The sequence below is a fragment of the Parahaliea mediterranea genome, from assembly GCF_003402235.1.
Taxonomy (GTDB): Bacteria; Pseudomonadota; Gammaproteobacteria; order Pseudomonadales; family Halieaceae; genus Parahaliea; species Parahaliea mediterranea.
The window spans coordinates 288,358-401,128 of record NZ_QEWO01000001.1 but is presented as its reverse complement, the minus strand read 5'-3'; the positions used below and the strand labels follow the sequence as shown (position 1 = coordinate 401,128).

Genomic DNA, 112,771 nt, shown 5'->3' with positions numbered 1-112,771 from the left:
GCCGGTGCTGAACCATATCAACCTGCACATTCCGGCGGCCTCGTCGGTGGCCCTGGTGGGGCGCTCAGGCAGCGGCAAAAGCACCCTGGTGCAGTTGCTGGCGCGCTTTTACGACTGCACCGGCGGCGAGATCACCCTGGACGGAGTGGCCCTGCCGGATTACCGCCTGGCGGACCTGCGCGCGCAGATGGCGGTGGTGTCCCAGGACGTCAGCCTGTTTAACGACAGCATTCGCAATAACATTGCCTTTGGCGGCCTGCAGCACGCCGACGACGCGGCCATTCGTGCCGCGCTGGAGGCGGCCTACGCCGCGGAATTCATCGACCAGCTGCCGCAGGGCATGGACACCGTGCTCGGTGACGATGGCGGCGGCCTGAGTGGCGGCCAGCGCCAGCGCCTGGCCATAGCCCGGGCCATCCTCAAGGATGCGCCGGTGCTCATTCTCGACGAGGCCACCTCGGCGCTGGACAACGAATCCGAGCACCGTATCCAGCGCGCGCTGGAGGCCATCACCGCCAACCGCACCACGATTGTGATCGCGCACCGCCTGTCCACGGTCGAGAAGGCGGATCACATCGTCGTGATGGATGCCGGGCGCATCGTGGCCGAGGGCAGCCACACCCGCCTGCTGGCCGAAGGCGGCCTGTACGCCCAGCTGTATCACCAGGAATTCACCGACTGATGTCTGCCGCCCGGCGCCTGGAGCGAGCCTGGTACGACGGCGCGCCCTGGCTGTGCCTGCTGTGGCCCCTGGAAGCGCTGTTCCGCCTTGGCACGGCCCTGCGTCGCGCCCTGTACCGGCACGGCCTGCTGCAGCGCTACCGCGCGGCGGTGCCGGTGGTGGTGGTGGGCAACATCACCGTGGGTGGCACCGGCAAAACGCCAGTGGTCATCGCCCTGGTGGAAGCCCTGCAGGCCGCAGGCCTGTCGCCGGGCGTGGTGAGCCGCGGTTATGGTGCCAGCGCCGGGGGCTTTCCGCATCGCCTTGGCGCCGCCTCCACCGCCGCCGAGGCCGGCGACGAGCCGCTGCTGATCTTCCAGCGCACTGGCGCCCCCTGCGTGGTGGACCCGAAGCGGTCGCGTGCCGCCAGGGAGCTGGAGCGCAGCGGTGTCGATATCATCATCAGCGACGATGGTTTGCAGCACTACGCCCTGGCACGGGACCTGGAAATCGCCATCCTTGACGATGTCAGGCGCACCGGCAATGGCCACTGCCTGCCCGCCGGGCCCCTGCGCGAACCGCTCTCGCGCCTGCAGCACGTTGATTTCAGCCTGTACCGCGGCAGCGAGGATACCGCCCAGGGTGTGCGCTATCGGGCCGTGGCGGTGCAAAGCCTGGATGACCCAGCCCGGCACTACCCGCTATCGGCATTTGCCGGCGATAAAACCGTGCAGGCGGTGGCGGGCATTGGCCAGCCGGCGCAGTTTTTCGCTACCCTGCGCGCTGCGGGCCTTGCGGTGCAGGCCCATCGCTTTCCCGACCACCACGCCTACGTGGCCGAGGACTTTGCCAACCTGCCCGCCGGCCCCATTCTCATGACCGAGAAGGACGCGGTAAAATGCCGGGCGCTGCTGAGCGCCGCACGCCGCGCCCAGGCCTGGTTTTTGCGTATAGAGGCCGAACTCCCACAGCCGGTGATAGACCGGGTGGTGGCCCTGGCCAGGCGCGGGCGCTGATCCACCCTCATTTCACCAGCAAACGGTTGTTACCCTGACTATGCCATTTTCCGTTGTGATTCCCGCCCGCTATGCCTCCACCCGCCTGCCGGGCAAACCCCTGCAGTTGATTGCCGGGCTGCCCATGATCCAGCGCGTGTGGCAGCAGGCCCGCGCCAGCGGCGCCGGGCGCGTGGTGATTGCCACCGACGACGCGCGCATTGCCGACTGCGCGGCGGGTTTTGGCGCCGAGGTGTGCATGACCCGAGGCGACCATCCCTCCGGCACCGACCGCCTGCAGGAAGTGGCTGCCCAGCTCGGCTTTGCCGATGATCACATCGTGGTCAACGTACAGGGCGATGAGCCCCTGATACCGCCGACCGTGATCGACCAGGTGGCCGCCAACCTGGCCCGCCATCCCGATGCGGGCATCGCCACCCTGTGCGAGGCCATCGATTCGCTGGACGCCCTGCGGGACCCGAATGTAGTGAAAGTGGTGGCGGGGCAGAGCGGCATGGCGCTGTACTTCAGCCGTGCCACCATTCCCTGGCCGCGTGACGCCGGTGCAGCCGCCGGCGACTTGCAGACCATGCCGATGGGTGATTGGTACCGCCATATCGGCATCTACGCCTACCGCACGGACTTTTTACACCGCTACATCGACTGGGAGCCGGCCCCGCTGGAGCAACTCGAACAGTTGGAACAATTGCGGGCCCTGTACCACGGTGTCGGCATTCATGTGGAGGAGGCCCGCGCCGCGGTGCCGGGCGGGGTTGATACACCGGCAGACCTGGAGCGCTTGCGCCGCTACCTGGGGGAGGGTGCGCAATGAGCCACACAACACAGCCGCCAGTGAAGGTGCTTTTTGTCTGCCTGGGCAACATCTGCCGCTCGCCCACGGCCCACGCGGTGTTTGAGCACTGCGTGGCCGCGCAGGGCCTGTCGGAACGTATCCAGGTGGATTCCTGCGGCACTGGCGACTGGCATATCGGCCGCGCCCCAGACCGGCGCGCCATCGCCGCCGCGGCAACCCGCGGCTATCAGCTGCAGCACCTGCGCGCCCGGCAGGTTGCCCCGGGGGACTTCGACCAGTTCGACTACATCCTGGCCATGGATAACAGCAACCTGAAGGACCTGCAGGCCATGCGCCCCGCCGGTTTTACAGGCCACCTGGGACTTTTCCTCGCCTTTGGCGGCGACGCGGAGCGTGAAGTGCCGGACCCATACTACGGTGGCGATGAAGGCTTCGACCATGTGCTGGACCTCATCGAAGCGGCCAGCGGCGGCCTGCTGGCGGAGATTCGCGGTGCACATCAGCGCTGACACCGAACTGGCGACACTGAACACCCTGGCCCTGCAGGGCCGTGCGCGGGCCTTCGCCCGGGCAGAGGACGAAGCGGGGATCAACCACGCACTGGCCTTTGCCCGCGCCCAGGGGCTGGCGGTGGTGCCCTGGGGGCAGGGTAGCAACATTGTGGTGGCAGGCGATATCGATGCGCTGGTGCTGCAAGTGGCCAGCACCGGGCGCCAGGTGATTTCCCGTGACGATAACCGCCTGGTACTGCGCGTGGCGGCGGGGGAAAACTGGCACCGCCTGGTGGGCTGGACCGTGCAGCAGGGCTATGCGGGGCTGGCCAACCTGGCCCTGATTCCTGGCACCGTCGGCGCTGCGCCCATCCAGAATATCGGCGCTTATGGCGTGGAGCTGGCGCACTGCGTGGTGGCGGTGCACGGTGTGCGCATCGACAGTGGCGAGCCCCTTCGCCTTGGCGCCAGTGACTGCGCCTTTGGCTACCGCGACAGTATTTTCAAGGGCGAGCTGCGCGATGCGCTGGTGATCACGTCCGTGGATATCCAGCTGGATGAGCGGGCCGCGCCGGACTGCAGCTATCCCAGCCTGGCTGCCCAGCTCGCTGAAAACGGCATCATCCAGCCGACACCACAGCAGGTGTTCGACGCCGTGGTGAGCATCCGCCAGGCGCGCCTGCCGGACCCGGCCGTGCAGCCCAACGCGGGTAGCTTTTTCAAAAACCCGGTGGTGCCTGCCGCGCAGGCGGCGGCGCTGTTGCGCGCAGAACCGGCCATGCCGAGCTTCGCCGCCGGAAACGGTGAGGTCAAAATACCCGCCGCATGGCTGATCGAACGCTGCGGTTGGAAGGGGGTTGAGCGCAAGGGGGTAGGGGTTCACGCGGCCCACTCGCTGGTGCTGGTGAACAGCGGCGCCAACAGCGGCCAACGCCTGCTGCAGCTGGCTGCGGAAATCTGCGCATCGGTGCAGGCCAGGTTTGGCATTGGGCTGGATATCGAGCCGCGCATCTACGGCGCGCCGGCATGAGTGAGTTTGACCACAAGTCCTTCCTCAAGCGCCTGACCACACGCCCGGGCGTGTACCAGATGTACAACGCCGAGCGCGAGCTGCTCTATGTCGGCAAGGCCAAAAACCTGCGCAATCGGGTTTCCAGTTACTTTCGCGCCAGCGGCCTGACGGAAAAAACCATGGCCCTGGTGAGTCGCATTGCCGACATCCAGGTCACCGTCACCTCCACCGAGGTGGATGCCCTGCTGCTTGAGCACAACCTGATCAAAACCCATCACCCGCCTTACAACATCCTGTTGCGGGATGACAAAAGCTATCCCTATATCTTCCTGTCCAGCGAAGATACCTACCCGCGCCTCAGCCTGCACCGCGGCGCCAAGCGGCGCAAAGGCACGTATTTCGGCCCCTATCCCAGCGCCGCGGCGGTGCGTGAATCCCTGCACTTTCTGCAAAAGATCTTCAAGGTGCGCCAGTGCGAAGACAGCTACTTCCGCAATCGCTCGCGGCCCTGCCTGCAGTACCAGATTGACCGCTGTACCGCCCCCTGCGTAAAGGCGGTAACCGCCGCTGATTATGCCGAGCAGGTGGAAAACACCAGCCTGTTCTTGCGCGGCAAATCCCGCGAACTGATGGTACAGCTGGCGGACGACATGGAGCGGGCGGCCACCGAACTGAAATACGAAGAGGCCGCTCGTTACCGCGATCAGCTCAGCCAGCTGCAGCACGTGCAGGCCACCCAGGGTATCGAGGGCGGCAGTGGCGACCTGGATATTCTCGCTGCCGCGCTGGATCGCGGCCGCGCCTGCGTGCAGGTCCTGTTTGTTCGTGGCGCCCGCGTGCTCGGCAGCAAAACCTACTACCCGCCGCTCAAGCTCGAAGAGAGCGAGGCCGATGTGCTGGCCGCCTTTTTGCCCCAGTATTACCTGGGCGGTGAACGGCAGATACCGCCGGATATCGTACTCAATGCCCTGCCGGCGGATGCCGACACCATTGCCGAGGCCTTCAGCCTGCACAGCGGGCGCCGGGTGCGCCTGCGTGCCCGGGTGCGCGAGGCCCGGGCGCGCTGGCTGCAACTGGCGGTACAAACCGCCCAGACCAACCTGGCGGCCCACCTGTCCGGGCGCGAAACCACCCTGGCCCGGGTGCAGGCCCTGCAGGCGGAACTCGGATTGGACGAGCTGCCCGAACGCATGGAGTGCTTTGACATCAGCCACAGCGCTGGCGAAGCCACCGTGGCGTCCTGCGTAGTGTTCGACCAGGACGGGCCGCGCAAGGGCGACTATCGCAAATTCAACATTGAAGGCGTGGCCGCCGGCGACGATTACGGCGCCATGCAGCAGGCCCTGGAGCGGCGCTATAAACGCCTGCAGTCCGGGGAGGGCGTTCTGCCAGACGTGCTGTTGATCGACGGTGGCAAGGGGCAGGTGGCCCAGGCCCTGGGTGTGCTGCAGGCCCTGGCGCTGCATGATATTACCGTGGTGGGCGTGGCCAAGGGCGTCACCCGCAAGGCGGGTTTTGAAACCCTGGTGATGGGGGCCAGCGGCAGGGAGCGGCAGCTTCCGGGGGACAGCCCCGCGCTGCACCTGATACAGTATATCCGCGACGAGGCGCACCGTTTTGCCATCACCGGCCACCGCGCCCGGCGCGATAAAGCACGCCGCCAGTCCCAACTGGAAGGGATTCCCGGGGTTGGCGCAAAGCGACGCCGGGAACTGCTGCGGCATTTTGGCAGCGCCCAGGGCGTGAAGAACGCCAGCGTCGACGAACTAAAAAAAGTGGGCGGCATCAGTGCCACCATGGCCCAGCAGATTTACGACCACCTGCACACGGCCGCAGACTAGGAGCACAAGCTTGCACGTCAACATTCCCAATGCGCTGACCATGCTGCGCATCTTCCTGATTCCCGTGCTGGTGCTGGTGTTTTACCTTCCCTTTGACAAGCACCTGCTGGTAGCGGCGGGCATCTTCGCCCTGGCGGCGGTCACCGACTGGTTCGACGGCTATCTGGCGCGGCGGCTCGACCAGATGACCTCCTTCGGCGCCTTCCTAGACCCCGTGGCCGACAAACTCATGGTAGCTGTGGCGCTGGTGCTGCTGGTGGAGCGGCACGACACCATCCTGTTTACCCTGGCGGCCTGCGTCATTATCGGCCGCGAAATCGTCATCTCCGCCCTGCGCGAGTGGATGGCCGAACTGGGGCAGCGCACCTCCGTGGCCGTGTCCTATGTGGGCAAGGTCAAAACCGCCTTCCAGATGGTGGCCATCGTCGGGCTTCTGGCCATCGACCCGGCCACCGACGAAAGCTGGTTGCTGGCCCTGTCCTACCTGATGCTGTACACCGCCGCCGTTCTGACCCTGTGGTCCATGATGATTTACCTGCGCGCGGCCCGCCAGGTGATGATCGAACACGCAAAGGCCTAGGGCGCTGGCTATAAAATCGCCCGGTTTCAGCAAGTTAGCGGAATTTTCTACGAAGGTTGTTGACTCCGGCGCCGCAATTCATACAATGGGCACCCTCTGTGTGAGGCGGGAATAGCTCAGTTGGTAGAGCGCAACCTTGCCAAGGTTGAGGTCGCCGGTTCGAACCCGGTTTCCCGCTCCAATCCTCACGTTGACGCGCAAACCCTTTGCAGTCGACCGGATTGAGGAGCTCGAAATGGTGCGCCATCCCGGCCGTTTCTCGCTCCAGCCCTCACATCCCAGGAGTTAAGACACGCGCCAGCGTATCGCTCCATCCCCATGGCTCGGTGGCAGAGTGGTTATGCAGCGGACTGCAACTCCGTGTACGCCGGTTCGATTCCGACCCGAGCCTCCATTTACCTCTTGAATAGCGTCACTTGGTATCACGCCAAGGCACTCGCTATGCCCTAAATACCCCGTAAACACTGGCTTTGAGCCGGATTGCCTGCAATACTCCATCACATCGGGTCACTTTGCGTTGACCTAGATACCGACATTTCTGGCGGTACAACTGACGGTATTGGCGGTACCTGACTCGCTGGTACCGTCAAGTGAGGACGGTATGGAGAAGCTGACGGCAAAGCAGGTAGAGCAGGCCAAGCCCAGGGACACAGCCTATAAACTGGCTGACGGCGGCGGTTTGCACCTCCTAGTGAATCCCAAAGGCGCCAGGTATTGGCGTTACGACTACCGTTTTGGCGGTAAGCGAAAGACGCTCGCCATTGGTGTATACCCCGAAGTCACGTTAAAGGCCGCCCGGCAGAAACACCGCAAGGCTCGAGAACTCCTTTCTAACGATGCCGACCCGGGCGCTGTGCGCAAGGTTGAGAAATTGAAACGCAACCTGGCGGCTGCCGAGAGCTTCCAGGCCTTGGCCTCGGAATGGGTAGAGGTGCGCTTGGCTGACAAGGCTCCGGCCACCAAGAAGCGTAACCAGAGTATCATCGACAACTACCTTGCTCCCTGGCTCGGTAGCCGGCCAATAGCCGATATAGAGCCGCAGGAACTGCTAGCAGCCCTGAAGCGGGCAGAATCCAGCGGCACCATTGATTCAGCCCACCGTGCCCGTCAGATTGCCGGCCAGATATTTCGCTACGCCGTAGTTACAGGCCGGGCTCAGCGTGACCCAAGCGGTGACCTGAAGGGCGCTCTGACCTCTCGCCAGAAACAACACCGGGCCGCGATCACTGATCCAACCGAGGTTGGACGCCTACTTGTGGCAATGGAAGGCTTCGACGGCACCTTTGTAGTAAAGACTGCTCTCCTGCTTACGCCATTGCTGTTCCAGCGCCCCGGGGAGATCCGAGCAATGGAGTGGGCGGAGATCAATTGGGACGCCGCGCAGTGGGAGATACCCGCCGAGAAAATGAAAATGCGCCAGCCCCATATCGTGCCACTGTGTACCCAGGCGCTGGCCCTGCTGCGCGAGATCCAGCCTTTCACCGAACACCGCGGCCTCTATGTCTTTCCCAGCGCCAGAGGCGCCAGCCGCTGCCTTTCCGACAATGCAGTTCGTGTTGCGCTCCGCACCATTGGGTACAGCAAGGAGCAAGTTACTCCCCATGGCTTCCGCGCCACGGCCCGCACCCTGCTGGATGAAGTGCTGGGCTATCGGGTGGACTGGATTGAGCACCAGCTAGCCCATGCTGTGAAAGACGCCAACGGACGCGCCTACAACCGCACCAGTCACCTGGAGGGGCGGGCGAATATGATGCAGGGCTGGGCAGACTACCTGGACGTGCTGCGGGAGCAGGCGAAGTCAGGGAACGTTGTGGTCGCTGCTTTTGGTAAGGGCAGCTAGTGGACACCGTTTATATTTTTCTCGATGAAGGCGGTAATTTCGATTTTTCTGAGAAAGGTTCTAAGTACTTCACACTAACCTGCATAGCGAGAACGCGCCCGTTCTTGCTGAATGGCGCTTTGGATTCTTACAAGTACGATCTACTGGAATTTGGCCAGGATCGGGAGCACTTCCATTGTGCCGAAGATAATGTGCATGTAAGGCGCCGTGTGTTTGAGCAAATATCAGGCCATGCCGATACGCTCAGGGTTTACAGTTTAGTGATCCCCAAGTCAAAAACGGTAGTCCCGATACGCCGAGAGCAGGAATTCTATCCGCAAATGCTCGGATTCCTGTTGCGTGATGTACTTCTTAAGGAGAGTGCTCCGCACGTAAAGGAGGTCATTGTTGTCACTGATACCATCCCTCTGAACAAAAAACGTCGAGCAATTGAGAAGGGCGTCAAAACGGTGCTTGCTAACGTGCTCCCAAAGAGAGAGGTATTCCGCGTTCTACACCATGACTCTCGCTCCCACTATGGGTTGCAGATAGCCGACTACTGTAATTGGGCAATCTATCGGAAATGGGAAAGGGGTGACCTCGAATTTTACGAAGCCATACGGCCGATGATCTACAGCGAATTCGTGATGTGGGGAGAAGGTGAGCAAGTAAAACGGCGGGGGAAGAAATGACCTCCTCGACTACTCCCGAAGGAGAGAGCCCCTTGGGCTCTTGTCATCGAGGAGGTACCTTTCCGGTGCGAGCCATCGGCTCAAAACTGGTAGGGGCGATCCCTGAAGTGGGCATTATAGGAGAAGTTTCCAGGGTTCGTCCATGTCGTAAATTGCTACACAGCCCGCGCTCTAATCGAGGCAAGTATTGTAATGTGTAAAAATACGCTATACATTTGGTTGTAGTGTTACGCGAATGGACAAGAAGGCATATATCTAGAATATGAACAAATCCCGCCAACATAGCCCGCCACATCCGGGAAGCACTCTGCGCGATGACGTTCTGCCTGCGTTGGGCCTGACTGTCACCCAGGCCGCGGGGCAGCTTGGTGTCACCAGAGTTACCCTGTCTCGAGTCCTTAACGGTCGGGCGGGGATCTCGCCGGAAATGGCGCTGCGTTTGGAGGCCTGGCTGGGAACAGAGCGGGGCGGTGATGCGCAGCACTGGCTTGCGGAGCAGATCAATTACGATCTTTGGCAGGCAAAGCTGAAGTTTGAGCCCAAGCACGTAAAGCCGGCGCCGGCCGCTCAGTAAAGATTTTGCCCACCTGGGCAGAAAAGCGGGGGCAACTGGTGGTGAAGCACCAGCGCCCCCTGACCACAAAAACGCCTACAAAGGAGGCGCATCATGGCTACACAACATTCTACCAATAATGGGTTAGAAATCCTTCGCATTCACAGTAGTGTCGAGGCAAAGCGGGAGGCACTTCTGATTGCTGCCGAGGCCGTCAGATTCATTGGCGGGCTTATGGTTACGAATCAGGTTTCAGAGGATGTCCGCTTACGAGAAGATGATATTGAGGGCGCTGCCCGCACGGTTGAAGCTCTGGGCACCCATATCGAGTATCTCGCTGGGAATATGGAAGATGACCTGTCAATACTTCAAAGACTCAAAGAATCCCATGGGGTGTAGTCATGGAACTGAATAATTCAATTTCTCAACGCAATTCCGGGATCTCGTACCTCATAGAACATATTGAGGCGGGGCTTTCAACGCTGCCCGCAGATGTTCAGGAACGAATTAATTCCAATTTTAAACAGCGCCTGGAAAATAGGCTACAGGCTGCCAAGGAGGGCCAGAATGGGCACCTGTAGTTCGTCACAGTCCTTGAAACTCAAAAATATACCGGCTTACGAAATCATCGACGATTCAATGTTCGATCCGGCAGGCCAGTGGCCGCATAACTCTTTCCCTCAAGGCGGATCGGTTCTATATGACCCCCAGCGCAAGGCCTCACTTGGTGACTATGTAATCGCAGAGCACGAAGGCAAGCGAGTTTTCAGGAAGCTCGTTTCGGCAGGTGGTGAGCAGGCGCTCTTACCGATGAATCCGGATCGCGATGAATTTCCGGTTGTGACCCAAAATTTCCAGATTTTAGGCAGGGTATTCCAAATCAATCACGGCCCGTTCCCTGGGCCTTGGTGATATATAGCGCCAGGCTAGCCCCGGGCGGCCTGGCGCGACAGGTAGAAAACCATTCTTTTGGGGGGATCATGACCTTTTCGCTCTTTGGCTCTGACGATCAGATAGAGGCTCTATACGAGGGCTTTAGCGATGAGGGCAAAGCGGAGTTTGACCGAATTGTTGCTGCCTCCGCTGCTGACGAGGCTAACGCAAAAACCGTTGATGATTTTGTCCGTCTACTAGAGGCCGAATGGCAAAAATCCGAAGTAGGCAACGAAAATCACCAAGCCCCCCTTTCTCATAACAACACCTGGCCACACGTCAGGTGTATTCGAAACGAGATTGCTGAAGACTACGGCACACACCTCTCTGAGCTTGATGCCGCATGGAAAAAGCTGTCTGCTGATTATGGCGAATTTTTAAGCCGCGAACGTGACGAGGCATTTGGTAGCACCCCTCTCGAAGCGTTCCTGATGCTCATTCGGCAGGGATACTATCCACCGCCAGAAATTCTTCTCGCTGTAGCTGATTCCTTTGATGCTTACTTCCTCAGCCATGGGGATGTTGAGATGGATAAATTCTTCAAAGAACGAATACGCGGGTATGGAGATTTTGCTACTCGGAGAGCTGCTGAGCACGATAGTAGAGAGTTCTTAATCTTGAAATTCATTAACAAGTATCGGGCGAAGAATCGCAAAAAAAATGTGCCCGATTTGGAGGATGAATATCTTCGAATGAAGGGCAGGAGCACCGAAGAAGCCGGAAGTATTGATGAGCGGGCCCGTAGGCTTCGCGCCAGGGAAAAGCCAAAAAACTAGAATTTTGAGCACGCAACACCCCTTTGCGTGCTCGTGTAATCAGAATGCTCATGTGAATAATAGGGTGTCATGTCAGATAACGCCGAAGGAGGCAGAAGGCATGACGACTCAACCTTCATCACGAGAAACAACTAGCACACCGTCTGGCCATTCGCCGCATTCGGAGAAGTTCCGTCCTGAGTTGTACGATAGCTGCGAGGCTGCAGAATACCTCGGTTACAAGTCTCCAGACACCCTTAGAAATGCAAGACACACCGGCAAGTTGGCCGGCGTAACAGCTCCGCGGTACCGTAAAATTGGAAATCGCGTGGTTTACTCACGTGATGCTCTCGATGAATGGCTCGGCCAATTTGTGGAGCAGACGAACACGGCCGGAGATGCGGCATGAGCGCCGCCCTCCACAACCCCCAAGCCGATCTCCTGCAGCGCCACATTGCTGCCATCGAAGCCCTGATCCTCGATGCCGGCACCGGCCGCCTGCGGCTGGGCGGTGTTCAGGCCTCCGATGAGGTACCCGGCCTAGCCCTCAGGCTGAGTCAGATACTCCGCGGCGCGAAGGCCCAATCATGAGCGCGCACGAGATAGTGAATCGTCTGGAGTTCTGTAAGCCGACTGGCAAAGGGCAGTGGATCGCCCGCTGCCCTGCACACCAGGATAACGGCCCCAGCCTGTCTATCAAGGACGCGGGTGATGGTCGCACGCTGATTCACTGCTTCGCCGGCTGTGGCGCTGTGGACGTTCTGGCGGCCATAGGGCTTGAGGTTTGCGACCTCTACCCACCGACAGACCATTATCGAACGCGCAGGTATAGCGCCCCCGCAGAGACCGTTGACAGCCTCGTCATTGAAATTGCGGAGCATGACAGGGCAAAGGGTAGGAGGCTTTCAAAAGCCGATATAGAGCGTTACAGGGCCGCACTGAAGCGAAGACCACCCAAAAGCGATGCCATTGTAGAGATCGCATACGAGATGGGCGCGCTGAGTTGAGCAAGAGGGCCGCCAATAACGCCACCACCTGGCTTCTCGGCGTGTTTGATAGTGACCTGAAGTCACCACAAAAGCTGGTTGCCGCCTACCTCAGAACGCACATGAATGACTATAAGGAAATGGCTTGGCCAAGTGTCGGGACCATCGCGGATAAAACCGGGCTTAACACCAGGACGGTGCAGCGTCACCTGAAAGAAATGTGCGCCAGTGGCTGGCTTCTGAACAGTGGTTATTCCCAGCTTGGCACCATTCGTTACGCCATATCAACCCCCCCGGCACAGAGTCACCCCCCCGGCATAGAGTCACCCCGGCAGAAAGTCACCCCCCCGGCACAGAGTCGTAATAGGGGTGACAGAGAGTCACCCGAATTAACCAAGAAAACCAAAGATATATATGCGACGGATTTATTGGGTGACGAAATTGACGCATTTGATGCGTTTTGGTCTGCCTATCCCAAGAAGGTGGACAAGAAGAAATCCAAGTCCAAGTTCTCGAAGCTGAAGCCAGATGTGCAGAGCCTGGTTATCGCTAACGTCCAGGCAAGGGCTAAGGCTGATCGGCAATGGCTCGACGGGTACGCCCCCAACCCGACCACCTACCTCAACGGCTCTCGCTGGGAGGACGAGTGGGAGAGGGTGAAGGGCGAAAACGATAAGGCAAACCAAATGATTCACGGATACGACTATGAGTAGGAAATTGCACGATTCCGAGTTCATGCAGCTAGCGGACCTCGAGGTCAACACACAGGTTGAGCAGATGGCCAATCTGTTTTCGCCTTCTGAGTTTTTGGGGCGGCTGAACACCCTGGCGTCGAACGGACGGAACATGGGCGCCTTTCGCCCGTTCTGGGACCAGTGGGGTGACAGGTTCGTCATCCGGCCCAAAGAGCTGTCCATTGTTTTCGGGTCTCGCGGTAGCTACAAGTCCACGGTGGTTAACTACCTGATCGCTGACTGGATTATGTCTGGTGCGGGGAAGGCGGGTCTTATCAGCTACGAAATGGAGCCGGAAGACCTGCTCTTGTTGCTCATTGAGCAGATGGCAAACAGCGTGAACCCGACCTCCGATTTCAGGCAAAGGGCCATGTCCGTGGTTGAGGACAAGTTGCTTATGGTCGATGAGATGGTTGATAGCCCGCACTCGGCTATTGCCAAGATCAACGCCACCCTGGAGATAGGTTGCAAGTTGGTAGTCCTCGATTGTCTTCAGCGGGTGAATATGCCCGATAACAACATAAATCTTGAGCGCGAATTTGTCGTAGAGATCACCAACCTGGTTCGCAGGCATAGCGCTCACTGCATTGTCGTCCACCACTCGCGCAAAGGCTCCCACCACGACGGTGATAACCCAATGCCCGTTGTTGACGATCTGAAGGGCTCAGGCGGGCTTGCTGACAACGCCCACAACGTCATGTCTATTTGGTCGAACAAGAAGAAAAAGGCGCTGGCCTTTAAGGTTGAAAATGGTTACCAGCCCGACGAAGAAGAGCAGAAATTGCTCGAAATGCCAGACGTTCTTCTCGACATCAAGAAGCAGAGAAAACACTCCTTTGAGGGACGCATAGGGCTTTGGAGAACGGAAGCAAGGGCATTCCACCGAAAGGGCGCAACCCCGAGATGTTTGGCATGAGACACCCCGATTACTACGCACTGAGCCATGCCGAGAAGCGGGAGGGAGATCGTGTCAGCAACCGGGAGGTCTGCGGCAGATACGGAGTGGCCGCGTCAGCGGGCGTCGAGGATAGCGGCGATACCGAAGTTGGAGGGAAGGCGGGCCCTGTGGGCGCACCATTCCCGCCAGTTCGCGGCCACATCGTCCCAGCCCCCATGCGCATCGAAATCCCCCGCAGCGGAGGCCAGGCGGCCTGAGCCGCGGGAACTATGACCATCAAAATGACAATTGAGGAATCAAGAATGGAACCAACGAAATTAGTGGAGCTGCGTACCGATAACGTTGCCGTCCAGGGGGTACTTGTGCGTTCTGACAGCGATCACGTCTGGTTGGCCGAGGCCATGTTAAGCCATGGCGGGAAGCCTGCTCGGGATCCTTTGATAAAAACCCTCATCAGGGTGAAAAACTCCGCCGTACGCGCAGTGGCAGAGGTACAGAGTGCCGACCTGCTCTGCGACTATCGAGTGATTACCTCAATCCCTGAAGTGGGCAGCAACTTGTCGGCCTGGGTCGGTGATGAGGAAATCAAAGGCGTTGTCACTTCTCACGAACCCCTGGCGATCAAGGACGGTAACGGCCGGAAGTGGGGACTAAACGAGCCTGACGTACTGGATACCTGGATTGACCGTGGCCGCGCCCGCTCGTTGATAGCTGCCGTCCTGAAACCCCAGGCCCCGGTGACTGCACGGCGCGCCCCGGCAAAACCTGCGGTCAAAGCCGCAGCCCTCCAAAAGTTCACTGTTGAATATGCCGCTGGCAACGAACCGGTACGGCTCGAGGTCGAAGCGGAAGGGCCCGCAGAAGCCAGGGAGCAAGCCGATGAGCTGTGTCGTCTCCGGTACCCTGACGCCTCTTTCCTGGGCCTTCGCGAGTCTGCGTAGGCGAATGGGAAAGTTAAAGCTCAGTTCATGTTTTGGCGGGCGTTCGGAGGTTGGTATTTTGCGCCCTGGCCGTGCGAATCAGTCTGGATCCTTTGGCCAGAAGCGATCCTCTGTGAGCAAGCAGATGAAGTCGTCCTCAATATCTTCGGCGGGTGGGCGAGGTGCTTTCCCGCCCGGGAAGATGAACGGCTCACCACGATGCAGCGCCAACCGCGCCCTGACCCACCAAACCAGTCCGCACAGCGCGACTACGGCAATGCCAATCAAGATAGCGGTTTTCATTTATGGCGGCTCCTGCTGGCCCGGTGGGGCGGTTCTCGTAGAACCAAACCTACTCGCGCGGCAATTCGGCCGCAAGTCGGCACCTCAAAACTTTCAGTTTCAGACAGGGCCCCGCAACGTGCTAGGTTCGGGGCGCTGCTACTTTGATCCTCACTTGGAGAACGACAATGGCAATGTATGACCAGCCCTTCGACCACAAGGGCGCCCGCAATGCCCAGGCAGCGCAGAACGCCATCGACCAACGCCGCTACTCACGACTACAGCGCCCTGCACAGCCCGCGGCCCAGCCTTCCCAGCCAGCCAGGCCATCCCTGGCTTCAAGGGCCGGAAGCGCCACAGCGCGCGCTGCCGGTGCCACCAAGGATGTGTTGACCCGGCCGCGTAATCTGGGCTATGGAACGGTCGCCAAGGCGGGCGCAAAGGCCGCGGCCAAGGTGGGTGGCCGGTTGATAAGTCTCCCTTACCATGCGGCCGGTGCCATCGGCTATTACGGCGGCGACGCACTCAAGGGCACGGCCGGTGCCAAGGCCCTGCAGCGCCCCCTGACAAATGCGATGTCCAGGCTCTCTGGTACCGATGACCTGCAATCCCGGATGTTGTCTGATGATCCGGAGGTTTCCCGCGCCGCGATTGCTGAGTACCGGGAAGGGGAAGCCAATCCATCTTTTCTGAAGCGCACGATGGATAGTGTCACGGGTTACTTCGCGGATGGCGACAACGGGGCCCAGAAGAAAACCCCCGCCCCGAGTGATCCCACATCTCAAACCAATGCCCAGCGCTATGTACCCAGAGCCGGCGCTGAATCGGCGGTTCTTGCGCACACTACTACCCAGGGCCAGACAGCAGGCTCCCAGGTTAATGCCGGCCGGCCACAGCCCATAGAGGGCACGGACTACAGCTACGCCGGCCAGTACGGCGACAGCCAGGTACTTTCCCGGCCCGGCACTCCTAAGGTGGCTGCTCGCAACCGTGACGGCAGCCTGGCGGCCGACCCCAACGCACCGGTGACAGAGTTTACTGATACTCGTACTGCCTTCAGCCGCCCCGGTGCCGGCCAGCCGGCCCAGTCAGAGGAAGCCCGCGCTCAGCAGGCCCGGGAGCAGTACATCGCCAACACCACCGGCAGCGATGGCCGGCGCCACTTTGGCGGTTCAGCGACCGAGCGCCTGCGCAGCCTGCAGATGGCCGAGGCCCGCCGCGGGGATCCAGCCGGTGTTGTCCAGCGCCAACTGGCAGAGGAAGGCCTGGCCCCGGAGCAGCGCGCCGCATACCGCGCCGACCCGGCCGGCGCCTATCAGGTTGACGCCCAGGCCGCTGGTGCAAACGCAAAGACCCAATTGGATGCCTTCAAGCAACAGCAGGACGCGGCCCGTGACCGGCGCCAGGCCAGCCGGGAAAGTGCTAAGGAGGCGCGCCTTGCGCGCCAAAGCTCCCTGGACGAAGCAGATCAGATTCTTCTGCCCTACAAGGAAAGCATGCCCGAGGTCTACTCGCAGTTGATGGCCATCGCCGGCGAGGCTTACAACCCCAACCAGGGCCCTTCAATGAGCCAGATCGTGGGACGCCTGCTCGGCTCAATCGAGACAAAAGATGGTGTACCGGTGCTGGGAGAAGATGGAAGCGTTGTTTTCAGGGAGGCGCCGATTGTTGAGGACAGCGGGCAATTCAGCCTGGATGACTATCTCTAACACCCTTACATTTCACTGGGGACAAAAGCCCAATGGCTACAATCAAAACAGTAATCAATGACGCGAAGCAGTATGCCGGCGAACTGCTGAACGAGGCGCGCAGCCTGGTGAATACCGCCAACGTGGTTGCCCAGGGCCGGGCCTTCGTCAATGTGCAGGAAGTAAGCTGGGAATCAACCGTTGACGCCAACGATAGCTTCCTGTCTGCGACCTTGCCCGGTGACTTTGGTGACACCTTCCAGGCACCGGAGTTGGATATGGATGGTGTTCAGGAAATGCTCGAACCGTATATCCCTGTGTCGCCTGAGTTGCCGTCCGCGCCGCCCGCGCTGGATACCGCCAACCTATTCCGTGTGCAGCCGCCATCCTGGGGCGTTCCTGACTTCACCGACAGCGCACCCAGCATCAATACCAATGTCCCGTTTCCGACCCTGCCAAGCGTGGAGCTCCCCAGCGATCCCGGCGGGGCGGGAGCCGCCATTCAGGTGCCAGAGGTATCACCGCCCACCTTCGATGATGCGATGGCGCTGCCAGATATTGAGCAGACCGACCTGGTAACGGCGTTCAAGGATGCCAGGGGCGAGAACTTCCAGGTGCTGGTGGATGCTGCGGAGTCCTATGCTGACGCTTGGATAGCCCAGTATTGCCCGGAATACTCAACAGGGCTGGCCGCGATTGAGGCGAGGATCACTGACGGCATCGCCGGCGGGAACGCCATGGATGAGGGCTGGGAGAACGCCATGTACGACCGTGCGCGGGTCCGGGTGAACGAGGAAGCCCACCGGTCACAGGAGGCGGTAACCGCCGAGTATGCCCGCCGCGGCTTCGCCATCCCTCCGGGAGCGGTAATGTCAGGTCTGGCCCGGGCGGCTCAGAATACCGGCAGCGCGCTGGCCCAGGCCAATGCCGATATTGTGGTGCGCCGAAAGGAAATTGAGCAGCAGCACCTTCAGTTCGTGCTTCAGTTGTCTACCAGCATCCGGCAGCACTTCAGCGGCGCCATGCAGAACTACCTGCAATTGGTTTTCAGCGCCAACGGCCAGGCTTTGGAGTATGCCAGGGAGGTCGGGCGGTGGGCTTCGGAAATGTTCAACCAGCGCGCCGAGCTCTACCGCCTCGAAGTTCAGCGGTACCAGGCAGAGGCCCAGGTATACGCTGTTCGGCTGGAATCTGCCTTCGCCATCATCCGGCAGTTCGAGGTGCAGATAGAGGCCGAGCGCCTGAAAATTGAGGTCGACCGCAACGAGATTGCACTGTACGAAGCGAAAATTCGCGGCCAGCAGCAGAAGGTAGACCTTTACACCGCCCAGCTTCAGGGAGTGCGCACACGCCTTGAGGCCGAGGCGCAGAAAATGTCCGTGTTCGAGAGCCAGGTGCGGGCCTATGCCGCCCGGGTCAGCGGGAAGGAGGCGGAGTTCAATGCGTACCGCGCCGCCGTCCAGGGCGATGCCGCCAGGGTGGATGCCTACCAGGCCGAAGTGCAGGCCTACGGCCGCCGGGTGGACGCCATTGGCACGAAGGTCAGCGCCGAGCGCGCTATTTCCCAGTCGGTTGCCGAGTACAACCGAGCCATCATCGACCACCGCGACAGCACCATTCGCAAGTATGCGGCAGAGATTCAGGGCGAGTCAGCCCGCTTCGACGCCAGCAGTGACGCCTATCGCACGGCGCTTGCCCGGTACACCGCGGAAGTCGAGGCCCGGCTGCGCCTCATCAACACGAGCTATGAAAAGGATCGCCTGGAACTGAATGCCGCCATTGCCCGGGTAGAAACAAACCTGAAGGCTCAGACAGCCAACGTTGAGGGCTATATCCGCTCCATTGCTTCGCAGGCTGAGATAACGCAATCCGGTGGCAACATCATCGGCCTCATGGCGTCCAGCGCACTGACCACCAATAACACCATGATTACTTCCGAGGAATAGCCGGTAAGGTACCTGTGGGAAGAAATCTACTTGGACAACGGAGCATGAGCGTCAAGCTGACAGCAAAACAGGAGCAATTTTGCCATGAGTACCTGGTAGACCTGAATGCCACTCAGGCGGCTGCCAGGGCCGGGTACAGTAAGAAAACGGCAAAGGACATGGGCTGCCAGAACTTAGCAAAACCCAATATCGCGGAGCGAATCGAGGCGCTGAAAGCCGAGCGGATGGAGCGCATTCAGATCAGCGCCGACTACGTGCTGCAGCGCCTGGTCGAAATTGACCAGATGGACATAGCCGAGATTCTCAACGATGACTTCTCGGTCAAGCCGCTCAGGGAGTGGCCTGAAACCTGGCGCCGCACTCTGTCTGGCGTCGACGTGTCCGAGTATTGGGAAGGGTCGGGCGAGGGCCGCGAAATGACCGCCCTGCTGAAAAAGATCAAGTGGCCCGACAAACTGCGAAACCTGGAACTGATCGGTCGGCATGTGGCGGTAGGCGCCTTCAGGGAGGTCATCGACCACAACCACCGGGGCGAGGTGAAGACAATCACCCGCCGTATCGTGGATGCCGCGGGCGGCACTGGCTGAAACGAACAGGGCGCGCCATTGGTGAACTGGCCGTCCGAGACTGAACACTGTACACCATGGGGGAGAGGGCATGATTGACGAGATTGTCATTCAGGGATTGCACAAGACCATCCGGCGGGGCGACCTGCCCAAGCTGCTGTTCGCGCTACCAGAGGGCGCTGGGGGCCTCCGCTGGCTGGCTGTGAAGTACAACACCGATCAGGCCATCAAGCTGATTCGCTGCCAGGGCGCGCACTTTGTCGGCCCGCTGGAGTCCAGTGCAACGCTGGATGACATTCGCAGTACGGTACTGGCTGCGGAGCAGGGATGGCGCCAGGCGGTGGCGCGGTGGGCTGACGGCCAACTGCAATAGTCGGGGCCTACATGCTCGAGCTTTCCGACGAGGAACAATTGCGGGTCACCATTGGTACTGTCCAGGCCCAGCTAGAACACATCAAGGCGGCCAATGCAGCTCTGCTTGATCGAGTTATGGTGGCAGAGGGCTTACTTCAGTTGGCGATGGTCGGGGAGCCCTGCAACTGCCGAGAGGCGCAGATCCTGCGCAATTGCGTTCTTGCCTTTGGCTTCGAGGATGACTGGTGGCTTGAACGCCCAGGCTACACGCCCGAGCAATGGACGGCCGAGTTTGAGACGGCAGACGCCGAGTTTCGTTTCCAGCATGGAATTGAATACTGGGAAAAGTAGATAGGCTCTGGCCCTGGGCGAACCAGCCTACTACTTCAATTCTTCCCGACTGCGAGGCGCGCCAGGGATTGTTGCCGTAGGTGGAAAGCAGTTCGCCAGCACCTGACGGATCAGCGCCGGCGTTTTCGCGTTCTGTTCTCACTGATGCACTGATGGGGGTGGATGAGGCTTCGCGGAATGCCCTCGAAATCCACCGGCGCCTGGGGCTCGATCGGGGCGGAGTCGCCCTTGAGGTGGTTGCGACGGAGGCGAGCCTTCCTGATGTGATTCGCCAGCGTGCAGAAAAGGATGGCGCCACCGGCCAGATAGAGGGCGTATTCCATAACAATACCGTGTATGTGGTTGCCAGTGCGGTGCGCTCTGATGCGCACCTCGAAGAAATCATAGCAAACGAGGGCCTGGGCCATTTTGGCGGCCGCAAGCTGTTCGGGCAGGACATCGCCATGCATTATGGCCCGTTGTTTTTCCAGCTGGGCGGTGCCAAGGGTATGTGATACTTTCCTGGCAAATCTGCACAGCCAGTTCCCGGAAATCAAAGACTACCGCTATGACTTCAGTTCCAATCAGTACGTTGATAGCCGAGGGAGACCCCTTGACGCCGCCCGATTGGAACGAGGAAAAGGAGCGCCAGGCGCAAGAGCAGCTAAAGCAGGTGAGGCAACGCTGCGCCGAGGAATATTCCTCCAGTCCCTTGTGGAGAGCGAGAGCGGAGCGCGACCCGGAATACTGGAGCAAGTTTTCACCCGGTCGGATTCGCTAGTCCGCGACGGCGGGCTGGACGCCGTATTTTCCCGCGCCCGCCACCCCTTCACCCTTTCTGGCAACAATCCCTCTGACAGCTCCCCAACGGGCGTGACAGCGCAATCCCTACTGGCGCGCCACTGGGATGGAGAACCCGCTTCCTCTACTCGGGCGGCCATTCTCGAGGCGCTGCGCACCAAACAGCCGGATGTAGCGGACTGGCTCCGCGTGAACCGGGGCCGGGTGCGTCGACCCGGCCAGTTCTGACTGGGTAATGCCCCAGGAAACCAAGCTGACCGCCTTCCTCGACAAGTGGATATACCGCGGCCAGAACAAGCAGGTAGACCTGAAGTGGGTACAGCAGGCGATCCGCGTAGCAAGTTGGTGGAAGCGCGCCCGCTGGCATATCTGGGGAGTTGTCCGGCAATGCCGTCCATCGCTCTGCCCAGCCTACAGCGGGCGCGCAGAGGGAAGATAGAGAACAATCTGGTCAATATCAACTTTGGCTTATTTGGTTGTGACGGCTACAGCGTGGTGGGTATATAGCACCATGAGAATAGGCTGAGGTAACGAATCCGGCGCGAGATACCAGGAGGACTGACGTTGGCATCCCTACTGACGGCGCGACGACTCCCGCGGAGCAGTTGGCCGGAAAAATGGGCTCCAAGGTGATCCCGGGAACTGCCCGGGGCAAGGAGCCCTCCGTTATCCGACAGTGCTGCCGGACGGGTTAGGATTGTCGATGCCGGGGCACCTGTCAATTCCCTCATCCTTGCCAAGTTGGACAGCTTGGCGAGCAATGAGGGGGACAAGTCGCTTCAGGCCATGGCGCCGGCGGGGCAAACTGTGGGGGCTTAGCCAGCCCTCTAAAGGAAGGTGAAAAATGGAACTGTCGGTATATATGGCGGTATAAGGATATTTCCATTAATGCAAAATTCATGAATATCAAATGGATAGATCACCTTTTCGGAGATGACCCGACTCCATTTTCCCTTTAGAAACACCACCCCTCGCATACCCGGAATAATCCGGGCACACGGTTCGCGCTTGAACCAGATTCCTCCGAAGGCCGCCTGAAGCTCTGCCCAGGCGGCCCTGGTGTTCCTATCAGTTACCGAACAGTTTGCCGAAGGCTTCGCCAACGGCTTTGCCGACGTCCTCGGCGGTGGAGTTGGTGCTTTCACCAGTGCCATCGGCAGGGGCGTCTGAGTTGTTGTTGCCACCGCCAAACAGGCCGCCCAGGCCGCCGTTGTTGCCACCTTCGCCGCCGCCGAACATGCCGCTCATCATGCCGCCGAGGTCAGTGGGTTCGGCGGGCAAGACAAAGCGCTGGGGATCGACGGTGGTATCTTTGATGGAGCGAATCTGCATGTCTTTGCCGTAGCGCAGCACGCCTTTGTCGAGGTCGGCCAGTTGCCGCTGCAGTTTTTCGCTGGCTTCCACCTGTTGCTTGAGGTTTTCCTTGTCCAGGTTGTTCGCCAGGGTGTTGGCCATGTTCTCGATGGCGTCGCGAAACCCGATGGCCAGTGGGTCGCTGGACAGCACCATGGTGTCTTGCCGCTCGCGGCCTTCGTGGTCGACAAAGCGCAGTTCGTACACTTCACCCTTGATGCCACCCAGGGTTTCGTCGGCCCCGGTGGGCTTGAGGGAGATGACTTTGCTCTCAACGGTGTTCGGGGTGGCGCTGGCGGCCATCTGGCCGAACATGCGGAAGGCGGAGCCGAGGTCGAAGACCATGGGCGTGCCGTCGTTGTAGCTCACCACATACATTTTGTTGTCGCGCAGCAGCATGTAGCCTTCGCCGTTTTGCTGCACGTTGATACGCAACTGTTCCCCTTCGTATTCGAAGGTCATGACTTCGCCGTCTTCGGTGGTGACCTCGGCGATATCGGCGCTGGCAATGGTGCTGCCCAGGGCCAGTGCAAGGCCACAGGCGAGGGCGGTGTTTCGGTTCTTGCGGATCATGGTGTTTTCCTTTGGTTATCGCTGTAGACGCGAGGCTTTCGTGCCCGCGCCGTTGTTACCGTCTTCAGTGTAGCGTTTTGGGGTGGATTTGCCATGTGACGGGCTTCACGGTTGAGTGCTGCTCCCTATAGGGGTTTCATTGCGCCAGGCTGCGGTAACTGGCCAGGGCGCGCTCCCGCGCCCAACTGTGTTCGACCAGCGGTCGCGGGTAATTCTCCCCAAGGGTGATGCCCGCAGCCGCAAGTACCTCGGCCGGCGCCTGCGAGGGCTGGTGCAGGTAGCGAGGCGGCAGTTCGCGCAGTTCCGGCACCCAGCGTTTTACGTAGTCCCCGTCGGGGTCGAATTTATTGCCCTGGGCGGCGGGGTTGAAAATACGGAAATAGGGCGCGGCATCGGCGCCGCAGCCGGCCACCCATTGCCAACTGGCGGCGTTGTTGGCCAGGTCGGCGTCTACCAGGGTATCCCAGAACCAGGCCTGGCCGTCCTGCCAGGGTTGCAGCAGGTGTTTGGTGAGGAAGGAGGCCGCCACCATACGCACCCGATTGTGCATGTAGCCGGTTTGCCACAGCTCGCGCATGCCGGCGTCCACCAGCGGGTAGCCAGTCTGCCCCTGCTGCCAGGCGGCAAGCAATGTTGCATCGCGCTGCCAGGGAAAGTGCGTGAAATCCGCCCGGAAGGGTTGTGCGGGCAAATCCGGGAAGTGGTGCAGCAGGTGGTAAGAGAATTCGCGCCAGCCGAGTTCGCTGAGGAATTTGTGGACTTCGTTGGCAAGTGCCGGGCGCTCGCGGGCCACCTGGTGGCAGGCATGCCAGATGGCACGTGGAGACAATTCGCCAAAGTGCAGGTGGGGCGATAGCCGGCTGGTGGCCTGTAGAGCGGGCACGTCGCGGCCGTGGCTGTAGTGTTCAATCCGCGCCTGCAGGAAGCGGCCCAGTGCTTCGCCGGCGCCTGCCGTTCCGGGTTGCCAGTGTGCCTGCCAGCCCTCGGCCCAGTCGGGGTGGCTGGGCGCCAACTGCATTGATGCCAGGCTTTCACCCTGTGGCGGCGCATCACAGGGGGGCAGCTGCTCCGGGGCGGGCAGGGGGAAGCGCGGCTCCGGTTCGCTGCAACAGGCCTTCCAGAAGGGTGTGAAGACTTTGTAGGGGCCACCCTGGCGGGTCATGACCGAGCCGGGTTCGAACAGCAGGCTGCCCGGGTAGCGCCGCAGGGTTACGTTGTATTTGGCCAGCAGGGTGTGCAGCTGCTGCTCCTGGGCGGCGGCCCAGGGCTCGTACTGGCGCGTACACAGCACGCTCTCCGCGTTGGCCTGCCGGCACAGCTCGGGCAGTATGTCGCTGGCTTTGCCCCGGCGCAGCAGCAGCTGTTGCCCGTAGCGCTTTGCAAGTTCTGCCGCCAGCGACTGCAGGCTGTGGTGCAGCCACCAGCGGCTCGCACCGCCGGGTTGCCACGACCCGGGTGCGTCTTCATCCAGGATGTACAGGGGAATGACGGGCCGCGTGCTGGCGGCGGCGGCTTGCAGGCCCGGCAGGTCTGCAAGGCGCAGATCCTGCCGGAACCAGTAGATGATCGGTTGGCTCATGGGGGTAATACGCAGGTTACCAGGCAAGTGGATGACACACCGCCAGACGGGAGCGCGCCCACCGGGTCTGGCAGGTGGCGAAGCGCGCTAGAGTTGATTGCGAATGCCTAGCTCGTCGGGGTAGGGGGCGAGGTAGACCTGCTGGCCAATGTAGGGGTTGTCGTGGTTGGCAAAGTGGTGACGCAGCATGGTAATGGGCACGACAAGGGGGATGTGCCCGCAGCGATACTCGTCAATCAGCTGCTTGAGGCGCTGGCGTTCGGCATCCCCCAGGCTGCGCTTGAGATAGCCGGACAGATGAAACAGCACATTGGTGTGGGAGCGAACACTCGCCCGCTGAGACAGGGCCTGCATCAGCAGGGTGATGAATTCATCTGAGAGCGCCTGGATGTCGCGCTTGCCGGCATCGGCCAGCAGCCGCCCCAGCGCGCGATAGTGGGTAATGCTGTGGGCCATCACCTGGTATTTGTAGCGGCTGTAGAAGGCAACCAGCCTGCCGGCGCTGAGTTTACCGGCGCGGCACTGCTGCCAGTCGTGGTAGGCAAACACCCGGGCGATGAAGCTGTCCCGCAGGCCGGGGTCGTGCAGGCGGCCGTCATCTTCCAGCGGCAGCAGGGGGGCCAGGCGCTGCAGGGTGGCGGCGAAAATGCCCTGGCTGTCAGCGGCCAGGGTATTGCCGTTGTGGTGGTGCCGCTTGACCCGCGCATAGCCGCAGCTGGGGCTGTTTTTAACCAGGATGTAACCACACAGGTCCGGCGCCCGTTGCAGTACGCTGGCGGCAAAGTCGCTGAGAGCGTCGGTGTAATCCTGCTGGTGGCTGGCTACGTCCAGCGCGCGTACCTGGCCGGGCTCGCTGCCCACCAGGTGAATGGGCGGGCGCGGCACGCTCATGCCAATGCCCACCTCCGGGCAGAAGGGGCGCAACTCAAAGGCTTCCAAAAGGCGGGCCAGGGCGCTGTGGGGGCGCTTGTTGCTGCCATCGTAGCGTACCGCCTGGCCATTCAGGCAGGCGCCAATGCCCACCCGGGGGCGAGCGGGAGAGGGCGCTGGAGCCGGGGAATCTGCAGTCGTCATGGTCATGATACGCAACCTCGCTGCCAAAGGATCAGCCGGTGCGCTACCGTTGTGCCGCCGGCTCAGCCTTTGGGGGCAGGGTCGGGATCGGGAGCAGGATCGGGAGCAGGATCGGGAGCTAAGTCAGCCTCGACCTGCCCGGGCGAGCCCGACAGGCTTTGCAGCAAGGCGGAATCGCGCGCCATCCACAGCCACATCAGCACCGGTGCCAGGGTCGGAATGATCAGGGTATTGAGCTGGTAGAGCAGGGCGATCACCGGTGGCGGGGGCAGCGGCACCGCGGCATGGGTGTACAGGGCATTCTGCAGGCCGAGCATCAGGTTTTTCAGCTCGATGCTGATCAGGCCAATGCCCATCAGCAGCCACAGCACCACCATGCCCCGGCAGAAGCGCTCGATGGCCTGGGGCACCCGCGCGGCGAATATCAGCGCGGCGTAAAAGGGCAGGGAATAGGACACCAGCCGCGTATCCACCGGATAGCCCAGTTGGTAGCCGGCCTTTTCTGCACTCACCAGTGCGCCGTCCACCTCGCCAAAGTGGGTCAACACCAGCATGCGGGTCTGCTCCAGCGACACGCCGGCCACGATATCCGGCAGCCCCCATTCCAGGGCGTAACGGGCCAGCAGAAAGCCGGGAGCCGCCGGCAAGGTACCCAGGGCAAACCACAGCGCAAACAGGGGGATCATCAGCACGATCACCCAGCCCATAAAGCGCAGGGGTGTGGCGGTGTTCATGCGCTTGCTTCCAGCGCGGTGGCTTTGCGCCGGTCCAGATAGCGCAGGTAGACCAGGAATACGATCAGCACATCGAGCATGATCAGCACCGGCCACAGGTAGAGGTGGGTGAAGGAGAACACCGCTTCGCTCCACTGGCCCAGGTAGAACAGGCTGATGATGCGCAGGATGTTCAGCACCTGGATGGTGATAAAGCCAAGCCCGATGGCCAGCAGTTTGTCGCGCAGGGGCGCGGGGAAGGCAATGATACCGGCAATCAGCACGATGGCGGCCTCTATCCCGTTGCAGCCCGCCTCGATGGACACCGCAAAGTGGTTGGTCGTGTGCTCGATAATGCGGCCATAGGCCAGCACGTTGGCGTCAAAGGGCGTAATGAGGGCCGCGCTGAGGGTGGCCAGGCCACTGGTGAAGGGCTGCACCAGGTGCTCCTGCACCGGGGTCAGCATTTCCAGCGTGAACAGGCCGGTCAATACCGCCAGGAAGATGAGGATAAACTTATTCATGTCGGTGCTATTATGGTTAGCCCGCGCGGGCTTGGAAAGCCCCGCGACCGATTTTCACCCACACTGCGAGGCACCGATGTCCAACGGAGCACGCTGGATTGGCCTGGCGCTGACCCTGTTAATGTTTGTATTCAGTACCTGGATGTACCTGCAAACCAGTGACTGGGTGGCGCTGGTGTTTGCCGGCGGCAGCTTTGGTTACGCCCTGTTCTTTCTGGCCGCGAAAAAAGCCGGCAACCCCTGATGCCCCTGATCCTGACCTTGCCCCTGACTTTGACCCCCTGACTATGGAGAGTCCCTGATGTCTGTTACTGCACTGTGCCGTGCGCCGCTGCGGCTGTTGTGCCTGGCCGCCCTGTTGCTGGCCGGCGGCTGTGCCTCGCTGATTGCCGACATGGACCCGCCCGCTGTCACTGTAGAGAACGTGCGCGCGCTGCCGTCTCAGGAGGCCGGCCCGCGCTTTGAAATCACCCTGCGGGTGGCCAACCCCAACAAGCAGGCCCTGGATATCGCGGGCATCAGCTACACCATCGACATACTGGATCACGAGCTGGTAAGCGGGGTGACCAACCAGGTGCCGCGCATCGAGGCCTATTCAGAACAAACAGTGAAACTCCAGGCCGGTGTTCACTTGTTCCAGATGCTGCGCCTGCTGGCAGACCTTGGCCGCAGCCAGGGTGAGGCGCTGGACTACCGCTTTGCCGCCAAGATCGACTTTAACGGCTTTGTGCCCACCCAGCGGGTTGAGGAAACCGGCAGCCTGCGCCTGAACTGAGCCCCGCCTCAGCCCAGCAGGGACTGGGCGAAGATGGCGAGGATAATCAGCGGGCACACCACGCGCACATAGCCGGGCCAGATCTTCCAGAACAGGCTGTGCTCGGCTGTCGGGTTGCCCTTGCGCAACTCCTGCAGCAGGCTGTCGCGGTGCCACAGCCAGCCGGCGTAAATGCAGAACATAAAGCCCAGCAGCGGTTGGGCGTAGCGGGTGGTCAGTGCCACCACAAAGCCGAACAGCTCGCCAAAATTCAGCAGAATCAGCGTACTGACCACGGCGATGGCTGCGCCAATCAGCACCACCGCCTTCTTGCGGCTTACGCCGTGTTCTTCGATGGTATAGGCCACCGGCACCTCCAGCATGGAGATGGAGGAGGTCAGGGCGGCGATGCTCATCAGGAAGAAAAACGTGAGCGATACCACCGTGCCGGCCAGCCCCATGGTGTCGAACAGGGCCGGCAGCACGGTAAAGATGAGGGTGTCCTCGGAGATCAGCGCGCCGCTGGCATTGAAAATCTCCACCCCGTTATGCAGCGCCACGTACATGGCCGGCAGCACCAGAAAGCCCGCCAGCACGGCGATGGAAATATCCACCAGCGTCACCATGCCACCCAGGCTCGGCAGGTTCTCGCGATCGGACACGTAGGACCCATAGATCAGCATGGTGCCCACACCCAGGCTCAGGGAGAAAAACGCGGCTCCCAGGGCGCTGATGATCAACTGGGGAGACAGGGCGCGCTCAAAGTCCGGTAGCAGGTAGACCCGCAGGCCATCGCTGGCGCCATCGAGTGTGAACACGTACAGGGCAAGCACCACCAGGGTCACCAGCAGCAGCGGCATCAGGCGGCTGGACCAGCGTTCGATACCCCCCTGGACCCCCTCGGAAATAATGCCGATGGTGAGCCCCATGAACAGCAGCATGAACAGCACATTGCGGGTAAAGCTGAACTCGGTCAGCCAGCGCGCGGCGCTGTCAAAGCCGAGCAGGTCGAGCACACCGCCCAGGCAGTGCGCCATCATCCAGCCCGCCACAATGGCGTAAAAACTGAGAATCAGGCTGGCCACAACAAAGCCGATAACCCCGGTGCTGACACCGATGCGGCGGCTGAGGGGGCCGGGGGCAATCTGGCGCAGGGCGTTCACCGCGTTGGCGTGGGCGTGGCGGCCGATGATCAGCTCGGCCATCAGCGCCGGGTAGGCCAGGGAGAAGGCTAGCACCAGGTACACCAGCAGGAAGGCGGCGCCGCCGTTGCTGGCGGCCTGGGTAGGAAAGCCCCAGATATTGCCAAGGCCAACGGCGCTGCCCGCGGCCGCCATGATAAAGCCAAAACGCGAGCTGAATTCGCCCCGTGAAGATGCCATAGAGGATAGTTCCGTGTGCAGGATTGTTATAAGCGGCGGGAGTGTACCACGCTGCCTCAGGCCGGGGGCAGCGCCTCGCAAGGGCGCACCGGGCCGCTGCGGTCTTTGCCAAGGCCAAGCAGCTTGATGGTCAGTTTGGGGATCAGCATCAGTGCCTCGGCAGAGGCATCCGCCGTGGCGGCAATGGGCGAAACCCAGGTGCGTGGCTTTTGCAGGCTGCCGCTCAGGGTGACCGCCGAGGGGATTTGCAGCAGCCGGCTTTTGGACAGCGGCTTGATGCGCACATCCAGCGTTTGCTGCACCAAGTTGAAAGTGCCGGTGCCGGTGGCCAGCATGCGCGGCGATTCAATAAACAGATTGTCACTGCGGGCAACCCCGGAGCGCAGGGTAAAGCTGGCCATGCTGCAGTCCACATGGGTGGAGGTTTCCAGGGCCGCGCCGGAGTAAATCCAGGCCAGCAGGTCGGTGGCCAGCAGGTCGTAGGCTGCGCCCTGTATCTCCACGTCCTGCAGGGCCATCGACAGGTTACCATCGAGGCTGGCAAGCCATTCGCTGGCGCGCTGGCCGCGGGCGCTCACCCCACCGCGCAGGGTGAGTATCCCGGCCACATCGGCCTGCAGGCCCAGATCCTTCACCAGCTGGCGCATGTCCAGCGCCAGGGCCTGGCCACCGAGGCTCAGCGCCGGTGGCGCGGCGGCCAGATCGATCAGGCCGGCAAGTTCCAGCCGCGAACGGTCGCCGCGAAAGTTCATGCGTTGCAACACGTAGCGCCCGGCACTGCCCTCCAGCGCCAGGTCGATATCCTGCACATCAATGCGCTCGCCCCGCAGCCTGCCCAGCTGCAATTGCAGTTGCTGGGGGTAGGGCGGCAGGCGGGCAATTAAGTCCTCCAGTGAAACATCAAGCCCCGGGGAGGCTGCCGCTGTTGCCGGTGCCTTGCCGCTGGCCTGCAGGCCGAGGTCCGCCAGTTGCAGCGAGGGGGCGCTGAGACGCGCCTGCAGGTGGGTGATCTTACGACCCTGGTGCGTTAGCTCGCCGGCAAACTGCAGCGGGCTGTCGCCGAGTGTGCCGCGGGTAGTGAAGGCAAAGCGATTGGCGTTGGCAGCAAGGTCCAGTGTCGCTTTGAGGGGCGCCATGCTGCGCCCGCTCAAGGCTTTGAGCAGGGCCGGGCTGGCTGCCAGCTCGGCCTTTACCTCGCCGGCAGGTTGCCCGAGCAGGTCGCCAAGGGCGCCGCTGGCATTAATCCGCAGGGCCTCGGCGTGGTCGCTGGCCAAGGTAAACGCCGGTATATTCCAGCGGCCCGCTTGCCGGCGTACTGCCACATTGCCAGCCAGGCGGCCCAGGGGCGCCGGGTAGCGAAAGTCATCCAGCTGGTTGTGCAGCAGGTTGCGCAAATCCAGGCGGGCAAAATCCAGTGTTAGCCGGGTGCCGGCCAGGGTGGGCAGGTGGTCGATACTGCCCTGTACCTCAAGCGCCAGCTGTTCGCTGTCGATGCCGCCGCGCAGGTCTTTGAGCTGCCACTGTGTGCCGGCCTGCTGCAACCTGGCGGTGAGGTTCACGGCCCCGAGCACCGGCACCGGCGAGGCAACATACTGTGACAGGGCGCTGGTATCGCTGAGGCCGGCGCTGAGGGCGGCGGCAAACCCCTTGGGCTGCCACCGGGCATCCAGCTCGCCGGTCAACTCGCTCAGGTGCACGCTGAGGTCGCTGCTGTTTAGCTCGGCGCTGCCCGCGCTGATCTTAAGATTGTCGGCACTGCCGCCAGCGTGGGCCGTGGCGTGTAGCTGGTGGTCTTCGTCCAGCTGTAGATCAAACCATTGGTTGACCTGCGCCGCCGAGCTGGCCTTGAGGGTCAGGTCCAGATCGATGCCGCGCACCGAGGCAGCGCCAAAGGGCGGGGTGAGGCTCACCGGGCCAATGGTCCCGCTGGCGATAATCTCGGTTTGTCCGGCCTCGCCGAGTCGGGCGCGAATATCGCGCAAGGTGGCCTGCTGGCGGCCGCCGCCAAGGGTGGCATCGAGTTGCCAGGGGCCTGGCTCGAAGGGTAGCTCCCCCAGCCACTGCTTGAGCACGCTCAGGCCAGTACCCCGGGCCCGCACCTGAATGGCGTTGCCCTCGGGCTGCAAGCTTGAGGCGGTGAGGGCGCCGGCGGCCAGGCTGCCTTGCAAGCTGAGTTCCAGGCCGCGCTGGTGACGGGTTTGCAGGGTGAATTCGGGTACCGCCAGCGCATTGAGCGGGCCCTGTAGCTGGAGTTCGGCACTGGCGCTGCCAAGGCTGGACAGGTCGATATCCAACCAGTTCAGCAGCAGGCCCAGTTCCTCCATCTGGCCGCTGGCCCGGGCCTGTAACAGCGTGTCGCCAGGGCCGCGGTAGTCAAAGGTGCCGCGGGCGATAAATTCGTAGCGCGGGGCGTTCAGCAGGGCAAACTCGGCGTCACTGAGGTGAAACTGCCGGCTGTCGCCCTGTAGCCTGCCGCGTATTTGCAGTGCGCCTTCTACCGCCCCCTCACTACCGTCCAGAGCATCCTCCAGGCCCGCCAGTTGCGCGCTGATACCGTCCAGCTGGGTGATATCCGGCAGAGCGGCATTCAGGCTGAGGTCGTAGCTGAAATCCTCCACGCCGCCCAGCACCTCGCCTTGCAGAATGGCCAGCCGGGCGCTGCGCGTGGCGTGCAGCTCGGCACGCAGCTGTATGCCACGAAAGCCGCTGCGGCTGCGCAGGGCGTAAAGGTACACCGTGGTATCCAGCGGCTCGCCGTGTAAATCGCCCACCGCATGCAGGCGGTAGCTGCCGGCGCCGTCGCGCTCGCCGCTGAGGTCGCGCAGGGGGAACACCAGAATGTCCTCACCCTGGCGCACCAGATGCACCGAGCCAATGTCCAGGCGCCGGGGCAGCCAGCGCAGATAGCTCATCCAGCGGGCCGGGCTTGGGTCTTCGGTGCTGTCGTGGGCGGCAATGTAGATGGTGAGGTTGTCGGCGCTGAGGCGGGCATCCTGCAGCCGGTCAAGGGGCAGCCGGTGCGGGGTCAATGTGGCCTGGAAATTCTGCACACTGAGCAGGGGCAGGGCATCGCTGTCCTGCTGGTAGAGCAGAATCTGCCCGGCAGAAAGCGCATCGTCCGCCGGCGCCAGCCGTGCGTTTGTCAGCTCCAGGCGCAGGTCGCTGAACGTTGCCACGGCCCACTTTAGCGCGGCCACGCTGCGCTCGGGCGACTGCAACACCCACGCTGTGGCGCCGGTCAGCACAAGGGCGCCCAGTAGCAGGGCTATCAGCAGGACAGCGAGCAGACGCATGCAGTGGCGGGTTCGATGATGGTAGCGGCAGTGTAGCACGCCGCGCCTTGCCCGCTGGTGCAAGCGCTGTGCTATGATGCCGCCCCCTCGGGGCAGGGCGCCGTTCAGCACCTGCCTCATGGTTGCCCGGCGACGGTGGTGAAATTGGTAAACACAGGGGACTTAAACTCCCCCGGCTTTAACAGGCCTTGCGGGTTCAAGTCCCGCCCGTCGCACCACATGCCGGCCCGGCTGGCACGTGGGCGCGCCCTTGCCATCACCGGGCTCCCACGTATAATGCGGGCTTGGTATTTCTTGCCTGCAAGCCAGAAAAAGCGCACTTAAATCAATAAGTTAGCGAATAATGTGCGCGCCGGGCGAGTGTTTCACCCGCCCGATACGTGATGAGCCGAACGCCGACCTCCACCAGTTTCAGCCAGACGCGCCTGATCAGCCTGCTCAGTTCCTTGGGCGGGCCCGCTGGTGGTGGTGAATCACGCCAGTTCGGCCCGCGCCTGGGCAGCCTTATCGACCTGTCGCACTCGGTTACGCTGGCGGACACGCTGGCGCTGCTGGAGCGCCAGCCCTTTGAGCCGGTGGATGAAGACCCGACCCGCGCCCGCGAGGACTTCCTGCGCGTGCGCGCCGCCATGATGGCCGCGGTGATGCGCAGCCTGACGCCGGGCAGCGGCGCCACCCGCATACGCTGGCCAGAGGCCGTACTTGAGAGCAAGGGCGGGGAAGCCCTGCGGCGGTTTTACACCGCCCACCAGCGCGAAATGGACGCCCGGGCGCGCGGCCTGCAGGAGCGCTGTCGCGACGCCCTCAGCGGCTGTTCCCCCAGCCTCATGCAGCTGGCAACCCTTGACCAGACACTGATGGATGCCCTGTCTGCCCACAGCCGGCGCCTGTTTGGCAACATTCCGGACGTACTGGAAAAAATGCAGGCGGCGGCACGCGAAGCGCTGCTACAGGGCAACGCCGATGCCGAACAACAACTGAAAACCGACGTACAGGCGCTGTTACTGGCGGAAATAGACGCCCGCCTGCTGCCCGTGCTGGGGCTGGTGGAGGCCCTGGATGAACACCTGGAACGTGAGTGACCATGAATAGACTGCTTTTCCTCCTTATCGGCCTGGCCGGTGCCGCCGTTATCGCCTGGGTGGCGCCCGGGTTTGTTGGCGCCACAACGCTGGCGCTGGCGGTGACCCTGTTGATCGGCGCGGCCTACGCAGCCGGGATCACCGAGTTGTGGCGCTTTCGCCGCAGCACCGCCCGCCTGATGGCGGCCCTTGGCGCGCCGGCTGCGGATGCAGACAACGTTTGCGCACTTGAACCGTGGCTGGGCCGCCTGGACGGCGAGCTGCGCGGGCCGGTGCAGCTGCGTATCGAGGGGCGCCCGGTGGCGTTGCCCGGGCCGCTGTTCACGCCCTATCTGGTGGGCCTGCTGGTGATGCTGGGCCTGCTGGGCACCTTTTTTGGCATGGTGGACACCCTGTCTGGCGCGGTGGGCGCCCTGCAGGGCAGCACTGAACTGGAGGCCATTCGCGCTGGCCTGGCCGCGCCCATTGCCGGGCTCGGCGTAGCCTTTGGCACATCGGTTGCCGGTATTGCCGCGTCTGCCTGCCTGGGCCTGTTGTCGGTGCTGTGCCGCCGCGAGCGCTTGCTGGCAAGCCGGGCGCTGGATGATTTTGCCCGCAGCCGCTTTCCTGCCCATCACCTGGATCGCCGTCGCCAGCAGGCCTTCGAGGCGCTGGAAGCACAGTCCGCCGCGGTGCCCGCGGTGGTGGAGCGCCTGGATGCACTGGTCGATCGCCTGTCGCACATGGGCAGTGAACTGGGGGATTCACTGCTGGCGAATCAGAAGACTCTGCAGGACGGCCTGAGCGCCGAGTTCAGCCGCCTGGCGCAAGACGTGGGCAGCACATTGCACAGCAGCCTCACCGAAAGCGGGCGCGCCGCCGCCGATGGCATTCGCCCGGCGCTGGAGTCCACAGTGTCTACGCTGGCCGCACACAGCGAATCCACCCGCAGCGAGCTGCTTGTCCTGGCCCGGGAGCAGGGGGAGTACCTGGCCGGCCACCTGAACGCGGCAACCGAACGGGTGCAGGCACAGGTGGTGGCCGCGGGCGATAAGCAGCTGGCGTCGCACGCCGCACTGGCGCAGCAGATTGGCGATAGCCTGTCATCCTCGGCCAGCGCCCTACAGGCCGGCCAGGCCGATGCCCAGGCCACGCTGCTGGCCCGCTTTGAAGCCTTGTTTGAGCGCACCGAAGCATTGGTTGCCGAGCGCGAGCAGGCAGAAGCGCGCTGGCTGGCCCAGCATCAGGAGCGCATGTCCGCGTTGCTGGAGCAGAGCGCCGCCGCCCTGGACGCCGTGGCCGAAGGCGATGCCAGGCGCGCCGAGGCAGGCATCGCGCGTCTGCAGGCGCTGGAGGCGATACTGCAGGATCATCAAATAGCCAGCGCCAGCGCCGAGGCCCAGCGCTTGCAGCAGCAGGACGAGCGCCTGCAGGCGCTGCTGGCGCAAAGCGGTGCGGCACTGGCGGCCCTGCGCGAGAGCGAAGCGAAGGGCGCCAGCAGCATTCTAGAGCAGCTGCAGGCATTGCAAGGTGCCCAGGCGCGGCAGCAGGAACAGGGCGAGGCCGCCCAGCAGCAATTGCTGGAGCGCCAGCAGGAACAGCTTGAGGCCCTGGTCAAGGCCGCCGGCGAGCAGTTGAGCGCCCTGCGCGATGCCGAGGCCGAGCGCGCCGACGCCGCAAGCGAGCGCCTGGCTGCACTGGAAGCCGTGGCAGCCGAGCATATGGCCGCGCTGGGCAACCGCCTGGAAGCGCCAATGACCCGCCTGATAGAAACTGCCTCGGAAACCCCCAAAGCCGCGGCGGAGGTCATTGCCCGATTGCGCGAAGAACTCAGCAACAGTGTGGAGCGCGATAACCAGTTGCTCAAGGAGCGTGAACAGCTGCTGGAGCGCCTGGCGGTGCTGCTCGATGGCATGGAGTCCGCCTCGGCCAGCCAGCTGGATGCGGTGCAGTCCGCCGTGTCGCGCTCCGCCGACAGCCTGGTGGAACTGGGCGAAAGCATCGGCGCGGACCTAAACGGCAGCGTGGGCCAACTGGCCGGGCTGGCAGTCGACGTGGCGGGCAGTGCTGGCGATGTGGCCAGCCTCGGCGAAGCCTTCCGCGCCGCCGTGGCCCAGTTTGGCGAGGCCAACCAGGCCCTGATCGACGGCCTGGAACGCATGGAACAGGCCATGGAGCGCTCTGGCGCGCGCAGCGATGAACAGCTCGGCTATTACGTGGCCCAGGCCCGGGAAATCATCGACCACAGTGTGCTGTCGCAGAAAGAAATCATCGAGGAACTGCGCCAGCTCGGCGGCCAGCAGCAGCTGTTTGCCCCCGAGGCCAAGTCGTGAGCGACCTGCAGGACAGCAATACAGAAACCCCTGTATGGGCCATCTTCGGCGACCTGATGGCTGCCCTGGTGGGGGTGTTTGTGCTGATTCTGGTCTGGGTGATTGGCTACCAGCTGGAACTGGCCCGGGACCTGGCCCAGGAAACCGAGCGACGCCAGGTGGAACAACAGCGCCGCCAGCAACTTGAAGACGCGCTGGCAGGCCCCCTGGCCGAGGGGCGCATTTCGCTGCGCGATGGTCGCATTGGTATTTCCGGCAGTGTGCTGTTTGCCTTGAACTCGGCCGATTTACAGGCCGAGGGGCGCTCGCTGCTGGCCAGCCTGGCCGGGCCACTGCAGGATTACCTGGCCCAGCGGGAGGAACTGCTGATGGTGAGCGGCTTTACCGACGACCTGCCGATACAGCGCGATAACCGCTACTTTGACGACAACTGGGAGTTGTCGGCCCAGCGGGCGCTGACCGTGACCCGGGCGCTGATAGAAGAGGGCATGCCGGCGTCGCTGGTATTTGCCTCCGCCTTCGGCGAGCAACAGCCGGTTGCCGCCAACAGTGACGAAGCCGGCCGGGCCCGCAATCGCCGGGTTGAAATGGCACCGGTGCCCAAGTTGAAAAACAGTGACAGCTGAACCGGGCAGCGCGCCACCCGAAGCCGGCCTGCACCTGCCAGAGCCGCTGCCGGACCTTGACGCCATGGCGCTGGACGTCGCCCTGGCGCTGCTGGAGCGCATTGGTGCCCAGCGCCTGGACCCGCTGGGCTTTGCCTACCTCAGCGGGCTCATCACGCGTTGCCAGCTGGCAGAAGGCCCCCTGGCCGAGTGGTATGGCGAGCGCGCCCGGCAGGCGCTGGCACAGTTTGCCGATGCGCTGGCCACCGCGCGGGAAGACCTGATCACTCAGGCCCAGGCGCTGCACCAGCAGGCGCCGGCGCTGGTGCCTGCAATCAACACCGCGCTGGAGCACTGGGACCGGCGCGCGCTGGCGCGCCTGCAGCGCGGGCAGGCGGCGGCCCGCGCACCGGGGCCGTTGGCGGAACTGGTCATGCAGATTGAAGCGCTCCACCGGGATTCGCCGCTGGATCAAGACAGCGGCGCGCTGGAGGCGCAGTTGCGCCAGCAGGAGCAGCAGCTGATGGCGGAATACGGGCTGGCAGTGGAAGGGGGTGAACTGCGCTCGGCGCGCTCCTATCGGCAGCGCATGCAGCGCAGCGGCGCCGAGCAACTGCTGGCGCACTCGGTGGCAGAAGCACCCGAGGAATCCGGCCCACTGAACCCGCAGAAACTCGCCACTCGGGCGCTGGCGAACATGCAGCAGTTATCCGCCCCGGCCAGTGCGCGCTTTGTGGCCTGGCTGAACACCCTGCTGTATCTCGAAAAGCTGAGCCCGCCATAGACGGGCCGGGCCACCGCCGCTAAGCTGGCCTTTTTTTCGCGACGCCATGCAACCCATACAAATAAGACGACGTTTCCCCTGGCGCACCGCCGGCGCGCTGTTTTTCTTTGTGGGGGCCATTGTGGCCTTTGAACTTGGCGTGACGGTCAGCGAACGCCCGGCGGTGGCCGAAGGTTCCCTGCTGAGCAAAGCCTACTACGCCCTGACCCTGTTTGTGGTGGGGGGCGCCGACCTTGGCACACCCCAGGGGGGCTCGCTACCGGCGCGCATCCTGCTGTGGCTGTCGTTTTTTGGTGCCCCCATCCTTGCAGCGTCGACACTGATTGAAGCACTGCTGAAGGCCATTGCGCCGCGCCGTTGGCAGTACCGCCGCCTGCAGGACCATATCGTGGTGGTGGGGCACGGGGAGTTGACCTTCAGTTACCTGAGGGTATTGCGCAAGCGCAACCCCAAAGTGCCGGTGGTGGTGGTAAGCGACACCGCTTTTGAAAGCTCGGTGACCGACGAGTTCAAGCACAGCTTCGACGCGCTGGTGATGATCGGTGATATCACCCACGAGTTCTGCCTCAACCAGCTGAAGGTACACCGGGCGCGCAAAATCCTGCTGCTGGATGACAACAGCCTGCGCAGCTACGAGGCCGCCAGCAAATTGCTCAGGCAGCAGCCGGACATTGGCTCGCGAGTGGTGATTCACTGCGGTAACCTGCGCTTTATGCGCGCCATGTCCGATACCCGGGTGGCCCGCCAGTGCGAAACCTTCAACACCTATCACCTGGCCGCCGCCGGCCTGGTGCGCAGCCACATGATCCAGCACTTTCGCGATACCCGTTCCAAGGATGTGGTCATCATCGCCGGCTTCGGCCGCTTCGGGCAGACCATCCTTGAAGAGCTGCAGCGCTGCGCCATCGACGAACTGGCCACCGTCTTCATCATCGACAGGGACGCCCGCCGGCGGGTGCTGGTGGCCGATGAGCAGATGGCGTTCTCCGGCAGCTACCGGCGCGAGATATACGATGGCGATATCTCCCACCCGGAAGTGTGGCGCCAGGTCAGCGACGCGGTGGAAGTGCGCGGCGACAATACGGTGTTTGTACTGGGCACCGGGCGCGAAGAGGACAACCTGCGCACCGCCCTGTGGCTGCGGCGCAAATACCCACTGTCCATGGTAATCGCTCGAAGCAGCAAGGAATCCCTGTTCGCCGCCGAGGTGGGACAGGATCACAACATCATCAGCATCAGTATCAATGAACTGGTGGAGGACAACATCCCCGGCAATTGGGCCGCCATAGACGACTGAGCCGGGGCCCCGGCAGCTGCTATGCTGACGGCTGCCGGGCAGCCTTCATCGCACCAACGAGGTAACACTTTGCAACAGGCACTGGAAAACATGCTGGCCATGCAGCATCGGATGAACACCCGGATTCATGCGCACTGGATTGAGCAGAATTTTGCGTGGTATCGCGCCATCTGGATTGAATGCGGCGAGCTCATCGAACACTACGGTTACAAGTGGTGGAAGAAGCAGGAGCCGGACATGGAGCAGGTGCGGCTGGAAGTGATCGACATCTGGCACTTTGGCCTGTCGGCCCTGTTTACCCCCGGCACCGGCCGCGATGGCGACGATGCCGCACTGATTGCCGACATGGCCGCGGACATCGCGGCGGAAGTGGCGGATTACACACCGCGCGCGCTGGATGTGCGCGAGGCCACCGAGGCGCTGGCGCAACACGCCCTGCAAAGCAAGGGCTTTTGCGTGTCGCGCTTCTGGGATTTGATGCTGGCGGCGGGGCTGGATTTCCAGTCTCTGTACAGCGCCTATGTGGGCAAGAACGTGCTCAATTTTTTCCGCCAGGACAACGGCTACAAAGACGGCAGCTACATCAAGAACTGGCAGGGCCGGGAAGACAATGAGCACCTGGTGGAGTTGATGGCGGCGCTGGACGAAGGCGCGGCGGATTTTGCCGATCAGGTGTATCGCGCCCTGGAACAACGCTACCGCACCTTGAACGGAGCCTGATGCACGCGTGAGCGAAGCCGCCGACAAACTGTCCACCACGGCCCTGGCCAAGGCGCTGGACCTGCCCCTGCAGCAACTCTTTGTGACCTTGCGCGACTATGGCTGGATTGAGCGCCGCTCAGACAACTGGACGCTCACCCCCAAGGGCGAGTACGAAGGCGGCAGCTACCGCAACAGCCAACGCTTCGGGCGGTATATTGTGTGGCCGGCAGCGCTGGTGGAGCATCCGCTGCTCAGCGCCATTGAATCCAACCAGCGCATGACCGCCGCCTCACTGCGGCGCTTTTTCCCCGGCGTTCACGCCCGCAGCATCAACCGGGCGCTGGCGGAAATCGGCCTGCAGCAGCACAGCATCCTCGGCTGGGAGCTGACCGATCTCGGCCAGGCCTGGGGCGGGCAGCAGGCCGAAAGCGAAAACAACGGCACCTTCTACGTGACCTGGCCCCATGAAATTGTGGATCACCCGGTGGTGCAGCGCGAGCTGTCGCGCCTGCTACCCGCCGGCCAGTTGCCGGCAGCAGCCGGGGAAGGCGCAGCGGGTGGCGTAGAGAGTGGTGAGGATGACGAGGCCATCGAGCGAGACCTGTTTGCCGCCGCTGATGCCGCCGCGCGCTCTGCGCTGGATGGTCACCAGCTCAATTCCAACCTGCAGCGGCAAGTGTGCGACTGGCTCTACCTGGCGCAACTGGTGCATGCCCATCACCGGGCACTGCCCTGCGAAGAGCCGCTCTACGCCGACTTCTACCTGCCGCGCGGCAATGTCTATATCGACTGCTGGGACAGCAACGTGGAGGGCGGCGAGCTGTCTGCCCGGCTGCGCCGGCGCGAGTGTTACCGGGAACTGGGCCTGAAGGCCCTGGAGGTCAACGAAGGTGACGGCGAGCGCCTGGACGAGGTGCTGGGCCGGGGCCTGCTGGCCTTTGGCATCCGCTGTTAGCGGGGCCGGTGCCGGGGCACGCGGGGCAGGGCGCTTGCTGGTTCAGAGCAGGCTGTTGATTTGCTTCGCCAGGGCAAAATCCCGCTCGGAGATGCCATCGCAATCGTGGGTAGTGAGGTGGATTTCCACCCGGTTGTACACGTTGGACCACTCCGGGTGGTGGTTGGCCGTCTCGGCCAGCAGTGCCACCTGCGACATGAAACCCCAGGCATCGACAAAATTACTGAACACAAAGTGGCGGTAGAGCTTGTGCTGGTCGATACCCCAGTCGGGCAGTGACGCCAGCATTTGTTCAACCTCGGCGGCAGACAATTTGACCAGTGACATGACGCATTCCTTATGCTGAAAACCTGCGGTGCACGGTAAGCGGTGCACTGTGTAAGTATAGCGCTACACCGGGCGGCGGCTAAGCAGCACGCCGCACTCCATGTGGTCGGTGTAGGGGAACTGATCGAACAGGGCATAGCGCTCGATGCGGTGGCTGCGGCGGAGGGTGTGCAGGTTCTCGGCCAGGGTCAGTGGGTTGCAGGAAATGTAGAGAATGTGGTCGAAGCCGCAGACCATGGCTTCGGTGGCTACATCCAGGCCGGCCCGTGGCGGGTCGACAAACACGGTGCGCAGGTCGTAGTCCTGCAGGGGCTTGGGTAAATCCGCCAGCCGGCGAAACACCCGCTCGCCCGCCATGGCCTGGCTGACCTCCTCGGCTGACAGGCGAATCATCTGCACGTTGTCCACCTGGTTTTGGGCCAGGTTCCAGCGTGCGGCGCGCACCGATGTTTTGGCCAGTTCGGTGGCTATCACCTGGTTGAAGCAGCCCGCCAGCGGCAGGGTGAAGTTGCCGTTGCCGCAGTACAGCTCCAGCAGGTCACCGTCCAGAGCCTGGGCGCAGGACACTGCCCATTCCAGCATGTGAATGTTGACCCGCGCATTGGGCTGGGTGAAGGCCTGCTCGTACTGGCGGTAGTGCAGTGTTTGCCCGGCCACCGGGAGGCACTCTGTTACATAGTCCCGGCTGAGCACTTCCTTCTGCTTGCGGCTGCGCCCCACGATGACGATATCCAGCGCCTGTGCCAGCGCACGGGCGGCATCGTTCCAGTCCTGCTCCAGCCGGCGGTGGTAGATCAGGGTGACCAGGGTGTCGCCGGCCAGGGTGCTGAGAAACTCCACCTGGAACAACTTGCGGCGCAGCACGCTGCTATCGCGCAGGCTGTCCCGCAGCCTGGGCATCAGGGCCTGAATGCGCTCGCAGGCAATGGGAAAATGATGAATGGGCACCGGTGTTTTGGGGTCGTCGCGACGGTACATGACGTAGTCGAGGTCATCGCCGTCGTGCCACATGCGAAATTCCGCGCGCATGCGAAAGCCCTCCGGTGGCGAGTGGAACACCGCCGGAGCCGGCGGCTCAAAGGGCGCCAGCAAGGCGCCGACGCGGGCGACTTTTTCCTGCAGCAGGCTCTCGTAACGTTCCGGGGCAACTGCACTCAGGGGCATGGCGGCAGCCTCCGTACGTCGCGCGCCTGCCACAGGCGCCGGGCCTCGGCCAGCGCGCCGTGCTGGTCGAGCGCTGGTTGCAGCAGCATCAGGGCGGCGGCACAGGTGGACAGGGTGGCCAGCTCGCCGTAGGCGTGATGCGCCTCGCCACGCCACAGGGCGCGCACAGGCGCTACGTTCGGCTGGGCAACCGGGGCCACGCGCTCATCCAGGGCGCGCTCGAAGGTGGCCTCGCTGGCGACGCCGCCGCGCTGCAACAGCAGCTTGGTATTGGCCTGGGGTTTGATTTCAATCTCGCCGCTGTCGCCCTTAAATACCAGCGACGCGCTCTGGCCCAAGATCTGGTCTGCCTCGCGGTGCAGGGCGGCGTAGGCCGGGTGAAAGATGCTCTGGATGCTGGCCGGTGCCTGCAGGGGGTTGAGCATGCGGGCGAAGGTATTGACCGGCGAGCGCAAGCCCAGCAGTGGCTTCAGCTGCATGATGTCGTACAGGCCGGGGCAGAAGGTCTGAAGTGACAGGTAGCTCAGGGCGCTGTTATCCAACTGCGACTGCACCTGCTGCCAGTTGGTTGCCACCGGCAGGCCCAGCTGTGTCATGGCTTGTTCGGTGTACAGCCGGCCGGCGGTGTGGCCACCGGCGCCGTGAATGAACACCCGGTAGCCGGCCTGGGTCAGTAGCAGAATGGCCAGCAGGTACCAGGGGTGCTGGTGCTTTTTGCCGGCGTAGGTGGACCAGTCGAGGTCGGCGCCACCGGCCGGGGCCTGGGGCACCATGCAGTCGCGGCAGGCGGCCACAAAGCCAGCCAGCTCCGCCCCGGATTCCTCCTTCACCCGCAGCAGCATCAGGAACGCCCCGAGTTGCAGCGGTTCCACCTCGTTGCGCAGGATCATGGCAAAGGCCGCTCTGGCCTCGTCGAAGGTCAGCGAGCGGGTGCCGGTTTTGCCCTTGCCGAGAATACGGACAAAAGGCGCAAAAGGATGCTCAGCGGCAACGGCTGCGAGCGGGGCTGGGGGCATGTTGAGCGCCTCCTAGAGGCAGTTTTCGGGTTTCGGGAGCCCGGCGATCTTGCTGCCGAGCTTGGCGGGCGAACCGGGGAACAGGGACAGCAGATACAGGCTCTTGCCCTTGTCCGCACCGAGTTTCGCGGCGCAGTATTTTACCAGAGGGCGCATGGCCGGTGATGAGTCGAATTGCGCATAGTAGTCGCGCAGCAGGTGCAGGATTTCCCAGTGGCCTTCGCCGAGTTCGATACCCTCGGCGCGGGCAATCTGTTCGGCTACGCTCGGGCTCCAGTCTTGCAGGTTGCGCAGAAAGCCCTCGCGGTCAAATGCCTCTGGCCCCAGCATCGTCAGTACCAGGCGATCTGCCGCTGATAGCGTTCGCTCAGGGCGACAAAGCCATCGAAGTCGACCGGGGTAACGCCCGCACCCAGTTGTGCCGCCACGCCGGCGGTGCGGGCATCGTCATCCAGCACGTACAGATTGGCGCAGGCCTTGCCGAGGGCTTGCCCAGCCGGTGCCCCGACCAGCGCGGCATAAACCCCGTTGCCCATCAGCAGCAGGGCATCCGCGGCCTGCAGCTGTGCCAGGCAGTGTTGGAAGGCGGGCGTGTCGGGCGCGGCGCTCAGGGTATGCAGGATCATGTCAAAAGCTCAGTATCTGTTCACAGCCTTCCAGCAGTGCGCGGATGGCGGCGGCATCCACCAGCTGGGCCGCTGCGGGCAGGGCCATGGCCTGCAGGCCGTAGTGTGTGAGGGCTGTGGCGTCCACGTACAGTTGGCTCACATCGTACAGGGGCAGGGAATCCAGCACCTTGCCGTGGTTGCGCGTTTGGCTGGCGGCGGCATCCTGGGCTGGCAGCAGTTGCAACACACCTTCCCCGAGAAACAGCAGCCCCGGGGCCCTGTCAAAGGCCGCGGCGGCAAGGGCGGTATCCAGCGCCGAGCGCGCCAGGGACGCGCCGTAGGGCGCGCTGCGGGTAACCAGCAGCAGGCGGGGCGTCGGAGTGCTCATCAGCGGCCCTCGCCAAAGGTCAGCAGGCGCTCGCAATCGGCGCTGGCCTCCACCAGCAGGCCCAGCCCGCCGATGGTAAAACCGGGGGCAATAGTGGGCGCCGCCTTTTCATGGCGCTTGGCCTCGGTGGCATCCAGCAGGCCGCGGCGAATGGCGGAGCTTACGCACAGCACCAATTCCACGCCCTGCTCGCTGGCAAGTTCGGCCCACTGGGCCGGAAGGTCCCGCTCCCCCTGGGGGGCAACGGCCGTACCCAGGCCGTTCTCTACCCCGCGATCGAGGAAGAATACGCGCTGGAGGTGATGGCCCCTGGCGCAGGCGGCGCGGGCAAACCCGAGGGCGGCGCGGCTGGCACTGCCGGGTGGGGCCAGGACGAGGAGTGCGTAGTTCATTGGTTGGGCAGTCTATAAACAAAAAACCCCGGTGGATGCCACCGGGGTTTGTGCGGCCAGGGCTGCTGCTTAGTCATCGCCACCCAGCGCAGTGAGCAGGCTCAACAGGTGCACGAAGAGGTTGTAGATGTTCAGGTACAGCCCCACGGTGGCGCGGATGTAGTTGGTCTCACCGCCGTGGATGATACGGCTGGTATCGAACAGGATCAGGCCAGACATGATCATGATCACCGCGGCGTTAATGGTCAGCGCGAGTGCCGGGATGGCCAGGAAGATGTTGGCGATCATTGCCACAACCGCCACGATCAGGCCCACCATCAGGAAGCCGCCCATGAAGGAGAAGTCCTTGCGGGTGGTCAGGGCGTAGGCAGACAGGCCAAAGAAAACAATGGCGGTGCCCCCCAGGGCCTGCATGACCAGCGCCGGGCCACCGGGCATGGCGGCATAGGCGTTCAGCAGCGGGCCGAGCGAGGCGCCCATCACGCCGGTGAAGGCGAAGATGGCCCACAGACCCTTGCTGGTATCGGCCATTTTATTGACGACAAAAAGCAGGCCAAAACCCACCAGCATCAGCACCAGCGCCGCCCCGTGGGGCAGGCCCATGGCCATGGAAATGCCGGCAGTCAGTGCGCTGAACGCCAGGGTCAGGCCCAGCAACAGGTAGGTGTTCTTCAGCACCTTGTTGGTGCTGACGAGGGACTCCATACCCGTCGTGTTCAGGTTGTACTCACTCTGGTACATCGGCTTGTTTTGCATTGTCTACTCCATTGTGCGCGCAGCACGGTTACTGCGTTAGCTACTTTGACCAATAATAAGGCCGGGAATTCCAAATTCAAGCAAACTCTTGGCGGTTGGCCCGGTTGCTCACAGGCCCTTTGAACCGGGCCCCAATGGCGTTCGGCGCCAGCAACGCTATACTGCCCCGCGCCCACCGGCCGCGCCGTCCCGTCATACTCGCAGGAGGTTTTCATGAGTCAAGCACAGCCCTATCCCATCGGCAACCCAGGCCAGCCCTGGACGGCGGACGAGCGGGCCCAATGGCGCGCCCGTCAAGGCATCAAGCGCAGCTACGCCGAAGCGGTGCTGAGCCGCCTTGATGCCATTGATACCACCCCGCAGGGCTTTGAGCGCCTGCAATATGGCGCCTTGAGCTACGATGAGGCGCGCTACCCCCTGCTGGCCTTTCGCAGCGCCAACTGGCAGGGCAATTTGCCCTGCGCCCTGGTGACCGGCGGAGTGCACGGCTACGAAACCAGTGGCATCCAGGGGGCGATCGACTTCCTGCAGGGGCCGGCCAGTGCCTATCAGGGGCGGGTCAACCTGCTGGTGCTGCCCTGCATCAGCCCCTGGGCCTTTGAGACGATCAATCGCTGGAACCCCTTGGCGGTTGACCCCAACCGGTCCTTTTACAGCGACAGCCCGGCGGAAGAATCCGCGGCGGTGCTGGCGCTGCTGGAACAGCTTGGCATCGACTTCGACCTGCATATCGACCTGCACGAGACCACCGACACCGACGCCAGCGAATTTCGCCCGGCCCTGGCCGCCCGCGACGGCGAGAGCATCGACCTGTGGGAGCACATCCCCGACGGCTTTTACCTGGTGGGAGACACCGAGAACCCCCAGCCAGCCTTCCAGGCCGCCGTTGTCAAAGCGGTGGAGGAGGTCACCCACATTGCACCGCCAGACAGCGATGGCGGCATTATTGGCGAGCGCCTGGAGCAACACGGCGTCATCAACTACCCGGTGCGCAAACTGGGGCTGTGCGCCGGCATCACCGATGCGCGCTTTGTCACCACCACCGAGGTCTACCCCGACAGCGCCCGGGTTGACGACGCCAACTGCAACCTGGCACAGGTAACGGCCATTTGCTCCGCCCTGGACTACCTGCTTGCAGGGCGCGCATAACCGGCGGGCGGGGTCGATACGCAAGTGATGCGCCTGCGCCTTGATTGCCAGTGGTGGCGCCTGCTCGCCGGCTGCTTCGCGCTGCTGCTGGTGCCGCCCGCGGCCGCGGAACCGGCGCCTGCATCAGCCGATTGCGTGGTATTGCTGCACGGCCTGGGGCGAACAGGCCTGTCCATGCTGGATATGTCCTGGGCCTTACAGCGGGCCGGCTACCGGGTAGAGAACATCAGCTATCCCTCCCTGTTTTATCCCATCGAACAGGTGGCCGACATAGCCCTGGAAGCCGGGCTGGCAGGCTGTCGCAGCAGATCGCCGGGCAGTGGCATAGCGCGCGGCAACGACACAGCGCGCCACAACAGCGCCCCTCGCATCCACATAGTCACCCACTCACTGGGCGGCATTCTGGTGCGCCAGTACCTGCAGCAACACGTCATCGCCGAACTCGGGCGCGTGGTGATGCTGGGGCCGCCCAATCAGGGGAGCACCCTGGCGGACTACGTGTATTCCTTCAGCTGGTTGCACTGGCTGGCGCCGCCGGCCATTGAGCAACTGGGCACCGGTATCGCATCCGTGCCCCGGCATCTGGGGCCGGTGCAATTCGAACTTGGCGTGATTGCCGGCACCCTGCGCTGGCGCCTGCCGCTGCCCGGCGCGCCGCCGCTACCTAGCGACGGCACCGTTGCCGTGAGCGAAACCCGCGTGGCGGGCATGACGGATTTTATCGCCATGCCCGCATCCCACACCTTCATGATGTGGAACGCCGGCGTACAGGCGCAGGTAATGCACTTTTTGCGGTACGGGCGGTTTGCTATCGAGTAGGGCGGGGGCACTACAGATAAAAAAGGGGCTCCCGGATAGGGAGCCCCTTTCTAGATGGCGGTGGGCCAGGGATTCGAACCCCGGGAGGGTCACCCCTCAACGGTTTTCAAGACCGCCGCTTTCGACCACTCAGCCAGCCCACCGAAAAACCGTATGTTGCTCCGCAAATCTTGCCTGTCGCGAAGAAGGCGAGATTATACAGTGCTGCTTGCTGGGCACAAGAGCTGAAGCGGCTCTTGTGCCCTGAAAACAGGGGTTTTATCCCTGACTTGCCGCTTCAGCGTAGGTTGCCGTGTCGTTGCTGGCAGCGCCGGCCAGCGGACCGCGGGGGTCGTTGCTGGCCCGGGGTGCAATACGGCCACTGGGCACCACGGCCGGGGCGACCACGTCGCTGAACAGCACCGGGTGGCCGGTGCGGATTTCCACATCCGCTACCGGTTGTGGCGCTTCGCGAGGGTCGTTCACGGCGCGGCCACCATCGGTCAGGCCGCTGGTGACAGGCGCTGCAGGTTCGGTGGCAACCGCTTCGGCAGCGGCAGGCGCTTTGCTGACAGGTGCGGACGGGGCTGCTTGCTCTACAGTTTCAGCTTCGGTTTTAACGTCAGCTTCTGCGGCCACCGGCGGCTCGCTGGCGGCTACGGGCGCTGCCACTGCCTCGGCAGGGGCCGCTTGCGGTGTTTCGACAGCATCGCCAGACGCACTCGGTGCCGGCGGGGCGGCTGCGGGCTCTGCCGGGGCGGGCTGCTCCAAGGGCTTGGCCGGTTCCGGTGCGGCGCTGGCGGTGGCCGGTGCTTGTGCGCTGTCTTCAGGCGCGTCGGCGCTGAGGCTGGCGTTAGTGTCGGCGCTGGTCACCGCTGCGACTGGCGCGGCGGGGCGGGGCGCTGCTTTTGTAGTATCAGCGGTATCGACATTGTCGGCGGTGCCGGCCTCAGGTGTAGCAGCCGAATCTTGGCTGCTCTCTACCTCTTCCGGGCGCGGGCCGCGGTTGCGACGGCGGCGGCGCGGCTCGCCGCGTTTGTCGTTGGGGCGCTTGCGCGGTTTGTCGCCACCGATGTCGTCGCTGGTGTCGTCTTCCACTTCGGCTTCAACCGCTTGGGACAGATTGGCATCGTCCTGCTCCGGGCGACGACGGCGCTGGTTGCGATTGCGGTTGTCGTCGTCCCGGCGCGGGCGGCGGGGCTGTTCGTCACGCAGGGTTTCGCTGTCGGTGTCGCCATCGCGCAGGGATTGCGGCTGCTGGCTCTGCTGCTCGCGGCCTTCGCTGCCATTGCGGTTACGTCCGCGGCCGCCGCGGCGACGATTGCGGTTGCGGTTGTTCTGCGACTTGCCGCGACCTTCGTCGTCACGCTGGCTGCTGCGTTGTTTCTCGCCCTCGGTCTTAGTCTTGGGTTTGTCGGATTTGTGCTTCTTGGCAGGCTCTTCCTCGGCGCCGAACAGGGCGGCAGCCAGGCGGGCAAAAAAGCCTTTTTTGACGGGCTTCTTCTTGCCTTTGTGGGATGGTTTGCCGCCCTTGGGCTTGCCGTGCTTTTTCTCGGTCTTCTCGGCCTTGGGTTTTTCCTCGGCGGGCTTTTCGCGGGCCTCGGGGGCCGGGGTGGTGCGCTGCACGCCTTTTACCAGAGCTTCCTGCTGGGGCAGGGCGGAACTCTGGCTGTCGGAAATGGATTCGGTTTCCGGTACGGTGATGTCGATCTTGTAGCTGACCGCATCGGCATCCACTTCATCATCGCGCAGGCGCTGCACTTCAAAGTGGGGCGTTTCCAGGTTCGGGTTGGGGATAACCAGAATGCGCGTACGGGATACCTGCTCGATTTCAGACAGGGCCTGGCGCTTCTCATTCAGCAGGTAGGCGGCCACATCCACCGGCACAATGCCGCGGATTTCGGCACTGCGATCCTTGATGGCCTCTTCTTCCAGCAGGCGCAGGATGGACAGGGCCAGCGACTTGGTGTCGCGAATGGTGCCCTGGCCGGTACAGCGCGGACACACAATGGCGCTGGTTTCGCCCAGCGAGGGGCGCAGTCGCTGGCGGGACATTTCCAGCAGGCCAAATCGGGAAATACGACCCACCTGTACCCGTGCCCGGTCGATGGCCAGGGCATCGCGCATGCGGTTTTCCACCGCGCGCTGGTTGCGGGCCGCCAGCATGTCGATAAAGTCGATTACCACCAGGCCACCCATGTCGCGCAGGCGCAGTTGACGGGCGATTTCGTCGGCGGCTTCCAGGTTGGTCTGCAGGGCGGTGTCTTCGATGTCGCTGCCCTTGGTGGCGCGGGCGGAGTTGATGTCGATGGATACCAGCGCCTCGGTAGGGTCGATAACGATGGAGCCGCCGGAGGGCAGGCGCACTTCGCGCTGGAAGGCGGTTTCAATCTGGCTTTCAACCTGGAAGCGGTTGAACAGGGGGATGGAATCTTCGTAGCGCTTGATGCGGCTCTTGAACTGGGGCATCACCATGCTGACGAAGTCGGTCGCCTGCTGATGCGCTTCGTTGGAGTCAATCAGCACCTGGTCCACATCGTCGCGCAGGTAGTCGCGGATGGCGCGGATGATGACGTTGCTCTCCTGGTACAGCAGCACCGGGGCCTTGGCGGTGGTGCTGGCCTCGCTGATGGACTGCCACAGTTGCAACAGGTAGTTCAGGTCCCACTGCAGCTCTTCGCCGGTGCGGCCCACGGCCGCGGTTCGGGTGATCACGCCCATGCCGTTGGGGATTTCCAGGGTGTTCAGGGCGTCGCGCAGCTGGCTGCGGTCGTCGCCTTCGATACGGCGTGAAATGCCGCCGGCGCGGGGGTTGTTCGGCATCAGCACAATGTAGCGCCCGGCCAGGCTGATGAAGGTGGTGAGGGCCGCGCCCTTGTTGCCGCGTTCTTCCTTGTCGACCTGGACGATGATCTCGGTGCCTTCTTTCACCACGTCCTTGATCTTCATGCGGCCCTCGACGGAGCCCGGGTCGCGGTAGAAGTATTCGCGGGCGATTTCCTTCAGGGGCAGAAAGCCGTGGCGCTCGGCGCCAAAGTCGACGAAGGCGGCCTCGAGGCTGGGTTCAACCCGGGTGATTTTACCTTTGTAGACGTTGGATTTTTTTTGCAGGCGGGTGCGGTTTTCGATATCCAGATCGTAGAGACGTTGACCGTCGACCAGTGCAACGCGCAACTCTTCTGGCTGAGTTGCGTTGATGAGCATTTTTTTCATAGTGCCAATTACCTGTTTCGCACAGGCCTGGCGGGGCAGCTATCAGTGGCGGGCCGGCGCGGGGCCGGGCATATGGAGGGCCAGTGGGGGCGGGCTGTAGTTGTTGCTGCGCGCCCGTCCGGTGGCTCTGCGCAATACGTTCAGGTGATCCAGTATCATTGTCCCGGGATGCGCGCTTGCGCGCTTCCGGTTAGCGTCTTCGGGCCGTGCGCGGGTAGCGCTTTGGTGGCCTTTTTGTTAGTGTCGCAGCACCTGAATCCTGCGACCACGCCGTGATATTCCGTAAACTGATTCTGCATCCCGGCAGACGAACTGCGCGGTTGATGTTGTGTCGTCGCGCTGCACTCCAGGGCAATTACTTTGCCGCACATCGGGGGCGCGTCGACAACCGATACAGAAGTGTGGTTTTCACTGGCGGAGCCGTGCAATTTCATCGGCAGGCCCTACCTTCGCCAGGCAATGTTGCTGCGCCGGTGCCGGTTTTTGTTACGACAAGGGCGGCCACACCGGGGCGACTATAGCAGTAAAGACTAAGTGCTTCAATTATCAACAGTTTCCTGATTATGGCCTCTTCGCAACATCTCCCTGCCACCCCGGGTGTGCAACTTTTGACCATCGATGCGGATGACGCCGGGCAGCGCCTGGACAACTTCCTGCTGCGCATTCTCAAGGGGGTGCCCAAAACCCGTATTTACCGGGGGCTGCGCAAGGGCGAGTTCCGCGTTAATAAAGGAAGGGTAAAGGCGGAGTATCGCCTGCAGGCTGGAGACGTACTGCGGGTTCCACCTGTGCGCACGGCAGAGGAGGGCGCTCCCGCGCCGGTGCCGGGCTATTGGACAGAAGAAGTCGCCAGGCGCATCGTTTACGAAGACGATGGCCTGCTGATCATCAACAAGCCCTCCGGGCTGGCGGTGCACGGTGGTTCGGGGCTTAACTACGGTCTGATCGAGTGCCTGCGGCAGATGCGCCCCCAGGAGCGCCGGCTGGAGCTGGTGCACCGGCTGGACCGGGATACCTCCGGCCTGGTGATGGTGGCGCGCAAGCCCGCGGTGCTGCGCGAACTGCACAAACTGCTGCGCACCGACAAGGTGGACAAGCGCTACCTGGCGCTGGTGTCGGGCAAGTGGCCTCGGCGATTGTCGATGGTGGAGGCGCCGCTGGAGAAAAACGTGGTGCAGTCCGGCGAGCGCATGGTGCGGGTCGCCAAAGAGGGTAAGCGCTCGGTGACCGAATTCAGCGCGCAAGAGCGCTTTACCCGCGCCACCCTGGTGGAGGCCAAGCCAGTGACCGGGCGCACCCACCAGATTCGCGTACACGCCCAGCACGCCGGCTATCCCCTGCTGGGAGATCCGAAATACAGCGACCCCAAAAGCGAGGCGCTGACCGCGGACCTGGGGCTCAAGCGCCTGTTCCTGCACGCCCGCTCGCTGCGGTTTACGCTGCCTGGCCAGGGGCGCGTTGAGGTGCAGGCCCCCCTCGATCCAGATTTAGAATCAACTTTGGAAGTTCTTCGCAAGCCATTGTAATGATAGTGATATTTGATTGGGACGGAACGCTTTGCGATTCCGTTGACGGCATTGTATTCGCCATGCGCGCGGCAGCCGAGGAGCTCAGCGTGGCAGCGCCAGAGGCCGCAGCGGTGCGCAATATCGTTGGCCTTGGGCTGCCGCAGGCGATTGGCCAGCTGTTCCCCGCCAGTGTACCGGACGAACAGCTCGCCCTGGCGCAGGCCTATTCCCGCCAGTATGTGGCGGCGACCAGCGGCCCGGTGCCGCTGTTTGCCGGTGCGCGGGAATTGCTGGATGACCTGCGCGGCGCAGGCTTTGAACTCGCGGTGGCCACGGGCAAAAGCCGGCGCGGGCTGGATCGGGTGCTGGCGGGTGCCGGTATGAGTGACTTTTTTGATGCCACACGGTGCGCCGATGAGACCGCCTCCAAGCCCGACCCGATGATGTTGCACCAGATTCTCGAAGAGCGCGGCCGCACTGCCGGCCAGGCGGTGATGGTGGGCGACAGCGAATACGACCTCGCCATGGCGCGCAATGCCGGCATGGCCTCCATTGGGGTCAGTTTCGGGGTGCACAGCCCCGAGCGCCTGCAGCGGCACGAGCCGCTGGCAGTGGTGGATCAGCTCTCGGCCTTGCTGCCCTTGCTGGAGGGGGCGCTGGCCAGCACCGGGTGACCGCTTTCCGCCAGCAGGCGGCAGAGGGCAATGAGCGGCAGCCCCTCCAGGCTGGTGGGGTCATTGCCGTGCAGGCGCTCGAACAGGGCGATGCCAAGGCTCTCCCACTTGAAGTTGCCGGCGCAGTCGTAGGGGGTGTCTTTTTTCAGGTAGCTTTCTATCTCCTGCCGGGTCAGCGGGCGAAAATCCACGGTAAAGGGCTCGGTGTGGGTTTTGTCGATGCCGGGGCCCAGCAGGCTCACTGCGGTATAAAAGTGCAGGGTTTTGCCGCTGCAGGCCTCCAGTTGGGCAGTGGCCTGCCGATGGCTGCCCGGCTTGCCGAGCAGGGCGCCGTCCAGGGAAGCGACCTGGTCGCTGCCGATCACCAGGGCGTCGGGGTGCAAACTGGCAACGGCGGCTGCCTTGGCGTGGGCCAGGCGGGCCGCCAGCGGGGCCGGGGCCTCTCCGGGCAGGTGGCCCTCGTCGGTGTGGGGGGCAACGCAGGTAAAAGGCAGCTGCAGTCGCTCCAGCAATCGCTGGCGGTAGCGTGAGGTAGAGGCGAGAATCAGGTTCATGCTAAATGTCCGTGGCCGGGGCAGATTGTGAATAAATTCGCGAAGCTCCTGTATTTTAAAGATTTTTTTGACAAGGGCCTATTCCGCCCCTATGATGCGCGCCTATGTTGACCGACCCCCTCCCGACGACGCTGGATGTCCGTAAGGCAGCCGTGCGCGGCGTGAGCATCAGTGGGGCGCTAAAACCGCTTGAATTACAGCGTTTCCGTGGCCTTCTGGCCTCGGACGATGGTGTCATTCAGGCGCATTTGGCGTTCAACCGGGACGAAGAAGGCCGCTACCTGGTGACCGTGGATATTGAAGCCGATGTCTCCGTTACCTGCCAGCGCTGCCTGGAACCGATGCCGACCACCCTGCAGGCCAGTAATACCCTGGCGGCGGTGTGGAGCGACGAACAGGCCAGGCACCTTCCCAAGCACCTGGACCCGCTGATTCTGACGGAGGAGGCCTGCGTGCTGCGTGACCTGGTGGAGGACGAGCTGATACTCAGCCTGCCGCCCTACAGCTATCACGAGCAGGCAGATTGTAATGAAGAATTGGTGGGTCTGGCCGCCTCCGAGCCCAAGCAGGAGCAGCGCGAGGAAAAGCCCAACCCGTTTGAAGTGCTGGCGCAATTGAAGCCCGGCGAGAAACACTAGGAGTAAGTCATGGCTGTTCAGCAGAACAAGAAAACCCGTTCGCGTCGCGGCATGCGTCGTTCGCACGATTCCCTCAACGGTTCCACCCTGAGCGTGGACCAGACCTCCGGTGAAACCCACCGTCGCCACCACGTGAGCGCCGATGGTTTCTACCGTGGCAAGAAAGTCGTCGACACCGGCGCCGACGACTAAGTCAGCCGTTCAGGACGACCCGGTTTGCGCCGAACGGCAGTTCCCGCCGTTTGCCAGACCCGCGGGGGCTCAGGCCCCCGCCCTTCCTCCCCTCCGGCGCAGCAAGCGCTGTCAACATTCTCTTTTTCGATATTCCGACTGCCCGCTATTGCCCTGGCAATTGCGTGCGCTGCCGTGCTGCGCGCCGCCTGCCTGGGCTTGGGGCAAAGCTACCGTTAAGGACTGATTTCATGGCACTCGCACACACTGCCTTTGTATTTCCTGGCCAGGGCTCCCAGAAAGTGGGCATGCTGGCCGCCGCACATGCCGAGTATGGGGCCGTGCGCGATACCTTCAACGCCGCCTCCGAGGCGCTGGGTTACGACATGTGGGATCTGATCCAGCATGGCGAACAGGATGCCCTGAACCTTACCGCCACTACCCAGCCCGTGCTGCTGACGTGCAGCGTCGCCCTGTGGCGAGCCTGGCAGGAGCAGGGCGGTGAAGCGCCTGTGGTGATGGCCGGCCACAGCCTGGGCGAATTCAGTGCGCTGGTGTGTGCCGGGGCTTTGGACTTTGCCGATGCGGTGCGCCTGGTACGCCAGCGCGGCGAATTCATGCAGACGGCCGTGCCGGTGGGCGAGGGCGCCATGGCGGCAATCATTGGTGTCGACGATGAGGTGATTGTGGATATCTGCGCCGAGGTGGCCGGCCAGGGCCCGGGCGTTGTCGCTCCGGTCAACTTCAACTCGCCGGGCCAGGTGGTGATTGCCGGCCACACCGCCACCGTCGACGCCGCTATTGCGGCACTCAAGGAGGCGGGTGCCAAGCGGGCCATGCCACTGCCGGTGAGCGCGCCTTTCCATACGGTATTGATGAAGCCCGCCGGCGAGCGCCTGGCCGAGGCCATGGCTGAGCTGGCCATTCACAGTCCGGCAATACCGGTCATTCACAATGTGCACTGTCAGGCCGAAGCGGACCCGGAGCGCATTCGCGAATTGCTGGTGCGGCAGATCTACAGCCCGGTGCAGTGGACGGGCTGCATGCAGGCGATTGCGGAGCGCGGAGTCAGCGACGTGGTGGAATGCGGCCCCGGGAAAGTGCTCAGCGGCCTGAATCGTCGCATCGACAAATCGCTGGCCAGCCACTCGCTGGAAGAGCCGGAGGGCCTGCAGGCGACATTGACCGCATTGAGCGGCGGTGCTTGATGGGCCGTGTTGGCTGCTCAGCCCAACGCAGTGCAAATAGATTTAAACAGGGGAGTTAAACATGTCTGAACAGAAAGTGGCGCTGGTGACCGGCGCCAGCCGCGGCATTGGCCGTGCCATTGCAGAAAAACTGGCGGCCGATGGGTTTACGGTTGTCGGTACCGCAACCAGTGAATCCGGCGCCGAGGCGATCACCAGCTATTTGCAGGCAGTGGGCAACGCGGGCTGCGGCATGGCTCTGGATGTGGGCAGCGATGACAGCGTCGAGGCCGTGCTCAAGGCAGTCAGTGAGCGCTTCGGGGCGCCGCTGGTGCTGGTAAACAACGCCGGTATTACGCGCGACAACATCCTCATGCGCATGAAGGCGGATGAGTGGAGCGATGTGATCAATACCAATCTCAACGCACTCTATCGCGTTAGCAAGGCCTGCCTGCGGGGCATGACCAAGGCGCGCTGGGGGCGCATTGTGAATATCACCTCCGTGGTGGGTTCCATGGGCAATATGGGGCAGAGCAACTACGCTGCCACCAAGGCCGGCGCCGAGGGCTTTTCGCGTGCGCTGGCGCGCGAGCTCGGTTCGCGCTCGGTGACGGTGAACAGCGTGGCGCCGGGCTTTATCGATACCGATATGACGCGCGAACTGTCCGACGAGCAGCGCGCGCTGATGCTTGGCCAAATCCCCCTGGGTCGCCTCGGTGAGCCCGAGGAGATTGCAGCGCTGGTTGGCTTTTTGTGCTCGGACGTGGCGGGGTACATTACCGGCGAGACGCTGCACATCAACGGCGGCATGTATATGGCATGAGCCAGACAACCTTTGTACAATTGGCCACGCGGCTATTGATGCATTCGGCGCAACCGCGCCGTGCGTCAAAAAAAACTTCTTACCGGCTGGAAAAACAGAGTAAAATCTCCGCTTCAGGCCGGTTCGATGGTTTGATTCAGCACTAAACTCAGGAGTGACCCGATATCATGAGCAGCATTGAAGAACGCGTTAAGAAGATCGTAGCAGAGCAACTTGGCGTGAAAGAAGAAGAAGTACAGACCGAGGCCTCCTTTGTTGAGGACCTGGGCGCTGACTCCCTCGATACCGTTGAACTGGTTATGGCGCTGGAAGAGGAATTCGAAACCGAAATTCCGGACGAAGAAGCCGAGAAAATTACCACAGTGAAACTGGCGATCGATTATATCAACGATAATCTCGCCTGATTTCTTTCTCACTGTACCGAAAAGCCGTTTCTATTTAACATAGAACGGCTTTTTCTCTTTCTGGTTTCCCCCAAATTTCCCGCGGTTTAAGGAGTTTACGCTGTGAAAGGCAGAAGAGTGGTTGTTACCGGTCTTGGCATGGTCAGCCCGGTGGGTCTCACCGTGGCGCAGACCTGGGAGAACATCCTCGCCGGCAAAAGCGGCGCCGCACCCATCGGAAACTTCGATGTGTCCGCCTACAGCACCCAGTTCAGTGCCAGCGTAAAAAACTTTGATGCCGAGCCCTACATGCCGGCCAAAGACGCCCGCAAAATGGACGTTTTTGTCCAGTACGGCATGGCCGCAGGCATTCAGGCCTTTGAAGATGCCGGCCTGGAAGTGACCGATGCCAACGCCCCCCGCGTCGGGTGTGCCATTGGCTCCGGCATTGGTGGTATCGGCCAGATAGAAAAGAACACCGAAGTGGTGCGCACCGCCGGGCCACGAAAAATTTCCCCCTTCTTTGTGCCGGGTTCCATCATCAACATGATTGCCGGCAACCTCTCGGTAAAATACAACCTGCAGGGCCCCAACCTCGCCATGGTGACCGCCTGCACCAGCGGCACCCATAACATTGGCCTGGGCGCGCGGCTGATCGCAGCGGGTGATGCCGATGCCATGCTGGTAGGCGGGGCGGAAATGGCGACCACGCCGGTCGGCCTTGGTGGTTTTGCCGCGGCGCGTGCGCTGTCCACCCGCAACGATAACCCGGCGGCAGCCTCGCGCCCCTGGGACCGGGACCGCGACGGCTTTGTGCTCGGCGACGGCGCCGGCGTGATGATGCTGGAAGAATACGAGGCCGCCAAAGCCCGTGGCGCCAACATTTATGCAGAGATTACCGGCTTCGGCATGAGCGGCGATGCCTATCACATGACATCGCCGCCGGAAGACGGCCGCGGAGCCGCCGCCTCCATGCGCAATGCAATTAATGATGCGCAGCTGGACGTCAGCGAATTGCACTACATCAATGCCCACGGCACCTCCACCAACGCCGGCGACGTAGCGGAAACCCGTGCGGTCAAAAGCGTCATGGGCAGTGCTGCCGAAGGCGTTGCGGTGAGCTCCACCAAATCCATGATTGGCCACCTGCTGGGCGCCGCCGGCGCGGTAGAGGCCATATTCTCCGTGCTCGCCATTCGCGACCAGGTGGCGCCGCCCACCATCAACCTCGACAACCCGGAGGAGGGTTGCGACCTCAACTATGTACCCCACACCGCCCAGCAGCGGGAAATCCGCAACGTGCTGTCCAACTCCTTCGGCTTCGGTGGCACCAACGGTTCGCTGATTTTCCGTCGCCTCGACTGACGCTGTTGCGGTGACGGCAGATCCCTGCTGGATAGACGGCGAGCTCAGCTCGACCCTGCCGCTGCCGGATCGCGGGCTGGCTTTTGGCGACGGGGTGTTCGAAACCCTCCTGCTGTACAACGGCGGTGCAGTGCTGCTGGATTTCCACGAGGCGCGGCTGCAGGCCGGGCTTGGGCGCCTAGCATTGCCGGCGTCGCCCACGGTGCTGGCAGAGGCGGTGACGCGCGCGAGTAGAGTGGCCCCAACCGGCTACGCCGCCTTGCGCGTGACCGTTACCCGCGGCGGCGGCCCGCGTGGTTACGCGCCGCCCGCACAGCAAACACCGCGCACCATCGCCCAATTAACGCCCCTGGCCAGCGACCCCGGCACCTGGCGCGAGCCGCTGAAGTTGGGGCTTTCGTCGGTACGACTGGCCAAGCAGCGCCAGTTGGCAGGCATCAAACACCTCAATCGGCTGGAGCAGGTTCTGGCATCAGCAGAGTGCGCCCGGCAAGGCTGGGACGAGGCCCTGATGCTGGATGACGATGACCATGTGATCTCGGCCATCGCGGGCAACCTGTTTGTGGCGAGCCGGGGCCGCCTGGTAACGCCGCGGCTGGGTGCCAGCGGTGTGGCCGGCACGCGACGCCGGGCAGTGATCGAGCGCTGGGCACCCGCGCAGGACATTGCGGTTACAGAGGCCGTGCTGGACGTGTCAGCGGTGCAGGCGGCGGATGAGGTGTTTATCTGCAATAGCTTGCAGGGCATCCGCCCGGTTGCCGCCTTTGCTGGCCAGCGCTGGTCGGCCTTCCCCCTGGCGCGGGCCCTGCACGACGCCGCCTGTCGAGAGCCAGGTATGGCGGGGGCACAGTGAAGCGCGCGCTGCTGACCGCACTGGTCGTATTGCTGATAGCGGTGGGGCTTGCGGCGCTTGAAGTCCAGCGCCGCTGGCAGCAACCACTGGCGATCGCGCCCGCCGGCATGGTGTTTGAGGTAAGGCGAGGCGACTCCCTGCGCCGCATCGCCGAACGCCTGGGGCAGGCCGGCGTGATGGAGCACCCCCTGCTGTTGATTGCCTACGGCCGTTTCGCGGGTGTGGATGCCGAACTTAAACAGGGCGAATACCGGCTCGAGCCGGGCATGACGGCGACCGAACTGCTGGCCCTGCTGGCCCGTGGTGACGTCATTCACTACCAGGTGACCCTGCCGGAGGGGCTCACCCTGGCCCAGGCCCTTGCCGTGCTGGGGAGTGACCCGGTGCTGGAGCGGCAGCTATCGGGCATTGATGATGAGCGTATTGTTGCCCTTACCGCGGATTACCCGGGCCCGGAGGGCTTGTTCCTGCCGGAAACCTACCGCTTTGCCCGGGGCGACAGCGACTGGCAGATTCTGCAGCGGGCCTTTGCCGCCATGCAGCAGGCCCTTAGCGAGGAGTGGGCGCAGCGGGCTGATGGCAGCCCCCTGCAGAGTCCCTACGAGGCCCTGATTCTCGCCTCCATCATCGAGCGGGAAACCGGGGTGCCTTCCGAGCGGCCGGAGATTGCCGGCGTATTTGTGCGGCGGCTGCAAAAACAGATGCGCCTTCAGACCGATCCGACGGTCATATACGGTATCGGCGATACCTTTGATGGCAACTTGCGGCGCACTCACCTGCGCGATGAAGCCAACCCCTACAATACCTACCGCCACGCCGGGCTGCCGCCCACACCGATAGCCCTGCCCGGGCGAGCCGCCATCCACGCCGCCCTCAACCCGGCCGATGGCGATACCCTGTTTTTTGTTGCCCGGGGTGATGGCAGCCATGTCTTCAGTGCCAGCCTTGCTGAGCATGAAGCCGCTGTGCGTAAATACCAGCTTCGCCGCCGCGAAGACTATCGATCCAAACCGGGGAATCCCTAGTGTCTGCTCCACAACCCAGAGGCCTGTTCATCACCGTCGAAGGCGGGGAGGGCGTGGGTAAAACCACCAACATCGACTACCTGCAAGGCTATCTGCGCGAGCACGGCGTCGACATGGTGCTGACCCGGGAGCCCGGCGGCACGGCGCTGGCCGAACAGGTTCGCGACCTGCTGGTGCAGCAGCGCGAGGAGCAGGTGGATCCGCTGGCGGAACTGCTGCTGGTGTTTGCTGCGCGCGCCCAGCACATTGCCGAGGTTATCGAGCCGGCCCTGGCGGCTGGCCGCTGGGTGCTTTGTGATCGCTTTACCGATGCCACCTACGCCTATCAGGCCGGCGGAAGGGGGCTTGATGCGACCCTGGTGCAAACGCTGGAGTCGCTGGTGCAGGGGGAGCTGCGCCCCGACTTTACCCTGCTGCTGGATGCACCGGTGGCAGTGGGCATGGAGCGCGCCAGGGATCGCGGCCACCTGGATCGCTTCGAGCAGGAGCACTTTGAATTCTTTGAGCGGGTACGCGGCACTTACTTGCGCCTGGCGCGCGAGAGCAGTGGGCGGTTTCGGGTGATTGATGCAGGCCAGCCCCTGGAGGCAGTGCGCGAACAGCTGCACGCCGTTTGCAGCGAACTGCTGGACTGCTGGAGCGTGCGCCACCAATGAATCTTGAAGGACTGCCGGCTGTCAGCGCGCCCCTGCCGTGGCAGGCCGAGGTGTGGCAACGCCTGGGCCAGCAGCTGGAGGCGGGGCGCTTTCCCCATGCGCTGCTGCTGGCGGGCTCGCCCGGCACGGGCAAGTCGCGCCTGGCGCTGGCGCTGGCCCGGCTGCTGCTGTGCCACAAGCCCAGCGCAGGGCATAACTGCGGCCAGTGCCAGGGCTGCGAACTTAGCCGTAGTGGCGCCCACGGCGACTTCCTGTGGCTGCAGCCGGGCGAGAAAAGCCGCGTGGTCAAAATCGATCAGGTGCGTGAAGCGGTTGATTTTGCTCACTGGACCGCCGGCTTTGGCGAGCGCAAAGTGCTGGTGATTGCGCCGGCCAATGCCATGAACACCAACGCCGCCAATGCCCTGCTGAAATCCCTGGAAGAGCCGGCCGCCAACACTCATATCCTGCTGGTCTGCGAGCGCCTTCACGGCGTACCGGCAACCATTCGCTCGCGCTGCCAGATTCTGCGTCTGCCCCTGCCACCCCAGGCGCAGGCCCTAGACTGGCTGGACAGCCTTACCGGCGAGCGCAGCGTTAGCGCCAGGCTGTTGGCGCTGGCCGCGGGCGCACCGCTGCATGCGGAAGGCTATTATCGCGATGCTTCCGCTGAGGCACGCGAAGCGCAGGCCGCGGCCCTGGCGGCCGTGCTGTCGGGGCAGGCGACGCCGGTGGATACCGCAGCTGCGCTGGCCGACGTGGACAGCGAGGCATTTCTGGCATTGATGACCGAATTTATTGAGGGCCGCATTCGCCAGTTGAGCCGGGGGCAACTGGCAGTGCAGGGGCCTGCGGGCTTTGCGCTGCTGGATGAACTGCGCCGGATTCAACGGGCAATGGAAGGGGGTTCCAACCCCAATGCGGCGCTGCTCAAGGAATCGCTGCTGGAGCAGCTGCGGCGGTTGGGCATGCCGTCGGCCAGTGCTAAGATGCCGGCATAGCAAAACGGGCAGGGGGGTTGATGAACGATCAGGCGCAAAACAGTCGCAACGGCATTCTGTCACTGACCATCAAGGACAGGGCGGTGCTGTATTCAGCCTACATGCCCTTCCTTACCCACGGCGGCCTGTTTGTCCCCACCAACAAAACCTATCAGGTGGGGGATGAGGTATTCATGCTGCTCACCCTCATGGATGAGCCGGAAAAGATCCCGATTGCCGGCAAGGTCGTTTGGGTGACACCCCGCGGGGCACAGGGCAATCGCACGGCCGGTATCGGGGTGCAGTTTTCCGAGCAGGATGCTGCCGCCAATGCCAAGATTGAAAACCATCTGGCCGGCTCCCTGAATTCCGATCGACCCACCCACACGATGTGAGCGGCGCCCCGTTTGTGAAGTGGATTCTGGGAAGTTTTTATAAGTGATTGATTTTATGAATTTCAAGGTCAAAAAAATGGGTCCCATTTGGGACCCAATAAGACCATTAGGAGTGAAACATAAAGGAATTGCTTCCCTGAGGAGCATTGGGTGTGCTCCTGTGACCGCCCGTTTGAACTAGGGGATAGGCAGCCACACTTCTAGTATCGCTCAATTACGGCAATTTTCCACAGTCTATTCCCGCGATTTTTAGCTTATTTTGAAATATTGAAATAACAGTACATTATATTTCGATATAAGCTTTTGGAATGTCATTGTTTAATGGAAAGCTTGAATAAATCACCACATCTACCTGATAAACAACGAGAAAATGAATTTCTCGTTGGTGTGGTTGAAGGTTTTTATGGGCGTACCTGGAGCGGCGCCACGCGTCGGGATTATGCCGAGCTCATGCCGGCCATGGGCCTGAACGCCTACCTCTATTGCCCCAAGGCCGACCCCTACCTGCGCAAGCAGTGGCAGCAGCACTGGCCCGCGGCGCAGTGGCGCGCACTCGGCACATTGGCCACCGACTTCCGTGAGCGCGGGCTCCATTTCGGGGTGGGGCTGTCGCCCTTTGCCCTCTACCGGCGCTACGGCGCGCCAGAGCGGCGGCAGTTACGGGAGAAGGCTGAGCGCATAGCCGCCCTCGGTGGCTCGCTGCTGGCGATACTGTTTGATGACATGCCGGGCGATGTGCCGGATCTGGCGCAGCGCCAGGCTGAGATTGTCGCCGACATCCGCCACTGGTTTCCCGACCTGCGCCTGCTGATGTGCCCCACCTACTACTCCCTCGACCCGGTGCTGGAGAAGCATTTTGGCGCCATGCCGGCGGGTTACTGGGATGAGTTGGGCGCGGCAATTGATGTCGAGGTGGATATTTTTTGGACCGGCAGCAAAGTGTGCGCCGAGCGGGTAGGGCGGCAGGAACTGCTGGAGATTGGCGCGCGCCTGCGGCGCCCGCTGACACTGTGGGACAACTACCCGGTCAACGATGGCGCCCTGCGCAGCAAACATCTTTATACCGCGCCGCTCGCCGGGCGGGAGGCGGGGTTGGGGGATGCGCTGCGGGGCCACTTCTGTAACCCGATGAACCAGGCCTGGCTGTCGCTGCCGGCCCTGCGCGGCCTGGCCGAGCTGTATGGCACCGCCACGCTGCCGAAGGACTGGGAGGCGCAAGCGCTCGGTAGCGACTGCTGGCAGCACCTGCAGCGCGACGGGCGGCGGTTTCAGGAGGTCGGGCTGGACGGGCTGGATGCTGCCGCGCGCAGCCGTTTGGCCGCCGAATATGCCGCACTGCCGGGCGCAGCAGCGGGGGAGGTGGCCGGCTGGTTGCGCGGTGAATATACTTTCGACCCCGCCTGCCTGACGGACTGACCCTTGCGACACGCCATTACCCCCAGCCCTACATTGCACTACAGCCAGGGTGAACCGGCTCGCGCGCTGGCGAACTGGCAGCCAGAGAGCCAGCCGGCACTGCTGCTGGTCGATTTCGAGTTGCCCCAGTACTGGCTGCCAGGGGCCCCCGTTCAGTCACTGACTGCCCTGTACCTGCAAACTGCTGGTGGGCTGCGCCTGAGCGTGACCGATGCGGCCCTGCAGCAAAATCCGGCGCTGCCTGTCGAGACCCAGTTTGCGGCTTGGCTGGATGAGCACGCGCTGCCTGCGCTGGATCCGACCCAGCCCATGGCGCTTTCACCCCGGCACATTCCCAAGCCCTGGGGTCAGGAGATCTGGTTTACCGGCGTCGAGGAGCGGGGGGTTTGCGCCTTTGTTGCTGACGGCAGGGAGCTGCCCATCCCCTGGCTGCAGGCCGCAGCGCCCGCCAGCGCCGCCGGGCAGGCGGGGAGGGCGTTGGTGTTGTTGAAAATTCTGGACCCCCTGCCCGAGCCCGTACGGGGAGACCTGTACTTCGAGCTGCACGAGCAGAAGCGGGAGGTCTACGTGGTAACGCACATCGACCGCTCAGCCTGGCCAGACGGGGTTGGTGCCATACGCTACGGCTTTGACCCGGCGGTGCGGGCGGGTTTTGAAACCGACAAAGCCTTTCGCGCCGCCTACATCGCCGCCGTGTCAGCCTATGAAAAAGTGCGCCGGCAGGTCGATGCCGCCGCGGCGGGTGAAGCCGGCACAGGGCAGTCACAGGAAGATGCGCCGCTCGCGGGAGATGTGCTGGCCGAAGAGGCGCGCCTGCGCGCCGAGATGGATCGCTTCACCTTCCTGCGCCCCCTGCGTGTGGGGGATGTGGTCAAGGTGCCCCTGCGTTTGCCCCATTCCCTGCAGCATGGCGTGCGCACCGTGGAGTTCCAGACGCCGGTGTACGAGCGAAAAATTCTCTCCTTTGCCCAGCGTGTGCTGACCCAGGACCACTGGGATACCCGCGAGGCGGCCCAGGTAATGCACCTGGCGCCACCGCCGGATGAGGCGTTTGAGATCCTGCGCGATAGTGAGCAGCTGCGCATTGAGCGCATTGTCGATTTCGAGGACTTCGAAGTGCAGCGGGTAACGCTCACAGCCGGCGCCTCAATGGCTATCGAGGCGGTGGATAACTACGCGCTGGCGATGGTCGTCAGTGGCGGTCTGCGGTTGGGTGACGCCTCGCGCGGTAGCGATGCCACCAGCCATAATGACAATCGCAGCGGCGACGACGCTTTCGTCCCCGGCGAGGCCCTGCTGCTGCCCAGGCGGAGCCGCCCCTACACCGCGGCGGCCGATGCCGCGCAGCCCCTGGTCCTGCTGCTGGCCCGACCCCGCGGGGGCAGTTGAACCGCTGCTGCCTTTGTGGCAGAATCTGCGCCCTTGTAACTGCCCCCAGTTGCAGCTTTGCCGGCCTTTTATTGTTGAAGAATCAATCGCTTAGGGCGCATTTTTGAAGATGCCTCCAGCGTGTTGCCGGCCGCTCGGGTGGCAGTGCAATGCGCGGAAGTGGTGGAATTGGTAGACACGCTAGATTTAGGTTCTAGTGCAGCAATGTGTGGGGGTTCAAGTCCCCCCTTCCGCACCAGTTTACTCCCGCCGGGGCCGATCGGCGCAGTGCCGGGGTTGCCGGCTCGATACACTCGATACAGTGGCGTACGCGCCCAATGAATTCAGGATTGTGAGGATCTACCATGCAGGTATCTATTGAAACGACTTCCAAGCTGGAGCGTCGCCTGACCGTCGGTGTACCCGCCGCACGGGTCGACAGCGAGGTCGATTCCCGACTGCAGAAGGCCGCCGGCAACGTGCGCCTGCCCGGCTTCCGCCCCGGCAAAGTGCCGATGAAGGTCATGCGCCAGCGCTTTGGTGCCGGCGTGCGCCAGGAAGTGCTGGGTGAGGTAATGAGCCAGTCCTTCCAGGAGGCGGTTGTGCAGGAGAAGCTGCGCCCGGCCGGCCAGCCCAGCATCGAGCCGAAAAACCTCGATGCCGGCAAAGACCTGGAATACATCGCCACCTTTGAGGTGTTCCCTGAAATCGAGCTGGCCGAAATGAAGGATTTTGCCGTCGAGAAGCCGGTGGCAGAAGTGAGCGACGAAGACGTCTCCAACATCATCGAAGTGTTCCGCAAGCAGCAGGGCACCTGGGAAGAAGTTGAGCGCGCCGCCGCTGAAGGCGACAAGGTCAACATCGACTATACCGGCACCAAGGACGGCGAAGCCTTCGAAGGCGGCAGCGCCGAAGGGTCTGACCTGGAGCTGGGTTCCGGCCGCATGATCCCCGGCTTTGAAGACGGGATTGTGGGCATGAAGGCGGGCGAGGAAAAAACCCTGTCCCTGACCTTCCCCGAGGACTACCACAGCGAGGACCTCAAGGGCGCGGCGGTGGAGTTTGCCGTCAAGCTCAACAGCGTGACCGCCCTGACCCCGGCGGAACTGAATGAAGACCTGTTCAAGCTCTATGGCGTGGAAGAGGGCGGCGAAGCCCAATTCCGCAAAGAAGTGGCCGAGAACATGACCCGCGAGCTGAAAAACGCCGTGGAAGGCAAGGTCAAGCAGCAGGTGATGGACGCTGTTGTGGCTGCCCACGAAGGCCTGGAAGTGCCCAAGGCGCTGATCGCCCAGGAAGTGGATGTGCTGCGCAACCAGATGTTCCAGCAGTTCGGCGGTGCCGCCGGCCAGAACCTGGACCTGAAATCCCTGCTGCCCGATGACATGTTCACCGAGAACGCAGAGCGCCGCGTAAAGCTGGGCCTGATCCTGTCGGAGATGATCAGCAAGTTCGAGCTGAAAGCCGATGCCGACAAGGTGCGCAGCACCATCGAAGAGTTGGCCTCCACCTACCAGGAGCCGGAAGAGGTGGTGAACTGGTACTACGCCAACCCGGATCAGCTGTCTTCCGTGGAATCCAAGGTTCTTGAGGACGAGGTGGTTGAAAAACTGCTGGAGAATGCCCAAATTACCGAGAAGGAGTGCAGCTACCAGGAGGCCATCGGGCAGGCACAGCCCCAGGCCTGATACCGCTCTCTCCCCGGGGCGGCCCTGCGGCTGCCCCTGCACAGCCATAATCCATCGACGGGGACGCGTTCATGCCTTACCAGCCACACGGCACCAACCAGAACACCATTACCAACCTGGGCCTTATTCCCATGGTGGTCGAGCAGACCTCCCGGGGCGAGCGTTCTTACGATATCTACTCCCGCCTGCTCAAGGAGCGGGTGATTTTTGCCGTGGGTCCGGTGGAGGACCACATGGCCAACCTGATCGTGGCGCAGCTCCTGTTCCTGGAGTCTGAAAACCCCGACAAGGATATCCACCTCTACATCAATTCACCGGGCGGTTCGGTCACTGCGGGGCTGTCGATCTACGACACCATGCAGTTCATCAAGCCCGATGTGAGCACCATGTGTATTGGCCAGGCCGCCTCCATGGGCGCCTTTCTGCTCAGCGGCGGCGCCAAGGGCAAGCGTTTCTGCCTGCCCAATGCCCGCACCATGATCCACCAGCCCAGCGGCGGCGCCCAGGGTCAGGCCACGGATATTGATATCCACGCCAAGGAGATCTTGATCATCCGCGAGCGGCTGAACCAGCTGATGGCGGAGCACACCGGCCAGGACCTGGCCACCATCGAGCGCGACACCGAGCGCGACCGCTTCATGAACGCCCAGCAGAGCAAGGAATACGGCCTGATCGACGAAGTCGTCAGCAGCCGCAGCGCGCCAGGCGCCTGATTTCCCTGCTTCGAGAGGGGTTTTTCCGGGCTTGCAATGCGCGGTAAAAACCCCCATCTTTAAGGCGTATGCAGCGCCAAGACCCGAATGGAAGTATGTAGGTCGATTGAATGAGTGACGAAACCACCAAATCCGACGATGGCGGCAAATTGCTGTACTGCTCTTTCTGTGGCAAGAGCCAGCATGAAGTGCGCAAGCTGATCGCCGGACCCTCGGTGTTTATATGCGATGAATGTGTCGACCTGTGTAACGACATTATTCGCGAGGAAGTCCAGGAAAGCGGCTCCGACACCCAGCAGGACCGCCTGCCGGTTCCGCAGGAAATCAAGGCCATCCTGGACGAATATGTCATTGGCCAGCAGCGCGCCAAGAAGGTGCTGTCTGTGGCCGTTTACAACCACTACAAGCGCCTGCGTCACGGCCAGAGCGGCCGCGAAGACGTGGAGCTTGGCAAGAGCAACATCCTGCTGGTGGGCCCCACCGGCAGCGGCAAGACCCTGCTGGCCGAGACGCTGGCGCGCCTGCTGGATGTGCCCTTCACCATCGCCGATGCCACCACCCTGACCGAGGCGGGCTACGTGGGCGAGGATGTGGAGAACATCATCCAGAAGCTCCTGCAGAAGTGCGACTACGATGTGGAAAAGGCCCAGGTGGGCATTGTCTACATCGACGAGATCGACAAGATTTCGCGCAAGTCGGACAACCCCTCGATCACCCGGGATGTTTCCGGCGAGGGTGTTCAGCAGGCGCTGCTCAAGCTGATTGAGGGCACTGTTGCCTCCGTGCCGCCCCAGGGTGGCCGCAAGCACCCGCAGCAGGAATTCCTGCAGGTCGACACCTCCAACATCCTGTTCATCTGCGGCGGCGCCTTCGCTGGCCTGGACAAGGTGATTCGCAACCGCTCCGAGAAGGGTGGCATCGGCTTTGGCGCCGAGGTGAAGAGCAAGGACGAGAGCCGCAACGTCGGCGAGCTGCTGTCCGACCTGGAGCCCGAGGATCTGGTGCAGTACGGCTTGATCCCCGAGTTTGTCGGCCGTTTGCCGGTTATTGCGACCCTCGAAGAGCTGGACGTGCCGGCGCTGGTGAAAATCCTCACCGAGCCGAAAAACTCCCTGACCAAGCAGTACAGCAAGCTGTTTGAAATGGAGGGCGTCGAGGTGGACTTCCGCGATGACGGCCTGCGTGCCGTGGCCGAGCGCGCCATGGAGCGCAAGACCGGCGCCCGCGGCCTGCGCTCCATCCTGGAGGGCGTACTGCTGGACTCCATGTATAACATTCCGTCCCGCGATGACGTCAGCAAGGTGGTGATCGACGAGTCGGTGATCCGCGGCGACAGCGAGCCGCTGCTGGTCTACCAGAACAGCGAGCCGGCTCCCCGCACCGCGTCCAAGGACGATTAGCGCCTGTCGACCCGGCACAGCCGTGCCGGGTCCGGGCATTTGCCTGCAGCCCCTTGTAGCGGGGCCACTGGTCCCCATATAGGGCTGTAAGCCTCGGATTCCCCAACCCGGAGATAAGTATGGGTTCCTCCTCTGTCATCGAACTTCCCCTGTTGCCCCTGCGCGATGTGGTGGTGTACCCGCACATGGTGCTGCCGCTGTTTGTGGGTCGGGAAAAATCCATCGAGGCTCTGGAAGACGCCATGGCCAGCGACAAGCAGGTGCTATTGGTCGCCCAGCGCGATGCCTCGGATGACAACCCCGGTGCCGATGATATCTACCAGGTCGGCACCGTTTCCAACATCCTGCAGCTGCTCAAGCTGCCCGACGGCACCATCAAGGTGCTGGTGGAAGGCGGCTATCGCGCCGTGATCGATGCCGTTGACGACGACGGCCGTTTTGCCGTGGCCGGCGTGCGCGAGATCGAGAGTGACGAGATTCCCGAGGAAGAGGTCGAGGGCCTGTTGCGCTCCACCGTCGGCCAGTTCGAGAAATACGTCAACCTGAGCAAAAAGGTGCCGGCAGAGGTGCTGACCTCGCTGACCGGCATCGACGAGCCCGGCCGCCTGGCGGATACCATTGCCGCGCACATGAGCGTGGATCTGGAGGAAAAGCAGAAAATCCTCGAAATGGCCAATATCCGCACCCGTCTGGAGCACCTGATGGGCCTGATGGAGGCGGAAATCGACCTGTTCCAGGTGGAAAAACGCATCCGTGGCCGCGTCAAAAAACAGATGGAAAAGAGCCAGCGGGAGTACTACCTCAACGAACAGATGAAGGCCATCCAGAAAGAACTGGGCGAGATGGACGAAGCGCCCAATGAACTGGATGAACTGCAGGGCCGTATCGACGCCGCCAAGATGCCGGAAGAGGCCAAGGAAAAGGCAGAGACCGAACTCGGCAAGCTGAAGATGATGTCACCCATGTCCGCCGAGGCCTCGGTGGTGCGCAGCTACATCGACTGGATGGTATCGGTGCCCTGGGCCAAGCGCAGCAAGGTCAAGCACGACCTCAAGCGCGCGACAGACATCCTCAACGCCGACCACTACGGCCTGGAAGAGGTCAAAGAGCGCATTCTGGAGTACCTGGCGGTGCAAAAACGCGTGCGCAAGGTGAAGGGCCCCGTGCTCTGCCTGGTGGGTCCGCCCGGCGTGGGCAAAACCTCCCTTGGTGAATCCCTGGCCCGCGCCACCAACCGCAAATTCGTGCGTATGGCCCTGGGCGGCGTGCGCGATGAAGCTGAAATTCGTGGCCACCGCCGCACCTACATCGGGTCCATGCCCGGCAAACTGCTGCAGAAAATGGCCAAGGCCGGCGTGCGCAACCCGCTGTTCCTGCTGGACGAAATCGACAAGATGGGCATGGATCACCGCGGCGACCCGGCCTCCGCCCTGCTGGAGGTGCTGGACCCGGAACAGAACCACGCCTTCAACGATCACTACCTCGAAGTGGATTACGACCTCTCCGATGTGATGTTCGTGTGCACCTCCAACACCATGAACATCCCCGGCCCGCTGCTGGATCGGATGGAAGTGATCCGCATCCCCGGTTACACCGAGGATGAGAAGGTCAATATCGCCCAGCGCTACCTGCTGCCCAAGCAGATCAAGCAGAACGGCCTGAAGAAGGGCGAGATCGACGTACCGGAGGCTACCCTGCTGGATATTATCCGCTACTACACCCGCGAGGCCGGTGTGCGCGCGCTGGAGCGTGAAATTGCCAAGCTCTGCCGCAAGATCGTCAAGGCCATCACCCTGGAGCTGCAGGGCGAGAGTGCCGTGGTCAGCCCCGACATGCTGGCGGATCTGCTGGGCGTGCGTAAGTTCAACTACGGCATTGCCGAGGAAGAGAACAAGATCGGCCAGGTGACCGGCCTTGCCTGGACCTCCGTGGGCGGCGAACTGCTGACCATTGAAGCCGTGTCTGTCACCGGCAAGGGCCGCCATGTGAAGACCGGCTCCCTCGGCGATGTGATGCAGGAATCCATCCAGGCGGCCACCACGGTGGTGCGCAGCCGCTCGCAGATGCTGGGCATCAGCGCCAGCTATCACGAGAAGCACGATGTGCACATCCATGTTCCGGAAGGGGCCACCCCGAAGGATGGCCCCAGTGCGGGTATCGCCATGTGTACCGCGCTGGTTTCTGTGTGCACGGGCATTCCGGTGCGCGCCGATGTGGCCATGACCGGTGAAATCACCCTGCGCGGTGAGGTGCTGCCTATCGGCGGGCTGAAAGAGAAACTGCTGGCGGCCCGTCGCGGCGGCATCAAAACCGTGATCATTCCGAAAGAGAATGAACGCGACCTGAAGGAAGTACCCGACAACATCAAGGCGCATCTGGAGATCCGTCCGGTCAAGTGGATCGATGAAGTGCTGACCATTGCCCTTGAGCAGATGCCCGAGCCGCTGAGCGACGAGGAGTACCTGGCCGGCACCCTGGGTGCGGGCAAAGACGATGAACAAAGTGAGCAAAACCGCATAAATACGCATTAATACGAGGCTTCCGGTTGACCCAATTCCAAGCTCTGGTATAAAGTCAGCCGACTGATCAGGCGGCTACCCCGGTAGCTTTTAGCCCGATATCTGTAGGGTTTCCGGCATCGTGCAGGGTCGCGGTGCTAACCGCAGCAGCAGCCGAACAGACAACTGATTGCCCCCGCAGAGGCAGGGGCTCATCCAAAACGCCACCTATAAATTCCAAGGGGATAAGTGTGAACAAGACCGAACTCATTGATGCCATCGCAGCCGCCGCCGACCTGCCGAAAGCTTCCGCAGGCCGTGCGCTGGACGCCGTGGTAGACAGCATCACCGAAGCCCTCGCCAAGGGCGAGCAGGTATCGCTGGTTGGCTTTGGCACCTTTGCCGTCAAGCCGCGCGCCGCCCGTGAAGGCCGCAACCCGCAAACCGGTGCTACCATCCAGATCGCCGCTTCCAACGTGCCTGGCTTCAAGGCCGGCAAAGCGCTGAAAGACGCGGTAAACGCCTGATCACGGCGTTCCCCAGCAACCGCTGGCAGGAACACCCGACAGGGTAAGAAACAAAAAAGCGCACGTTCCCGTGCGCTTTTTTGTATTTGAAGAACAGGCGGGCGCCACCGGATGGCGACCTGCCACGCTGCTGCGGCAGTCGTGTTTACATTGAAGTCCATCGGATTACTCTCCCATGCTGCAAGATATTCGCCAGAACGTTCAAGGCACCGCGGCCAAGGTCGTGGTGTGGGTCATCGTGGTTTCCTTTGCCCTTTTCGGCATCGAATCCATCCTGCTCGGTGGCGGCAGCTCCGGGGTGGCAGAAGTCAACGGCGAAGAGATCAGCCCGGCGGAGGTGCAGCAGGTGGTTAACACCCAGCAGCGCCAGCTGATTTCCATGTTCGGCGAGAACATCGACCCGGCCATGCTCGACGAGCAGCGCCTGAGCAGCCAGGCCCTACAGAGCATTATCGGGCGGCGCCTGCTGACCCAGTCGGCCAATGATATGAAACTGGCCGTTTCCGATGCGGAACTGGGGCGCCTTATCAGCGGCATGGAGCAGTTCCAGATCAACGGCCAGTTCTCGCCTGAGCTGTACAAGAGCACGCTGGCCCAGGCCGGATATACGCCGGCATCCTTCAAGCAGGCGCTGCAGCAGGATGTGGTCGTCAATCAGCTGCGCAGTGGCCTTCCCGGCAGCGAGTTCAGCACCCCGGCAGAGCGGGAACTGGCCGCGCGCATCGTGGCTGAGCAACGTGATATTCGCTACCTCACGGTGCCGCTGGCGGCGGTGGAGGCGGGCGTTTCTGTCAGCGAAGATGACATTGCTGCCTACTACCAGGCCAATGAGGCGGACTTCTACAGCGCTGAAAGTGTGACCCTGAACTACATCGAATTGCAGGCGGCCGACTTCACTGCGCCGGCGGATGAAGAAGAACTGATGGCCATGTATGAGCAGGAAAAGGGCGGCTACCAGTACCAGACGGAAAACCGCGTTTCCCATATCCTGCTGACCCAGGGCGACGATGAAAGCGATGCTGATTACGCCGCGCGTATCAGTGAAGTGCAAACCGCGCTCAATGACGGCGCCGATTTCGCCACGCTCGCCGAGAGTGCATCCGACGATATTGGCTCTGCCAGTGCCGGCGGTGACCTGGGTTACAGCGCCGGGGACGCCTTTCCGGAAGCCATGGAAGAGGCCATTGCCGCACTGGATTTGAACACCGTATCTGACCCGGTTACCACCGATGCCGGCACCCACTTTATCGTGGTGACCGAACGCCGTGAGGGTGAGGCACCGAGCTTTGCCGAAATGCGCCCGGAACTGGAGCAGCGCGTTCAGGAGCGCGAGGCCCAGGCCGCGCTGCTGAGCACCGTCGAAGCCCTGCGCGACCTGGCGTTTAACGCCCAGAGCCTGGCCGGGCCGGCTACCGAGCTTGATCTGACCGTTGAAACCAGCGAACCGGTCAGTCGCAACCAGGCTGACGGTCTGTTTGCCAACCCGTCCCTGCTGGCGGCGGCCTTCTCTGAAGACGTGCTGGAAGTCGGGCATAACAGTGAAGTTATCGAGCTGGCCCCGGATCACTTCGTGGTATTGCGCGTAGAGAAGCACCAGGCACCCGAGTTGCAAGCCCTTGCAGCGGTGCGTGATGACATTGTGCTGGCGCTGCGCGACCAGCGCGCCCGCGAAGCCGTTGCCAGCACCGCTGCCCAGGCCGTAGCCAGACTGCGTGGTGGCGAGCGCGTGGAGGCCGTGGCCGAGGGCCTGGGCTTTGAGTGGCAGGTTGAGATTGGCGCCCAGCGCGATTCCGGCATGCTGAACCCGGCGCTGGCGGATGCAGCCTTTGCCCTGCGCGCACCGGCCGATGGCGAGCAGCTTGCTGATTACACCATGACCCCCGCCGGCGATGCGCTGGTGTACCAGGTATCTCGGGTTGCGCCCGGCAAGCTCGCAAGCCTGCCGGCGGGCCGCCAGGCGCAGATCAGCCAGCTGGTGGGTGGCGAACACGGCGCCCTGGTGCAGGAAGAGTACCGCCAGGGCCTGCGCGAGCAGGCCGACATCACCATCTATTAATACAACAAAGCCCAACACCGAACCAAAGGAACAGGGACGTAGTACATGGCCAAGCGCATTCTGACACTCAACCAGATCTCCATCCTCGGGCTGGAGCGCTTGCCGCGGGACAGCTACGAGATCGCCAGCGAATTTGCCCACCCGGACGCCATTCTACTGCGCAGCCACAAACTGCAGGCGGCGGACATCGCCGACAGCGTACTGGGTATTGCCCGCGCGGGCGCCGGTGTGAACAACATTCCGGTGGACGAGTGCACGCGCCGGGGCATCCCGGTTTTCAATACACCCGGGGCCAATGCCAACGCGGTGAAGGAACTTGTCGCCGCCGGCCTGCTGCTGGGCTCGCGGGGCATTCTGGAGGGGAACGACTACGTCGACACCCTGGCGGGCGTGACCGACAAGGCCGAGCTCAACCGTACGCTGGAAGCACAGAAGAAGCAGTTCAAGGGCAGCGAGCTTTACGGCAAGCGCCTGGGCGTGGTGGGCCTTGGCGCCATCGGTTCACTGGTGGCCGAAATGGCGCTGACGCTGGGCATGGAAGTGATGGGCTATGACCCGGCCCTGTCGGTGGACGCCGCCTGGCGCCTGCCGAGCGAGGTGAAAAAGGCTGACACCCTGTCGGCGTTGTTTTCGCGCTGCGACTACATCAGCCTGCACCTGCCGGTGCTGGATTCCACCCGCGACCTGATCAACGCCGAACTACTGGGTGCCCTGCAGCCCCACGCCTGCCTGCTGAATTTTGCCCGCCAGGAAATTGTGGACGAGGCTGCCCTGGTGGCCGCGCTGGACAAGGGGCAACTGCGCAAGTACATCGCTGACTTCCCCTCGCCGGCGCTGATCGGGCGCAAGGATGTCATTCTCACGCCGCACATTGGTGCCAGCACCGACGAAGCCGAAGACAATTGCGCCGTGATGGCGGTGGAGCAGCTGCGGGACTTCTTGGAGAACGGCAACATTCGCAACTCTGTCAACTTCCCGACCCTGCAGTTGGAGCGGGTCAGTGGTTGCCGCCTGGCGGTGACCAACAGCAACGTGCCGAAAATTCTCGGCAGCGTGCTGGCGCTGCTGGCCGATGACAACATCAACGTGATCGACATGCTCAACAAAAGCCGCGACGAAGTGGCCTACAACCTGATTGATATCGACACCACCCCAACGGCACAACTGCTGGATACCATGCGCAAGCTCGATGGTGTTACCAGCGTCCGCCTTATCGGCAGCTGTAGCTGACTTAGCCGGCCAGGACCGGCTCAGGCCTCGTCCGCTGCCGGTACTGCCGGCAGCTCCTCCCCCACGGACACGTACAGCCCGCGCTCATCATCGCTCAACTCTCCGGCGCCGCTCCAGGGCAGCAGGCGCTGGTCGCTGTAGGCGTGAAAATCCAGGAAGGGATACTTGATGATGTCGAAGTAGGGCGAATAGTCGAAGTCGCTCGGTGTGCACAGCTTGGGGTTGCGCATGTAGAGCTTGTAGCGATCGCCTTCCAGGCGCTTGACCAGCGGCAGAATGGGAAATTGTATGCTGCCAAAGGCCTCGGCAATCATGGTGGAGCACACGGTGTGGGTGGCCTTGCCGGGGTTGGACTTGAACAGGCTGGAGCGCCAGCGCCGCGGCAGAATCCACCAGGGAAAGAGAAAGCGGGCCAGGTCAAAAATCTGCCGCACATCGTAGGCGGTGCCGAGCCGGCCGATGGCATAGGCAATCACCTGCTGGCTGTCGTGGTAGCCGAGGTTGCGCGGGCGGCAGATGCGCAGGTGCTCTTCCTCGTAGGCTGTCAGCGGGCGCACGATGGTGCCCATGCCCAGTTCGCTTTCGATAATCAGCTGTTTGTCGGCGGTGCCGATGTAGTGCTGGCGCAGCAAATCCCGGAGCAGGGGGTTTTCCAGATCGTGCAGGCGGCCGATATAGAGCGCCGCGTGCGACCAGCTGCTCTGGGTGATCAGCTTGATCACTTCGCTGACCCGGGAGCGGCCCTCAACCAGAATCACATCGCAGGGTTTGACTTCGTGGCGAATCCGTTCAAAGTCACTCAGTGGCGTGCTCGGGAGAGGGCGCTTGTGTTGCAGCCACCGAATGACGGCCTTGCGCATCCAGCTGATCATACCGTCCTTCGTAAATCGCTATACTCCACCCTTATATCGCAGCGGGAGTTTCCATGCCAGCCTCCAACAGCAGTAATCCCACACTCGATGGCCTGCAGCAGCAGGTGCAGGGTCGTCGCAACTTTGATGAGCCGCCGCTGGAGAAGTGGCATCCGCCGTTGCTGGGTGACATTGATATCGTGATTCGTAGCGATGGCAGCTGGTGGCACGAAGGCGCGCCGATAGCGCGAGAAGAGATTGTGCGCCTGTTCGCCAGCATCCTGCGACGCGAGGCAGACGGCGAGTATTACCTGGTGACCCCGGGCGAGAAGTGGCGCCTGCAGGTGGAGGCGCATCCGCTGCTGATTACCGCGTTTGACCGCCGTGGCGAGGATCTTGTCGCCACCCTCAATACCGGCAAGCAGGTGGTGCTGGATGCTGCGCACGGGCTGTTTCTCGATGAAAATCGCGAGGGCGTGGCCGGCATCCAGCTGAAGCACGGTCTCACCGCCCTGTGCAGCCGGGCCGCCTGGTATCGGCTGGTGGCGATGGCCGAGGAGGAGGGTGGCGATCCGGTGGTGCGCAGCGCTGGCGAGTGCTGGCGTCTGTCGAGCGGATGAGCTGGCACCCTTTGCCTTGCCTGTCTTGCCCTGTTGATGATTGAGCGCAAGCTGCAGGGCACGACCAAGCCAGCAGGTGGCCAAAAAAAGCCTGCAAATGCAGGCTTTTCGAGGGATGTGAGTGAGGCATTTCGGCCCCACTGTGGTCCGTCACATGTTCGGATAATTCGGCCCACCAAAGCCTTCTGGTGTTACCCATACAATGTTCTGCGCCGGGTCCTTAATGTCGCAGGTTTTGCAGTGCACGCAGTTCTGGGCGTTGATCTGGAAGCGCTTGCCGGCCTCGTCCTCGACGATTTCGTACACGCCTGCGGGACAGTAACGCTGGGCCGGTTCGTCGTACATCGGCAGGTTCTGGGTCAGCGGAATGTCCGCATCCTTCAGGGTGAGGTGGCAGGGCTGGTCTTCCTCGTGGTTGGTGTTGGACAGGAAGACTGACGACAGGCGGTCGAAGCTGATTTTGTTGTCCGGCTTGGGGTAGACCGGTTTTTTACTGTCGGCGGCGGGCTTCAGCGTGGCGTAGTCGGGCACCGTGTCGTGCAGGGTGAAGGGCAGTTTGCCGCCGAAGATGTTCTGGTCGACCCACACCATGGCGGACCCCACAAGCGTGCCCAACTTGTGCATGAAGCCGGAGAAGTTGCGGGTGGCGTACAGCTCTTCGTACAGCCAGGAGCCTTTGACCTTGTCGGCAAAGCTGGCGAGATCCTTCGGCGCGCTCTCGCCATGGGCGAGGGCTTCTACCACGGCTTCTGCGGCGAGCATGCCGCTCTTCATGGCGGTGTGGTTACCCTTGATCTTCACACTGTTGAGCGTGCCCGCGTCGCAACCGATCAGCAGGCCGCCAGGGAAGTGCATTTTCGGCAGGGAATTCAGGCCACCCTTGGCGATGGCGCGGGCGCCGTAGGTGAGGCGAGTGCCGCCCTCCAGGTATTTGATGGTTTCGGGGTGATGCTTCCAGCGCTGGAACTCCTGGAAGGGGCTCATGTGCGGGTTGGAATAGTTCAGGTCGGCGATCAGGCCCAGGTATACCTGGTTATTTTCGGCATGGTAGAGGAAGGCGCCGCCGCTGGAGCCAGTCTCCTGCAGGGGCCAGCCGAGGCCGTGCACAACCAGGCCGGGCTGGTGCTTGTCTGCGGGGATCTCCCAGATCTCCTTCAGGCCAATGCCGTAGTGCTGGGGGTCTTTCCCGTCGCTGAGGCCGAATTTCTCGATCAGTTGCTTGCCGAGGTGGCCGCGGCAACCCTCGGCGAACAGGGTGTATTTGGCGTGCAGTTCCATGCCCGGCATGTAGCCGTCTTTTTGTTCGCCGCTGGCGCTGATGCCCATGTCGCCGGTGGCGATGCCCTTGACGCTGCCGTCTTCGTGATAGAGCACTTCGGCGGCGGCAAAGCCTGGGTACACCTCGACACCCAGCCCCTCGGCCTGCTCGGCCAGCCAGCGGCAGACGTTGCCCATCGAGACAATGTAGTTGCCGTCGTTATGGGTGGGCTTGGGGATAAAGAAATTGGGCAGTTTGAAGGCGCTTTTTTCGCTGGTGTAAAAGAAGAAACGGTCTTCGCTGACTTCCGTATTGAGCGGCGCGCCGAGCTCCTTCCAGTTCGGGAACAGTTCGTTGATGGCGCGGGGCTCAAGCACCGCACCCGAGAGGATGTGAGCGCCAACCTCGGAGCCTTTTTCCACCACGCAAACGGTAATCTCCTGGGATTTTTCCTGGGCCAGCTGCATGATGCGGCAGGCGGCCGACAGCCCCGCCGGTCCGGCGCCGACGATGACTACATCAAATTCCATTGATTCGCGTTCCACAGGCCTGTCCTCTTGTCGTTGCTCTTTGTCAGTTTGTGCAGTCGGCGCGGCAGGGGCCGACCTTTGAAAGGGGCGCAAGTATATAATTTTCAAAGATTAATGGCCATAAAGCCGATGAATGGTACGTATAGCTAAATTGACCGTTTGCGTTAACTTTGCTGTCGCCTACAGCTATTGACCTACCCGACCTTTGGCGGCAACATGTTTCGCCGTTAAATCGCGGGCGCCCGATTTTGGCCGCTTTCCAGCCGTTTCTTTACCGCCCTTAATTCACCCACTTACGTCTTACTGTGTTGGAGAATCCATGAAGGTTCTTGTTGCTGTAAAGCGCGTCGTTGACTACAACGTCAAGGTACGCGCCAAAGCCGATGGTAGCGATGTTGACCTGAACAACGTCAAGATGGCCATCAACCCGTTCTGTGAAATCGCCGTGGAAGAGGCCGTGCGCCTGAAAGAAGCTGGCGTCGCTACCGAAGTTGTGGTGGTGTCCGTGGGCGAAAAACCCTGCCAGGAACAGATTCGTACCGCGCTGGCGCTGGGCGCCGACCGCGGCGTACAGGTAGAGACCGAGGGCAGCGTAGAGCCGCTGGTGGTCGCCAAACTGCTCAAGGGCGTTGTCGAAAAAGAACAACCCCAACTCGTCATCCTGGGCAAGCAGTCCATCGATGGCGACAACAACCAGACCGGCCAGATGCTGGGCGCGCTGACCAACATGGCCCAGGGCACCTTTGCCTCGGAAGTCAAAATCGACGGCGACGCTGTCAGCGTGACCCGCGAAGTGGACGGTGGCCTGCAGACCGTCAAGCTGAAGCTGCCGGCCATTGTCACCACCGACCTGCGCCTGAACGAACCCCGTTACGCCTCCCTGCCCAACATCATGAAAGCCAAGAAGAAGCCGCTGGACGTCTTCTCGCCGGCGGATCTGGGCGTGGAAGTGACTTCCCACCTCACCCAGCTCAAGGTTGAACCGCCGGCCGAGCGCCAGGCGGGCATCAAGGTAGCGAGCGTGGACGAGCTGGTCGACAAACTGAAGAACGAGGCGAAAGTAATCTGATGAGCACTCTGGTTATTGCAGAACACGACAATAGCACCCTCAACGGAGCGACCCTCAACGCGGTAACCGCGGCTCAGGCCCTGGGCGCGGATATCGACATTCTGGTCGCTGGCGCCGGTTGTGGCGCGGTGGGCGAGCAGGCGGCTGCCGTTGCCGGTGTCAACAAAGTCCTGGTGGCCGACAACGCCGCCTACGGCCACCAGCTGGCAGAGAATGTTGCCCTGCTGATCGCCGAAGTGGGTGCCGGCTACGACAACATCGTTGCCGCCGCCACCACCAATGGCAAGAACACCATGCCCCGCGTAGCGGCCCTGCTGGATGTGGCACAGATTTCCGACATTATTGCCGTGGAATCCGCCGACACCTTCAAGCGCCCGATTTACGCTGGCAACGTGATTGCCACCGTGCAATCTGCTGACGCCAAGAAAGTCATCACCGTGCGTACCACCGCCTTTGACGCCGCTGCCGCCGAAGGCGGTTCTGCCAGCGTTGAAGCGGTTGGCGCCGCCCACGATGCCGGCATCTCCGAATTCGTCGGTGAAGAACTGGCCCAGTCCGATCGTCCGGAACTGACCGCAGCGTCTGTTGTTATCTCCGGTGGCCGGGGCATGCAGAACGGCGAAAACTTCAAACTGCTGGACGGCATTGCCGACAAGCTGGGCGCCGCCATCGGTGCATCCCGCGCGGCTGTGGACGCGGGCTTTGTACCCAACGACATGCAGGTCGGCCAGACCGGCAAGATCGTTGCACCGGACCTGTACATCGCGGTGGGCATTTCCGGCGCCATTCAGCACCTTGCCGGCATGAAAGACTCCAAGGTCATCGTGGCCATCAACAAGGACGAGGATGCCCCGATCTTCCAGGTGGCGGACTACGGCCTGGTGGCAGACCTGTTCGAGGCGCTGCCGGAGCTGGAAGGCAAGCTGTAAACGCCTGTCAATCCAATCAGAAAAGCCGGCCTTTGCGCCGGCTTTTTTGTGTCCGGGCTATTTTTTCAGTCCCTTCGCAACCGATCCGAAATCGCAATCGGCGTCGGATAATTCAGCACCACAATATATGACGACGCCAGCAGCGTAATAATCGTCGTCGCCTGAATCAGCAGCGAGGCACTCTGCCCAATCAGCCCGTTGGCAACAGCGACATAGGCGATTAACAGGGAAAACTCACTCGCTTGCCCCAGCCGAAAGCCCAGGTCCCAGGCCAGCACGCGCTTCTCGCTCATTCCCTTGAGCAGATAGCGGTACACAACCGGCTTCACGCCCAGCACCAGCGCGGATAGCAGCAGTGCAGGCACCAGCACACTGCCGAGCAGGGCCAGTTCGAAGCGCGCCCCCACCGAGAAGAAGAACAGGATCAGGAAAAAATCACGCAGGGGTTTGAGGTTGACCGCGATGTACTGGGAGATGGGGCTGGTGGCGATGGTAATGCCCGCCAGAAAGGCGCCGATTTCCGCCGACAGGCCGACCAACTCCGCGACCTCGGCCACGCCCAGGCACCAGCCCAGTGCCACCAGGAAGATGTATTCGTGGAAGCGGTCGAAGCGGGTGATCAGCGGCAGCAGGACATAGCGCACCGCCAGCCAGGCGCCAGCGCCCAACAGCGGCAGGGCAAGGAAGGGAAAGATGATCTCCCACAGCATGGCATCCTCACTGGTGTCGCCGCCGGCGGCCCCCAGCAGCACCAGCACCATGATGGCGAGCAGGTCCTGCAGCAGCAGCAGGCCAATCATCAACTCACCGATATGGCGGTGGTGGAGAATGGTGGTGGGCAGCAGCTTGATGCCGATGATGGTGGAGGAAAACATCATCGCCGCGCCGATGACCAGTGATTCCAGCGCTGCAAAGCCGAATGCCATGGCCACGGCAAAACCCATCAGGGCGAAGATGGCGGAGCTGGCGAGACCGACCACGGTGGATTTGCGGATGGTGCTGATCAGTGCGCGCGGCTGCATGTCCAGCCCGAGCAGGAACAGCAGGAAGATGATGCCCACATGGCCGATGTCCGAGAGCAGCTTGAGGTCGGTCACCAGCGACGCGCCGTAGGGGCCGATAGCGGCGCCCAGGGCAATATAGGCAATGATCAGGGGCTGGCGGGTGTACAGGGCCACCGAGGCGAAGATGGCCGCGCCGGTAAAAATCAGGAAAAAGGAAAAGGTAATGCTGCCGCCGTCCATACCGCGCTAACCACCGTGAGTCCATTCACAGTGTACTGGAGGGGAGGGGGAGGGGACAGAAGCGTCCCCGGCATTAATTGCGCCTGATCAGGCCCGGCGCCGGAACAGTGGCAGGGGCTGGTCGATGGCCGCCTGGTAGTGCTCGGTAAAATCGCCGAGGCTGGCCAGGGCGTTTTCCAGCTCTGCCTCGTCGAGCATCTGGAAGGCATCAAAGCCCACCCGGCTGAGATAGTGCAGCTGGTCGCGGATAAAGGCGCCCACCGCTCGCAGTTCGCCGGTGTAGCCGCGCTGGCGCAGCTCCCGGGCGTAGGAGAAGCCGCGGCCATCGGTAAACACCGGGAAGTTCACGGCAACCAGCGCCAGCTCGTTCAGGTGGGGCAGCAGGGCCTCCACGCCGTCGCCGGGCTCGAGCTGCACGGCGCTGCCGGACTTGTCGGCCAGCGTCTGCCACTGGGCCAGTGTGGCAATGGCGCCCGGTGCGGCCTGCTCGGCTTCGGCGTCCGGTGCCTGCCAGCGCTCGTCGGTAACGACTTCGCCGTTTTTAATCAGCCTTGGCATAGACGCGCTCCTTGAAGGGGTCGATACCCACGCGGCGGTAGGTTTCCAGGAAGGTTTCCTCTTCGCCGCGCAGATCAACGTAGGTGTTGATGATTTTTTCCATGACCTCTGGCATGTCTTCCTGCTTGAAGGAGGGGCCGAGGATTTTACCGAGGGACGCGTCCTTGGCCTGGCTGCCGCCGAGGGAGACCTGGTAGAACTCCTCGCCCTTTTTATCGACGCCGAGAATACCAATGTGGCCGATATGGTGGTGGCCGCAGGCGTTCATGCAACCGCTGATATTGAGCTCCAGCGGGCCGAGGTCGTAGACGTAGTCCAGGTCATCGAAGCGGGACTGGATGGCCTCTGCCACGGGGATGGATTTGGCGTTGGCAAGGGAGCAGTAATCACCGCCCGGACAGCAGATGATGTCGGTGAGGTAGCCGATGTTGGCTGTGGCCAGGCCCGCCGCCTGCAGCTGCTGCCACAGTGCGTAAAGGTCCTGCTGGCGCACGTCTGCCAGCACCATGTTCTGCTGGTGGGTAGTGCGGATTTCACCAAAGCTGAACTGGTCCGCCAGGTCGGCGAGCAATTCCAGCTGCCGGTCGGTAATGTCACCCGGTGCGTGGCCGGTCAGCTTGAGGGAAATGGTGACGGCCTGGTAGCCGGGCACCCGGTGCTGCACCGTGTTGCGCTTGATCCAGTTGCCGAAAATCGGGTCGGCCGCGGCCTGTTCGGCGAGGGCGGCCGAGCTCGCAGCATCATCGAAGGGCTCGTATGCCGGGTCGGTAAAGAAGGACTTGGCGCGAGCGATTTCCTCGTCGGTCAGGGTGCTTGGGCCGTCTTTGACCAGGGCCCATTCCTTCGCCACGGCCTCGCGGAAGGCCTCAATGCCCATGGCCTTGACCAGGATCTTGATGCGGGCCTTGAACTTATTGTCGCGGCGGCCGTGCTGGTTGTACACCCGCAGGATGGCTTCGAGGAAGGTCAGCAGGTGTTTTTTCTCGATCCATTCGCTGACCACGGAGCCAATTACCGGGGTGCGCCCCAGGCCGCCACCGGCCAGGACTTTAAAACCGATCTCGCCAGCGGCATTGGGCACCAGTTCCACACCGATGTCGTGGGCGTGGATGGCGGCGCGGTCTTCTTCGGTGGCGCACACCGCGATCTTGAATTTACGCGGCAGGAAGGCGAATTCGGGGTGGAAGGTGCTCCACTGGCGAATGATTTCGCACCAGGGGCGGGGGTCTTCCAACTCGTCCCGCGCCACGCCGGCAAACTGGTCGGTGGTGGTGTTGCGAATGCAGTTGCCACTGGTCTGCACGGCGTGCATCTGCACCTCGGCCAGTTCCGCCAGGATGTCCGGCACCTCTTCCAGCAGGGGCCAGTTAAGCTGGATGTTCTGCCGGGTGCTGACGTGGGCGTAGCCCTTGTCGTAGTGGCGGGTGATGTAGGCGAGCTTGCGCAGCTGTTTTGAATTGAGCAGGCCGTAGGGCACGGCAATGCGCATCATCGGCGCCAGGCGCTGGATATACAGGCCGTTCTGCAGGCGCAGGGGCAGGAACTGCTCGTCGGTGATTTTGCCGGCGAGGTAACGCTGGGTCTGGTCCCGGAACTGGGCCACGCGCTCGTCGATGATGCGCTGGTCATATTGGTCGTAAACGTACATCAGGTGGATCCTGTCACCACTGGCTGGTTCGCGTTGGGGCGCTACCATACCAGAAAAGGTTATGGGTTAAATATGCCTTCTTTTCATAAGGTTAGAACCCGATTTGCCGGCCAGGGCAAGGCCTTGCCGGGCGCCTTCCCAAGTGGCCGAGCACTGCTATAATGGCCGGCGCAACCGCGTTCACTGACGATCAATAAGGAGTCTCAATGTCAGGTCAATCCCAGCACACCGACGGCAGCGCCGACGCAATTGCGGCCACCGCCATTATCACCATCGTAGTTTTCAGCCTGTATCTGTGGCTGTCTGGCATGCCGCAATAAGCACGCGCCAAAGGCGCCGCTCACGCCCTAGTGGCCGGCGTTTTTCAGTACCAGCTGCACCACCGTATACACGGTGCCCATGAACAGCAGGGTGAAGATAATCCCCGCGGCGATAAACACCCCGAACCGGCCCTGCTTGAAATCCCTTTCGCGATTGCGACTGCTCTGAACCCCGAAGCCGGCGGCGAAGACCGAGCTTACAACCTGCCAGGGGCTGAGTTTTTCCTTGTCGTTTGTCGGTGGTTTTTGCTCATCCATGGCAGCACTCTCAGGCATTCAGGTTGGGCGCCAGCCAGCGCGCCATTTCACGTTCTTCCAGGCCCTTGCGGCGGGCGATGTCTTCCACCTGATCGCGGCCGATCTTGCCGATGGCAAAGTAGCGCGATTCGGGGTGGGAGAAGTACCAGCCGCTGACCGCCGATGCCGGCAGCATGGCAAAGCTGTCGGACAGCTCCACGCCAGTGGTGGCCGTGGCGTCGAGCAGACGGAACAGGGTGGCCTTTTCCGTGTGGTCGGGGCAGGCGGGGTAGCCGGGCGCCGGACGGATGCCCTGGTAGCGCTCGCGAATCAGCTCTTCGTTGCTTAGCTGTTCCTGGGGCTGGTAGCCCCACAACTCAGTGCGCACTTTGCGGTGCATGTATTCCGCCAGGGCCTCGGCCAGGCGATCGGCCAACGCGCGCAGCATGATACTGTTGTAGTCGTCGTGATCGGCCTGGTAGGCCTTCACCCGCTCCATCACGCCGTGGCCGGTTGTTACGCAAAAGCCGCCAACGTAGTCGGCCAGGCCGCTGTCCTCGGGCGCGATGTAGTCCGCCAGGCAGAAGTTGGCTTCGCCGCCGGGCTTTTCCATCTGCTGGCGCAGGTGGTGGAGGGTTTCCAACTCTTCGCTGCGGCTGTCGTCGCTGTAAAGCACAATGTCGTCGCCGCGGCGAGCCGCTGGCCAGAAGCCGACAACCGCCTGCGCCTTCAGCCATTGTTCATCGATAATCCGCCGCAGCATGGCCTGGGCGTCGGCAAACAGATCCTGTGCCTGGGCGCCTACCTTGTCGTCTTCGAGAATGGCCGGGTACTTGCCGGCCAGTTCCCAGGAGATGAAAAACGGCGTCCAGTCGATCACCTCCAGCAGCGCCTCGATCGGTACTTCAAGCACCCGGGTGCCGGTGAAACTCGGCACCGGCGGCGTGTAGCTGGCCCAATCCAGTACCGGGCCGTTGGCGGCGGCTTCGGCGTAGGGCAGGGTGCGGGTGCGGGGTTGGCGATTGGCCACCCGTTCGCGCACCACGGTGTACTCTTCTTTGAGGCCCGCCACATAGGCGGCCTTGTTGCTGCCCATCAACTGGGTGGCCACCGCCACACTGCGGGAGGCATCGGGCACGTACACCACCTGGTCGTTCTGGTAGTGGGGCTCGATCTTGACCGCGGTGTGGGCCTTGGAGGTGGTGGCGCCGCCGATCATCAACGGCACCTGAAAGTCCAGCCGCTGCATTTCGCTGGCCACATGCACCATTTCGTCGAGGGACGGCGTGATCAGGCCGGACAGGCCGATGATATCGACGTTCTCCGCCTGCGCTACCCGCAGGATTTCCTCGCAGTGCACCATCACCCCAAGGTCGATCACTTCAAAGTTGTTGCACTGCAACACAACGCCCACGATGTTCTTGCCGATGTCGTGCACATCGCCTTTCACCGTGGCCATCAGGATTTTGCCGTTGCTCTTGCTGCCTTCCTGCTTTTCGGCCTCGATATAGGGCTGCAGATAGGCCACGGCCTGTTTCATGACCCGGGCGCTTTTCACCACCTGGGGCAGGAACATCTTGCCCTCGCCAAACAGATCACCGACCACGTTCATGCCATCCATCAGCGGCCCTTCGATGACCTCGATGGGTTGGTTAAACACCTGGCGGGCCGCCTCGGCGTCTTCGATGATGTAGGTGTTGATGCCTTTGACCAGGGCGTATTCGATACGCTTGGCCACATCCGACTCGCGCCAGCTCAGGTCTTCCTTGCGCTCGCCGCCACCGCCGCTGTCGCGGTAGCGCTCGGCCAACTCCAGCAGTCGCTCGGTGCCATCGTCGCGGCGGTTGAGGATGACATCCTCCACCGCCTCGCGCAGTTCGCCGGGCAACTCGTCGTACACCGCCAGCTGTCCCGCGTTGACGATGCCCATGTCCATGCCGGCGCGAATGGCGTGGTAGAGGAACACCGAGTGAATGGCCTCGCGCACCGGGTTATTGCCACGAAAGGAAAAGGACACATTGGACACCCCGCCAGACACCAGCGCGCCGGGCAGGTTTTCCTTGATGAAGCGCGTGCCTTCGATGAAGTCGACGGCGTAGTTGTTGTGCTCCTCGATCCCGGTGGCTACCGCGAAAATGTTCGGGTCGAAGATAATATCGCTGGGGTTGAACCCGGCCTCGTTCACCAGCAGGTCGTAACTGCGCTGGCAGATCTGCTGGCGCCGCTCGAGGTTATCGGCCTGGCCGTTTTCGTCGAAGGCCATCACCACTACCGCCGCGCCATAGCGCCGGCACAGGCGGGCCTGCTCCAGGAATTCGGCTTCGCCGGCCTTGAGGCTGATGGAGTTCACCACCGGCTTGCCCTGGATGCATTTGAGGCCGGCCTCGATGACGCTCCACTTGGAGGAGTCCACCATGATCGGCACGCGGGTGATGTCCGGCTCCGAGGCCACCAGGTTGAGGAAGGTGACCATGGCCTTCTCGGCATCCAGCATGCCTTCGTCCATGTTCACGTCGATCACCTGGGCGCCGTCTTCCACCTGGGTGCGCGCAACGCTCAGGGCCGCCTCGAAATCACCATCCAGTATCAACCGCTTGAAGGCGGCGGAGCCGGTGACGTTACAGCGCTCGCCCACGTTCACAAAAAGCGAGTCGGCGGTGATGTTGAAGGGCTCCAGGCCCGACAGGCGACAGGCCGGCGCCGGGGTGGGCAGGGGGCGCGGGGCAATGCCTTGCACCGCGCGGGCAATGGCGGCAATGTGGGCCGGCGTGGTGCCGCAGCAGCCACCGGCGAGGTTCAGCATGCCGCGTTCGGCAAAACCGCGGAAGTCCTCGAACATGTCTTCGGGGGTTTCGTCGTACTCGCCAAAGGCATTGGGCAGGCCGGCGTTCAAGTGGGCGCTGAAATAGCAGGCCGCCACCGTGGACAGCTCCTCCAGAAATGGCCGTATCTCCTTGAAGCGCCGGCCGCAGTTGCTGCCGACAATCAGCGGCTTGGCATGGGCAATGGCGTTCCAGAATGCCTCGGGGCTCTGGCCCGAGAGAACCCGGCCGCTGGTGTCGGGGAAGGTCACCGAAATCATCAGCGGCAGCTCGGTGCCAAGTTCTTCCTGCACGCCCTGTACGGCGAAAATGGCCGCCTTGGCGTTCAGGGTGTCGAAGATGGTTTCGATCATCAGCAGGTCGGCACCGCCCTCGATCAGCGCGCGGGTGGCCTCGCTGTAGTCGCTCACCAGTTCGTCAAAGCGGATGTTGCGGGCGCCGGGGTCGTTCACGTCGGGTGAGATGGATGCGGTGCGCGGGGTCGGCCCCAGCACGCCGGCAACGTAGCGCGGCTTGTTCGGGGTTTTGGTCGTCTGGGCGTCGGCGACTTCCCGGGCCAGTCTGGCACCGGCCACGTTCAGCTCGTACACCGCGGCCTGCAGGTCGTAGTCGCCCTGGGCCACGGCGGTGCTGTTAAAGGTATTGGTTTCGATGATGTCGGCGCCGGCGTCCAGAAACTCCTGGTGCAGGCGCTTGATGACATCGGGGCGGGTCAGCGACAGCAGGTCGTTATTGCCCTTGAGATCGCCGGGGTGATCGGCAAAACGCTCGCCGCGGTAGTCCTCCTCGGTCAGCCCCTGAGCCTGAATCATGGTGCCCATGGCGCCGTCCAGCACCAGGATACGCTCGTTCAGGGCCCGCTCGATGGCGGAGGGGGAGGGCTTGCGGGTAGGCATGGTTACATCCTGCGGTTCAATTGCGCTGTTTCACGGTGCCAGCCGGCCGCCAGGGCCGGCGAGAGGGCGCGTATTCTAGCAGAACGAGGCCGGCAAGGGCGTTCAAATTCAAAGACTTCTCGTAGATAGCTAGAGAGGGTGCTAGAATACCTGACCGTTTTACTCGGAAACACGTTTCACCGGAATCGAGCTCGCTATGGTCACCATCACCGAATCCGCCCAGGACTATCTCGCCGAACTGCTGTCCAAGCAGGAAGACACCCTTGGCGTCCGTGTTTTTATCAACCAGCCCGGCACGCCCCGCGCCGAAACCTGCATTGCCTACGCCCGCGACGGCGATGTGCAGGAGGGCGATGAAGAGCGCCCCTACGAGAAATTCACCGCCTGGTTCGATGGCCGCAGCCTGCCTTACCTGGAAGACGCGCTGGTCGATTACTCCAAAGACCGCATGGGCGGCCAGCTCACCATCAAGGCCCCCAATGCCAAGCTGCCCCGGGTGGACGAGAACAGCCCGCTGGAAGATCGCATCAACTACGTGCTCTACAACGAAGTGAATCCGGCGCTGGCGGCCCATGGCGGCGAAGTGAGCCTGGTGGAGGTCACCGATGACAACTACGCCATCCTGCGCTTTGGCGGCGGTTGCCAGGGCTGCGGCATGGTCGACCAGACCCTCAAGGGTGGGGTGGAGAAAACCCTGCTGGAGCAGCTGCCGATGCTGGCGGGTGTGCGTGACATGACCGATCACACGGACCGCTCGAACGCTTACATCTGACCCAGGGTGTGGAGACTGCAAGGGCCGGCATTTGCTGGCCCTTTTTGCATTGATTGCTGTTGTTTTTCTGGCGGCGTTCTAGTGCTGTGCCTCAGGCCTTGCGCCCCGGTAGCACAGTTTTCAGCTTGGCCCGCATTTCCCGCAGGGCATTCGCGGTGGTATCCCAGTCGATGCAGCCATCGGTGACGGATACGCCGTATTCCAGGTCGGCCAGATTCTCCGGGATCGACTGATTGCCCGCCTTCAGGTTGCTCTCGATCATCAGCCCCACTATCGAGCGGTTGCCTTCCAGAATCTGGTGGGTCACGTCTTCCATCACCAGCGGCTGCAGCTCGGGCTGTTTGTTGGAGTTGGCGTGGGAGCAGTCCACCATGATGTTCTGCGGCACCTTGGCCTTCTCCAGCGCATCCTCGCACAGTTTCACGTGTACTGAATCGTAGTTTGGCCCCGCGCTGCCACCACGCAGCACCACATGGCCGTAGCGGTTGCCCTTGGTGGTGTAAACCGACACCTGCCCCTCGTGATTGATGCCCAGGAAGCGGTGGGGCTTGGCCACCGAGTTGAGGGCGTTGGTGGCCACGGTCAGGCCACCGTCGGTGCCGTTCTTGAAGCCCACGGCGCAGGACAGGCCGCTGGCCATTTCCCGGTGGGTCTGGGATTCGGTGGTGCGCGCGCCAATGGCGGACCAACTGATCAGATCCTGCAGGTACTGCGGCGAAATCGGGTCCAGCGCCTCGGTGGAGGTGGGCAGGCCCAGCTCGAGAATGTCCAGCAGCAGTTTGCGGCCGATGTGCAGACCTTCCTCGATCTTGAAGGAGTCGTCCAGGTAGGGGTCGTTGATCAGCCCCTTCCAGCCCACGGTAGTGCGGGGTTTCTCAAAGTACACGCGCATCACAATGTAGAGCGTGTCGGAGACTTCCTCGGCCAGTTCGCGCAGGCGCCGGGCATAGTCCAGGGCGGCTGCCGGGTCGTGGATGGAGCAGGGGCCCACCACCACAAACAGGCGCGGGTCCTTGCGGTCGAGAATGTCCCAAATGGTCTGGCGGCTGCCGGTGACCATGCGCTGGGCCGCGTCGCTCAGGGGCAGGGCGCTTTTCAGCTGCTCCGGGGTGATCAGCACATCCTGGGAGGCGACATTGATATTGTGTACGGCTGTGTTGCTCATTACTGCTTACCTGCTAGAGTGTTTGCCTCTCGCGCCGGCCATGGCTATGCAGTTGTGCGGCAACAGGTACGCCATTCGCCCGCTGGAGGGCGCGACATTCTATAGCAGCCTGCGGCCTTTGGGTAGAATGGCCCGGCACCCGCCAGATCAAGGAGGACGCCCTTTGGCGCGCGATACCGCCGGCTCACGCTATGACCTTGAGCCGCTGCTGCCCTATATCCAGCAGGATTATGTGCTGCTCACCCCCAACCTGCGCCTGGCGCGCCGGATCAAGGCCGAATGGGATGCGCGCCAGCGCACTGCGGGCCTGCGCGCCTGGTCGCCACTGCCGGTGTATCCCGCAGAGAGCTGGCTGGTGCAGCGCTGGCAACAGGCCGCCTGGCAGCAGCCCCCACTGCGCCGCCAACTGCTGGAGACGTCACAGGCCCTGCTGCTGTGGCGCCAGGTAATTGAGCAGGATCAGCAGCAGGGTGACTACAGCCTGCTGCAATCACAGGCCGCCGCCAGCCAGGCGCAGCAGGCCCGCAACCAGTTGCTGCGCTGGCAGGTGGATCGCCAGGCGGCGGGCATTGCCGCCCGCTTTCGCCTGGATACCGATTGCGCCACCTTTTTGCGCTGGCTGGACGCCTTTGAGGCGCGGTTGGCGGACGGGGGCCTGGCCACAGGCCTTGATGTGATTGCCGCCCTGCAGGGCGCCGCACTGGCGCAAGGCAACCGGCCGCGCGCGCTGTTGATTGCCTTCGATGACGTGCCACCCCTGCTGCGCACAGCGTTAACCCATGCCTGCGCCGAAGTTGCCGAACTGCCCCAGCCGGCCCCGGTGGCGGATTGCCAGGCCAGGGCCTTTGCCGATCGCAATAGCGAATTGCAGGCAGTGGCGCGCTGGGCCCGAGTCACCTACGACGCGCACGCCGGCGCCAGTATCGGCATTGTGCTCGACGATATGCGCGGTGACCGGCAGCGGCTGGAATACCTGCTGCGGCGCGAATTCGACTGCCTGGATGCCAACTACGCGGCGCTGCCGGTGAACTTCTCCACCGGCTGGCAACTGGCCGAGGTGCCGGTGGTGCGTGATGCGCTGGCGGCCCTGGCGGCGGTGAATGCCCCGGCGCCCGTGCAACGCGTGCTGGCCCTGCTGCGCTCGCGTTTTTTGCAGCTGCCGGATCGCTACAGCCCCGAGGGACTGGCGTTTGTCACTCGCCTGCACGACCACGGCCGCGAGACCATCGAAGCCGGCGCCCTGCGCAACCTGGCCAAAGACCTGCGCCTGGGCCACATTCTGCTGGACTGCGCCGGCCAGCGGGCATTGCGCGAGCCGGCACTGCCTTCGCAGTGGGCGGAGCGCTTCCACCAACTGCTCGCCCTGTGGGGCTGGCCGGGGGAGGGCGGGCTGGACTCGCTCGAATACCAGCAGGTGGAAGAGGCCTACCGGCAGCTGGACGCACTGGGCGCCTTCGACGCGGTGTGCGGCCCGCTGGGCTTTGCCGACGCGCTGGGGCTGTTGCGCCAGTGCTGCCAGGACACCAGTTTCCAGCCGCGCACCGAAGACAGCCGTATCCAGGTACTGGGGCCGCTGGAGGCAGCGGGCCTTGAGTTCGATGCTCTCTGGCTGTGCGGCATGCAGGCCAGCCAGTGGCCGGCGCCGGCGCGGCCCAACCCCTTCCTGCCCCTGTCATTACAGCGCGAATGCGCCATGCCTCACGCCAGCGCCGAGCGGGAATGGCGCTACGCCCACAGCCTGTTGCAGCAGTACCGGGCCTGCAGCCGCACGCTGATTGCCAGCTACAGCCAGAGCATCGACGGCGCACCGGAGCTGCCCAGCGCGCTGCTGGAGGACTTTACCTGGCAACAGGACGCGGCCGAAGCGGGCCCGCCAGGGGCCTGGCTGCAACAATGGCAGGAGCGCGACATCGAATGGCTGGCAGACCACAGCGCCCCGGCGCCGGATGCCGAAGAACTGGCCCGTACCGGCGGCGGCAGCGGGCTGATTGAGGATCAGTCCCACTGTCCTTTTCGCGCCTTTGCCCGGCGCCGGCTGCGCCTGCAGGCGCTGTCGGAACCCAGCCTGGCCCTGAACGCCGCCGAGCGGGGCACCCTGGTTCACCAGGCCCTGTTTGTCATCTGGGGCGAACTGGAAACCTCCGCCGCCTTGGCGGCCCTTGACGCCGCTGCCGAGTCGCAGCTGCTGGCACGGGCCGCCGCGGCCGCCATCGACGCGCTGCCCACCGCACGGCGCCTGGCGGTGGGCAGCGCCTGCATCGCCCAGGAGCAGCGCTATCTCCACACCCTGTTGCAGGAGTGGCTGGCACTGGAGCGCCAGCGCGAGCCCTTTGCGGTTATCGCGCGGGAGCAGCGCCAGGACATCGCCCTGGGGCCACTGCACCTGCACCTGCAGGTGGACCGCATCGACCGCGTCGGGGCTGAAGTCGCCGGTGCCGCAGACGGCGCCGTCACCATCATCGACTACAAAACCGGCAGCTGTGAGGCGAGCCACTGGCTCGGCCAGCGCCCCACCCAGCCCCAGTTGCCCCTGTACAGCATGGCCAGCCAGCAACCGGTGGAGGCCCTGGCCTTTGGCCATGTCAAAGCGCGCAGCGCCGCCTACAAAGGGCTGGGCGCGCGGGCGGTGGCCCCGGGTATCAGCGACGACATCGCCCGCGCCACCCGCCGCAAAGAACCGCTGGAGAACTGGCCGGCGCTGCTGGATCAGTGGCAGGCCACACTGCAGCACCTGGCCGATGACTTTCTTGCCGGGGAGGCCCGTGTCGACCCCATCAACAGCAACAGCTGCACCTATTGCGGCTTGCAGAGCGTCTGCCGGGTCGAGGCGGCGATGCCGGAGCATTCGCGTGAAAACAGGCTGCATAACACGCAGGAGGACGAAGCGTGAGCATTGTTGATGCCGCCGAAAGGGAAGCGGCGCTGGACCCTTTGCACAGCTTTTGCGTGAGCGCTCCGGCCGGTTCCGGTAAGACGGAGCTGCTGATCCAGCGCTTTCTGGCCCTGCTGGCGCGGGTGGAGCGCCCCGAACAGGTGCTTGCCATTACCTTCACCCGCAAGGCAGCCGCGGAAATGCGTGAGCGGGTGCTGCAGGCCCTGCGCGAAGCGCGCGCCGGCGAGCCCTGCGCCAGCCCGCACCAGCAGCGCACCCGTGACCTGGCCACGGCGGCCCTGGCGGTTGACCGCCAGCAGCACTGGCAGCTCATGGCCAACCCCGCGCGGCTCGGCATTCGAACCATCGACGGCTTTTGCGGCGCCCTGACCCGGCAGATGCCCGTGCTCAGCCATTTCGGTGCCCAGGTTCGGGCGGTGGATGACGCCGAGCCGCTCTATGCCGAGGCGGTGGCGGAGCTGTTCGCCATGCTGGAATCGCAGCACCCGGTGGTGGGCGACCTGCAGCAACTGATGCTGCACTTCAACAACCACTGGGACCGCCTGGCCGAGTTGCTGAAAAGCCTGCTGGGGCGGCGCGAACAGTGGCTCACCTATCTGGGCGTGGGCCGCGACCCGGTGGCCGCCCAGGCGGCATTGGAAGACCTGGTGGCGGGCATGGTGGAGGACGCCCTGCAGGCGCTCCAGCAGCAGTTGGGCCCCTTCCTTGGCGAACTGTACGAACTGCAGTGCTTTGCCGCCGAACAAAAGGGGGAAGCGCCCCCAGCCGGCGCACCTGCTGCCTGCGTGCCGGACCTGCCCGCCTGGCAGCAATTGCGCCACTTTCTGCTGACCCGGGATGGCAAATGGCGCAGCCGCATTACCAAAACCGAGGGCTTTCCCACCGGCAAGGGCCGGCCTGCAGAGATGAAAGCACGCATGCAGGCCGTGCTGGGCGAACTTGGCGGGTGCGCGGGGCTGGACGAGGCCCTGCTGGAGGCCACCCTGCTGCCCACCCCGGGGGAGGACAGCGACAGCTGGCAACTGGTGGTCCACCTGACCCGGGTGCTGCCGGTGCTGGCCGCCCAGCTGCTGCTGGTGTTTGAGCGCCACGGCAGTGTCGACCACAGCCAGGTGGCCCAGTCCGCCCTGCAGGCCCTGGGCGATGACGACGCGCCGACCGACCTCGCCCTGCGCCTGGACTATCGCATCGAGCACATACTTGTGGATGAGTTCCAGGACACCGCCATCAACCAGTACGAGCTGCTGCGGCGCCTCACCCGGGGCTGGGCCGAGCACAACGAAGCCCAGCCCGAGCGCCCCCGCACCTTCATGATTGTTGGCGATGGCATGCAGTCCATTTACGGCTTTCGCGACGCCAACGTTGGCCTGTTCCTGAGCGCACGCGACCGGGGCTTTAACGGCGTGGTGCCGCGCTACCTGGAGCTGCGCAGCAACTTCCGCTCCGAGGCGGGCGTGGTGGCCTGGGTGAATGCCACCTTCGCCCGGGCCTTTCCGTCGTGCGACAACATCGGCCGCGGCGAAGTGGCCTTCAGCACCGCCGAGGCGGTCAAGCCCGCCGGGGCCATTGATGCCGTGTGCGTGCAGGTATTTCACGGCGAGGAGGCAAGCCACGCGGAAGTGGCCGCCCTGTGCGACGGTGTGGCCGCCGCCCTGGCGGAGGACGACACCGGCAGCATCGCCATCCTGGGGCGCAGCCGGCCCCAGTTGCAGACCTTTGTGCAGGAGCTGCGGGAGCGCGGCATTGCCTTTGCCGCACAGGATATGGATCGCCTGTCCCAGTCCACCGTGATCATGGATTTGATGAGCCTGGTGCGCGCCCTGGCCAACCGCGCCGACCGGGTGGCCTGGGCGGCGCTGCTGCGTGGCCCATTCTGCGGCCTGTGCCTGGCAGACCTGCACACCTTCCTGACCCGCGCCACTGGCGATGTGCTTGCCGCGGCGCAGGACGAGCGCCTATGCAGCGACCTGAGCGAGAGCGGGCAGCAGGCCCTGGCCCGCCTGGCCGGCGCCATGGCCTGGGCCGAGGCGCAGCGCGACCGGCTGGCCCAGCGGGCCTGGCTGGAGCTGCTGTGGCTGCGCCTGGGCGGGCCGTCAACGGCGGCCTCTGCCGCGCTGCTGAACGACGCCGAGCGTTTCTTCCAACTGCTGGAGCAGGGCGAGCTGGAGGGGCGGGTGCTGGATGTGCACTGGCTGGCGACCCAACTGGAGCGCCTGTACGCCGATGCCGGCGGCGCGGGGGCCAGGGTCCAGATCATGACCCTGCACAAAGCCAAGGGGCTGGAGTTTGACCATGTGTTCATTCCCGCGTTGGGCAAGGGCAGCCGCAGCGACGAGCGCGCCCTGTTCCTGTGGGACGAAATCACCACAAGCGGCGGCGCCAGCGGCTTTTTGCTGGCGGCGGATGATCACAGCGACAGTGGCAGCGCCGGGCTTTACAACTACCTGGCCAGCCAGCGCAAGCGCAAGCGCCTGCTGGAAAATACCCGCCTGCTCTACGTGGGGGCCACCCGGGCCATTCGCCGTCTCACCCTGAGCGCCTGCCTTGGCGAAAACAGCAAGGGCGACGGCGTCAGCGAGCCGGGCGCCCAGAGCCTGCTGGCCACCATCTGGCCCGCCGTGTTTGAGACGGCCCAGGTAATTGCGGCCAGTGCCCAGGCGGCGGGTACAGCGGCCGCCGCCAGCGAGACCGACAACCTGCTGCGCCAGCGCAGCCTGCCGCCATCAGCGCCGCCGTTGGGTGAGTTCAACACCGCCCTGGTCGGCAACCTGCCGCAGCCGGCCCACAACCGCCTGGATCGCCACGTGGGCACGGTGATTCACCAGAACCTGGAACGCCTGGCGGGCCTTGCGGTGCTGCCGCCAGCGCCCGGCCCGGAGGAAGCGGCCTTCAGCCGCTGGGCGCTGGCCAACCTCGGCCTTGCCGGTGCCGCGCTGGCCGAGGGGGTAGAGCGGGTGATGGTGGCCCTGCGTATCACCCTGGGGGACGAAGCGGCGGGGCGTTGGCTCCTTAGCAGCGACCACCCGGGCAGTCGCTGCGAGTTGCCCCTGACCCAGGTGCGCGAGGATGGCCTGATTCGGGATATCATCATCGACCGCAGTTTTGTGGACGCCGCCAGCGGCGAGCGCTGGATTGTCGATTACAAATCCAGCCGGCCGCCTGAGCACCAGGCGGTGGACGTGTTTCTGCAGGCCGAGGTGGCGCGCTACCGCGAACAGCTGGCCGGTTACCGCGACGCCATGGCCAGCCTTGGCACCGAGCCGCTGCGCTGCGCCCTGTATTTCACTGCCCTGGCGCGCCTGGAGCCGGTGAGCCTCGACTGAGCGCTCAGGCGAACCGGGCGATCACGTCGTCGGCGAAACGCTGGATGCCATCCTGCTTGAGCTGCACATCCTCGGTCTCGCCGTGATAGAAGGCCCAGGGCATGGTCAGGATGTGGGTCACGCCGGCGTCCTGCAGGCGGCGGTAGCCGTCCACGTCCCAGGCGTCGGAGGGGGTCGCCATAATCTCGAAGGGTTCGCCGTCGCGGCCGTACTCACGGCGCCAGGCGTGAATTTGCCCAATGCTGTTGATGATTTCCGCGGAGGTCTGCAGGTCGGTCACCCAGCCATCGGCCAGGCGCGCGGCGCGGCGCATGGCGGGCTTTGAAATGCCGCCAATCCAGAACGGTATGCGCTCGCTCGGGGCCGGGTTCATCTCCAGGCGCTCGAAATCGTAGTGCTCGCCGTGGTATTCCACCATTTCCCCCGTCCACAGCAGGCGCATGATCTCCAGCATTTCGTCGGTGCGCTTGCCGCGGCTGCGAAAGTCCTGCTGCAGCAGGCTGAATTCGTCTTCCGACCAGCCCACACCGAAGGCTGGCGTGACCCGGTTGTTGCTGATGATGGCGGCGGTGCTGATGGCCTTGGCCACCAGAAAGGGGTTGCGCATGGGCAGCACAAAAATGTTGTTGGTAAAGCGCAGGTTCTCGGTAATCGCCGCCAGTGCGCCGATGGTGACCCAGGGGTCCGGCCAGTCGGTAAAGGGCTGCCAGCGGCGGGAGCCGTCCTCGGTGTAGGGGTAGGGGTTGTTGATGCGCTCGGGGTTCACCACATGGTCGGAAAACGACATGGCGTGCCAACCGCAGCGGTCGGCCACCGGCGCCAGCTGGGTGAGGTGGGCGACGGTGCTGAAAGAGGTGGAAAGGACAAACTTCACGCGAACTGCTCCCTGTTATTATCTGTTCAGTGGCGGCCAGAGCCGTTACTGTAAACCCTAGCACCCCAGCCTGGACCACTCCCGCCATGCTCTACTACCGGCAGCGCGCCATCGATCAAATTGTCATACTCACCGGGGCCGGAATCTCGGCCGCCTCGGGCCTGTCGACCTTTCGCGATGCCGACGGCTTGTGGGAGAACCACGACCCGATGGACATCGCCACGCCCGAGGCCTTTGCCCGCGACCCGGCGCTGGTGCACCGTTTTTACAACGCCCGCCGCCAGCAACTGGCACAGGTACAGCCCAACACCGCCCACCGGGCCCTGGCGCGCCTGCAGGCAGCCTTGGGTGATGGCGTGTACCTGGTGACCCAGAACGTGGATGACCTGCACGAGCGGGGCGGCAGTGAACAGGTGTGCCACATGCACGGCGAGCTGCGCTCCATGCTGTGCCTGCACTGCGGCCAGCGCCAGGTTGCCCTTGCCACCTTCGACAGTGCCACTGAATGCCCGCGCTGCGAGGCCCGCGGCGGGCTGCGCCCGGATATCGTGTGGTTTGGCGAAATGCCGCACTATATGGACACCATCGAGGCCCACCTGCGGGCCTGCGACCTGTTTGTGGCGGTGGGCACCTCTGGCGCGGTGTATCCGGCGGCGGGGTTTGTGCAGGTGGCGCGTAGCGCCGGTGCCACCACCATCGAGGTCAACCGGGAGGAAAGCGATGTGGCGGGCTACTTTCACCACCACTACACCGGTTGCGCCACCGACCAGCTGGGCCTGCTGGTGGATGAGCTGCTGGCCGGTCGGGTGGGTTGATCAGCGCCGGGGGCGGCTGGCCAGCCACACACCGAAGCGGCGGTCGCCGGCCATCGACTCCACCTGATGAAAGTGCCGCTGCAGCAGGGGCAGGTAGCGCAGGTGGCGGTTGGCTACCAGGCAAAGTTGCCCGCTGTCGGTCAGATGCCGCGCGGCCTGTGACAGCAGGCGCCGGCCGGCGTATTCATCCACGGTGTGCTGCAGGTGAAAGGGCGGGTTGCACAGGATGAGGTCCGCCGCCGCTGCCTGGGCCTCAAGCAGCCCGTCACCGTGATGGAATTGCACAGACGTTTCTCTGCCAGCGAACAGTCGCTGGGCGTTGTCCCTGGCCGATGCAATGGCCATGGCCGACTCGTCGCAGAACAGTACCGATTCGGCGAGCCCGCCCGCCAGGGCGGCCAGGCCGAGCACGCCATTGCCACAGGCCAGGTCGGTGAGGCGCTGTACCGGCGCCAACGCCCCGATGGCCTCCAGCAGCAGGGCGCTGCCGCCATCGAGCCGGTCGGCGCTGAAGACATTGGGCAGGGCCCGCAGCTCCTCGCCCAGGGGGCGACAGTGATAGCGTATCCAACCGGCATCCTCTGCCTGGCAGCCCCCGCTGCGGCCACCGCCAACCCGGGCGGAAAACACGCGCGCCTTGCGCTCGCCGCGGTGGCGTTCGGTGGGGCCAATGTATTGTTCCAGCAAACGTGCGGTGTGCGGCGAGAGGTGCTTGTCCATCCCGCCCACCAGCAACCGGGTGCCGGGGCGCTGGCTGGTGGCGATGCGGGCCAGCTGTTCGGTAAAAAACGCCAGCTGCTTGGGTACCCGCATCACCAGCAGGGTCGCCGGGGGCGGCGTTGCCACGCTCCAGGTAATGGCGGGCAGCGGACTTTGGTTGCGCGCGGCATTGCCTGCCAGCGCCAGGGCGCTGAGGGCCGAGTCTGTCCACAGGGCGCTTGCCGCAAGCGGCAGGGCCAGGGCGCCGTGGTCGTCGTTCACGGCAACAACGGTGGCGCGGCTGCCCGCATCCAGGGCCGCGGCGGCCTCCAGCAACAGGCTGTCTGCGGCGCACCAGGCTTGTAGCGGCTCGCGGGGGCGAGCCGGGTAGCGCTGCAGGTTGAAGGTGCCGAAGGGCGTGTGAAAGCGGGTGTCCGCCGCGTCCATCAGCCGTCGTCGCTGAGATAGAGCGTCAGCTGCTGGCCGGGCTGCAGGTAGGCTCCCGGATTCAGGGCGTTCCAGCTGATAATGTCGTCGATGGATACCTTGAAGCGCCCGGCTATGCGGTGCAGTGAATCGCCCTTGCGCACCCGGTAATCGTGGCTGCGTGGCTCGCCGTTCGCGCCGGCCACTCCGCCGCCAACTCCGCCGGCCAGGGCGCCCGGCCAGGCGCTGCCGCCGGGAATCAGCAGGGTGTCGCCGGCGCGGATCAGGTTGCCGCGCAGGTGGTTGGCCTGGCGCAGCATGGCTACGTCGGTATCAAAGCGCTTGGCAATGCGAATCAGGCTGTCGCCGCGCTGGATGCGGTAGTGCTGCCAGCTCACCCGCTTGCCGCTGTCGAGCCCGGCAATGGCCTCCTCAAAGCGCGGCGCGGCGTCCGGCGGCAGCAGCAGCTCGTGGGCCTGGTTGGGGGCAGTGGCCCAGCGCAGCTGCCCCGGGTTCAGGGCCCGTAGCAGGTCTTCATCCACTCCGGCCAGCTCCGCGGCCCGGGCGAGTTCAATCTGGCCGCCGGTGTCTGCCACCACAAAGGCCGGGTCGTTGGGCAGCGGGGGCAGTTCCACGCCGTAGCGATCCGGGTTGCCGATGATGGAGCTGAGGGCGAGCAGCTTGGGCACGTAGCGGCGGGTTTCCCGCGGCAGGGGCAGCGACCAGTAGTCGGTTGGCTTGCCCGCCGCCTCGTTGGCGGCAATGGCCCGGCTCACGCGGCCGGCGCCGGAGTTGTAGGCGGCCAGGGTCAGCAGCCAGTCGCCGTCAAAGTATTCCTGCAGCGATTCCAGGTAATCCAGCGCCACCTGGGTGGAGGCGCGCACATCCTGGCGCCCGTCGTACCACCAGTTGCTGGCCAGCCCCAGGTGCTCGCCGGTGGCCGGCATGATCTGCCACAGCCCCACCGCGTGGTTGGGCGAGCGGGCGAAGGGGTCCATGGTGCTTTCCACCAGCGGCAGCAGGGCGATTTCCGCCGGCATGCCCCGGGCCTCTACCTGATCGGCAATGTAATAGAGATAGAGGGACGAACGCTCGGTGATCACGTCCAGGTAGCTGTCCTGGCGCAGGTAGGATTGCCGCGCGGCCTTCACCTGCTCGTTGTTGGCGATTTGCCAGGAGAGCTGGTCGCCAAGGCGCTGCCATAGATCTTCCGGGTCCTGATCCACCGGTTGCAGGGGCGTTGGGCGCCGGGGCAGAGGGCTCACCACCGACGGGGAGCGGGGGTGGGGCTTGCCGGCGACAGCCGGCGGGGCGGATTGGCGGGCCTGGCCGCTGGCATCGCCGGCGGTTTCCGGTGCTAGGGTCTGGCAACCGGCTGCCAGGGCCATACTGCAAATGACTGCAGATAGTCGATATAAGTCTTTGAAATTCAAACGGTATCTTCTTCGCTAGAAATGGTCTTTCCAGGCCCGCACAGTGGCAAAAACCTCGGCGCCCGAGTCGCCTTCCAGGCGCCCCTGCTGGCTGAGTGCGTTGCGCAGGGCGGTGGTGTTGCAGCGCAGGAAGGGGTTGGTGGCCAGCTCCAGGTCGATGCTGGAGGGCACCGTGGGTTCATTGCGTTGACGCAGTTCCTGGGCGCGGGTTGCCCGTTGGGCGAGGGCGCTGTTGTCGGGCTCCACCGCGCGGGCAAAGGCGAGGTTGGCCAGGGTGTATTCGTGGGCACAGTACACCAGGGTGTTCTGGGGCAGTGCCGCCAGTGCTTGCAGGGATGCGTGCATCATCGCGGGCGTGCCTTCGAACACGCGCCCGCAGCCCCCGGCAAACAGGGTGTCGCCACAGAACAGCAGCGGTTGCTCGCCGCCGTGGAAGTAGGCGATGTGGTCCAGGGTATGGCCGGGCACTTCCAGCACGTCAAAGTCGTGGCCCAGCACGGTCACGCGGTCGCCAGCGCCAAGGCGCTGGCTCACCTGCTCGATGGCCGGGTTGTGGGGGCCCCACACCGGCACATCGGCAATGGCAAGCAGCTCCGGCAGGGCGCCGACGTGATCAAAGTGGTGGTGGGTAATCAGGATGCCGGCCAGTTGCAGGCCGCGCTCTTCAAGCGCCCGTAGCACCGGCGGCGCTTCACCGGGGTCGACCACCACCGCCTGGCTGGCCTTTTCCAGCAGCCAGATGTAATTGTCATTGAACGCCGGAATCGGCGAGATCGAAAGCATGGCGCACCGTTCAATTAAGCTGAAAATCCAGTACCATTGACGCACTGTAAGCACCCGCAGGGGCTTCGGCATCGGCTATTTGACCGCGCGCCGAGGAAAGAGTTTAACGAGATTTTGACGGAACTGGAAACCTGGTATCAGGCCCCCAAAGGCGAGTACCTGCTGGATTGCCTGCGCGCAGAACTGGCCACTCAGCTGGACACCGCCTTTGGCTACCACCTGGCCCAGGTGGGCGTCACCGGCTGCCACCGGCTGTTTGACAGCAGCCCGATTCGCCACCGCATTGCCATTGCCCCTCGCCCGGGCGAGGGCATCGGCCTGCAGGCCCAGGCCGACGAGCTGCCCCTGGCCAGTGACAGTGTGGATGTACTGATTGCCCACCACGCGCTGGAATTCTGTGCTAATCCCCACCAGGCCCTGCGCGAGATGCACCGGGTGCTCACCCCCCAGGGCCGGCTTTTTATTATCGGCTTCAACCCCGCGAGTGTGCCGGGCATGGGCATGGCGCTGTCATCCCGCCTGGGCTCGCCCCTGTGGCGCCAGCGCCGCGGCCTGAGTACCTGGCGCCTGGGTGACTGGCTCAACCTGCTGGGGCTGGAGGTGGAGGATGTACATCACTGCTTTGCCCTGGCGCCCCGGGGACGCGGCCGCCTGCGCCGGGGTATCGAGACCGCCAACGCCTGGTGCAGCCGCCATGGCCTGCCGATTGGTGGTGTGTACCTGGTGCACGCCATCAAGCAGGTGGCCGGCCAGGTGCGCCCTGTGCAGCGCTCGCGCAGCCCGCGGCTGATCGACCTGGCGGTGCCCAAGCCGGTGCCAACCCCGCGTCCGACCCCAACCTCACGATCCAAAGGAGACAGTGCCGCTTGAAGGCTGTAGAAATTTTTACCGACGGTGCCTGCCGGGGTAACCCCGGCCCCGGTGGCTGGGGCGCTCTGTTGCGCTTCCAGGGCAAGGAGCGCGAGCTTTACGGTGGCGAACCCCAGACCACCAACAACCGCATGGAGCTCACCGCCGCCATCGAAGGGCTGCGGGCACTGAAGGAGCCCTGCGCCGTTACCTTGACCACCGATTCCGTTTACGTGCGTGATGGCATCACCAAATGGCTGGCCAACTGGAAGGCCAAGAACTGGATGACCGCCGCCCGCAAGCCGGTCAAGAATGAAGACCTGTGGCGGGCCCTGGACGAGCAGAACCAGCGCCACCAGGTGGACTGGCGCTGGGTGAAAGGCCACAGCGGGCACCGTGAAAACGAGATTGCCGACCAGCTCGCCAATCGCGGCATCGATGAGATGAAAGCATGAGACAGATCGTACTCGACACCGAAACCACCGGCCTGGAAGTGAGCCAGGGCCATCGCATCATCGAAATCGGCTGTGTGGAACTGGTCAATCGTCGCCTGACCGGCAATCACTACCATCAGTACATCAACCCCGAGCGGGAGGTGGACCAGGGCGCCATTGAGGTGCACGGCATCACCAATGAGTTCCTGCACGACAAGCCGGTGTTCGCGCGCATCGCCCGGGAATTCATCGACTTTGTGAGCGGTGCGGAGCTGATCATCCACAACGCCGCCTTCGACATCGGCTTTCTGAACGCCGAGCTGCGGCGCCTGGATGCCGGGCTGCCGGATGTGGACGCGGTGTGCAGTGTGATCGACAGCCTGGCCATGGCGCGCAAGAAGCACCCCGGCCAGCGCAATACCCTGGACGCCCTGTGTACCCGCTACATGGTGGACAACTCGCAGCGCGATTTGCACGGCGCGCTGCTGGACTCGGAGATTCTGGCCGACGTCTACCTGGCCATGACCGGTGGCCAGACCATGCTCACCCTGTCGGATCAGGACGGTGAGGGCGAGGGTGGCGCCCAGGGCGGCGAGGGCATCCGGCGACTGCCGGCAGGGCGCCAGCCGCTACCGGTAACGGCCCCCAGCCCGGAAGAGCTGGCGGCCCACGAAGCGCAGCTGGAAGCCATTGCCGCCAGTAGCGGCGGCAGGGTGCTGTGGCGGGAATTGGCTAAATAAACAGGGTCACGCAGAGCAGGCCAACGCCGCCCAGCACCAGGGTGTAGGGGGCGGCCATCAGCACCATGCGGCCATAGGACAGGCGAATCAGCGGCGCCAGCGCCGAGGTCAGCAGGAACAGGAAGGCCGCCTGGCCATTGGGTGTGGCCACACTCGGCAGGTTGGTGCCGGTGTTAATGGCCACCGCCAGCTGGTCGAATTCCGCCCGGGTGATGGTGCCGGCATCCAGCGCGTCCTTCACCTCGTTGATGTACACCGTCGCCACAAACACGTTGTCGCTGATCATCGACAGGATGCCATTGGCGAGGAAGAACATGGGTGGGCGGATTTCCGAATCCATCGCCAGCACCGCGTTGATCACCGGGGTGAACAGGTGTTGCTCGTGGATGACCGCGACAATCGCGAAAAACACCACCAGCAGGGCGGTAAAGGGCAGGGCCTCTTCAAAGGCGTGGCCCAGCTGGTGCTCTTCCACCACGCCGTTGAAGGCGGTCAGTAGCACAATCACCATTAGGCCGATCAGGCCCACGGCGGCCCAGTGGAAGGCCAGCGCCACCACCAGCAACACGGCCACCAGGCCCTGTACCAGCAGGCGGGCGTTCATGCGGTCGTTGCGGCGCGATTCCTCGCGCTCCTGGAACTCCTCCAGTACCCGGCGCACGTTGTCGGGCAGCTTGGCGCCATAGCCAAACTTGCCGGTGGCCTCCAGCACCACGCAGGTGGTCAGGCCGCAGAACAGCACCGGCATGGTCACCGGGGCCATGATGGTGACAAACTTCAGGAAGCTCCAGCCTGCCACGGTGGCAATCAGCAGGTTCTGGGGCTCGCCTACCAGGGTGCACACGCCCCCCAGGGCGGTGCCGATGGCGCCGTGCATCAGCAGGCTGCGCAGGAAGGCGCGGAAGTCTTCGAGGTCTGTGCGGTGGTTTTCGTGCACGGTGTTGTCGTCGGCGTGGTCGTGGGCGTCTTCCTGGGCGATCTGCTTGCCCGAGGCCACCTTGTGGTACACCGCGTAGAAGCCCACCCCGACGCTGATCAGCACCGCGGTGACAGTGAGGGCATCCAGGAAGGCCGACAAAAAGGCTGACACAAAGCAGAACATCAGCGACAGGGCGATTTTGGATTTCACCCGCAGCAGGATCTTGGTGAACACCCACAGCAGCAGCTCTTTCATGAAATAGATGCCAGCCACCATGAACATAAGCAGCAGAATCACCTCAAAGTTGGCCAGCGCCTCCTCGTACACGGTTTGCGGCGCCGCCATGCCGAGCACCACCGCCTCCAGCGCCAGCAGGCCACCGGGCTGCAGGGGGTAGCAGCGCAGGGCCAGGGCCAGGGTAAAGATGAATTCGCCAATCAGTATCCAGCCAGTGACAAAAGGCCCAAGTACCCACAGGAAGACGGGGTTCAGCAGCAGGAAGGCGACAATGGTTTTTTTATACCAGGCGGGGGAGGGCCCGAGGAAATTCTTCCACAGGGCGGAGGCTACCGACTCAGACATAACAGGCTTGAAACCCTTGGTAAATTTTTAGCGGGCCATTCTATACACGATCAAATGCCAAGGGGAACCGCTTTACTGCATTGGGCTTCCCTGCTAGCGGCCGGCGGCCTTGCCGGCACCCGGGTGGGGGCATACCATAGCCGGCTCACTGCTGAGCGGAGATAGCGCCCGACATGTTCCGACTGGACAACCAGCCGCCCGCCAACCGGGAGCGCGTTCTGCACATCGTGTTCCAGGACGGCGAACTACTGAGCGACCTTCGCTCGCCCCAGGCCTGTCTGCTGGCAGAAGAAGAACTGCACACCAACGGCTGGATCATCCAGCGCGAGCAGTTTGTCGGCTACTGGCAAGAGCAGCCTTGCTACGCGGTGGAGATAGACAGTATCCACAGCCTGGACCCGATGCGCTTCCAGCGCGGCAGCCTGTACGGCATCCTCGGTCGGGTCGAAGACCCACTGTTCGCCATGGCCGGCCGCGCCGCCCAGCTGCTCAACTGGGAGCGTGACCACCAGTTCTGCGGGCGCTGCGGCGGAGTGATGGAGCTCGATAGCGCCGAGCGGGCCATGCGCTGCCGGCCCTGCCGCACCATCAACTACCCGCGTATTTCACCCTGCATCATCACTCTGGTGACCCGTGGCGAAGAGCTGCTGCTGGCCCGCAATGCCAACTTTCCCCGGCCCATGTACAGCACGCTGGCCGGCTTTATCGAAGCTGGCGAGAGCGCCGAGGACACCCTGCTGCGCGAAGTCAAAGAAGAGGTGGGTGTGGATGTCCATAACCTGCGCTACTTCAGCTCCCAGCCCTGGCCCTTTCCCAGCCAGCTCATGCTGGGCTTTTTTGCCGAGTATGCCGGCGGCGATATTGTCTGCGACCCGACGGAAATCGCCGATGCCCGCTGGTTTCACTACACCGATCTGCCCCAGGTGCCGCCACCCAGTTCGGTGGCCGGGCAGCTCATTCGCCACTACGTACAATCGCTCAACCAATAACAGGCAGAGGTCACTTTGGAATTTCTTACCCAATACGGGCTGTTTCTGGCCCAGGCGGTCACCATTGTTGTCGCCATTCTTGTGGTGCTGGTGGGCGTGGTCGCCCTCGGGCAGCGGCAAAAAGGCGAGCGCGACGGCCATATTGAAGTCCGCCACCTGAACGAGCGCTACCGCCGCATGGGCGAGACCCTGCGCCACAACGTCATCGACAAACACGCGCTGAAGGCCGAGGCCAAGGCAGAGAAAAAGGCCGAAAAGCAGGCCGAGAAGGCGCGGGCACGCTCTGCCAAACAAGCGGCCAAACACGCGGAGAAGCAGGTAGGGAAGGGCAGCGCCGACGAGAGCGGCAATCCCGACGACAAGTCCGACGGCAATCCCGACGAGAAGCCCCGCCTGTACTGCCTCAACTTTGACGGCGACATCAAAGCCAGCGCCAGCGAGCACCTGCGCGAAGAGATTTCCACCGTACTGTCCCAGGCGCGGCAGAAAGACGCCGTGCTGCTGCGTTTGGAAAGCCCCGGCGGCATGGTACACAGCTACGGCTTTGCCGCCAGCCAGCTGGAGCGCATTCGCGGGGCCGGCATTGAGCTGACCGTGGCGGTGGACAAGGTAGCCGCCAGCGGCGGCTACATGATGGCCTGCGTGGCCAACCGCATAATCGCCGCCCCCTTCGCGGTGATCGGCTCCATCGGCGTGCTCGCCCAGTTGCCCAACTTCCACCGCCTGCTGAAAAAACACGACATTGATTTCGAGATGCTGACCGCCGGCGAATACAAGCGCACCCTCACCCTGTTTGGCGAGAACACCGACAAGGGGCGGGAGAAGTTTCAGGAAGAACTGCAGATCACCCACGATCTGTTCAAGGACTTCATCCGCGAACAACGCCCCCAGCTGGATGTGGACAAAGTGGCCACCGGCGAGGTCTGGTATGGGCGCAATGCGCTCACTGAAGGCCTGATCGACGAGCTACAGACCAGTGATGCCTATATCCAGCAGCACCTGGACAGCTGGGACATCTTTGAAGTGCGCTACGTACAGCGCAAGGCCTGGCAGGAAAAGCTCGGCGTTGCCGCCGAGGGGGCGGTGGATCGCAGCCTGCTGCGCTGGTTTCAGCGCAGCAACGGCCCGCATTTCTGAGGCAGGCTACTTGGCGGCAGACACCGGGTTGCCCAGGTAGCGGTTGTAGTCCAGCAGGCCGCGGTAGAGCGGGTCGGTCAGCAGCTGCTGGTGGAACTGGTCGCTCAGGCGCCAGAACCAGGGCGCATTGCGCGCCACTCCATAGCGATGGCGCAGCAGGTGCCAGTCTTCTTCGTTCTTCATGGCGGCAATATCAGCGGCAAACAGGGGCAGTTGCTTCTCGTGCACCTCAAAGAACAGATTGGGGTGCTCGCCGATAAAGCCCTTCACTACGGTAAGGCGGTCTTCCTCCGGCAGGCGCCGCTCCTCTTCCAAAAACAGCAGGGCGATGTTGGCGTAGCCCGAATCCCGCAGCAGGGTCAGGGTTTGCGGCTGCTTGCCGCCCACCACGCTGACAAAGCTCACCTGGGGCAGGAAGCTGTTGTGGATGCCGCTGCCGGCCACCAGCGCGTCCAGGGCTTTGTTGGCCTCTCTGCCAAAGGCGGGGTGATAATCGAAGGATTCCGCCCTGGCGCCGTGGATGCGCTTGCGCATCGTGGACAGCAGCTCCGCCTTGGGGTTGTCGCTGTCAAAGCTCAGGTCGGTGGGGCGCTCGCGCATCAGTTCGCTGTCGGCAAACACGTGATCGCGGGCAAAGCCGGGGGCATCGCGGTACCAGTAGTCCCTCAGCTTCTGGCGCTGCTGGGGTGGCAGGTACATCAAAAAGTTCAGCTCGCCTTCCATGCGCAAAAAATCCATGTACAGGCGGGTTTCCAACTGGTGGGCCACGGCGCCGTACACGTCAAAGCCCGCCACCAGCAGGTAGTGAATGCGCTCCAGCAGCGAGTAGGAAATCACCCAGGCTGTCTTTGGCGTGTCGCCGACAAAGCCCTTGACCACCGAGGCAGTATCAAAGTGGCGGAAGATAGTGAGCGCCGCATTGGGGTTGTCGCCGTCGCCGTCCCACAGGCTCTCAAGGCCGATTTTGCGGCTGCTGCGATTCAGCTGCTGTGACAGGTATTCAACCTTGGCCTTCTGGTAGCGGTCGTGGGATTTGGCATAGCCGCGCCAGGTGAACAGATCCACCGCGGTACCCGTTTCACTGACCGGCAGGCGCAGGTTGTCGCTTTCCCGGGCCAGGAAGGCGCCGTCCAGTTCCGGGTCCAGTGAGTCGGGGTTGAGGAACATCACCCAGAAGCGATCCTCAATCACGTTAAGGGCAATCTGGCCCCGGCACACCGGCCCCTTGATGAAGTTCATGATGGTGAACTCGGCCTCTTCCAGCAGGAAGCGATAGCGCGAGGGCACCGGAATGGCCACAAAGCTCTTGAAAGGATTGGCCGCCACCGCCTGCTGGTAGCCCGGCAGCTCCGGCACGGTGTAGTCCGGCACCAGGAAGTTCTGCCGGTACCAGTCGCGGCGCTCGGCGTCGAAGCGGTAGGCCAGATGGCTCTTGCCCAGCGGGGTGATGGGCATGCGCTGCAGTCGGTAGTAGACCCGTTGCACACCGGGGTCGTCGTAGGGGCGGCGGGTGCTGATCAGCTCCAGCGGCTCACCGGGCGGTGTTTTGGAGCGCACCAGGCGAAACCAGACCGGCGTGTCGCTGGCCTCCAGGAACAGGCTGGCGAGGAACAGGTGTTCGTAAAGGTAGCGGGACATCAGCCGCTCTTTGTGGCTGTCGCCATTGAGAAAGCGCTCCCAGGCCGACACTTCTTTTTGCATCGGCGCACTCAACGCCGCCTGGGCCACAGGCGGTGCGCCGGCCTTGAGCCAGCGGACCATCACCTGGTGCTCATCGGGCTGAAGCCCCGGCAAGCCAAATGGCATGCCCCACAGGGGATAGTCTTCGGCGTAGTCGTCAAAGTCCGCTTGCTGGGTACACTGCTGCTCGCGGTACAGGGAAAAGTCAAAGCTCTCATCCACTGGCCCGCGCGGGGGCAGGGGATGGGCTTGCTTCAGCGCCAGCATGCGATAGAGCACGCCGTCTTCGGCCTGCTCGTCGTCAATCACCGGGAAGAAGCCCTTGTCGCGCCAGGCCTGCGCGCTGTGGGCGTCATCAAACAGGCGGGTGAGGTCGGCGGACATCAAGCGCGCGCCGTCGTAGACAAGGTCCTTGCTGGCGCCGCGGGCCAGGCCCTGCCGGGCCTCCAGCTTGAGCTGGCAGGGGGCGTCGTAGCAGCCGTGGCACACCATGCAGCGGTTTTGCAGGATGTCATGGGCCGCCTGGGCGCCGGCATTGCCAGCGGCGGCGCGCGCCAGTGGCGCGGTGATGCAAAGCAGGCTCAGGAGCAGAAGGGGGAAAAAGTACCCGTGGGTTGATTCAGTTTTTCTCGTCCTGCTCACAGTTGCCTCTTACAATAATGGCCCGATTGACCAGCGCGTCCTGGTCGCCTTCTGCGTCCGCCAGCACGGCGGCGCCCACGTCCCTGCCGGGGGAGGCGCAGCGTTGCGCGTCGTCCTCTGTCACAATGGCCAGCACCGCGACCAGGGTGACAACCGCCACAAAGGCGACAATCGACAGCAGCAGGGGCTTTGACATGGTGCACGGTACCCGGTCTTACGTGGAACGGGCGATAATACCACGGCATGATCGACGCCCGACCGCAAGCCGGGGCCGAAACAACAGGAAAAACTTGTGAATCTCGCCACCACCATCTACACCTTCGACCTGCTCGGCGTGGCCGTGTTTGCCATCAGTGGCGCGCTGGCGGCGGCCGAACGGCGCATGGATATCCTGACGTTTGTGCTCTTTGGCACCATCACCGGCGTGGGCGGCGGCACCCTGCGGGACTTACTGCTCAATACCGACAGGGTGTTCTGGATACATGACACCAGCTATCTCTGGGTGTGCATTGCAGCCTCCGTCGCCACTTGGTTTTGTGCCCACCGCTTCGACTCCCGCCGCCGGGTGCTGCTGTGGGCCGATGCCCTGGGGCTGGCGCTGTTCTGCGTGCTGGGCACGCAAAAGGCGCTGGCCTGGGACGCGCCGGCCATAGTCGCCATCGGCATGGGGATGATGACCGCCAGCTTCGGTTCGCTGATTCGCGACAGCCTGCTCAACCGGCCGCCGGTGTTGCTGGGGCCGGAGATCTACGTTACCGCTGCGCTGCTCGGCTCCACCAGTTTCACGCTGTTGGCCCAGTGGCCGCAAACGGCGGCCATTGCCCTGCCGCTGAGTATGGCCGCCGCCTTCGCGCTGCGCGCCGGGGCGCTGCTGTTTGACTGGCGCCTGCCCAAGTACCGCGACGACAACACCTGAGCCCGCCATGCGATTGCTGCACACCTCCGACTGGCACCTTGGGCGCCAACTGCACGGCACGTCGCTGCTGGCAGACCAGGCCCACGTGCTGGAGCAGATCATCACCCTTGCCGAGCAGGACGCGGTGGACGCGGTGCTGATTGCCGGCGACGTTTACGACCGCGCCGTGCCGCCGGCCGAGGCGGTGGCCCTGCTGGGTGACACCCTGCGCCGGCTGTGCGCAGACCTCGGCAAGCAGGTGGTGCTGATTGCCGGCAATCACGACTCACCGGAGCGGCTGGGCTTTGCGGCGGACCTGCTGGGCCATGCCGGGCTGCATATCATCGGCCCCCTGGCTGGGGCGCCGCGCCCCATTCACTTGACCGCCGCTGGCCGCACCGGCGCGCAAACGGTGCAGGTGTTTGGCCTGCCCTACGCCGGGCCGGCGCAGGTGCGCCAGAGCCTGGGCGTGGCGGTGGGCAGCCACGACGAGGCCGTGGGTGCCCTGCTCGAACAGGTAGAGCGCACCCGTGACCGCCAGCACCCCTGTGTGGTGATGGCCCACTGTTTTGTAGCCGGCGGCGAAGCCAGCGATTCCGAGCGCCCCCTGAGCCTTGGCGGCGCAGACCAGGTGGCCGGCGACCGCTTTTTGCCCTATACCTACGCCGCCCTCGGCCATCTCCACGGCCCCCAGCAGCGGGTGGCGCCCCACATTCGCTACAGCGGCTCCATCCTCAAATACTCGTTTTCCGAGGTGCGCCAGCGCAAATCGGTGACGCTGGTGGATATCAGCGAGGACGCCAGCGTCAACATCACCCAGCGGGAACTGACGCCCCTGCGGGATGTGCGCGTGATCGAGGGCAGCTTGGAGTCGCTGCTGGCCGCCGGCGCCAGCGATCCAGCCAGCGAGGACTTCATTTGCGCCCGCCTCAGCGATACCGGCGCCGTGCTGGATGTGATGGGCAAGCTGCGCGCGGTGTATCCCAATGCCCTGCAGGCCCTGCGCGAGGCGCCCCACGGCGAGGCGGCAACGGCCCAGCCCGGCAGGGATGTGCTGCGCCAGAGCCAGTACAGCCTGTTCCAGGATTTTTACCAGCACGTGCAGGGCGAGGCCATGAGCGATGCCCAGCAGGACTACTTGGCCTCCCTGCTGGGCGCCCTGCAGCAGGAGGGCAGCCTGTGAAGCCCCTCAGCCTGAGCCTGCAGGCCTTTGGCCCCTTCGCCGGCCGCGAGACGGTGGACTTCGCCGCCCTCGGGCACTCGCCCCTGTTCCTGATCAACGGCCCCACCGGTGCCGGCAAGACGACCCTGCTGGACGCCATCTGCTTTGCCCTTTACGGCATAACCACCGGGGCCGAGCGGGAAGGGCGGGAAATGCGCTGCCAACACAGCCCGGATGACTTGCTTACCGAGGTCTGCTTTCGCTTTGAACTGGGCGGCGCGCGCTACCAGATTACCCGCAGCCCCGACCAGTCGCGCCCCAAGCAGCGCGGCGAAGGCTTTACCGAACACCGCACGCGGGCAGAGCTGTACCGGCTGGGCCCGGATGGCGACACCGCCGGCGGCCAGTTGCTGGTGGAGCAGAAGGTGACCGACGCCAACGCCGCCATCCGCGACATCACCGGCCTGAATGCCGACCAGTTCCGGCAGGTGATGGTGCTGCCCCAGGGGCAGTTTCGCAAACTGCTCATGGCGGACTCCAAAGACCGCGAGAAGATCTTCCAGGACCTGTTCCAGACCGGCATTTACAAGCACATTGAAGAGCGCCTGAAGCAGGCCGCCAGCCAGATTCGCCGCGATTACGAGGCCGGCCAGGAACGCATCGCCGGCATTCTCACCGCGGGCGATATAGAGAGCGAAGACGCACTGCGCGAGGAACTCGGCGCGCTGGAGCCCGCCCTGCACCAGGCGCGCGAGCGCAACCGGCAGGCGGTGTCTGACTACGAGCAGTGCGCCACCCGGCTGACCCTGGCGCGGCAACTGGAGCAGATGCGCCAGCACCGCGCCAGGGCAGCGCAAACCCTGGCCGCGCTGGAAGCCGAGGCGCAAGAGCGCCAGCGCCAGCAGGCACAGCGCGATAGGGCCGTGGCCGCCAGCCAGCTGCAGGTGCATCGGGAGCACTGGCAGCGCGCGGTGGCAGCGGCGGCGCAGGCGGATGACGCCTGCGCCCGGGCCAGAACGGCAGAGGCGCAAGCCCAGGCTGAAGCCGCCCGGCGCGGCGACGCCCTTGCCGCCGAACGCCAGCGCGATGACGAGCGCACCGGCCAGCGCGAACAGGTGCAGCAACTGCAGCGGCTTGAGCCCTTGTTGGAGCAGTGGCTTGCCACCGAGGCCCAGCAAGGGCGATGGGCCAAGGCGCTTGAGCAGGCCCAGGTCGACCTGACCCAGGCCCAGACCCAGCGGCAGGCGCGGGAGCGCGAGCGCGACCAGCGCGCCGCCGAGGTCGATGGCCTGACCAGCGCACTCAAGGCCAGTGACAGCCTGGAACTGGCCCTGCACCAGGCCCAGTCCGCGCTGGCCCGGGCGCGGCAGCGGGAGCAGCTCAGGGCCGAACTGGCCCAGGCGCGCCAACAGCACAGCACAACCGGCGCCCGGCGCGGGCAACAGGCCATCGCACTCGACAGCGCACAGCAGGCCCTGACCCGGCTGCGGCGTGACTGGCATCTGGGCCAGGCACGGCTGCTGGCGGCGGACCTTACCGAGGGCGAACCCTGCCCGGTGTGTGGCAGCCGTGAGCACCCGCACAAGGCCAGCGGCAATACCGCCGTGCCCGATGAAGCGAGCATCGAGGCGCAGGAACAGCACTGCCGCCAACTGAATGCCGCCCTGGCGGGCATGGATGCAGAGATGGCCGGCCTTGCCAGTGGCATTGCCGGGCTGGAGGCCCAGCTGAAGGCGCTGTCGGGTGGCAGTGACGATGACAGCGCAAGCCCGAACGACAACGACAGCGACAACATAAAAGACAAGGGCACCGCTGGCGCCGGAAACGCTACCCAGGCGTTGGCTCAACGCGTGCAAGCGCTGACTGAACAGCAGGCCGAGCGCCAACGGCAGCAGCAGGCGCTGCCGGAGCGACAAAACGCTCTGCAGGCGGCAGAACAGGCGCTCAGCAAGGCCGCCGGCGACGAGACACAGGCCCGGTTGACACTGGAAGGCGCGCGGGAGCGGCAGGCCGAGGCCGTTGCCGCAAGCCAGGCGCTGGCGGCCAAAGTGCCCGAGGTGGCCCGCAGCCGGCACACCCTGCAGGCGGCATTGGCTGAGGGGCAGCAGGCACTCGCCGACTTGGAGGCCGCCCTTGAGGGCGCCGTGCAGGCCGATGCCGAGGCGCGCCAGGCCCTGCGCATTGCCGGCTTGCAATCGCAGCAGGCGCGCGACAATGCCGCCGAGCGCCAGGCGGCGGCCGGGCAGGCCCGGGGTGATTTCGATGCCGCCCTGGCGGCGAGCCCTTTTGCCAGCGGCACGAACAGCGAACAGGCCAGCGTCGAGGCCCTCATGCCGCCGGCCGCGCTGGCGCAGCTGCAGTCGATGCTGGAGAGCTACCACGCGCGCCTGCAGGAAACCCGCACCACACTGGCCACCCTTGATCGCGAACTGGCCGGCCAGCCGGCGCTGGACAGCAGCGCCCTGGCCGCATCACTGGCCCAGGCCGACGCCGCCCGACAGGATTGCCAGACCACCTTGCAGCGCCTGCAGCACCGCCACACGGTGCTTACATCCACCGCCGGCAAACTGGCGCAGCAACAGCAGCGCAACAGTAAGCTGGACAGTGAGTACGCCGTGGTGGGCACCCTCGCGGATGTCGCCAATGGCCGGGCAGGGGGCAAGGTCAGCCTGCAGCGCTATGTGCTTGGGGTGCTGCTGGATGATGTACTGGTGCAGGCCAGTATCCGCCTGGGGCGTATGTCCGCCGGGCGCTACCAGCTATACCGGCGGCGCGCGGCAAGCAGCGGCGCCGGCGCCGCCGGACTTGAGTTGGACGTGCACGACGACTACACCGGCCATGCCCGGTCGGTAGCCACCCTGTCTGGCGGCGAGAGCTTTATGGCCGCGCTGGCGCTGGCTTTGGGCCTGTCAGACGTGGTGCAGGCCCAGGCGGGCGGTATCGCCCTGGACACCCTGTTTGTGGACGAGGGCTTTGGCTCGCTGGACACCGAGGCCCTGGAACTGGCGGTCAGCACCCTGCTGGAGCTGCAGCGGGCCGGGCGCAC

At 63.5% G+C, this 112,771-nt stretch carries 108 protein-coding genes and 5 tRNA genes (2 of these 113 running past the window's edge); 79 read left to right on the top strand and 34 right to left on the bottom strand.

Annotated features, from left to right (window positions below; all coding sequences use genetic code 11):
* The 21 genes from msbA to DDZ17_RS01560 all read left to right on the top strand — a co-directional run.
* Positions 1-682, top strand: partial view of a lipid A export permease/ATP-binding protein MsbA gene (gene msbA, locus DDZ17_RS01660; protein WP_116364216.1) — the end only. It extends 1,151 nt beyond the left edge of the window; the window shows 682 of its 1,833 coding nt (coding positions 1,152-1,833); its start codon lies beyond the left edge, outside the window; it ends in the stop codon at positions 680-682.
* A complete protein-coding gene (lpxK, locus tag DDZ17_RS01655; RefSeq protein WP_116364215.1) occupies positions 682-1,677 on the top strand; it encodes a tetraacyldisaccharide 4'-kinase in 996 nt (331 codons plus the stop codon). The genes msbA and lpxK overlap by 1 nt, the downstream gene beginning before the upstream one ends.
* Positions 1,678-1,717: 40 nt before the next feature.
* Entirely contained in the window at positions 1,718-2,488 is a 771-nt protein-coding gene (gene kdsB / locus DDZ17_RS01650) for a 3-deoxy-manno-octulosonate cytidylyltransferase (protein ID WP_206613406.1), read from the top strand.
* Positions 2,485-2,979, top strand: a complete 495-nt coding sequence (locus DDZ17_RS01645) for a low molecular weight protein-tyrosine-phosphatase (protein WP_116364213.1) — start codon at positions 2,485-2,487, stop codon at positions 2,977-2,979. The genes kdsB and DDZ17_RS01645 overlap by 4 nt, the downstream gene beginning before the upstream one ends.
* Positions 2,963-3,991, top strand: coding sequence for a UDP-N-acetylmuramate dehydrogenase (murB, locus tag DDZ17_RS01640; protein ID WP_157976393.1), 1,029 nt, complete (start codon positions 2,963-2,965; stop codon positions 3,989-3,991). Before DDZ17_RS01645 ends, murB begins: the two co-directional genes overlap by 17 nt.
* Complete coding sequence (gene uvrC, locus DDZ17_RS01635) at positions 3,988-5,814, top strand: excinuclease ABC subunit UvrC (protein ID WP_116364211.1); 1,827 nt, start codon at positions 3,988-3,990, stop codon at positions 5,812-5,814. The genes murB and uvrC overlap by 4 nt, the downstream gene beginning before the upstream one ends.
* A gap of 10 nt (positions 5,815-5,824) precedes the next feature.
* Positions 5,825-6,394, top strand: a complete 570-nt coding sequence (gene pgsA, locus DDZ17_RS01630) for a CDP-diacylglycerol--glycerol-3-phosphate 3-phosphatidyltransferase (protein WP_116364210.1) — start codon at positions 5,825-5,827, stop codon at positions 6,392-6,394.
* A gap of 105 nt (positions 6,395-6,499) precedes the next feature.
* Positions 6,500-6,575, top strand: a tRNA-Gly gene (locus DDZ17_RS01625).
* A 139-nt stretch (positions 6,576-6,714) separates the two neighbouring features.
* Positions 6,715-6,788, top strand: a tRNA-Cys gene (locus DDZ17_RS01620).
* A gap of 207 nt (positions 6,789-6,995) precedes the next feature.
* Positions 6,996-8,234 carry a tyrosine-type recombinase/integrase gene (locus tag DDZ17_RS01615; RefSeq protein WP_116364209.1) on the top strand — a complete coding sequence of 413 codons (1,239 nt, stop codon included), beginning with the start codon at positions 6,996-6,998 and terminating at the stop codon, positions 8,232-8,234.
* Positions 8,234-8,905, top strand: a complete 672-nt coding sequence (locus DDZ17_RS01610; protein WP_206613405.1) for a DUF3800 domain-containing protein — start codon at positions 8,234-8,236, stop codon at positions 8,903-8,905. The genes DDZ17_RS01615 and DDZ17_RS01610 overlap by 1 nt, the downstream gene beginning before the upstream one ends.
* A 262-nt stretch (positions 8,906-9,167) precedes the next feature.
* Positions 9,168-9,479, top strand: a complete 312-nt coding sequence (locus DDZ17_RS01605; protein WP_116364208.1) for a HigA family addiction module antitoxin — start codon at positions 9,168-9,170, stop codon at positions 9,477-9,479.
* Between the two features lie 93 nt (positions 9,480-9,572).
* Positions 9,573-9,857, top strand: coding sequence for a hypothetical protein (locus DDZ17_RS01600; RefSeq protein WP_116364207.1), 285 nt, complete (start codon positions 9,573-9,575; stop codon positions 9,855-9,857).
* A 168-nt stretch (positions 9,858-10,025) separates the two neighbouring features.
* Positions 10,026-10,370 carry a LexA family protein gene (locus DDZ17_RS01595; RefSeq protein ID WP_116364206.1) on the top strand — a complete coding sequence of 115 codons (345 nt, stop codon included), beginning with the start codon at positions 10,026-10,028 and terminating at the stop codon, positions 10,368-10,370.
* Positions 10,371-10,438: 68 nt separating this feature from the next.
* The gene (locus DDZ17_RS01590; protein WP_116364205.1) at positions 10,439-11,167 is read left to right on the top strand and encodes a hypothetical protein; all 729 of its coding nucleotides are present in this window, start codon (positions 10,439-10,441) and stop codon (positions 11,165-11,167) included.
* Positions 11,121-11,555, top strand: coding sequence for a helix-turn-helix domain-containing protein (locus DDZ17_RS22985; RefSeq protein WP_116364204.1), 435 nt, complete (start codon positions 11,121-11,123; stop codon positions 11,553-11,555). The genes DDZ17_RS01590 and DDZ17_RS22985 overlap by 47 nt, the downstream gene beginning before the upstream one ends.
* Positions 11,552-11,737: a hypothetical protein gene (locus tag DDZ17_RS01580; RefSeq protein ID WP_116364203.1), complete on the top strand. Its 186-nt coding sequence runs from the start codon at positions 11,552-11,554 to the stop codon at positions 11,735-11,737. Before DDZ17_RS22985 ends, DDZ17_RS01580 begins: the two co-directional genes overlap by 4 nt.
* Positions 11,734-12,153 carry a DNA primase gene (locus DDZ17_RS01575; protein WP_193940525.1) on the top strand — a complete coding sequence of 140 codons (420 nt, stop codon included), beginning with the start codon at positions 11,734-11,736 and terminating at the stop codon, positions 12,151-12,153. The genes DDZ17_RS01580 and DDZ17_RS01575 overlap by 4 nt, the downstream gene beginning before the upstream one ends.
* Positions 12,150-12,845 (top strand): helix-turn-helix domain-containing protein, encoded by a 696-nt coding sequence (locus DDZ17_RS01570; RefSeq protein ID WP_116364202.1) that lies wholly within the window; start codon positions 12,150-12,152, stop codon positions 12,843-12,845. Before DDZ17_RS01575 ends, DDZ17_RS01570 begins: the two co-directional genes overlap by 4 nt.
* Before the next feature lie 4 nt (positions 12,846-12,849).
* Complete coding sequence (locus tag DDZ17_RS01565) at positions 12,850-13,782, top strand: AAA family ATPase (protein WP_206613404.1); 933 nt, start codon at positions 12,850-12,852, stop codon at positions 13,780-13,782.
* 251 nt (positions 13,783-14,033) lie between these two features.
* The gene (locus tag DDZ17_RS01560) at positions 14,034-14,705 is read left to right on the top strand and encodes a hypothetical protein (RefSeq protein ID WP_116364200.1); all 672 of its coding nucleotides are present in this window, start codon (positions 14,034-14,036) and stop codon (positions 14,703-14,705) included.
* Positions 14,706-14,783: 78 nt separating this feature from the next.
* On the opposite strand, the gene DDZ17_RS01555 is transcribed toward DDZ17_RS01560, so the two are convergent.
* A complete protein-coding gene (locus DDZ17_RS01555; RefSeq protein WP_116364199.1) occupies positions 14,784-14,987 on the bottom strand; it encodes a hypothetical protein in 204 nt (67 codons plus the stop codon).
* Positions 14,988-15,130: 143 nt separating this feature from the next.
* On the opposite strand from DDZ17_RS01555, the gene DDZ17_RS01550 reads away from it, so the two are divergent.
* From DDZ17_RS01550 to DDZ17_RS22980, 7 genes are all read left to right on the top strand, one after another.
* On the top strand, positions 15,131-16,675 hold the full coding sequence (locus tag DDZ17_RS01550; RefSeq protein ID WP_157976390.1) for a hypothetical protein: 1,545 nt from the start codon (positions 15,131-15,133) through the stop codon (positions 16,673-16,675).
* Between the two features lie 107 nt (positions 16,676-16,782).
* On the top strand, positions 16,783-18,600 hold the full coding sequence (locus DDZ17_RS01545) for a coiled-coil domain-containing protein (protein WP_157976389.1): 1,818 nt from the start codon (positions 16,783-16,785) through the stop codon (positions 18,598-18,600).
* Positions 18,601-18,644: 44 nt separating this feature from the next.
* A complete protein-coding gene (locus DDZ17_RS01540) occupies positions 18,645-19,187 on the top strand; it encodes a terminase small subunit (RefSeq protein WP_116364196.1) in 543 nt (180 codons plus the stop codon).
* Positions 19,188-19,257: 70 nt separating this feature from the next.
* The gene (locus tag DDZ17_RS01535; RefSeq protein WP_116364195.1) at positions 19,258-19,539 is read left to right on the top strand and encodes a hypothetical protein; all 282 of its coding nucleotides are present in this window, start codon (positions 19,258-19,260) and stop codon (positions 19,537-19,539) included.
* A gap of 11 nt (positions 19,540-19,550) precedes the next feature.
* On the top strand, positions 19,551-19,871 hold the full coding sequence (locus DDZ17_RS01530) for a hypothetical protein (RefSeq protein ID WP_116364194.1): 321 nt from the start codon (positions 19,551-19,553) through the stop codon (positions 19,869-19,871).
* An 80-nt stretch (positions 19,872-19,951) separates the two neighbouring features.
* A complete protein-coding gene (locus DDZ17_RS01525; RefSeq protein ID WP_157976388.1) occupies positions 19,952-20,365 on the top strand; it encodes a hypothetical protein in 414 nt (137 codons plus the stop codon).
* Positions 20,322-20,879, top strand: coding sequence for a hypothetical protein (locus tag DDZ17_RS22980; RefSeq protein ID WP_157976387.1), 558 nt, complete (start codon positions 20,322-20,324; stop codon positions 20,877-20,879). Before DDZ17_RS01525 ends, DDZ17_RS22980 begins: the two co-directional genes overlap by 44 nt.
* A gap of 840 nt (positions 20,880-21,719) precedes the next feature.
* On the opposite strand, the gene DDZ17_RS22660 is transcribed toward DDZ17_RS22980, so the two are convergent.
* The 5 genes from DDZ17_RS22660 to xrtH form a co-directional block, all read right to left on the bottom strand.
* The gene (locus tag DDZ17_RS22660) at positions 21,720-22,577 is read right to left on the bottom strand and encodes a hypothetical protein (RefSeq protein ID WP_193940523.1); all 858 of its coding nucleotides are present in this window, start codon (positions 22,575-22,577) and stop codon (positions 21,720-21,722) included.
* 136 nt (positions 22,578-22,713) lie between these two features.
* The gene (locus DDZ17_RS01515) at positions 22,714-24,156 is read right to left on the bottom strand and encodes a cryptochrome/photolyase family protein (RefSeq protein WP_116364192.1); all 1,443 of its coding nucleotides are present in this window, start codon (positions 24,154-24,156) and stop codon (positions 22,714-22,716) included.
* Between the two features lie 87 nt (positions 24,157-24,243).
* Positions 24,244-25,236 carry a YbgA family protein gene (locus DDZ17_RS01510; RefSeq protein WP_206613403.1) on the bottom strand — a complete coding sequence of 331 codons (993 nt, stop codon included), beginning with the start codon at positions 25,234-25,236 and terminating at the stop codon, positions 24,244-24,246.
* Positions 25,237-25,292: 56 nt separating this feature from the next.
* Positions 25,293-25,964: an exosortase H-associated membrane protein gene (locus DDZ17_RS01505; protein WP_116364191.1), complete on the bottom strand. Its 672-nt coding sequence runs from the start codon at positions 25,962-25,964 to the stop codon at positions 25,293-25,295.
* Entirely contained in the window at positions 25,961-26,467 is a 507-nt protein-coding gene (gene xrtH / locus DDZ17_RS01500) for an exosortase H (RefSeq protein ID WP_116364190.1), read from the bottom strand. Before xrtH ends, DDZ17_RS01505 begins: the two co-directional genes overlap by 4 nt.
* A 76-nt stretch (positions 26,468-26,543) precedes the next feature.
* On the opposite strand from xrtH, the gene DDZ17_RS22605 reads away from it, so the two are divergent.
* Positions 26,544-26,711 (top strand): hypothetical protein, encoded by a 168-nt coding sequence (locus tag DDZ17_RS22605; protein ID WP_170150131.1) that lies wholly within the window; start codon positions 26,544-26,546, stop codon positions 26,709-26,711.
* Positions 26,712-26,768: 57 nt separating this feature from the next.
* Positions 26,769-27,242 (top strand): LEA/WHy family protein, encoded by a 474-nt coding sequence (locus DDZ17_RS01495; protein WP_116364189.1) that lies wholly within the window; start codon positions 26,769-26,771, stop codon positions 27,240-27,242.
* A gap of 8 nt (positions 27,243-27,250) precedes the next feature.
* Here the strand turns inward: DDZ17_RS01495 and DDZ17_RS01490 are convergent, their stop codons facing one another.
* Together DDZ17_RS01490 and DDZ17_RS01485 are read right to left on the bottom strand one after the other, a co-directional pair.
* The gene (locus DDZ17_RS01490; RefSeq protein WP_116364188.1) at positions 27,251-28,603 is read right to left on the bottom strand and encodes a sodium-dependent transporter; all 1,353 of its coding nucleotides are present in this window, start codon (positions 28,601-28,603) and stop codon (positions 27,251-27,253) included.
* Between the two features lie 56 nt (positions 28,604-28,659).
* Entirely contained in the window at positions 28,660-31,896 is a 3,237-nt protein-coding gene (locus tag DDZ17_RS01485) for an AsmA family protein (RefSeq protein ID WP_157976386.1), read from the bottom strand.
* A 129-nt stretch (positions 31,897-32,025) separates the two neighbouring features.
* Here DDZ17_RS01485 and DDZ17_RS01480 point away from each other — a divergent pair.
* The 8 genes from DDZ17_RS01480 to DDZ17_RS01445 all read left to right on the top strand — a co-directional run bounded on the left by DDZ17_RS01480 (position 32,026) and on the right by DDZ17_RS01445 (position 39,633).
* Positions 32,026-32,114: transfer RNA gene (locus DDZ17_RS01480), tRNA-Leu, on the top strand.
* 165 nt (positions 32,115-32,279) lie between these two features.
* Complete coding sequence (locus DDZ17_RS01475) at positions 32,280-32,978, top strand: DUF3348 family protein (RefSeq protein ID WP_116364186.1); 699 nt, start codon at positions 32,280-32,282, stop codon at positions 32,976-32,978.
* A 2-nt stretch (positions 32,979-32,980) separates the two neighbouring features.
* A complete protein-coding gene (locus DDZ17_RS01470; protein ID WP_116364185.1) occupies positions 32,981-35,290 on the top strand; it encodes a DUF802 domain-containing protein in 2,310 nt (769 codons plus the stop codon).
* Positions 35,287-35,916, top strand: a complete 630-nt coding sequence (locus DDZ17_RS01465) for an OmpA family protein (RefSeq protein ID WP_116364184.1) — start codon at positions 35,287-35,289, stop codon at positions 35,914-35,916. The genes DDZ17_RS01470 and DDZ17_RS01465 overlap by 4 nt, the downstream gene beginning before the upstream one ends.
* On the top strand, positions 35,906-36,679 hold the full coding sequence (locus tag DDZ17_RS01460) for a DUF2894 domain-containing protein (protein WP_116364183.1): 774 nt from the start codon (positions 35,906-35,908) through the stop codon (positions 36,677-36,679). Before DDZ17_RS01465 ends, DDZ17_RS01460 begins: the two co-directional genes overlap by 11 nt.
* Before the next feature lie 46 nt (positions 36,680-36,725).
* A complete protein-coding gene (locus DDZ17_RS01455) occupies positions 36,726-37,976 on the top strand; it encodes an NAD-binding protein (protein ID WP_116364182.1) in 1,251 nt (416 codons plus the stop codon).
* Between the two features lie 69 nt (positions 37,977-38,045).
* Positions 38,046-38,696 (top strand): dUTP diphosphatase, encoded by a 651-nt coding sequence (locus tag DDZ17_RS01450; protein WP_170150130.1) that lies wholly within the window; start codon positions 38,046-38,048, stop codon positions 38,694-38,696.
* A 7-nt stretch (positions 38,697-38,703) separates the two neighbouring features.
* A complete protein-coding gene (locus DDZ17_RS01445) occupies positions 38,704-39,633 on the top strand; it encodes a hypothetical protein (RefSeq protein ID WP_116364180.1) in 930 nt (309 codons plus the stop codon).
* Between the two features lie 42 nt (positions 39,634-39,675).
* Here DDZ17_RS01445 and DDZ17_RS01440 read toward each other — a convergent pair whose 3' ends face one another.
* The 8 genes from DDZ17_RS01440 to DDZ17_RS01405 form a co-directional block, all read right to left on the bottom strand.
* A complete protein-coding gene (locus tag DDZ17_RS01440; RefSeq protein WP_116364179.1) occupies positions 39,676-39,960 on the bottom strand; it encodes a 4a-hydroxytetrahydrobiopterin dehydratase in 285 nt (94 codons plus the stop codon).
* Between the two features lie 63 nt (positions 39,961-40,023).
* On the bottom strand, positions 40,024-41,124 hold the full coding sequence (gene trmA / locus DDZ17_RS01435) for a tRNA (uridine(54)-C5)-methyltransferase TrmA (protein WP_116364178.1): 1,101 nt from the start codon (positions 41,122-41,124) through the stop codon (positions 40,024-40,026).
* The gene (locus DDZ17_RS01430) at positions 41,115-42,140 is read right to left on the bottom strand and encodes a glycosyl transferase family protein (RefSeq protein ID WP_116364177.1); all 1,026 of its coding nucleotides are present in this window, start codon (positions 42,138-42,140) and stop codon (positions 41,115-41,117) included. The genes trmA and DDZ17_RS01430 overlap by 10 nt, the downstream gene beginning before the upstream one ends.
* Positions 42,141-42,152: 12 nt before the next feature.
* Positions 42,153-42,470: a TusE/DsrC/DsvC family sulfur relay protein gene (locus DDZ17_RS01425; RefSeq protein WP_116364176.1), complete on the bottom strand. Its 318-nt coding sequence runs from the start codon at positions 42,468-42,470 to the stop codon at positions 42,153-42,155.
* Between the two features lie 2 nt (positions 42,471-42,472).
* Positions 42,473-42,766 carry a sulfurtransferase complex subunit TusB gene (gene tusB, locus DDZ17_RS01420; protein WP_116364175.1) on the bottom strand — a complete coding sequence of 98 codons (294 nt, stop codon included), beginning with the start codon at positions 42,764-42,766 and terminating at the stop codon, positions 42,473-42,475.
* Between the two features lies 1 nt (position 42,767).
* On the bottom strand, positions 42,768-43,136 hold the full coding sequence (gene tusC, locus DDZ17_RS01415) for a sulfurtransferase complex subunit TusC (RefSeq protein ID WP_116364174.1): 369 nt from the start codon (positions 43,134-43,136) through the stop codon (positions 42,768-42,770).
* Positions 43,136-43,528: a sulfurtransferase complex subunit TusD gene (gene tusD / locus DDZ17_RS01410; protein ID WP_116364173.1), complete on the bottom strand. Its 393-nt coding sequence runs from the start codon at positions 43,526-43,528 to the stop codon at positions 43,136-43,138. The genes tusC and tusD overlap by 1 nt, the downstream gene beginning before the upstream one ends.
* 69 nt (positions 43,529-43,597) lie before the next feature.
* Positions 43,598-44,284, bottom strand: a complete 687-nt coding sequence (locus DDZ17_RS01405; protein ID WP_116364172.1) for a Bax inhibitor-1/YccA family protein — start codon at positions 44,282-44,284, stop codon at positions 43,598-43,600.
* Positions 44,285-44,497: 213 nt separating this feature from the next.
* Here DDZ17_RS01405 and DDZ17_RS01400 point away from each other — a divergent pair, with 213 nt between their 5' ends.
* On the top strand, positions 44,498-45,433 hold the full coding sequence (locus DDZ17_RS01400) for a M14 family metallopeptidase (RefSeq protein ID WP_116364171.1): 936 nt from the start codon (positions 44,498-44,500) through the stop codon (positions 45,431-45,433).
* Positions 45,434-45,460: 27 nt separating this feature from the next.
* Positions 45,461-46,252, top strand: coding sequence for an esterase/lipase family protein (locus tag DDZ17_RS01395; RefSeq protein ID WP_206613402.1), 792 nt, complete (start codon positions 45,461-45,463; stop codon positions 46,250-46,252).
* Positions 46,253-46,307: 55 nt separating this feature from the next.
* Here the strand turns inward: DDZ17_RS01395 and DDZ17_RS01390 are convergent.
* Positions 46,308-46,395, bottom strand: a tRNA-Ser gene (locus DDZ17_RS01390).
* Between the two features lie 115 nt (positions 46,396-46,510).
* Positions 46,511-49,444 (bottom strand): ribonuclease E, encoded by a 2,934-nt coding sequence (gene rne, locus DDZ17_RS01385; protein WP_116364170.1) that lies wholly within the window; start codon positions 49,442-49,444, stop codon positions 46,511-46,513.
* A gap of 563 nt (positions 49,445-50,007) precedes the next feature.
* Between rne and rluC the strand changes: the two genes are divergently transcribed.
* Both rluC and DDZ17_RS01375 read left to right on the top strand, forming a co-directional pair.
* Positions 50,008-50,970 carry a 23S rRNA pseudouridine(955/2504/2580) synthase RluC gene (rluC, locus tag DDZ17_RS01380; RefSeq protein WP_116364169.1) on the top strand — a complete coding sequence of 321 codons (963 nt, stop codon included), beginning with the start codon at positions 50,008-50,010 and terminating at the stop codon, positions 50,968-50,970.
* On the top strand, positions 50,970-51,626 hold the full coding sequence (locus tag DDZ17_RS01375) for an HAD family hydrolase (RefSeq protein ID WP_116364168.1): 657 nt from the start codon (positions 50,970-50,972) through the stop codon (positions 51,624-51,626). Before rluC ends, DDZ17_RS01375 begins: the two co-directional genes overlap by 1 nt.
* Here the strand turns inward: DDZ17_RS01375 and DDZ17_RS01370 are convergent.
* Positions 51,572-52,180: a Maf family protein gene (locus DDZ17_RS01370; protein WP_116364167.1), complete on the bottom strand. Its 609-nt coding sequence runs from the start codon at positions 52,178-52,180 to the stop codon at positions 51,572-51,574. The genes DDZ17_RS01375 and DDZ17_RS01370 overlap by 55 nt on opposite strands.
* Positions 52,181-52,284: 104 nt before the next feature.
* On the opposite strand from DDZ17_RS01370, the gene DDZ17_RS01365 reads away from it, so the two are divergent.
* The 21 genes from DDZ17_RS01365 (at position 52,285) to DDZ17_RS01265 (ending at position 73,531) form a co-directional block, all read left to right on the top strand.
* On the top strand, positions 52,285-52,818 hold the full coding sequence (locus DDZ17_RS01365) for a YceD family protein (RefSeq protein WP_116364166.1): 534 nt from the start codon (positions 52,285-52,287) through the stop codon (positions 52,816-52,818).
* A gap of 9 nt (positions 52,819-52,827) precedes the next feature.
* Positions 52,828-53,010: a 50S ribosomal protein L32 gene (gene rpmF, locus DDZ17_RS01360; RefSeq protein ID WP_116364165.1), complete on the top strand. Its 183-nt coding sequence runs from the start codon at positions 52,828-52,830 to the stop codon at positions 53,008-53,010.
* A gap of 230 nt (positions 53,011-53,240) precedes the next feature.
* Positions 53,241-54,197 (top strand): ACP S-malonyltransferase, encoded by a 957-nt coding sequence (gene fabD / locus DDZ17_RS01355; protein ID WP_116364164.1) that lies wholly within the window; start codon positions 53,241-53,243, stop codon positions 54,195-54,197.
* A gap of 61 nt (positions 54,198-54,258) precedes the next feature.
* Positions 54,259-54,999 (top strand): 3-oxoacyl-ACP reductase FabG, encoded by a 741-nt coding sequence (fabG, locus tag DDZ17_RS01350; RefSeq protein ID WP_116364163.1) that lies wholly within the window; start codon positions 54,259-54,261, stop codon positions 54,997-54,999.
* A gap of 167 nt (positions 55,000-55,166) precedes the next feature.
* Positions 55,167-55,403 carry an acyl carrier protein gene (acpP, locus tag DDZ17_RS01345; protein WP_116364162.1) on the top strand — a complete coding sequence of 79 codons (237 nt, stop codon included), beginning with the start codon at positions 55,167-55,169 and terminating at the stop codon, positions 55,401-55,403.
* Between the two features lie 102 nt (positions 55,404-55,505).
* On the top strand, positions 55,506-56,747 hold the full coding sequence (gene fabF, locus DDZ17_RS01340) for a beta-ketoacyl-ACP synthase II (protein ID WP_116364161.1): 1,242 nt from the start codon (positions 55,506-55,508) through the stop codon (positions 56,745-56,747).
* 10 nt (positions 56,748-56,757) lie between these two features.
* A complete protein-coding gene (pabC, locus tag DDZ17_RS01335) occupies positions 56,758-57,600 on the top strand; it encodes an aminodeoxychorismate lyase (protein WP_116364160.1) in 843 nt (280 codons plus the stop codon).
* Positions 57,597-58,625, top strand: a complete 1,029-nt coding sequence (gene mltG / locus DDZ17_RS01330; protein ID WP_116364159.1) for an endolytic transglycosylase MltG — start codon at positions 57,597-57,599, stop codon at positions 58,623-58,625. The genes pabC and mltG overlap by 4 nt, the downstream gene beginning before the upstream one ends.
* A complete protein-coding gene (tmk, locus tag DDZ17_RS01325; protein ID WP_116364158.1) occupies positions 58,625-59,281 on the top strand; it encodes a dTMP kinase in 657 nt (218 codons plus the stop codon). Before mltG ends, tmk begins: the two co-directional genes overlap by 1 nt.
* Positions 59,278-60,261 (top strand): DNA polymerase III subunit delta', encoded by a 984-nt coding sequence (holB, locus tag DDZ17_RS01320; protein WP_116364157.1) that lies wholly within the window; start codon positions 59,278-59,280, stop codon positions 60,259-60,261. Before tmk ends, holB begins: the two co-directional genes overlap by 4 nt.
* 20 nt (positions 60,262-60,281) lie before the next feature.
* A complete protein-coding gene (locus DDZ17_RS01315) occupies positions 60,282-60,635 on the top strand; it encodes a PilZ domain-containing protein (RefSeq protein ID WP_116364156.1) in 354 nt (117 codons plus the stop codon).
* A gap of 387 nt (positions 60,636-61,022) precedes the next feature.
* Entirely contained in the window at positions 61,023-62,051 is a 1,029-nt protein-coding gene (locus DDZ17_RS01310) for a beta-N-acetylglucosaminidase domain-containing protein (RefSeq protein WP_157976385.1), read from the top strand.
* Between the two features lie 3 nt (positions 62,052-62,054).
* Complete coding sequence (locus DDZ17_RS01305) at positions 62,055-63,440, top strand: hypothetical protein (RefSeq protein WP_157976384.1); 1,386 nt, start codon at positions 62,055-62,057, stop codon at positions 63,438-63,440.
* Positions 63,441-63,593: 153 nt separating this feature from the next.
* Positions 63,594-63,678 (top strand) — tRNA-Leu (locus DDZ17_RS01300).
* Positions 63,679-63,784: 106 nt separating this feature from the next.
* Positions 63,785-65,107, top strand: coding sequence for a trigger factor (tig, locus tag DDZ17_RS01295; protein ID WP_116364153.1), 1,323 nt, complete (start codon positions 63,785-63,787; stop codon positions 65,105-65,107).
* A gap of 71 nt (positions 65,108-65,178) precedes the next feature.
* Entirely contained in the window at positions 65,179-65,820 is a 642-nt protein-coding gene (gene clpP, locus DDZ17_RS01290) for an ATP-dependent Clp endopeptidase proteolytic subunit ClpP (RefSeq protein WP_116364152.1), read from the top strand.
* A gap of 110 nt (positions 65,821-65,930) precedes the next feature.
* On the top strand, positions 65,931-67,220 hold the full coding sequence (gene clpX, locus DDZ17_RS01285) for an ATP-dependent Clp protease ATP-binding subunit ClpX (protein WP_116364151.1): 1,290 nt from the start codon (positions 65,931-65,933) through the stop codon (positions 67,218-67,220).
* A 119-nt stretch (positions 67,221-67,339) separates the two neighbouring features.
* Complete coding sequence (gene lon / locus DDZ17_RS01280) at positions 67,340-69,751, top strand: endopeptidase La (RefSeq protein WP_116364150.1); 2,412 nt, start codon at positions 67,340-67,342, stop codon at positions 69,749-69,751.
* A 218-nt stretch (positions 69,752-69,969) separates the two neighbouring features.
* On the top strand, positions 69,970-70,245 hold the full coding sequence (locus tag DDZ17_RS01275; protein WP_116364149.1) for an HU family DNA-binding protein: 276 nt from the start codon (positions 69,970-69,972) through the stop codon (positions 70,243-70,245).
* Positions 70,246-70,420: 175 nt separating this feature from the next.
* The gene (locus DDZ17_RS01270; protein ID WP_116364148.1) at positions 70,421-72,301 is read left to right on the top strand and encodes a SurA N-terminal domain-containing protein; all 1,881 of its coding nucleotides are present in this window, start codon (positions 70,421-70,423) and stop codon (positions 72,299-72,301) included.
* Between the two features lie 45 nt (positions 72,302-72,346).
* Positions 72,347-73,531: a phosphoglycerate dehydrogenase gene (locus tag DDZ17_RS01265; protein WP_116364147.1), complete on the top strand. Its 1,185-nt coding sequence runs from the start codon at positions 72,347-72,349 to the stop codon at positions 73,529-73,531.
* A 20-nt stretch (positions 73,532-73,551) separates the two neighbouring features.
* On the opposite strand, the gene DDZ17_RS01260 is transcribed toward DDZ17_RS01265, so the two are convergent.
* The gene (locus tag DDZ17_RS01260) at positions 73,552-74,403 is read right to left on the bottom strand and encodes a YiiX/YebB-like N1pC/P60 family cysteine hydrolase (RefSeq protein ID WP_116364146.1); all 852 of its coding nucleotides are present in this window, start codon (positions 74,401-74,403) and stop codon (positions 73,552-73,554) included.
* Between the two features lie 53 nt (positions 74,404-74,456).
* Here DDZ17_RS01260 and DDZ17_RS01255 point away from each other — a divergent pair, with 53 nt between their 5' ends.
* Positions 74,457-75,002, top strand: coding sequence for a DUF1285 domain-containing protein (locus DDZ17_RS01255; protein WP_116364145.1), 546 nt, complete (start codon positions 74,457-74,459; stop codon positions 75,000-75,002).
* Between the two features lie 150 nt (positions 75,003-75,152).
* Here DDZ17_RS01255 and DDZ17_RS01250 read toward each other — a convergent pair whose 3' ends face one another.
* Positions 75,153-76,805 (bottom strand): electron transfer flavoprotein-ubiquinone oxidoreductase, encoded by a 1,653-nt coding sequence (locus tag DDZ17_RS01250; protein ID WP_116364144.1) that lies wholly within the window; start codon positions 76,803-76,805, stop codon positions 75,153-75,155.
* Positions 76,806-77,109: 304 nt separating this feature from the next.
* Here DDZ17_RS01250 and DDZ17_RS01245 point away from each other — a divergent pair, with 304 nt between their 5' ends.
* Positions 77,110-77,859, top strand: coding sequence for an electron transfer flavoprotein subunit beta/FixA family protein (locus DDZ17_RS01245; protein WP_116364143.1), 750 nt, complete (start codon positions 77,110-77,112; stop codon positions 77,857-77,859).
* Complete coding sequence (locus DDZ17_RS01240; protein ID WP_116364142.1) at positions 77,859-78,788, top strand: electron transfer flavoprotein subunit alpha/FixB family protein; 930 nt, start codon at positions 77,859-77,861, stop codon at positions 78,786-78,788. Before DDZ17_RS01245 ends, DDZ17_RS01240 begins: the two co-directional genes overlap by 1 nt.
* A 65-nt stretch (positions 78,789-78,853) precedes the next feature.
* On the opposite strand, the gene DDZ17_RS01235 is transcribed toward DDZ17_RS01240, so the two are convergent.
* From DDZ17_RS01235 to DDZ17_RS01225, 3 genes are all read right to left on the bottom strand, one after another.
* Positions 78,854-80,032 (bottom strand): cation:proton antiporter domain-containing protein, encoded by a 1,179-nt coding sequence (locus tag DDZ17_RS01235; protein ID WP_116364141.1) that lies wholly within the window; start codon positions 80,030-80,032, stop codon positions 78,854-78,856.
* Positions 80,033-80,119: 87 nt separating this feature from the next.
* On the bottom strand, positions 80,120-80,590 hold the full coding sequence (locus DDZ17_RS01230; protein ID WP_116364140.1) for a DUF934 domain-containing protein: 471 nt from the start codon (positions 80,588-80,590) through the stop codon (positions 80,120-80,122).
* A complete protein-coding gene (locus DDZ17_RS01225) occupies positions 80,574-82,238 on the bottom strand; it encodes a nitrite/sulfite reductase (RefSeq protein WP_116364139.1) in 1,665 nt (554 codons plus the stop codon). Before DDZ17_RS01225 ends, DDZ17_RS01230 begins: the two co-directional genes overlap by 17 nt.
* Positions 82,239-82,444: 206 nt before the next feature.
* Between DDZ17_RS01225 and DDZ17_RS22655 the strand changes: the two genes are divergently transcribed.
* Positions 82,445-82,558, top strand: a complete 114-nt coding sequence (locus DDZ17_RS22655; RefSeq protein WP_193940521.1) for a methionine synthase — start codon at positions 82,445-82,447, stop codon at positions 82,556-82,558.
* A 27-nt stretch (positions 82,559-82,585) separates the two neighbouring features.
* Here the strand turns inward: DDZ17_RS22655 and DDZ17_RS01220 are convergent, their stop codons facing one another.
* Entirely contained in the window at positions 82,586-82,816 is a 231-nt protein-coding gene (locus tag DDZ17_RS01220) for a DUF2970 domain-containing protein (protein WP_116364138.1), read from the bottom strand.
* A 10-nt stretch (positions 82,817-82,826) separates the two neighbouring features.
* Positions 82,827-86,513, bottom strand: coding sequence for a methionine synthase (gene metH, locus DDZ17_RS01215; RefSeq protein WP_116364137.1), 3,687 nt, complete (start codon positions 86,511-86,513; stop codon positions 82,827-82,829).
* 196 nt (positions 86,514-86,709) lie between these two features.
* Here metH and nfuA point away from each other — a divergent pair, with 196 nt between their 5' ends.
* On the top strand, positions 86,710-87,285 hold the full coding sequence (gene nfuA / locus DDZ17_RS01210; RefSeq protein WP_116364136.1) for a Fe-S biogenesis protein NfuA: 576 nt from the start codon (positions 86,710-86,712) through the stop codon (positions 87,283-87,285).
* Positions 87,286-87,376: 91 nt separating this feature from the next.
* Here nfuA and DDZ17_RS01205 read toward each other — a convergent pair whose 3' ends face one another.
* Positions 87,377-88,450 (bottom strand): 3-deoxy-7-phosphoheptulonate synthase, encoded by a 1,074-nt coding sequence (locus DDZ17_RS01205; protein WP_116364913.1) that lies wholly within the window; start codon positions 88,448-88,450, stop codon positions 87,377-87,379.
* A 163-nt stretch (positions 88,451-88,613) separates the two neighbouring features.
* Between DDZ17_RS01205 and DDZ17_RS01200 the strand changes: the two genes are divergently transcribed.
* Positions 88,614-91,340 (top strand): PD-(D/E)XK nuclease family protein, encoded by a 2,727-nt coding sequence (locus tag DDZ17_RS01200; RefSeq protein WP_157976383.1) that lies wholly within the window; start codon positions 88,614-88,616, stop codon positions 91,338-91,340.
* Positions 91,337-94,666, top strand: a complete 3,330-nt coding sequence (locus DDZ17_RS01195) for a UvrD-helicase domain-containing protein (RefSeq protein ID WP_116364134.1) — start codon at positions 91,337-91,339, stop codon at positions 94,664-94,666. The genes DDZ17_RS01200 and DDZ17_RS01195 overlap by 4 nt, the downstream gene beginning before the upstream one ends.
* Before the next feature lie 4 nt (positions 94,667-94,670).
* Here the strand turns inward: DDZ17_RS01195 and DDZ17_RS01190 are convergent, their stop codons facing one another.
* Positions 94,671-95,540 (bottom strand): LLM class F420-dependent oxidoreductase, encoded by an 870-nt coding sequence (locus DDZ17_RS01190; RefSeq protein ID WP_116364133.1) that lies wholly within the window; start codon positions 95,538-95,540, stop codon positions 94,671-94,673.
* A gap of 86 nt (positions 95,541-95,626) precedes the next feature.
* Between DDZ17_RS01190 and DDZ17_RS01185 the strand changes: the two genes are divergently transcribed.
* Entirely contained in the window at positions 95,627-96,355 is a 729-nt protein-coding gene (locus DDZ17_RS01185; RefSeq protein WP_116364132.1) for an NAD-dependent deacylase, read from the top strand.
* On the opposite strand, the gene DDZ17_RS01180 is transcribed toward DDZ17_RS01185, so the two are convergent.
* From DDZ17_RS01180 to gloB, 3 genes are read right to left on the bottom strand one after another with little or no spacing between them, the layout of a single operon-like run.
* Entirely contained in the window at positions 96,356-97,501 is a 1,146-nt protein-coding gene (locus DDZ17_RS01180; protein ID WP_116364131.1) for a class I SAM-dependent methyltransferase, read from the bottom strand.
* The gene (locus tag DDZ17_RS01175; RefSeq protein ID WP_116364130.1) at positions 97,501-98,868 is read right to left on the bottom strand and encodes a LysM peptidoglycan-binding domain-containing protein; all 1,368 of its coding nucleotides are present in this window, start codon (positions 98,866-98,868) and stop codon (positions 97,501-97,503) included. Before DDZ17_RS01175 ends, DDZ17_RS01180 begins: the two co-directional genes overlap by 1 nt.
* Before the next feature lie 60 nt (positions 98,869-98,928).
* Entirely contained in the window at positions 98,929-99,696 is a 768-nt protein-coding gene (gloB, locus tag DDZ17_RS01170) for a hydroxyacylglutathione hydrolase (RefSeq protein WP_116364129.1), read from the bottom strand.
* A 114-nt stretch (positions 99,697-99,810) separates the two neighbouring features.
* On the opposite strand from gloB, the gene DDZ17_RS01165 reads away from it, so the two are divergent.
* From DDZ17_RS01165 to dnaQ, 3 genes are read left to right on the top strand one after another with little or no spacing between them, the layout of a single operon-like run.
* Positions 99,811-100,566, top strand: coding sequence for a class I SAM-dependent methyltransferase (locus DDZ17_RS01165; protein ID WP_157976382.1), 756 nt, complete (start codon positions 99,811-99,813; stop codon positions 100,564-100,566).
* Positions 100,563-101,000, top strand: coding sequence for a ribonuclease HI (gene rnhA / locus DDZ17_RS01160; protein ID WP_116364127.1), 438 nt, complete (start codon positions 100,563-100,565; stop codon positions 100,998-101,000). Before DDZ17_RS01165 ends, rnhA begins: the two co-directional genes overlap by 4 nt.
* The gene (dnaQ, locus tag DDZ17_RS01155; protein WP_116364126.1) at positions 100,997-101,719 is read left to right on the top strand and encodes a DNA polymerase III subunit epsilon; all 723 of its coding nucleotides are present in this window, start codon (positions 100,997-100,999) and stop codon (positions 101,717-101,719) included. The genes rnhA and dnaQ overlap by 4 nt, the downstream gene beginning before the upstream one ends.
* On the opposite strand, the gene nhaB is transcribed toward dnaQ, so the two are convergent.
* Positions 101,712-103,220: a sodium/proton antiporter NhaB gene (nhaB, locus tag DDZ17_RS01150; protein WP_116364125.1), complete on the bottom strand. Its 1,509-nt coding sequence runs from the start codon at positions 103,218-103,220 to the stop codon at positions 101,712-101,714. The genes dnaQ and nhaB overlap by 8 nt on opposite strands.
* A gap of 173 nt (positions 103,221-103,393) precedes the next feature.
* Between nhaB and nudC the strand changes: the two genes are divergently transcribed.
* Entirely contained in the window at positions 103,394-104,209 is an 816-nt protein-coding gene (gene nudC / locus DDZ17_RS01145; protein ID WP_116364124.1) for an NAD(+) diphosphatase, read from the top strand.
* 15 nt (positions 104,210-104,224) lie between these two features.
* Positions 104,225-105,346: a protease SohB gene (sohB, locus tag DDZ17_RS01140; protein WP_116364123.1), complete on the top strand. Its 1,122-nt coding sequence runs from the start codon at positions 104,225-104,227 to the stop codon at positions 105,344-105,346.
* 6 nt (positions 105,347-105,352) lie between these two features.
* Here the strand turns inward: sohB and DDZ17_RS01135 are convergent, their stop codons facing one another.
* A complete protein-coding gene (locus tag DDZ17_RS01135) occupies positions 105,353-107,668 on the bottom strand; it encodes a fatty acid cis/trans isomerase (protein ID WP_241505750.1) in 2,316 nt (771 codons plus the stop codon).
* On the bottom strand, positions 107,646-107,864 hold the full coding sequence (locus DDZ17_RS01130) for a hypothetical protein (RefSeq protein ID WP_116364121.1): 219 nt from the start codon (positions 107,862-107,864) through the stop codon (positions 107,646-107,648). Before DDZ17_RS01130 ends, DDZ17_RS01135 begins: the two co-directional genes overlap by 23 nt.
* Positions 107,865-107,960: 96 nt before the next feature.
* Here DDZ17_RS01130 and DDZ17_RS01125 point away from each other — a divergent pair, with 96 nt between their 5' ends.
* The 3 genes in view from DDZ17_RS01125 to DDZ17_RS01115 are tightly spaced (at most 7 nt apart) and all read left to right on the top strand, a layout consistent with a single transcriptional unit that may run on beyond the window.
* On the top strand, positions 107,961-108,584 hold the full coding sequence (locus tag DDZ17_RS01125; protein WP_116364120.1) for a trimeric intracellular cation channel family protein: 624 nt from the start codon (positions 107,961-107,963) through the stop codon (positions 108,582-108,584).
* Positions 108,585-108,591: 7 nt separating this feature from the next.
* A complete protein-coding gene (locus tag DDZ17_RS01120) occupies positions 108,592-109,746 on the top strand; it encodes an exonuclease SbcCD subunit D (protein WP_116364119.1) in 1,155 nt (384 codons plus the stop codon).
* A protein-coding gene (locus tag DDZ17_RS01115) for an AAA family ATPase (protein ID WP_116364118.1) crosses the window boundary here: on the top strand, positions 109,743-112,771 show its 5' portion. Its footprint extends 145 nt past the window's final position; the window shows 3,029 of its 3,174 coding nt (coding positions 1-3,029); its start codon is at positions 109,743-109,745; its stop codon lies off the right edge, out of view. The genes DDZ17_RS01120 and DDZ17_RS01115 overlap by 4 nt, the downstream gene beginning before the upstream one ends.

What these genes read in the sequence shown, in the direction of transcription:
- DDZ17_RS01535 (WP_116364195.1), top strand. Translation starts at nt 19,258, where the DNA reads ATGATTGACGAGATTGTCATTCAGGGATTGCACAAGACCATCCGGCGG.
- uvrC (WP_116364211.1), top strand. Translation starts at nt 3,988, where the DNA reads ATGAGTGAGTTTGACCACAAGTCCTTCCTCAAGCGCCTGACCACACGC.
- DDZ17_RS01225 (WP_116364139.1), bottom strand. Translation starts at nt 82,238, where the DNA reads ATGTACGTTTACGACCAATATGACCAGCGCATCATCGACGAGCGCGTG.
- tusC (WP_116364174.1), bottom strand. Translation starts at nt 43,136, where the DNA reads ATGAGCACTCCGACGCCCCGCCTGCTGCTGGTTACCCGCAGCGCGCCC.
- DDZ17_RS01605 (WP_116364208.1), top strand. Translation starts at nt 9,168, where the DNA reads ATGAACAAATCCCGCCAACATAGCCCGCCACATCCGGGAAGCACTCTG.
- DDZ17_RS01595 (WP_116364206.1), top strand. Translation starts at nt 10,026, where the DNA reads ATGGGCACCTGTAGTTCGTCACAGTCCTTGAAACTCAAAAATATACCG.
- clpX (WP_116364151.1), top strand. Translation starts at nt 65,931, where the DNA reads ATGAGTGACGAAACCACCAAATCCGACGATGGCGGCAAATTGCTGTAC.
- DDZ17_RS01370 (WP_116364167.1), bottom strand. Translation starts at nt 52,180, where the DNA reads ATGAACCTGATTCTCGCCTCTACCTCACGCTACCGCCAGCGATTGCTG.
- DDZ17_RS01240 (WP_116364142.1), top strand. Translation starts at nt 77,859, where the DNA reads ATGAGCACTCTGGTTATTGCAGAACACGACAATAGCACCCTCAACGGA.
- DDZ17_RS01580 (WP_116364203.1), top strand. Translation starts at nt 11,552, where the DNA reads ATGAGCGCCGCCCTCCACAACCCCCAAGCCGATCTCCTGCAGCGCCAC.
- DDZ17_RS01530 (WP_116364194.1), top strand. Translation starts at nt 19,551, where the DNA reads ATGCTCGAGCTTTCCGACGAGGAACAATTGCGGGTCACCATTGGTACT.
- xrtH (WP_116364190.1), bottom strand. Translation starts at nt 26,467, where the DNA reads ATGAATAAGTTTATCCTCATCTTCCTGGCGGTATTGACCGGCCTGTTC.
- rne (WP_116364170.1), bottom strand. Translation starts at nt 49,444, where the DNA reads ATGAAAAAAATGCTCATCAACGCAACTCAGCCAGAAGAGTTGCGCGTT.
- DDZ17_RS01510 (WP_206613403.1), bottom strand. Translation starts at nt 25,236, where the DNA reads ATGACCATGACGACTGCAGATTCCCCGGCTCCAGCGCCCTCTCCCGCT.
- DDZ17_RS22985 (WP_116364204.1), top strand. Translation starts at nt 11,121, where the DNA reads ATGAGCGGGCCCGTAGGCTTCGCGCCAGGGAAAAGCCAAAAAACTAGA.
- DDZ17_RS01560 (WP_116364200.1), top strand. Translation starts at nt 14,034, where the DNA reads ATGACCATCAAAATGACAATTGAGGAATCAAGAATGGAACCAACGAAA.
- DDZ17_RS01375 (WP_116364168.1), top strand. Translation starts at nt 50,970, where the DNA reads ATGATAGTGATATTTGATTGGGACGGAACGCTTTGCGATTCCGTTGAC.
- DDZ17_RS01490 (WP_116364188.1), bottom strand. Translation starts at nt 28,603, where the DNA reads ATGGCATCTTCACGGGGCGAATTCAGCTCGCGTTTTGGCTTTATCATG.
- DDZ17_RS01205 (WP_116364913.1), bottom strand. Translation starts at nt 88,450, where the DNA reads ATGAGCAACACAGCCGTACACAATATCAATGTCGCCTCCCAGGATGTG.
- DDZ17_RS01230 (WP_116364140.1), bottom strand. Translation starts at nt 80,590, where the DNA reads ATGCCAAGGCTGATTAAAAACGGCGAAGTCGTTACCGACGAGCGCTGG.
- tusB (WP_116364175.1), bottom strand. Translation starts at nt 42,766, where the DNA reads ATGATCCTGCATACCCTGAGCGCCGCGCCCGACACGCCCGCCTTCCAA.
- acpP (WP_116364162.1), top strand. Translation starts at nt 55,167, where the DNA reads ATGAGCAGCATTGAAGAACGCGTTAAGAAGATCGTAGCAGAGCAACTT.
- DDZ17_RS01270 (WP_116364148.1), top strand. Translation starts at nt 70,421, where the DNA reads ATGCTGCAAGATATTCGCCAGAACGTTCAAGGCACCGCGGCCAAGGTC.
- lon (WP_116364150.1), top strand. Translation starts at nt 67,340, where the DNA reads ATGGGTTCCTCCTCTGTCATCGAACTTCCCCTGTTGCCCCTGCGCGAT.
- DDZ17_RS01515 (WP_116364192.1), bottom strand. Translation starts at nt 24,156, where the DNA reads ATGAGCCAACCGATCATCTACTGGTTCCGGCAGGATCTGCGCCTTGCA.
- DDZ17_RS01600 (WP_116364207.1), top strand. Translation starts at nt 9,573, where the DNA reads ATGGCTACACAACATTCTACCAATAATGGGTTAGAAATCCTTCGCATT.
- DDZ17_RS01470 (WP_116364185.1), top strand. Translation starts at nt 32,981, where the DNA reads ATGAATAGACTGCTTTTCCTCCTTATCGGCCTGGCCGGTGCCGCCGTT.
- DDZ17_RS01365 (WP_116364166.1), top strand. Translation starts at nt 52,285, where the DNA reads ATGTTGACCGACCCCCTCCCGACGACGCTGGATGTCCGTAAGGCAGCC.
- DDZ17_RS01475 (WP_116364186.1), top strand. Translation starts at nt 32,280, where the DNA reads ATGAGCCGAACGCCGACCTCCACCAGTTTCAGCCAGACGCGCCTGATC.
- DDZ17_RS01315 (WP_116364156.1), top strand. Translation starts at nt 60,282, where the DNA reads ATGAACGATCAGGCGCAAAACAGTCGCAACGGCATTCTGTCACTGACC.
- fabG (WP_116364163.1), top strand. Translation starts at nt 54,259, where the DNA reads ATGTCTGAACAGAAAGTGGCGCTGGTGACCGGCGCCAGCCGCGGCATT.
- DDZ17_RS01430 (WP_116364177.1), bottom strand. Translation starts at nt 42,140, where the DNA reads ATGCCCCCAGCCCCGCTCGCAGCCGTTGCCGCTGAGCATCCTTTTGCG.
- DDZ17_RS01245 (WP_116364143.1), top strand. Translation starts at nt 77,110, where the DNA reads ATGAAGGTTCTTGTTGCTGTAAAGCGCGTCGTTGACTACAACGTCAAG.
- lpxK (WP_116364215.1), top strand. Translation starts at nt 682, where the DNA reads ATGTCTGCCGCCCGGCGCCTGGAGCGAGCCTGGTACGACGGCGCGCCC.
- tusD (WP_116364173.1), bottom strand. Translation starts at nt 43,528, where the DNA reads ATGAACTACGCACTCCTCGTCCTGGCCCCACCCGGCAGTGCCAGCCGC.
- kdsB (WP_206613406.1), top strand. Translation starts at nt 1,718, where the DNA reads ATGCCATTTTCCGTTGTGATTCCCGCCCGCTATGCCTCCACCCGCCTG.
- DDZ17_RS01615 (WP_116364209.1), top strand. Translation starts at nt 6,996, where the DNA reads ATGGAGAAGCTGACGGCAAAGCAGGTAGAGCAGGCCAAGCCCAGGGAC.
- tig (WP_116364153.1), top strand. Translation starts at nt 63,785, where the DNA reads ATGCAGGTATCTATTGAAACGACTTCCAAGCTGGAGCGTCGCCTGACC.
- DDZ17_RS01505 (WP_116364191.1), bottom strand. Translation starts at nt 25,964, where the DNA reads ATGAACACCGCCACACCCCTGCGCTTTATGGGCTGGGTGATCGTGCTG.
- dnaQ (WP_116364126.1), top strand. Translation starts at nt 100,997, where the DNA reads ATGAGACAGATCGTACTCGACACCGAAACCACCGGCCTGGAAGTGAGC.
- DDZ17_RS01235 (WP_116364141.1), bottom strand. Translation starts at nt 80,032, where the DNA reads ATGGACGGCGGCAGCATTACCTTTTCCTTTTTCCTGATTTTTACCGGC.
- fabD (WP_116364164.1), top strand. Translation starts at nt 53,241, where the DNA reads ATGGCACTCGCACACACTGCCTTTGTATTTCCTGGCCAGGGCTCCCAG.
- DDZ17_RS22605 (WP_170150131.1), top strand. Translation starts at nt 26,544, where the DNA reads ATGTCCAACGGAGCACGCTGGATTGGCCTGGCGCTGACCCTGTTAATG.
- DDZ17_RS01395 (WP_206613402.1), top strand. Translation starts at nt 45,461, where the DNA reads ATGCGCCTGCGCCTTGATTGCCAGTGGTGGCGCCTGCTCGCCGGCTGC.
- DDZ17_RS01425 (WP_116364176.1), bottom strand. Translation starts at nt 42,470, where the DNA reads ATGCTGGGGCCAGAGGCATTTGACCGCGAGGGCTTTCTGCGCAACCTG.
- DDZ17_RS22655 (WP_193940521.1), top strand. Translation starts at nt 82,445, where the DNA reads ATGTCAGGTCAATCCCAGCACACCGACGGCAGCGCCGACGCAATTGCG.
- DDZ17_RS01175 (WP_116364130.1), bottom strand. Translation starts at nt 98,868, where the DNA reads ATGGCCCTGGCAGCCGGTTGCCAGACCCTAGCACCGGAAACCGCCGGC.
- DDZ17_RS01495 (WP_116364189.1), top strand. Translation starts at nt 26,769, where the DNA reads ATGTCTGTTACTGCACTGTGCCGTGCGCCGCTGCGGCTGTTGTGCCTG.
- rpmF (WP_116364165.1), top strand. Translation starts at nt 52,828, where the DNA reads ATGGCTGTTCAGCAGAACAAGAAAACCCGTTCGCGTCGCGGCATGCGT.
- DDZ17_RS01180 (WP_116364131.1), bottom strand. Translation starts at nt 97,501, where the DNA reads ATGGACGCGGCGGACACCCGCTTTCACACGCCCTTCGGCACCTTCAAC.
- DDZ17_RS01440 (WP_116364179.1), bottom strand. Translation starts at nt 39,960, where the DNA reads ATGTCACTGGTCAAATTGTCTGCCGCCGAGGTTGAACAAATGCTGGCG.
- DDZ17_RS01590 (WP_116364205.1), top strand. Translation starts at nt 10,439, where the DNA reads ATGACCTTTTCGCTCTTTGGCTCTGACGATCAGATAGAGGCTCTATAC.
- DDZ17_RS01400 (WP_116364171.1), top strand. Translation starts at nt 44,498, where the DNA reads ATGAGTCAAGCACAGCCCTATCCCATCGGCAACCCAGGCCAGCCCTGG.
- DDZ17_RS22660 (WP_193940523.1), bottom strand. Translation starts at nt 22,577, where the DNA reads ATGATCCGCAAGAACCGAAACACCGCCCTCGCCTGTGGCCTTGCACTG.
- DDZ17_RS01455 (WP_116364182.1), top strand. Translation starts at nt 36,726, where the DNA reads ATGCAACCCATACAAATAAGACGACGTTTCCCCTGGCGCACCGCCGGC.
- holB (WP_116364157.1), top strand. Translation starts at nt 59,278, where the DNA reads ATGAATCTTGAAGGACTGCCGGCTGTCAGCGCGCCCCTGCCGTGGCAG.
- nudC (WP_116364124.1), top strand. Translation starts at nt 103,394, where the DNA reads ATGTTCCGACTGGACAACCAGCCGCCCGCCAACCGGGAGCGCGTTCTG.
- DDZ17_RS01220 (WP_116364138.1), bottom strand. Translation starts at nt 82,816, where the DNA reads ATGGATGAGCAAAAACCACCGACAAACGACAAGGAAAAACTCAGCCCC.
- DDZ17_RS22980 (WP_157976387.1), top strand. Translation starts at nt 20,322, where the DNA reads ATGGCCCGTTGTTTTTCCAGCTGGGCGGTGCCAAGGGTATGTGATACT.
- DDZ17_RS01540 (WP_116364196.1), top strand. Translation starts at nt 18,645, where the DNA reads ATGAGCGTCAAGCTGACAGCAAAACAGGAGCAATTTTGCCATGAGTAC.
- nhaB (WP_116364125.1), bottom strand. Translation starts at nt 103,220, where the DNA reads ATGTCTGAGTCGGTAGCCTCCGCCCTGTGGAAGAATTTCCTCGGGCCC.
- nfuA (WP_116364136.1), top strand. Translation starts at nt 86,710, where the DNA reads ATGGTCACCATCACCGAATCCGCCCAGGACTATCTCGCCGAACTGCTG.
- DDZ17_RS01130 (WP_116364121.1), bottom strand. Translation starts at nt 107,864, where the DNA reads ATGTCAAAGCCCCTGCTGCTGTCGATTGTCGCCTTTGTGGCGGTTGTC.
- DDZ17_RS01185 (WP_116364132.1), top strand. Translation starts at nt 95,627, where the DNA reads ATGCTCTACTACCGGCAGCGCGCCATCGATCAAATTGTCATACTCACC.
- DDZ17_RS01120 (WP_116364119.1), top strand. Translation starts at nt 108,592, where the DNA reads ATGCGATTGCTGCACACCTCCGACTGGCACCTTGGGCGCCAACTGCAC.
- rluC (WP_116364169.1), top strand. Translation starts at nt 50,008, where the DNA reads ATGGCCTCTTCGCAACATCTCCCTGCCACCCCGGGTGTGCAACTTTTG.
- metH (WP_116364137.1), bottom strand. Translation starts at nt 86,513, where the DNA reads ATGCCTACCCGCAAGCCCTCCCCCTCCGCCATCGAGCGGGCCCTGAAC.
- DDZ17_RS01575 (WP_193940525.1), top strand. Translation starts at nt 11,734, where the DNA reads ATGAGCGCGCACGAGATAGTGAATCGTCTGGAGTTCTGTAAGCCGACT.
- DDZ17_RS01555 (WP_116364199.1), bottom strand. Translation starts at nt 14,987, where the DNA reads ATGAAAACCGCTATCTTGATTGGCATTGCCGTAGTCGCGCTGTGCGGA.
- DDZ17_RS01485 (WP_157976386.1), bottom strand. Translation starts at nt 31,896, where the DNA reads ATGCGTCTGCTCGCTGTCCTGCTGATAGCCCTGCTACTGGGCGCCCTT.
- clpP (WP_116364152.1), top strand. Translation starts at nt 65,179, where the DNA reads ATGCCTTACCAGCCACACGGCACCAACCAGAACACCATTACCAACCTG.
- gloB (WP_116364129.1), bottom strand. Translation starts at nt 99,696, where the DNA reads ATGCTTTCGATCTCGCCGATTCCGGCGTTCAATGACAATTACATCTGG.
- DDZ17_RS01645 (WP_116364213.1), top strand. Translation starts at nt 2,485, where the DNA reads ATGAGCCACACAACACAGCCGCCAGTGAAGGTGCTTTTTGTCTGCCTG.
- DDZ17_RS01405 (WP_116364172.1), bottom strand. Translation starts at nt 44,284, where the DNA reads ATGCAAAACAAGCCGATGTACCAGAGTGAGTACAACCTGAACACGACG.
- DDZ17_RS01260 (WP_116364146.1), bottom strand. Translation starts at nt 74,403, where the DNA reads ATGATCAGCTGGATGCGCAAGGCCGTCATTCGGTGGCTGCAACACAAG.
- DDZ17_RS01265 (WP_116364147.1), top strand. Translation starts at nt 72,347, where the DNA reads ATGGCCAAGCGCATTCTGACACTCAACCAGATCTCCATCCTCGGGCTG.
- trmA (WP_116364178.1), bottom strand. Translation starts at nt 41,124, where the DNA reads ATGCCCCTGAGTGCAGTTGCCCCGGAACGTTACGAGAGCCTGCTGCAG.
- DDZ17_RS01255 (WP_116364145.1), top strand. Translation starts at nt 74,457, where the DNA reads ATGCCAGCCTCCAACAGCAGTAATCCCACACTCGATGGCCTGCAGCAG.